The organism is Sedimentitalea xiamensis, assembly GCF_030164465.1.
GTDB lineage: Bacteria > Pseudomonadota > Alphaproteobacteria > Rhodobacterales > Rhodobacteraceae > Sedimentitalea > Sedimentitalea xiamensis.
In genome coordinates this window covers 1-115,343 of sequence record NZ_JASNJE010000010.1, presented here as the reverse complement: position 1 = coordinate 115,343, position 115,343 = coordinate 1, and the positions used below count along the sequence as shown (strand labels likewise).

Below are 115,343 nucleotides of genomic sequence, written 5' to 3'. Positions count from 1 at the left end.
CCTGCCGCAGGGCGTGGTCAGCCAGCTCTACCGCGAAATTGCCGCGGGCAAGCCGGGCATGCTGTCCAGGGTCGGGCTGGAAACCTTTGTCGACCCGCGCAACGGCGGCGGCGCGATCAACGACCGCTCCACCACGCCACAGGTCGAACTGCACGAGATCGGCGGCGAGGAGATCCTGTTCTACCCCGCGCACCGGCTGACGGTGGCGCTGCTGCGCGGCACCACCGCGGACGAGGCCGGCAACGTCACCATGGAACGCGAGGCGCTGACGATGGACAACCTGGCCCAGGCCATGGCGGTGCGCAATTCCGGCGGCGTCGTCATCGTGCAGGTCGAACGCATCGCCCGCGCCCGGACCCTGCCCGCCCGCGAGGTGCAGATCCCCGGCATCCTCGTCGATGCGGTGGTCGTGGCCCGCCCGGAAAACCACGTCCAGACCTATGCCACCAGGTTCAACCAGGCCTTCACCAACAGGACCCGGCCGCCCGCCGGGGAAATCCCGCCGATGCCGCTGGACGCGCGCAAGGTCATCGCGCGGCGCTGCGCCTTCGAACTGCCGGTGAACGGCGTGGTCAACCTGGGCATCGGGATGCCCGAAGGCGTCGCCGCCATCGCCGCCGAGGAACGGCTGCTCGACCACATGACCCTGACGGCGGAACCCGGCGTGATCGGCGGGCAGCCGGCGTCGGGACTGGACTTCGGCGCCGCCGTGGATTGCGACGCGGTGATCCCGCAGAACAACCAGTTCGACTTTTACGACGGCGGCGGCCTGGACATGGCCTGTCTCGGGCTGGCGCAGGCCGACGCCATCGGGAACGTCAACGTCTCGCGTTTCGGGTCCAGGCTGGCGGGGGCCGGCGGCTTCATCAACATCAGCCAGAACGCGCGGTCACTGGTCTTTGCCGGCACCTTCACGGCGCAGGGGCTCGACATCGCCATCGCCGACGGCGCCATCGACATCCGGCGCGAGGGCAAGACCCGCAAGTTCCTGAAAACCGTCGAACAGGTGACCTTCTCCGGACGCCGCGCCGCGCGGCTGGGCCAGCCGGTGCTCTATGTGACGGAACGCTGCGTCTTCGCGCTGACGCCGGAGGGTCTGACCCTGACCGAGATCGCCCCCGGCGTGGACATCGACCGCGACATCCTGCGGCTGATGGAGGTGCCCCCGATCGTCGGCGAAGTCACCCCGATGGACCCGCGGATCTTTGCGGAACCGGAAATGGACCTGCGCACCGACCTCTTGCACCTGGACATGTCGGACCGGGTCGCGGTGGACCCGGAGACCGGGCGGCTGTTTCTCAACTTCGAGAAGATGCGGGTGCGCAGCCGCGAGGACATCGCACTGGTGCGCCAGCATGTGTCCCGCGTCTGCGAACAGCGCCCCGGACGACTGGACGTGATCGTCAATTACGACGGCTTCCGCATCGACGACGGGCTCGAAGCCGACTGGGCGCGTCTGGTGACCGACATGACCGGCCGCTACTACAACACCGTGTCGCGCTATTCCGGCTCTGCCTTCCTGCGGATGAAGCTGAACAAGGCGCTGGCCGATACCCGCACCCATATCTTCGAAAGCAGCGAACAGGCCCGCGCCTATCTGGATGCGCACAGGGCCTGATCCGCGATCCGGCCACAGCGCGAAACGCCGCCGCCCGATGGCCTTTGCGGCGCCGGTTTTCCGCCGCCCCGTCCCGGCGGATCGCAGGCGCCGGAACCCGGCCAACCGGCACCCGAACGCATCGGCGGAAATCTGCCGATACAAGCTATGGTGGTAGATTTGTGGCCGCCACTCGTGCCAGACTCAAAACCACATAGAAGAAATTTTTTTGAGCGACTCATACAGGTTAGTACGTCCGGTCGAGCCTTAGCGAAAGGCCACGGAATGACCACACCCTTGACACCCGGAGTTTACGTCAGCGAGGCCCCCGGGGGCGCGCGATCCATCGAGGCGGCACCTACCGCCGTGACCATTTTTGTCGGTGAAACCGAACGCGGGCCGGTCGGTCCGACGCCGATCACCAGCGCGATACAGTATCGACGATTGTTCGGCGGCTACCTGCGCGAGGACGCCGCAAACACGACCGCGCGGCTGTTCATGCCCTTCGCCGTGCAGGGCTTCTTCGACAACGGCGGGCCGCGGGCCTATGTTCTGCGGCTCGTCAACGGGACATCCGCCACGTCGACGCTGGCGGTCGGCGACGGAACCGACACCGCCGCGATCAATGCCCGCGCGGCCGGGGCCTGGGGCGACAACATCCGCATCGCCATCGTGAACGCCACCGACGGCGACGCGGACCGGTTCAACCTGCATGTGTTCTATCAGGCCCCCGGCGAAGCCAACCACACCGAGGTCGAATTGTTCGAGGGCCTGTCCGCCGATCCGCTGGACGAAAAATACATCGTCGACCAACTGGCGCGCTCCGCTTTCGTCACCTGGAGCGGCGCCGACGTGTTCCGCCCGGACAACGATGGCGACCCGGCGGCGACGCCTCCGGGGACCGCGCTGGCGGGCGGCGACGGCGGCGACGGCGCGGTGGCGGCGACGGGCTACGCGGCGGCGCTGGCGGCGCTGGACGGGCTGGACGACGCGGCGCTGATCGTCTGCGGCTCCGACCTGATGCTGAACGCGGCGGATGCGGCGGAACACAACGGCATCGTCAACGCGCTGCTGGCCTATGTCGAGGCCCGGCCCCAGCGCGACCTGTTCCTCGTCGCGGACGCCCCCCGGTCGATCGCGCAGAGCGACCCGGTCGGCGCGGCGGTGACGGCGGCGCGCAGCAACATCAACGCCTCCGATCACCTGGGGCTCTACTGGCCGCGCATCGTCGTGGGCGATCCCATCGGGCTGGGACGCAATCCGCAGCTGGCGATTCCGGCGGCGGGCCATGTCGCCGGGCTTTACGGGCGTACCGACGGCCGGCGCGGAGTCTGGAAGGCCGCCGCCGGGGTCGAGGCGACGGTGGCCGGCGCGACCGGGCTGGATTTCAACGTCATCGACCGCGACCAGGACCGGATGAACCCGCATGGGCTCAACGCCATCCGCACGGTGCCGGGCGCGGGGCGCGTGGTCTGGGGGGCGCGCACCCGCAGGCCGACCACGGAATGGCGCTATGTCAACGTGCGCCGCACCGCGATGTTCCTGCGCCGGTCGATCTACAACGGGATCCAGTGGGCGGTTTTCGAAGGCAATGACGAAACCCTCTGGGCCGCCCTGCGGCAATCCATCGGCGCTTTCATGGACGCCCAGTTCCGCAATGGCGCCTTTGCCGGGGCCACCGCCCGCGAGGCCTATTTCGTCAAGTGCGACAGCGACACGACGACCCCCGACGACCAGGCATCGGGCGTCGTCAACGTGCAGGTCGGTTTCGCGCCGCTGCGCCCCGCCGAGTTCGTGATCGTCACGCTCTCGCAGAAAACCGCGACCAGCTAAAGGAGCGCCCCCATGCCAATGTTCAATGTCAACGCGCACCGGATCGACCCCTACAAGAACTTCCGCTTCCAGGTGGTCTGGGACGGGCAGGTGGTCGCGGCCCTGTCCAAGATGTCGGCGGTCAAGCGGACGACCGAAGCCATCGAATGGCGCGCCGCCGGGGATTCCGGCATCGTGCGCAAGATGCCCGGCCGCACCAAGATCGAACCGGTGACGCTGGAACGCGGCCTGACCCACGACAAGCAGTTCCTGAACTGGGCCAACCAGGTCAACAACCCGGACGGCAATGCCGCCAACTCGCTGTTGAACTACCGCAAGACGGTGCGGGTGATCGTGCACAACATGCAGGGCACCCCGGTCATGGCCGTCAACCTGCTGCGGGCCTGGGTCAGCGAATTCCAGGCCCTGCCGGAATTCGATTCCAATGCGAACGCGGTGGCCATCGAAACGGTCAAGCTGGAATGCGAAGGCATCGTGATCGACGACTCGGTGACGGAACCGGCGGAAACCTGAAGCGGCGCGCGAGCCTGCGGGGAAGGGCGATGAAACAGATCACGGGAACCGACGAGATGCGCTTTCTCGGCGGCGGTGGCGGCGACGCCGCCCGGCTGGCCGATCTCGCGCGCCGTCTCGGTCTGATCGCGGAGGGCGACGACCCCGGCCTGCCGGCCTGGGAATCCTGCCTGCTGGACCTGCGCCGCGCCCTCAGCGGCCCGCGCGTCAGCGCCGAACTGACCTGCCCGGACTGCGGCGAAGGCGTCGCGCTGATCTTCGGCATCGACGACCTGCCGCGCATCGCGTCCCCGGCGGTCGAAACCGCCGCCGGGGCGGCGCTGCGGCCACTGCGGCTCAGCGACCTCGTCGCGGTCGAAGCGTCGGGCGGCGACCGTCTCGCACAGCTTCTGGCCCGCGCCGCCGGCCGGGACAGCGGCTGGGCCGCCGGGGTTCTGGCCGGTCCCGACCGCGACGGCGCGGTGACGGCGCTGGAACGGGCGGTTTCGGGGCTGGATCTGGAAATCGGCACCCGCTGCACGGAATGCGGATCGGCCATCGTCAGCCCGTTCGACGTTCAGGCCTTTGTCGGCGCCGAACTGGAGGATGCGGCGCGGCGCCTGCTGGACGACGTGCACCGGATCGCCAGCACCTATCACTGGTCCGAACAGGACATTCTGGCGCTGCCGCGCAGCCGGCGCATGGCCTATCTCGGGCGCATCGACCGGGACGCCCTGCAGCTGGAGATTACCGATGTCCGCCGCTGACCCCCTGCCCCTCGGTCCGCGCCTCGCGCGGCTCGCGGGCCGGTCTGCCGACGCGGTCGCGCCGGTCCTGCGGCCGGCCGTGTCCGGGGTCGTTGCGCCGCCGGAACCGGCCCTGGCCGCGCCCGATCCCCGGACCGCCGCTAGGCCACCGGTCGCGCGGACGGACCCCGACCCCACGGCACCGGCAGAAACACCCGCCGCGGACCCGGTCGCCGCGGACCCCGCGCCCCCGGCAGCGCCGACGCCGCCCATCGTCTCCGGCGCAGTCCCGCCCCGGCGGGAAGCGACCGCGCCGGTCGCCGCGCAACCGGCCCGGACCGGATCGCGCGACCCCGCTCCGGACCCTGCCGCACCGCATTCCACGCCGCCCCGGCCCAAGGCGGACCGGCCAGCCCGCGCGGCCAGGACCGCTACGATGACGGCCAGACCGGCCCCGCCGCCATCGCCGCCGCCCGTAACCCCGGTCGCGCCCCCCGCGCCCAAGCCGCCCGCGCCGCGCCCGCCCGTCGCGGATCTCCCGGCGGAACCCGCCCCGCAAGTCCCGCCGCCGCAGCCACCCCGCGCGGCAACGGCCGCCCCGCCGCAGAACCACGAAGCCACGGTCGCGCCGCCGCCTGACCGCCCGGCGCCCCCGGAAGACCGCGCCCCGGTGCCACGGCCCAGGGCCGCGCCCGCGCCGCCGCAGCCCCGACACGAACCGCCCCGCGCCACAACGGACCGCCCCGGTTCCGAAACCGGCCCGGACAGCCCCCGGCCAGAGGCGGCCCTACCCGAAGACCGGACCCCCAAGGCCCCGCCCGCCCTGCGTCCGGTGGCCCCACGCGGCCCCGAAGCGCCGCCGCAGGATCGTCCGGCCCCACGCGCCGCGCCGCCGCCTCCGCCGCAGGTGCGCATCGATATCGGCGAGGTCGTGATCTCGTTGCGCGCACCGGACCGCAAGACGCCGCGCCCGGCCCTGTCCACGGCCCGGCGCGCGCCGCGCGCCCATGCGATCCCCCTGCCCGGCGCCTGGGAGGATTGACCGGATGGCGGTGTTCGAGAACCTCCACGATGTCGGGCTGACCCTTGCGGGCTATCTGCGCCGCAACCTGTCGCCAACGCTGGCCGACGTGATCGCCGCGCCGCCGATCGAGAACGCCACCGGGTCTTCCGAAGCCATGCGGGTGTCGCTGATGTGGGTGACGCCGCAACCGACACACCGCAACGACCCCTGGGTACGCGGCCCGGACGGGCAGGAACAGCCGCCCCCGGTGAGCCTGTCGGCCTTCTACCTGGTCACGGCCTATGGCACCACCGCCAGCGGCGAACCCAGCCAGGCAATCAACCGGCTGGGCCAGGCGATCCAGATCTTCGAAACCGGACCGATCCTGTCCCTGCCGCTGGCGGACGACCCGGCGACGACCGAACTGGACCCGACGCCCGGCACCGGGCGGATGACGGTGGTCTTCGTGCCCACCGCCGCCGACCTGATGGAAAAGATCTACACGCCGCTCCAGATGCGCCACCGCCCCTGGGCGCTGTTCGAAGTAGGACCGATCCAGCTGGCGCGGCTCGACCAGCCGCGCCCCGCGCCGGACGTGGTGCGCCCCGGCGGCGTGCGGCTCGGCGGGGTCGCGCCGATGGCCCCGCCGCGCATCCTGCGGGCGCTGCCGCAGAAACTGCGCGCCGGAGGGCGGCTGCTGCTCGACACCCTGGAAGCGGGCGCGGCCCAGACCCTGCGCCTGGGCGGCGTCACCTTCACCTTTGCCGACACGCCCGCCGCGCCGCTGGAAATCGCCCGCCCGGACCCGCTGGGCCGGGTCTGGCTGACCTATCCCGCCGCCGAGCCGGCCGGCGACATGGACGCGGTGCTGCGCGGCCCCGCCGCCGGCTCCGATCCGGAGCCGGTCACGGTGCAGCCCGCCGACACGCCCGGCGTCGATGCCCCCGTGGACCCGCTGGTCCTGGGCGCGACGCTGACCCTGACCGGCGGCGGGCTGGCGGCGACCGACCGGGTGTTTCTCTGGCCCGACGCCGGGATCCGCAACCCGGACGAAGCGCTGGACATGGCGCCCGCCAGCGTCTCCGCGACCACGGTGACGGTCGATGCCGCCGCGCTGTCGGATTTGCGCGCCATCCCCTACCGGGTCAGCCTGCGGCAGGCCAACGGCACCTATACGCCCTTTGTGCTGCTGGAGGTGTCGCCATGACCGGGTTCGACGCCCGCGTGACCTGGATGCGCCAGGCGGCCCTGCTGGCGGCGGAATGCCTGGTCCGGCTGCCGGCGGAGGCGCTGATCGACCCGCACGGCCCGCATCCGGCGGATGCCGCGCAATGGGCCGCGCTCGCCGCACGGGCGCCGGAGGCGACGCTGGCGGACTGGCTGCTGGCCGCGCTGGCCGCCGCCGAACGCCACCCGGACGCCGCGGCGGCGTTTTCCATCCTGGCCGAAGACGAACGGCTGATGCTGCCGACACCCGCCAGTTTCGCCCGGATCGCCGCATCCGGCCTCGGCGCCGCCTACAACGCCGCGCTGGCGCTGGCCCTGTGCGACACGGCGCTGGCCGCCGAGGGGTTGATCGAACGGGTGGACCCCGCCGGGTCGGCCCGCCCGCTGGCGCTTCAGGGGCTTCGGCTGACCGCCCGCCACGCGGCGCTGGCCTTCGGGGCGGCGGCGCCGCTGCCACGGCTGGAAACCGAACCCCGGCCCGAGCTTGTCCTGTCCCCTGCCGCCGCCCGCACGGCGGCGCAGAAGCTGAAGGCTGACGGCATGGTCTGGGTCCGCGGCCCGTCGCGCCGGATCGCGCGGCAGTTCGCGCTCGATATCGGCGGCGCGCTCGGGCAGGACGTGGTATTCCTGCGCGCGACCGAAGGCGCGGTGCCCGACCTGCCCGCCGGACCGGCGCTGGCGGCGATCGACCTCTTCGGCGTCGCCGCCGCTCCTGGCCTGCCGCAGGACGCCGCCGCGGGTCTCGTGGTGATCGCGCCGCAGCGGATGGACCACCCCGGCTTTGCCGCGGTGGACGCGCCGTGCCCGGATGCGGCGGGGCTCGCCGCGCTCTGGCAGACCGTGCCGCTGCCGGCGGCGGACCGCGCCGCGCTGGCCCGCCGGTTCCACCTGACCCTGCCCGAACTGCGCGCCGCCCAGGCAGAGGCCGAGACGCTGCTGTCGATCCGCCACCCGGCCAACGGCGTACCCGCGCCGCCGCCGGACGCTACAACGCTGGCGCAGGCGATCCGCGCCGACGGGGCGCGGCGGATGGGGCCTTCGGTGACGCTGGTGCAGAGCGACGTGACCCTCCGCGACCTGGTGGGCGGCGAGGACATGCGCGCGCAACTGCGCGACGCGGTGAACTGGCATCGCCATTCCGCCCGCGTCTGGCAGGACATGGGCCTGCCCTGGGACGCCGCCGACGCCCGCGGCCTGTCGCTGCTGTTCTCCGGCCCGCCGGGGGGCGGCAAGACCTTTGCCGCGCGCTGCCTGGCCAATGAACTGGAATTGAACCTCTATCGCATCGACCTGAGCCAGGTGGTGTCCAAATACATCGGCGAAACCGAAAAGGCGCTGGCCCGCGTGTTCGACGAGGCCGAGGCCGGGCATGGCATCCTGTTCTTCGACGAGGCCGACGCGATCTTCGGCAAACGGTCCGAGGTCAAGGACGCGCATGACCGTTACGCCAATATCGAGGTCGGATTCCTGCTGCAACGGATGGAAAGCTTCGACGGGGTGATGATCCTCGCCACCAACCTGCGTTCCAACCTCGATCCCGCCTTCTTGCGGCGCATCCGTTTCGTCGTCGACTTTCCGATGCCGGGCCGGGCCGAACGGCGGATCCTGTGGGACCGCAACCTGCCCGCCGCCGAATGGCGCGACGCGGCGCTGGACCTGGACGAACTGGCCGCACGGTTCCGCCTGTCCGGCGGCAACATCCGCAACGCCGCGGTGGCCGCGTCGCACCTGGCCGCCGCCGACCGGAGCGCGGTCGGACCCGGCCACCTAGCCCGCGCGCTGATGCGCGAACTGGAGAAATCCGGCCTGCCGCGCGGGGCGAGCGACCTCGGCGCGCTGGCCCGGCACCTGGAGGGCTCCGCATGATCCCGCCATTGGTCGTGGAAATCGGGCAGATGCGCATCGACGCGACCGGCAGGCCGGAAGACGCGGCGCGGATCGAAACGACCCTGCGGCAGGGGCTCGACCTGCTGGCGGAACGCCTCGCCCATTCTCCCTTCGCCCGCGATCCCGCCGTGCTGCATACCGCGATCGGGCAGATCCGCATCGACGATCTCGGTGTCGAGGACTGGCTGGGCGACCGCGGCGCGGCGCGGGTCGCCGACATCCTGTATCAACGGATCGCCGAAGGAGGAGCCGCCTGATGGCCGACGACCGGATTTCCTTCCAGCAGGGCGCGCTCGCGGTGTTCGATCAGGACGCATCGGGCGCGATGGGCGCCATGTCGCGGTTCATCCCGTTTCGCTTCAACCCCGAGGAACTGTCGCGCCAGCTCACCATCGAACAGGCGCAGCAGCAGGGGCCGCAACCCGGCGGCGGCGGCGGGGCCTCGGACGGCAATGCCGCCGATCAGGGTGCGGATGCCGACAGCGGCAGTCTCAAGGAAGCGTTCAGCGTCCTGCTGCGCTTTGATCTCGCCTATCGCGAGGAACGGTCGACCGGGATGCCGGTCGATTACGGCATCCTGCCCGAGGTCTCCGCACTCGAAGACCTGCTGCACCCGGTGGAAAGCGCCACCGACCAGCCCTCGGACGGTTCCGAACCCACCCGTGCGCGGGGTCGCCGGCCGCTGGTGCTTTTCGTCTGGGGCGAACGCCGGGTGGTGCCGGTCAAGATCGTCGGGATGGCGATCAACGAAACCAGCTTCAACGGCCAGCTCTACCCGACCCGCGCCGAAATCGAAGTCTCGTTCGAAACGCTGGGCGAAGCCGCCGCCCGCGACAATACCCGCGTCGCCAGTTCGCTGAAGTTCACCGCCGACAACCGCCGCAAGATGGCGCGGATCTATCTCGACACCACCGCCTCGCAAGGGGCCAACATCAACCTTCCGACCTGAGGACGCCATGCCCGTCGACCGCAAGAGCCGATACGTCAAATCCCCCCGCGTCAGCTGGCCGCGCCGGGACGGGTCGCTGGTGGAGCTGATCGGCCAGACCCCCCGCCCCGACCGCGAGTCGGTGTTCTCGACCACCGCCACCGACAGCGACCGGCTCGACAGCCTCGCGGCCCGCTATTACCGCGACCCCGCCAAGCTCTGGAAAATCGCCGACGCCAGCGACCAGATCGACCCGTTCGACGTGGTCGAACCCGGTGCGCCGATCGCGATCCCGCCCGACAAGTAGACCCCGCAGCAGGAAAGGACGAACAGGAAACCGCATGCCCGCAGCCCGATTTGCCATCTACCGAGACGACATGCCGCTTGGCGCCCGCGCCGCGGCGCGGCTGACCGAACTGGATCTGCGCCAGGGCGACGACGCCATCGGGGTGATGCGCCTGCGCTTCTCGCTGGCGCAGGGGGCGGACGGCACCTATCCGCTGCTGGACGCAGAGGGCATGGAACCGGGCACGAAGCTGTCGCTGTCGCTGGCCGCGCCGGGGGGATCGGACCAGCGCGTGTTCACCGGCTATCTCGCCTACCTGCGCCCGCATTTCGAGGCGATCGAGGCCAATTCCTATCTCGACATTGTGGCGCATGACCCGGCGATCCTGCTCAATGCCGAAGAACGGGTGGCCAGCTACCCGGACGCCTCCGACACCGATGCCGCCGAAGAGATCCTGGGCCGCTACGGGCTGGCGATCGACGCCGGGCAAAGCGATGTCCGGTCCGCCGAGGACGACCAGATGCTGATCCAGCGCGGCACCGACTGGGCGTTCCTGAACCGGCTGGCGGAACGCAACGGCTTTGCGGTGCATTTCACCGTCGATCCCACCGACGGCACTCCGAAATGTTACTTCGGCCCGCCCGATCTTGCCGCCGAACCGCAGGCCGACCTGACCGTCCTGCGCGAGAACGCCAACCTGACCTGGATCGATTTCCAGGTCGCCCATGACCGGCCCGCCCGCCGCGTCGGAGCGGCAATCGACACCCTGGCCAAGCGGCTGGTGCGGGTGGATACCGAGACCAGCGTGCCGGTGCTGGGCGAACGGCTGTTCGCGCAGGCCGCCGCCGACGGGCTGGCCCGCGCCGCATCCGTGACGCCGGTGCGGTTCCTGCGCGGGGCGATTCCGCGCGACACCGCGCTGAACGCCCAGGCCGCCGGGCAGATGGCCGCCGACAGCCAGGTGATCGAGGCGCGCGGCGAACTGGATCCGGGGCTCTACCGCAACCTGCTGCGCCCGCATGCGCCGGTGCTGATCAAGGGCGTCGGCGACCGGCTGTCCGGGGTCTATTACGTCCGCTCCGTGCGCACGCTGATGCAGCAGGGCGAACTCACCCAGACCTTCGTCGCCGTGTCCAACGCGCTCGGGCGCACCGGGCAGGAAGATTTCGGCCGCTCCGCCGAAGAGGAGCCGGCCGCATGACCCTGGACGAACTCGCCCGCGCTTTCGAACGGCTGGTGGAAAACCGCTACTACGGGAAATATCCCGGCATCGTCACCGATGTGGACGATCCGAGCGGCGTCGGCCGCCTGCGCGCACGGGTGCCGGAAATCTTCGGCGAGGACACGCCATCGGGCTGGGCCGTGCCCGCCGCGCCGGTCGGCGGCGGCGCGAACCGGGGGTTCTTCGCGCTGCCCGACGTGGGCGACACGGTCTGGATCGAATTCCAGGCCGGCGATCTCACCCGCCCGATCTGGGCCGGCACCTTCTGGGGGGCGCCCGGCTCCACCGGCGGTCAGGACGACCTGGGCACCGCCAGCGGCTCCGAAGCGCCCGAAGGTGCCGACAGCCCGGCCGGACCCGGCCAGAACGTCTGGCGCACCTCGGCGGGCCACCTGATCTCGCTGGACGACGAGGGCGGCGTGGTGGTCGTCGCCGAGGCCGCGGGTGCCGAAATCCGCATCACCGCCCAGGGCGAGGTCACGATCAAGGCCGACACCATCAAGCTGGGCGACAGCGCCGGCCAGAAACTGGTGCTGGGCGATGCGTTCCAGACCCTGTTCAACAGCCACACCCACCCCACCGGCGTCGGTCCATCCGGCCCGCCCGCGCAACCGATGACCGCGCAGCACCTGTCGCGCGTGTCCAGTACGGAGTGATGCGATGCTGAACCCGTCCCAACTGTCCGACATGCTGGCCGCAGACTGGCTGATGGACGACTCCGGCCCGCATCCGGACAGCGTCGCGCAATCGGCGGACAAGTTCGCCGGGACCGTCACGACCTGGTTTTCCGCCGCCCTCGCCGGACCGTTCCCGGTGACGACGGCACAGGCCTTCCGCCCGATCCTGACCGCGCTGGCGACCCCGGCACTGATGGCGCAGAACCCGACCGCGGCGGGCAACCTGCTGGCCACGGGGGTGGCGGTCTACATGACCGGGCAGTCCTTCGGACCTGGGTTCTCGTCTCCGCCGATCGCCCAGCCGCCCGCCGCCATGATGATCGGGACCGCGTTCTCGGTGCTCGACCTAGACCGCGACAGCCGCGCGCAGATGATCGCGACGGCGATCCACCTGCTGGCAATCACCTCGTTGGTCAGTTTCATGATCCCGCCCTTCGCCGCGCCCGTCACTTGAGGAAACGCCATGTCTGACCGGTTCATCGCCTATCCCTTCGCCCTTGGCCCCCGGCTCGCCCGGATGGACGTGGCGCAGCAGCGCGAAGGCATCGCCGAAACCCCGGACCCGGACGCGCATCTGCGCGCCAAGATCGTCGCCATCCTGTTCACCGCCCCCGGCGAACGGGTGATGCGCCCCGGTTTCGGCGCCGGGCTCAGCCGGTCGGTGTTCGAGAACCTGTCCCCATTGGCCCGGATGGCGGTGGAATACCGGGTCCGCGAAACCCTGGACCGCGATCTCGGCCCCGAGGCGATCCTCGAGGACGTGGAGGTCCGGTTCGATTCGCCCGAAGGCGCGGTGCTGATCGCCATCGACTACACCCGCCGCGCCGACCGCAGCCAGAACCGGCTGGAGATCGTGCTGTGAGCGGGCCGGGCGCATATGGGCTGGTCTGGGACCAGGCGGAGATCGGCAGCGGCGGCTGGCAGGGCATCGAGGCGCTGAACTTCACCGACCCGACCCCGGCGGGGATCGCGGCGGAACTGCGGGTGCAGCTGATCCGGCCCGCCGACGGCCTGCAACCGGGCGACCTGCTGCTGCGCGGTCCGGACGGCCCGGCCCCGGCCTTCACCGTCTCGGTCGGCGACGGCGACACGGTCATCCTGGTGCGGTTCGCGCAGCCCGCCGCCGGGCGTCTGCCGCGCGGGCGGCACCGTGTCACGCTGGACTCCGGCGGCGCGGACCCGCTGCACCCGTTCTTCGCCGGCGGGGTCTTCGATTTCTACATCGACTGCCCGGCCGGGGACTGCCGCCCCGACATCGCCCCGGAGGCACCCGCGACCGGCCCCGACCCGGCCATCGACATGGCGACCAAGGATTACGCCGGGTTTCTCAAGGTGGCGCAGGACTGGGTGCGCGCCACCGATCCCAACTGGTCCGACCTCGCCCCCGCCTCGATCGAGGCGACCCTGATCGAGGTGCTGGCGCATCACGCCGAGATGCTGTCGATCCACCAGGACCGGGTCGTGCAGGAAGCCTTTGTCGACACCGCCCGCGAACGGATCTCGCTGACCCGGCACGCGGCCTTCCTGGGGCTGGAGCTTGACCAGGGCCGGACCGCCGGGACCGTCGTGGCGATCGACGTGGCCCAGGCCGGATACCTGCCCGCCGGCACGCCGCTGGAACGGCGCGAACAGGGCGGGCGCGTCACCACCCGGTTCGAAACGCTGGACGCGGTGTTTCTGGACCCGCGCTGGAACGCCGGGCTGGCCGATCCCGCCGACGGATCCGGGCTGCTGGCGGCGGCCTGGCCCGGCGCCGCCGACGCGGTGCTGCCGGCGGGCAGCACCGGGCTGCTGGTTCTCGGCTGGGACCGCGGACTTGCGCCGGGCCAGCGGATCGCGCTGGTGCAGGGCGCGCGCACCCATGTGGCCACCCTGACCGATCTCATCGAATTCGAGGCGCCGGGCTGGGCGGCCCTGCCGTCCGATCCGCCCTCGGTCGCGCCGGTGCAGGTCACGCAACTGTGCTGGGACGCGCCCTCGGCGGTGGCGTTTCAGCCCTGGTCCGACGCCTCCGGCCTGCCGCTCCTGATCAGCGCCAATGTCATCGGCGCGCGGCATGGCGAAACCCGCATCGCCGCAACCGATCCCGAGGCCGGGATGATCGGCTTCGGCAGCGGACGGCGCGACCTGGTCAGCGCCAGCGATACCGCCACCGGCCAGGTGCTGCTGCGCGCCCTGCGCACGCCCGAGGGCGAGGTGCTGATGGACCCCGGTCCGCCGCCGCGCCCGGCGATTTCGCTCACCGTTGGCGATGCCGCCTTCACCTGGCAGCCGAACCTGCGCACCTCTTCCGGCTTTGACCGGCATTTTTCCACCGAACGCGACAGCGACGGCTCCGTCTGGCTGATCTTCGGCGACGGGGTGCGGGGCCGCGCCCTGCCCCTGCAAGGCGTTGCCATCGTCGCCCGCTACCGGCGCGGAGACCCGGCGGCCGGCAACATCGGGGCCTTCGCGCTGAATTCGGTCGGCCGGTTCCCGGACGGGGATTCGCGAAACGACGACATCGCGGCGCTCGCGGTCATCGCCACGACCAACATCACGGCGGCCAGCGGCGGACGCCGTCCGGTATCCGCCGAGGTGGCGCGCGACCTGATCCCCGAAAGCATCCGCCACCCGGCGCTGGAACGCTGCGTGACGCCCGAGGATTACCGCCGCGCCGCCGAAACCGTTCCGGGCGTGGCGCAGGCGGCGGCCAAGCCGCTCGGCGGGATCTTCAACACCATCGCGCTGCTGGTCGCGCCCGAAGAGGGCGACACCCTGCCACCGGAACTTGCGGATGCGGTCTGGGCGCATGTGGACGGGCTGCGCATGGCCGGGCGCGAACATGTCGTGCGCCCGCCCGACTACGTGCCGCTGGACATCGCGCTGCTGCTCTGCCCGGCTGACGGGGCCGGCGCCGGGGCGATGCGCGACCAGGCCCGCGCGGCGCTGGTGCCGGGCACCGCCGCCCGGCCCGGCTTCTTTCACCGCTCGCGCATCGGTTTCGGCGCCGAGGTGCGGCTCGCCGACATCCTGGCTGCGGTGCAGCGCCAGCCCGCCATCGGCGCGGTGCGGGCGCTGGCCTTCCGCCCGCTGCTGGACGCCGGCCCCGACCCGGTGCGCCGCGCCATCCGGCTCGGCCCGACGGAGATCGCGCAATTCGCCGGCAACGACGCCCGCCCGGACCGGGGCCGCCTGACCCTGCGCATCCAGGGCATCGACCCGGTCGATCCGCCCGCCGCCTTCGTCGTCGGCGGCCCCGCCCCCGAACCCGCGAAAGAGACCACGCCATGAGCCGTCCGCCCATCCCCCGTGCCGCGCCCTCGCCGCGCGGCATCGACACCGAACAGGGCCAAACCGCCTATTTCGGGCCGCGCTTCGCCGATCTGGTGGCGCTGGCCGAGGCGCTCGCCCGCGACCCGGACGGGGTCGCCGTTCCCGGCAGCGCCGACCGGCTCGCGCCCGGCATCGTGGAGATCCCCGGCAAGGACCGCGGCCTCGCCCGCACCCTGGTCGAGATCCCGGCGCTCTTCGCCCATATCCTCGGCGAACACCAAAGCCACTACGCCGCCGAGGCCTTCCTTGGCACCGCCACCCGCGCCGACAGCCTGATCCGGCATGGCCGCAAGCTGGCCTATGTGCCCGATCAGGGGGTCGCGGCCACCGGTCTTGCGGTCTTCACCGTCAAGCCGGGACTGTCGGGCGAGGTGCCGGCGCATTTCGCGCTTCAGTCCGAACCCAAGGGGGCGATCAAGTCCCAGACCTATGAAACGCTGGAAGCGGCAGAGGTCAGGGCCGGCTGGAACGAGATACGGCCGGTCGCGGCGCGCCACCCGACGCCGGTGGTCTTTGACGGCGACCTGGTGACGCTGCCGGTCACGGCCCCGCCCGGACTCGCGACGGGCGACATCGTGCTGCTGCGCGGGCAGGGCAAGAGCGCGGTCTGCGAGGTGGTCGAGAGCATGGCCCGGTCGCTGCGCCTGCGCCGCCTGTCCCATGCCGGCGAAAGCACCGGGACCTGGCCTCCCTATTCCGCCAGCGATCCCTATGTCATCCTCGCCCGCCCCGACACGGTGGCCCGCGTGTTCGGCCATGCGGCCGACCCGGTCACGTTCCCGCCGGCCCAGGTCGCCGACCCGTCGCTCTACGTCACGCCGACCGCCACCAGTCCCAACAGCCGCGGCTACAGCGTGACCGGGGTCAGTTCCGGCAGCTATGCGCCGGGCGACAGCCTGATCCTGGCCGAAGCGGTGGACGCGCCGGAACCGGGGGCGGAGATCGCTCTGGTGCGCGGCGCGAACACCCGCCCGCTGGTCGTCACCCAAAGCCGCGAGGCCGCGGTCAGCTTCCGGACCGGCGCCCTGCTCGCGATTCCGCAACCGGATCCGCCGCCCGCGAACTTTCCGACCACGCAGCTGGTGGAACGCAGCGTCAGCGCCCGCGCCACCCTGCTCGACCTCGCGACCACCGGCGGCAGCGCGCTCGGCTGGACGAGCCTGCCGCTGGACGGCACGGTCTACATGGGCTGGACGCGCAGCATCGCCGTCGCCCCGGATCAGCCGAACCCGGCGCCCCTGACCGCGACCGTGGTGCTGGATGCCGACCTCGACGGCATCGCACCGGGCCGGCAGGTCATCGTCCGCCGGGTTTCGGACGAGACCGCCGCCGCCGCGGCGATCCAGCGGCTGGATCCCGTCGCCACGGGCTGGCAGGTCATCCTGGGTTTCCGGGACGGGGCGGTGGCGTCGTCCTTCGCCATGGGGGACGTGGTCATCCACGCCAACGCGGTGCCGGTCAGCCACGGTGAATCCACGGCCGAGGTGCTGGGCACATCCGACGGCGTGACCCCGCATCAGGAATTCCCGCTGAAGAAACCCGGCGTCACCCGGATCAGCGACGCCACCGGCAGCCGCCTGGAACTGGAGGTGCGGGTCAACGGCGTGCTCTGGGACCTGGTCGACGATTTCCACGCCATCCCGCCCGAAGGCCGGGTCGCGGCGGCCCGCGCGGACGCGGACCAGCAACTTACGCTCCGCTTCGGCGGCGAAGGGCGCGGCGCGGTGCCGCCGTCGGGCACGCGCAACATCACCGCCGAATACCGCAGCGGGCTGGGCCGCATCGGCGATGCCGAAGCCGGGCGGCTGACGCGCATCCGCAAGGCGTCGCCGATCCTCGGCGGGGTGACGAACCCGCTGCCCCTGTCCGGCGGCGCCGATCCCGCCGGGCCGGACGACATGCGCCGCCAGGCGACGCGGCCGATCCTCACCTTCGACCGGGCGGTGTCCCTTCAGGACCACGCCGATCTGGCGCTGCTGTTTCCGGGTGTCGCGCGGGCCGCGGCGCGCTGGCTGGACCGGGGCGCGATCGAACTGATCGCGGCGGACGCCGCCGGGGCCGCGCCCGCCGACAGCGCCGGCCTGCGCGCCTTTCTCGACGCCCGACGCGATACCCAGATCCCGCTGGCGCTGCTGACGCCGCAGCCGGTCGACATCGGCCTGACCCTGCGGGTGGAACGCGACCGGGCATGGCTGGCCGACGCGGTGCGCCAGGCGGTGCGCGACCGGCTGCTGTCCGCCGATCCCGACGCCCCCGGCCTATTCACCTTTGCGGCGCGGTCGTTTTCGCAGCCGCAGTCGCTCTCGGGCCTCTACAGCCGGATCCTCGACCTCGACGGCGTCACCGGTGTCGAGGCGGCCCGCTTCGCGATCCTGCCGGGAACCGGCGTGGCCGACATCCTGCACGCGACCGACCGGCAATGGCTGCGGCTCGGCGCCAGCGACCTCGTGACCGACGTGGTCGATCCCGGCGCCCTGATCCCCGATCCCGACGGAGGCGCGGCATGACCGGCTATCGCTACGATCCCGACCAGCTGGCCCGCACCGCGGCGCTGCTTTACGCGCACCTGCCCGCCTATCTCAAGGCGCAGGACGAAAAGGCGGCGGGGGCGACGCCGCCGGGCGACCGGGACCTGCGGGCCTTCGTCGACGTGCTCGCCGCGCCGCTGGCCGCCCTGCGCCAGAGCATCGAGGAACTCCAGGCCGATGTCTTCGTCGATACCGCCGGCGACGCGATGCTGCCGCTGCTGGCCGAAAGCATCGGCCTGGACCTCGTGTTCGGCGACCCCGAAGCCAACCGGCGCGACCTGTCCGGCGCGGTGGCCCGGCGGCGGCGCAAGGGAACGCCGGCGATGCTCCAGGATCTGGCGCGCACGCTCGCCGACCGGCTGGTGGCCAGCAACGAAGGCTGGAAACTGGTGCAGATCACCCAGGACCTGAACATCCTGCGCCTGTCGCGCACGACGCCCGACCTGCACCCGCCGTCGGTGGCGGAACGGATCGGCGGACCGCTGGAAACCCTCGCCAGGACCGTCGATCCGCGCCCGATCACCGCGCGGTCGGGCCGCGTCCACCCGCGGCACATGGCCCATTGGACCCACCTGACGCAGCTTTACCCGCTGCACGGGGCCAGCCCGCACCGCCTGCCGGACGGGGCCGGCGACCTGCGCTTTGCCTTTGACGCGGAAAACGCCTGGCGCGCGCTCAGGGTGCGGACCACCGGCGTGCAGGACAGCCTGCGCAGCGACCGGGTGCCCGAACAGATCTTTGCCGAACGCCCCGGCGACTGGTTCGGACGCGACGGGCGGTTCGCGGTGCGCATCGCCAACCTCCCCGCCGCCGCCGCCGCGGAACCGGCGCTGCGCACGGCCCGCCTGCGCCCGGCGGGCGAACCGCTGCTCACCACCGCGCCGACGATCGAGGTCATGGAGTATGACGGCGCCCGCACCTCGGGGCCGGTGGAAATCGCGCTGATGGCGGCGCCGCTGTCGGGCAGCCTGCCGGACGCCGCCGCCGCGGTGCGCCGCGCCGCCATCGAGATCGACCTGACAGGTCCGGTCGCATCCGCCGGCCCCGACGGGGCCGCGCCGCCGGATGCGGTGGCGATGCTGCGGCTGACCACCACCGGCGGCGCGGCCAGCCGGTCCTTTGCCGGGGCGGTGCTGCGCGTGACCGGCGGGCTGCTGCGGGCGCGCCACGCCAGCGCGGTGGCGGAACTGGCGCAGGAAGGTTATCTCGCCGGGGCGCTCTACCTGCGGGTTCCGGCGCTGCGGATCACCGGCAGCCGGTGGTTCTATATCGGCGCGGACGGGTCGCTGCACCAGGCCGCGTCCGGCGGCGCGGCGGGGATCGACCTGCCGATGGCCGGCGGCGACCTGCCCGCCCGCGCCGTCGCCGCAGCCCCCGTCGGCCCGGTGTGGCCGGAAGCCCCGGCCACGGCGGAACGCCGCCCCTTCGCCGCGCCGCTGGCCGCGCCCCATGCGGCGCCGGTGGTGCTGCACGGCGGCCGCGCGATGCGCCCGTCGGGCAATTCCGACATGGGCAACGGCCAGACCTCGGCGCTGGTCTTCGCGCTGTCCTTCGCGGCGCTCGGGCGGCAGTTCCGCCCGATGCTGCGGCTGGTCTGGAACGGGGGCGATCCCGCCGCCGGAACCTGGGAGGCGCTCGGCGCGGACGGCAGCCCCGTCGCCGACCTGCCCGCCCGGATGGCCGAACTGGCCGATATCGTGCAGAGCAACCCCGCCGATCTCGCCCTCGCGCTGCGGCTGGAAAGCGAGCGGGCGAATTCCTGGCTCAGCCCCGCCGAGATCGGCTTTACCGGCCATGACGGGCGCGCGGTCCTGATCCACACGCCGCAATTGCGCGCCGATGCCGGCGACCTGCCGTCCTGGCCGCGCGGCCCCGCCCCGATCGTCGCCCACAGCGCCGCGGTGCAGGTCGGGCGCGACGGCTCCACCTGGACGGCGGGCACCAATATCCTGCGCCGCCGCGCCTTCGGGCAGGCGGTGCCGCTGGCCGGGCCGGTCGCGCCGCAAAGACGCATCGCGCGCTGGCGCAGGCTGTGCCCCTGGCAGAACGAATCCGGTGCCGACGTGCTGGACCCGACACCCCCCGGACGGCTGGATCTCGACCCCCGGTTCGGGCTCTTCGCCTTCGCCGCGAGCGAGGAACCGCAGCCGCATCCCGCCGGGCCGGTCGCCGCGCCCGCCGCGGTCAGCGTCGACATGCAGGTCGGCGCCAGCATGGCCATCGGCGCGCTGCCCATCGACCATGACCGCGCGCTGGCCCGCGCGCCGGAGCCGCCGACACGGATCGTCTCCGCCGCCGGCCATCTCGGACCGGGGGCCGCGCCCGGCCTGGCCGGGCAGACCCTGCACCGGACGCTGGACGATGCCTTTGCCGCAATCCTCGCCGATCCGCTGCCGCGCGAGATCGTCGAGATCGCGGAGTCGCGGTTTCATCCCGGCCAGACCCTGACCTGGCCCGACGGCCCGGACGAACTGATCCTGCGCGCCGCGCGCGACACGCTGCCGGTGATCGAGATCGCCGCATCGGTGCCCGGCACGCTGCGCTACGGGCGGCTGGAACTGACCGGGCTGGCCCTGACCAGCGCCGCTGCGCTGACGCTGGACCTGCCGCAGGCGCAGCGCCTGGCGCTGAATTTCGTGACCGTCCGCCACCCGGACCTGGCGCTCGCGGTGCATTTCTTCGAAGACACCGGGGTCGAACGGATGGACGCCCGGAACGCGGTCCTCGGACCGCTGCTCCTGACCGATCCGGGGCAGATCGTCCTGGCCGACTGTATCCTGGACGCCGGCGCCGACGGCGCGGCCGATGCGCTGACCGCGCCACGGGCCGACCTGACCATGGACCGCTGCACCGTTCTGGGCCCGGTGCGGGCGCAGCAGGTCGACATGTCCGACAGCATCCTGCGGCACCCGGTCTTTGCCAGCGAACGGTTCGAAGGCTGCATCCGCTATTCGATGCTGTCGCCCGGCGGGCAGACCCCGCGCAAGCACCGCGTGGTCCGCGACGTCTTCCCCCGTTTCGTCAGTCTCGACCGGCGCGACCCGGCCTATCTGCGCCTGCGCGGCGCAACCGACAGCCGCATCCTGACCGGGGCCTCGGACGGGGCGGAAATGGGCGCGTTCAACCGCGCCCGCATTGCCGAAATCGAACGCGCCGTCAGCCGGCGGCTTGCCGAACACACCCCCGCGGGTCTGCGCACAGGGCTGATCCGCGAGAATTGACAGGAAGGAAAGGTGGCCCGCCATGAAGGGAGATTTTACCAGAGGCTTCAACCCCGACCGCAAACGGGGCCAGTCCTACCGCCGGGTGCTGCTGCAACAGGGCCGGGCGCTCCTGGATTCCGACATCGCGGCGATGGGCGACGCCATCGACACCGGCCTGCGCGACACGCTGCGGATGACCGCCTGCCATGCCGGCTCGCCCGATCTCGGCCTGCTGGTCACGCCGGGGCGGTTGCTGGCGCAGTTCGACGGCAACCTCGGCAACGCCTTCACCCTGTCCGGCACCGCCGAGGCCGTGCGCGACTACGGGCACAAGTATCTCGACCGGCTGCCCGGCCTGCGGATCGGCGGCGCAGGCGGCGCGGTGACGGTCGCGCTCTCCGCGCCGCTGCCGGCGGCGACCGCGATCCGGCTCTGGGTGCGGGCCGACAACGGCGGCGCCAGCGCGACGCTGAACGGCACCGCCATCGCGCTGCCGGCGGGGCCGGAGTTCCAGGCGATCGACACCACCGCGTCGGGCGCGACGCTGACCCTCTCTGTCGATCCCGCCGCCCGCTACTGGGTCGCGCTGATCGAAACCCGCGCCAATGCGGGCCAGACGCCGGTGCTGCACTGCGCTCCGGGCAGCTATGAAATCGACGGCCTGCCGTTTCGCACCGGCGGCGGCGCCTGGCCCGCCCTCGCCGATCCCGCCGGCGCGGCGCTGGCCAGCCAGGCGCAAAGCGGTTCCGACACCCGGCTCGTCGCCTATGTCGAAGCCTATGAACGCCACATCACCGCGATCGAGGACGCGGGCATCCTGGAAACCGCTCTCGGCGGCGACATCGACACCACCACCCGCACCCGCACCACCCACCAGGTCAAGCTGGCCCGTGTTGGCGCGATGACGCCGGAGGCGATCGCCGCCGCCTTCGCCCGCTCGGACCTGCCCGGCGGCACCGTGCGGCTTGGGGTGGCCAATGAAACCGTCACCCCCGATCCCTGCGACCTGCCGGTGCCGGGCGGCTACACCGGACCGGAAAACAGGCTCTACCGGATCGAGGTCCATGGCGACGGACCCGGCGGCGCGACCCTGTTCAAATGGTCGCGCGAAAACGGCTCCGAACTCTTCGCGGCACGGTTTCCCGACACGCTGGTCATTCCGGCCCCGGCCAGCAGCCTCGTGGTGCAGGCCGATGCCGACCTGCGCGACGGCGACCTGGTCGAATTGCTCAGCGACGCGACGGAGCTGGGCGACGACGCCCCGGCCACCCTGTCGGCGTCCGGGCTGCGCCGCCCGCGCCGCGCGGCGGGACGGCTGCTGCGCCTGTCCGGCGGCGAGGAGATCACCGGGTCGAACCGGATCTTCGATCTCCTGGACCCGGTGGACGAAACCCCCGTCACCGATGTGGACACCGGCCGCTTCGGCGCCGCCGGGCTGAAGATCCGCCGCTGGTCCGGGCTGATCCGGCACACGGCGGACGGCGTTCACCCGCTGGAACAGGGGATCGAGGCCGACATCGCGGGCAGTTTCGAACCCGGCGACTGGTGGCAATACGAGGCGCGCACCGGCGGCGCCAACGCCAACGGCCCGACCCGGCCGGAGCCGCAGGGGCCGGAACGCCTGTTCGCGCCGCTGGCGGTGCTGCGCCAGACCCCGGCGGGACAGCCGATGCTGCTGGAAGCCTGGCTCGACAGCCGCTTTCCGCGGCTCTGCGCGATCGAAGCCGACGACGTGTCCTATGACGGCGGCCGCGTCGGCAGCGACTCGGGCACGGTGCAGGAGGCGCTGGACGAACTGTTCGAACGGGCCACCGGCGGCTGCGGCGACATCCCGGTGCCGGAAGGGGCGGATATCCGCGACTATATCGACGCGATCCCCGATGGCGGCGACGCGCGGCTCTGTCTCGGGCCGTTCACCCGCGATATCCCGTCGGTGATCGAGGTCGCCAACAAGGGCCATATCACCATCACCGGCATCGGGCTGGGCAGCCTGCTGCAAACGCAACGCCCGACCTTCCGGTTTCGCGACTGCCGCGCCGTGACGCTGCAGGATTTCACGATCCGCGCCTCCGGCACCGGGGCCAGCATCCTGCGGATCGAGGATTGCGGCGCGGTCGACATCGACCGCGTCACCATCCTGTCCGCCGCCGAAGCGCCGCACGGAACCGCCGCGATCCGCATCGACGCCACCCGCGACGGCGCGATCCGCTATGCCCGCCTGCGCGACTGCCACCTGCTGCTGGGGCTGAACGACACCGGGGTGCTGTCGCTGGGTGTGCTCGACCTGGCGGTCAAGGATTGCGAGATCGTCACCCGCGACGCAAGGATGTCGGTCCGCGACCGGATGGCCGATGACGGCTTCGCCTCGCTGGTCGGGCGGGTGTTCCTGAGCCAGCTCAGCTTCAACGTCGACACCAATATCTTCGTCGGCGGGTCGGATGTGGATCTGGACTATGGCGGCGACGGGCGGCGCGGCGTGGCGCTGGCCGGATGGGGCCGCCTGCCGGTGCGGTTCTCGACCCATGGCGAAATGCGCGCCTTCCAGTGGGACCGCATCGCCGCCGCCAACCCCACCGGCATCACCCCCGCCACCCAGGCCCATATGCGCGCCCATGTCCGCCGGGTGCGGCGCGGCATCGCCCGCTTCGCGCTTGGTCTCGCGCCGGGCAACGTGTCCGTCCCCACGCTGGTCAGCGGCATCCTGCGCCAGATCGGGTCCGCCATCGCCGAATCCGCGGATACGGTCTATGGCCATGCCGGCATCGTCGTCGCCGCGCCGCGCGGCCCGGTCCGGCGGGTCGCGGGCGATCCGTCCGACGCCGCCACCGATCCCTTGGCGCAGACCGTGCAGATTTCCGGCAACCGGATCCGCGGCTTTTACCAGGGCGTGCGGGTGGGCGCATCCAGCGCCGCCACCGGCGGCCCGTCGGGCCGGGTCGCCCTGTTCCGCGACGTGGAGGTCGACGGCAACCGCATCGACCTGACCCTGCCGATGTTCGAACGCAGCCGCTGGGGCATCTTCGTCGGCTCCTCGGTCAGCGTCTCGGTGCGCAACAACCGCGTGACCAGCACCCACACCGTGCCGCAGGACGACGTTCTGCGCCCGCTGTCCCCGACTGACGGCATCCGCGTCTGGGGCCATTTCGGGGCGATGGTGCAGATCGAACGCAACACCTGCCTGTTCACCACGAACGGGGTGCGCTTCCGTCCGCTGACCCCGCTGCACGACCCGGCCCGCACGGTCTGGAAAGTGTCCGACGGTGGCGCGGCGGCGGCCCTGCCGACCAGCGGGTTCGCCGGGCCGGGCCGCGCGGAAATCGTCGAAATTCCGACCTGACGGGGGGACGGCATGACAGGAAACACTGGCAGGACAACGGCCTTTCTGATAGGATCGTGGCGTCACGTGTCTGGCAGCGGTTCGCAACATAGTGTTTCGTGTAAGGATAACGTGATTTTATGGTACACAGGGTTCAAATCCCTGAGTGAGGGAAAGCACTGCTTTCCCTCAAAACCGTTCTGGCACAGGGGTTTGCCAGACATCCGGGTGGGCGGACCATGACCCGCGGCCACACCACCGCACCCACGGCCGCGCAACCGGCGCAGGCCGCCGCGAAGGCGCCGGCGAAACCGGCGCCCGACCCGTTCGGCGCGCGCGAAATCGGCGCGCTGCAATCGAGCCTGACCGGCGGCTCGGCCCTGCCAGTTTCGACCCGCAAGCGGCTTGAAACCAGTTTCGGCACGCGCCTTGCCGACGTGCGGGTGCACACCGGAGGCGCGGCGGCCGCGGCCACCGACCGGTTGCAGGCAGACGCCTTCGCCAGCGGCCGCGACATCGCCTTCGCGCCGGGGCGGTTCCGGCCCGGCACCCCCGGCGGCGATCATCTCATCGCCGAAGAGGTCGCCCATGTGATCCAGCAGCGCGGCAGCGGCGGGCAGGTGGTGCAACGCCACGCCGCCGTGTCCTCGGCCAGCGACGGCGCCGAAACCGCCGCCCGCGCCGCCGCCGACAATGCGGTCGCCGGGCGGCCGGCCAACCTGTCCCTGACCGGGCTGACGACGCGGGGCCGGATCATGCGGCGGGCGCGCGCCGGGGCCGGTCCGCTGTCGCCGGTGGTCGCCCTGCCGACGAACGGTCTCGGCGCGACCCGCGCCGGGCCGGTGCCGGTCCTGACGCCGGTGATGACCTCGACCCTCAGCCCCGCCGGGGGCAAGCTGGTGGACAGCGCCGCCCGCAGAACCGCCGGCACCGCGTCCCGGCCCGACGCCCCCGCCAAGGCCCCGGACGAAGCCCAGACCGCACAGGGCGGCGCCCAGACCGCCGCATCGGCCCCCAACGTGATGACCGCCGGCAGCGCCGCGGGCGCCGGCGCGACCCCGGCGCGGGCCGAACCGCGCAAGGACCGGCAAGCCGCCGACCGCAAGCGCGAGGGCCAGGCCGGGGACGGCGCGGGCGAGCGGGCGGACCGCGACCGCCAGACGCAAGCCGAACCGGCCCCGGCCCGTGGCGGCGCGGGTGGCGGCGGCACCTTCGGACGTATCCAGGGCGACCGGGGCGCGGCGCGGGCGGCGGCGGCGCAACGGCGGCTGGACGAACGCGCCGACGCCCTGTCCACCAACGAAGGCGCTTCCGCCCGCATCGGCGCGGCCCAGGCCGCCGCCGCGCCACCGCCAAACGCCGCCGAAGCCGCCGGCCAGCAGGGCCAGACCGCCACGCTGGAACAGGCCGAGGTGCCCTCCGGCGATCCCGCCGCCGCCCGCCAGGCCCTGCGCGGCGCGATTTCATCGACCACGCCGGGCAGCATCGAGGATCTCGAAAACTTCGCCAGCCCCGGAGGCGCCGGACGCCGCCAGCCGCTGGCGGACGCCATTTCCGGACAGGCCGAGGCGCAGACCGCCCCGGTGCGCCAGACCCTGTCCGCCGTCGACAACCCGCCGCTCGGCGCGCCCCCCGCCCCCGCCGTGCCGCAGCCCGACCCCCTGCCCGCCCCGGCGTCGGCCGACCCGGCCTTGACCCAGGCGGTGCCGCCGCCGGTCAACGAAGAGGCGCTGGACGCCACCGAATTCCGCGCCCAGGCCGACGCCGCGCTGGCCGAGCACGACGCCGGCGACGAGACCCTGCAAAAGGCCGACGAAGGCCCGCTGCGCGAGATCGGCAACGACAAGACCCGGCTTGACGACAAGGTGGACCAGGCGGCGGACCGCGCCCGCGGCACCGAAACCCGCGCCCGCGACGCCGCCGGCGCCAGCCTCGCCAACGCCCAGACCGGCGCGCAGGCCGACATGGACGCGGGCCGCACCGCCGGGCAGGCGACGGTCAGCGGCGAACAGACCGGCACCCGCACCGCCGACGAAGCCGCCGAACAGACGCTGGCCGACCAGATCACATCGACCTACCAGACCGCCCAGACCGAGGTGAACACCCGCCTGTCGAGCCTGACCACCGACGCGGTCGCCAGTTTCCGCGAACGCCAGGCGGCGCGGCTGACCGCCTTCGCCAGCGGCGTGCGCAGCGACCTCGCCGATCTGAAGCGGCGGCGGTATTCCGGGCTGCGGGGCGCGGCGCGCTGGCTGCGCGACGCCATCCTGTCGATCAATTCGGTGCCCGAGGTGCAGCGGCTCTACCAGCGGCACCGGGACCAGTATATCGCCGATATCGACGGGCTGATCGCGCAGATCACCGCCGATATCGACCAGACCATCACCGATTGTCGCGCGACGCTGCGCACGGCGCGCGAAACCATCGACCAGCTTGTCGCCGACAATGCGACCGGCATGGACGAAACCGCCCAGGCCGCGCTGGCCCGCGCCACCCAGGGCTTTGCCGAGATGGAACAGCGGATCACCGCCGCCGGCGAGGCCGCCAAGCAGGCGCTGGCCGCCGAACGGGACCGCGCGATCACGGAAATGGACGCGGAACTGGACCGCATCCGGGCCGAGAACGCCGGGCTGGTGGACAAGCTCGCCAGCGCCATCGCGGCGCTGGCCGCCGCGCTCGGCCAGTTCATGCGGCTGATGACCCGCGTCACCCGCATGGGCATCGGCGCCTTCCTGTCGGCGGGGCTGTCCCAGGCCGGTGACGGCATCCGCAACAACCTGTGGGACCAGCTCCAGGGCGCGTTCCGGCAATGGATCTTCATGAAACTGCCGGTGCTGCAGGTACTGCTGGCGCTGCCGCCCAACTGGTACGAAATGCTGACCGGGCTGGCGATGAACATGATCGGCCTGTTCACCGACAACCTGCCGGCGCTGCTGCCCGGCATCGGCGCGGCGGCGATGATCTGGCTGGCCACCACCCTGGCGACCAAGCTGATCCCCGGAGCCGGGGCGATCATGGTGGTGATCGACGGCATCCGGGGGGCCTATGCGCTTGTGCAGTCCCTGTTTTCCGCCGCCTCGGCGTTCTTCGAATTCGTCATGCAGGTCGCCAACCGGGGCAATGGCGCGGTGGCCTTCGCGCGGGCGCTGGCCTTTGGCATCGTGGCGGCGCTGGACGCGGTGCTGACCTTTCTCGGGGTCGACCGGCTGATCCGGCGCGTCGTCGGGGCCATCGCCCGGCCGTTCGGGCGGATCATCCAGCGCATCGCCAGCCGGTTCCGTGCCCTGATGGACCGGCTGAGGCGGCGCAGACGCCGCCGCGCGCCGGGCCGGCGGCGGCGCGACGGAGGGCGCGGCGGCAATGCCCGCAACCGGGCGCGGTCGCGGGCCAGGGCGGACCGGCGCAGCAACCGCCGCCGCAGGGCCGACCGCGACCGCAGGCGGGGCCGCGACAACCGGGGCCAGCGCCGCGAAAGCGCCGCCGACCGCCGCCGTCGCCGTCAGCGCGAACAGGAGCGCCGCCGCGCCGAACGGCTGCGCCGCGCCGTCGCCGCGCTGCGTCCGCGCATCGGCAGCCTGCTGGCGCGGGGCGTCAGCCGCATCCGCCTGCGCGCGCAACTGGCGATCTGGCGCATTCGCTACCGGATCCGGGTGCTGGCGCTGCAGGGGCGCGGCAGCAGCGCCCGCGTGGTCGCCGCCAACAGCCCGCCAGAGACCGTGCGGCGGGTAATCTCGGGCAACGAGGAAGGCGTCTACCGCATGGTGCATGACATCGGCCGCGCCCGGTTCGCCCGCGCCCGTGGCCGCAACGCGCCCGGCGCGCAGCCCAACATCCAGCCCGGCGACGACCCGAGCCAACTGGGGGCGGCGCTGCGCGACCGGGGGCCGGGGCAGGTGGCGACACAGCCCGGCAACAGCCAGCGCCTGCAGTTTCGCGGCGACGCGCCGATGCAGGTCGGCAACACCCCGATCATCGGGCAACAGGGCGGCGGCCGGGTGTCATCGCCGGACTCGGTCGGCAACATCATCGTCCCGGCCCTTGGCCGCTATCCGCAGATCACCCAGTCGCTGGCGCAGGCCGGCTTTTCCGGCCCCGGCGTCACCGCCGCCGTCACCCAGGCGCTGCGCACCGGCAGCGGCCCGCCGGTGATCCAGAACCTGATCGGCGTCATGTTCGGCGCCGAACCGGGGCGGCGACCGATTGCGGCGGCCACCTCGCCGCTGGCGCTGATGGCGATGCAGACCACGCCCACGGCCCGGCTGTTCGGCGATCCGGCGGGCGGGCGCGTCCGGGGGGACATGTTCGGCCCCGACATGCTGGACCCGCAGCGCCGCACCCGGCGCGGCCTGCAATCGCCGGGCGGCGGCATCTATCCGGCCTCCGCCATGGGCGCAGCTCCTGCGGGGCGGCGCACCGACGCGCGGATCATCGACGGGCGCAGCTTCCGCGAAGGCACCGCCATCGCCAACCGCAGCCGCGCCGACCTGTTGCGCACCGTCGAACTGGTGTATCAGGCAGTCCGCATGATGGACTTCAGCGACACCGCCGGCCTGCGCCGAGAAATCCTGCAACTGTTTGACCGGTTCGACCGGGCGGCGGGGGTCAACCCGTGACCCATCGCCTTTTCGCCATCGGCCCGCTGAACGGCACCGACGCGGCGCGCGGCCGGATCGCCTATTTCCTGTTTCCCGGCCTGCCGGAGCAGCCGTCGATCTTCGGCAACGGCCTCGCCGAGGTGCTGCCACGGTTTCTCGCCGGGGTGGATCCTGCGGACATCCTGGCCGAACCGGCACTCAAGGAGGACGCGACCGCGCTCGGCCTCGCCGTCGCGCCGCTCGACGGTGCCACCCGCAGCCTGCTGGGCGGCATTGCGCTCGACATCGCCCTGCCCGGCGCTTTCGCAGAGGTGCGCGACGACGCGCTGATCGACGCCTTCGCCGAGGCCGCGCGGGACTACGCCGCCGTCCGGCCCGAGACATGGGCCGAACCCTTTCGCACCCTGCGGCTGGACTGGGACGCGGCGGGCCCGACACAGACCGCGCGCGTGACCCAAGGGCCGGGGCTGGCGATCCTCGACGCGGACGGCGGCGATCCGGACGACCCGGCGGCCTTTGACGGGCTGGGCATGGTCTTTGCGCCGGGCGAAGCCGCGTTGTGCGATGCGCTTGGCCGGGCCTACGGGCTGAACGCGGTGCCTGAACCGTTCCGCCTGCGCGCCGGTGAAAAGCAGCCGGTGGACGATCCCGATCTGGCCTGCCTCACGGCGGCGCTGATGGCCGTTGCAGCCCTACCCCTGCGCCCCGGCGCGACATCCCGCGGCGCGGCAGAAATGGACGGTGGAACCGGTTGCGCCGTGACCGCCCGTCACGCCGCGACGGTCCAGAACCGGTAACGGTCCTGCCCGGTGATTTCCCGGATCAGCCCGCACCGGGTGAACAGGGCCAGGTTGCGCCGCGCGGCGGGGCGCGAACAGCCCGCGGTTTCGGCCACCAGTTCCGCCGACACCACCGGAAACCGGGTCAGCGCGTCGATCAGCGCCGGCGGGGTCTTTCCGGACAGGTCGGCGGTCGCAGCACCGGCCCGCGCGGCCCAGTCGATGAGCCGGGCCAGGTCCCGCAGGGCGGCCAGCGCCCCTGCCTCCGCCGCCGCGAGGAATTGCGCCAGACGCGCCTGCACCGCCTCCGGCCCCGGCGCCAGCGCGCCCCGGTCCAGCCGGTGCCCGACCGCCAGCGGCAGGAATGGCGCAAGGCCACCCGCCCCCACCAGCATCGCCGCCACGGCGGGTTCCAGCAGGTCGTCCCAGGGGGTCAGCGCTTCGCCGCGCCAGACCGCGAACCCGTAGGCCGCGCGGGTCAGCGGGTGCAGGTCCGCCAGTGCCGCGACCGCAGCGGCCCAGCGGTCGCCCAACAGGTCGAGTTCCGCGCCCACGGGCCGGTCCTCGCCCGGCGGCGCCTGCGGGTTCTGCACCGTGTCGCGGCCAAGAAACCCGTGCAGCCCGTCCAGCGGACCGGGTGCCCCGGCACCGCCGCAGAGCCGCCGCACCGCCCAGCCGGCGCGGGCCAGGTCGCGGGCGCTGTCATCGGCCCCGATCCGCAGCACCTGGTAGAGCGCGATCTGTTCCGGCGGCAGCCAGGTGCCTTCGCCATGCAAGGCCGCCGCCACCGACCGCAGCGCGATGCGCCGGACGGCCCCCTCGGGACAGCGGCGCAACCGCTCTCCGAACCGCGCCACCGCCTGCGCGGCGTCGAGCAGGCCGCGATAACAGCGCGCCTCCGCATCGCGCCAGAGATCCGGGTCAAGGCTCGCCTGCCGCGCCGCCATCGGCCAGGGCATGTCGGTCGGCGCGCTGTCTTCCGGCGGCGGCGCGAGAAACCACAGATCCGCCTCCGCCGGCGGTTCCGCGTCGAAGATCGACGTCCGGCCGATCCCGTCTTCGTAAATGTCATCCGTACGCTTGGCCATGTAACGATCATTATTCGATGATTATGCTCGCTACTAGAGTAATTTTCTTTGGTCGTAATTATACACGATAAGATACTGTTATCATGTTTCTGGACTTTGAAGCCGATCCGGCGCAGATTGACCGGCATGACAGCCCCTGCGCCGCTCCTTCCTTCGCACGTGCCGACTCTGTCCAGGGCGGATCATGCGGCGCTGCACGATCTCTATGTGCGCGGCACGCCCGAGAACACGCTGCGCGCCTATGAGCGCGACATGATCTACATCACCGCCTGGAAAGCCGCCCGGTTCGGCGCCGCCCCCGGCTGGCCGGAGGCCGACAAGGTGGCGCTGGCCTTCGTGCTGGATCACAGCCGTGACCTGTCCGGCGGCCCCGAAGACGACCCGGCCCGCGCCGCAGCACAGGCCCTTGTCGCGCGGGGTCTGCGCCGGGGGCTGGCCTGCCCTGCCCCGGCGACGCTGGACCGGCGCATCGCCAGCTGGCGGGCCTTCCACCGGATGAAGAACCTGCCCAGCCCCTTCGAAAGCCCGCTGATCCGCCAGGCCCGCGCCAAGGGACGCCGCGCCAATGGCCGCGCCCCTGCCCCCAAATCGGCGCATCCGATCACCCGCGAGGTGCTGGAAACCCTGCTCGCCACCTGCCATGGAACCCGGCGCGATTGCCGCGACCGGGCGGCGCTGATGCTGGGCTGGGCCAGTGGCGGACGCCGGCGCAGCGAGATCGTGTCGCTGATGCGCGCCGACGTCGGCCTGAAGGAGTTTGCCGCCAAGGGGCTGGTCTGGATCGCCCTGACCGGCACCAAGACCACCGCGCGCGGCGCGACACCGCGGCTGGTGCTGAAAGGCCGCGCGGCGCAGGCGCTGGTGCACTGGATCGAGGTCGGCGGGATTTCCGACGGCCCGCTGTTCCGTCCGGTGTCACGCGCCGACCGGGTGTTGAAACGGGCGCTGTCGCCCGATGCGATTTACCAGATTGTCCGGCACCGGCTGGCGCTGGCCGGCTACCCGCCGGATTTCGCCACCCCGCACGGGCTGCGCAGCGGGTTCCTGACCCAGGCGGCGCTGGACGGCGCGCCGATCCAGGCGGCGATGCGCCTGTCCCTGCACCGGTCGATGGCGCAGGCGCAGAAATATTACGATGACGTGGATATCGCCGAAAACCCGGCCGCGGACCTTCTGGGCTGATCTGTCCCCGCGGGGACAGATCCGGTCCCGCCCCCTGCCCTAGCCGCGATCCGCCGCGTCCAGACTGTCGAAAAACGCCTGCACCGCCGCTTCGAGCCGCTGGCGTTCCAAGCCGCTGAAATCCCGTTCCAGCCGCAATTCCACCCGCCCATCGGCGGCGGTGCACTTGGCGATGCCTTCGGGGCGCGACAGCCGGAACGTCGTCTTGGCGGATTTCTGCGCCACCGTCTTCGGCCGCGCCGCCTTGGCGGACAGGAACCCGTTCAGCAGCCGCAGCTCGTCTTCGGCGCTCCGGTCCGGTTCGCTTGCCAGCACCGCCGCCAGTTGCCGGATCTGCGCCGGCTGTTCGTCGATCCGCTTGAGCAGGTTCAGCCCCAGCGCCCGCGGCAAGGCTTCGGGATATTTCAGATGGTCCCCGATCTGGCCGATCAGCCGCACGAACAGCTTGATATAGCTGCGCCGCTGCCGCCCGGAAGACGCGAACAGCAGTTCCACCGCCCGGTCATAGCTTTCCACGTTGGGATCCTCGGCGCGATAGGCCATCGCCAGCCGCGCCATTTCGCCGAAACTGACCCCGCGCCGCACGAGGTTTTCATCGACCATGCGCCGGTAGAGCTTTTGCAGTTCCTCGCCGCCCGCGTTCAGCCCCGACGGGATCTTCGCGAATTGCGCGTCGCCGGTTTCCTCGAAAAGTTCGCGGAACGCGGTCAGGCGGCGGTATCCCTGGATCAGTTCGTAACCGTCGGCCAGCTTTTCCACCCGGATCGGATTGGACAGTCCGATGCTGCGGATCGAAGTCTTGAGTTCGTCGATTTCCGGATCGCGGCCCGGCGCGCGATCGCGGGTCAGCTTGCCGGTGCGGATCGCGTCAAGCGGGATCAGGTCGGTGATCAGCCCGGCCTTTTTCAGCCGCACATGTTCATGTGCCAGCGCATCGTTTTCCGCCCGGATCGCGGTTTCCGCCGCCTGCCTTGCAGTCAGCGCCTCGGCGTTTTCGGTAATCGCGGTGGCCATCGGCCCGCGCCGGGTTTCGGCTGTCCCTGCAGGGACAGCGGCGGCGGATTCGTCGAATTCGATGTCGAACACGCGTCGTTTCTTGGTCATGCCTCAACCTCCTCGATATGGTCCCAGGCGGCAATCAGGTGGCCCTTGAATTCGTCATAGGCCTGATCGAAAGACGCCCGTGCGCGCCGCCATGTCTCGCGTGTCATGTCGCGATAGTCGATTTCATAGATCGAGCTGAGAAACCGCCCGGACTGTTCCACCGCGCGGGTCATCTCGATCGGATGCTGCACGACCCTATCGCCGAAAACCTTGACAAAGGCCGACTGCATCGCGCGGTGCAGTTCGTTATTGGGCTCGTAACGGGTCAGCAGGAACCGGATGTCGGCGAATTCCTTCGGCAGTCGCAATGTCCCCGCGGGGACAGAGGCGCCGAACCGGCCCAGGTCCTCCAGCGCCTCGGCCAGCTGGCCGACGAAGGAAGTGGTGCTGTCGTATTCCCAGTAGCCGGGACCGGAGGGCACATAAAGCACGTCGGCGGCGAAGACCGCGTTCATCGACTGATACCCGATGGCGGGCGGGCAGTCGAAGATGATCATGTCATAGGCATCGTCGGGCAGGGCGTCGAGATAGCGCGACACGGCGGCGAAGAACGACCATTCCGGGTTGAGATGGCGATACTGCGCGCTGGCGAATTCGACAAAGGCGGCGTTGGCGCAACTGGGGATGATGTCGATGGTCGGCCAGCTTGTCGGCTTGATGAAATCGGCGATGCGCAGATCGGCCAGGCCCATGTCGGTGATCGACGCGGGCAGGCGGCGGCGGGGCAGGGCGGCGCCGCTTTCGGCCCCCTGGGCGGCGCTGTTCATCCGTTCGGTCTCGTGGATCAGGTCGCGCGCCATGATGCCCCAGACGGTGAACTCCTCGGACACGTCCGACAGGCCCATGGAATGGCTGAGCGTCGCCTGCGGGTCGAAATCGACGCAGAGCACCCGGTAGCCGTCGAGCGCCGCCGCATGGGCGAAATGCAGCGCCACCGTGGACTTGCCCGACCCGCCCTTGAAATTGGCGATGGCGGCGCGGATCGCCCGGCGCCCGGCGGGGCGGGGCGGCATCAGCGACTTGCGGTTGACCTTGAGACGGCGGCGCAGCTCGTTCACCTCCTGCAGCGTATACCAGCGCTGGCGTCCGTCCTCTTCGACCGCGCCCTGCGGCAGCGACGGGTCCGCCGCCATCCGGCCGCGCATGGTGGACTGGTTGACGCGAAAGATCAGCTCCGCCACCTCCCAGCTGGAAAACCGCCGCAGGGTCTTTTCCAGTTCGGGGGAATAGGTCTGCTGACGAATGAATCCCTGCATCTTCAGCGACTGGGTCTGAAGCTGCGACAGGTCCTGGTGTGTGAACATCTTGCCTCCTGTCCCCGCGGGGACACTTGTTCCGCTCTGGTTGTTTTCCCGTTTTTCTGATTTGCCCGAAACGCCGGGACGCTAATTCGGATTGTCTTCCTATTTACGTTGATTTGCGAATTTTGGCAAACCGGAATATCATGGAAAGAGGGATTTCCGATTTTCCGCGAAACCCGTTGAAAACAAGGGGCGCGGCAGAGGCCGGGCGATTCGGAAACGCCCACGGTGCTCTGTGCAGAGCCACAACGGATTGGGGGACAGTCTTTTGAAACCCGCTACCGATTGGGGGACAAACGAGGCCCAATAGGGGACATCCTGACTGTCCCCCAATACCATTAATACCAGTTTTTTTGAATCCGGATTGGGGCCGCAATTGCCACGGCCGGATTAAGTCTTGACAGAATCGCGCTTCCGGACGCTAATCGTTGACAGATGGTGAAGAACGCTGAGTTTATCCGGTGTTCATCGCATTCACCCAGAAGGGACGCCAGATCCCGACCCCGAGGCAGCCAACCGGATTGGCGCAGAAAGCAGAGCGGATGCTCAACATGAAACCCGTCGGGCGCAATGCGTCGGCGATGAAATACGACCTGATCACGGCTCTTGGCGCCCATGCGCTGTCGCTGGGCAAGACCGATCAGCGCCGGGTGCTGCGGCTGATCACCCTGGTCACGGCGCGCTACAACTGGGCGCGCGACGAACTGGCGGTGGGCCAGCGCGAGATTGCGCGGCTGTGGTCCTGCGATGAACGCACGGTGAAACGCGAGATGGCGCGGCTGCGGGCGATGGGCTGGCTGGTGGTGCGCCGGCAGGGCGCGCGGGGGCGGGTGACGGAATATGCCATGGACCGGGACCGGATGCTGGCGGACACGCGCGACAACTGGCCCGCCGTCGGCCCGGATTTCGTGATCCGGCTGGACGGTCCTGCGGTGGCGGATTCGGTGGTGCCGTTCCGCGCGGCGGCGGGTGCGGGGGTGCCGCCGCCGGACGTGTCGGCGGGCACCGAATGGGCGCTGGCGCAGGCGGTGCTGCACCGCGAGGACGGCGCGACATACGGGTCGTGGCTGCGGGCGCTGGAACGGGCCGACAGGGCAGGGGGGCGGCTGGTCCTGCGCGCCCCCAGCCGGTTTCACGCGGCCTATGTGCAGACCCATCTCCAGGACCGTATCCTGACCGCCTGCAGGGCCGTGGACGGCGACGTGGCGACGGTCGCGATCATCGCCTAGGGCGGCGCGTCAGGGGGTCAGAGGCGGCGTGCCGTCCTCGGAGACGAGATGACAGGCGACGCGGTGGCCCGACGGCAGGCTGCGCAGCGCCGGGTCGGTCTGACGGCAGATGTCCTGCGCCACCGGGCAGCGGTTGGCGAAGCGGCAGCCCGGCGGCAGGTTCACCGGGTCGGGCGGATCGCCGGGGATCAGGATGCGCCGGGTTTCGGCCCGCCGTTCCTTGTCGACCGAGGGCACGGCGGAGAGCAGCGCCACCGTGTAGGGATGCTTGGGGCTGTTGAACAGGCTCAGCCGGTCGGCATATTCGACGATGCGGCCCATGTACATGACCGCGATCGTGTCGCACATGTGCTGCACCACGCCCAGATCGTGGCTGATGAACAGGTAGGTCAGGTCGAATTCCGCCTGGAGCGCCTTCAGCAGGTTCAGGATCTGCGCCTGCACCGCCACGTCCAGCGCCGATACCGCCTCGTCGCAGATCACCAGTTCCGGCTGCGTCGCCAGCGCGCGGGCGATGCCGATCCGCTGGCGCTGCCCGCCGGAGAACTGGTGCGGGAACAGGCGCTGCTGTTCCGGGTGCAGCCCGACCGCCTTGAACAGCTTGTCGACGATTCCCTGCCGGTCGGCGGCGGGCACGGTCTCCATGCTGTCCAGCGGCTCGCGCACGATCTTTTCGGCGCGCAGGCGGGGATTGAGGCTGGAATAGGGGTCCTGGAAGATGAACTGCAGCCGGGCGCGGGCCTTGCGCAGCGCCTGATCGTCCAGTTTCAGGAAGTCCTGCCCGGCGACCTTCACCTCGCCGTCACAGGCCGCCACCAGCCGCGCCACGGCGAGCGCGGTGGTGGTCTTGCCGGAGCCGCTTTCGCCGACGATGGCGAGCGTTTCGCCGCGCCGGATGTCGAAACTGACATCATCCACCGCGTAGAGATAGGAGGTGCGGCCGAATGCGCCGCCACGTTTCACCGGAAAACGGACGCTGAGGTTGAGCACTTCGACCAAGGGGGAATCGACCGTGGAATCGCGCATCATATGTCCTCCGCATGCCAGCAGGCCGACCGTTGGTCATCGGCAAAGGCCATCTCCGGCGGGCGCTTGTCGAGGCACTGTTGCGTCACCTGCGGGCAGCGGGACGCGAACAGGCACTGGTCGCGCCCGAATTCGGACAGGCTGGGCACGATGCCCGGCACCTCGGTCAGGGTGTGGCGTTCTTCGGTGAGCACCTTCATCAGGTGCGGCACGCAGGAAATCAGGCCCCTGGTGTAGGGGTGGCGCGGGTGGTCGATGATCTGCTCCACCGGCCCCTGTTCGGCGTTGCGCCCGGCGTACATGACGATCATCCGTTCGGCCATTTCGGCCACCGCACCCATGTCATGGGTGATCATGATGATGGCGGTGCCGGTCTGCCGCCGCAGGTCGTTCAGCAGATCGAAGATCTGCGCCTGCACGGTCACGTCCAGCGCCGTGGTGGGTTCGTCCGCGATCAGGATCCGGGGCTTGCAGGCGAGCGCGATGGCGATCATCACCCGCTGCCGCTGACCGCCCGACATCTGGAACGGATAATCCCCGACCCGGCCGCGCGCATTGGGGATGCGCACCGCGTCCAGGAGTTCGGTCGCCTGTTCCCAGGCCGCCTTGCGCCCCAGTCCCTGGTGGGCGCGCAGCACCTCGGCGATCTGTTCGCCGACCGTATAGACCGGGTTGAGCGAGGTCATCGGCTCCTGGAAGATCATCGAGATCTCGTTGCCGCGCAGGTCGCGCATCCGCTTGTCGCTGGCGGTGGTCAGCTCCTCGCCGTTGAAGGTGATGGAGCCCGACGCGATGCGGCCGATCTTTTCCGGCAGCAGCCCCATGATCCCCAGCGCCGTCATCGACTTGCCGCAGCCGCTTTCGCCGACGAAGCTGATGCTCTCGCCCGCGCCCAGTTCGAACGAGAGGTCGTCGATCACCGGGGCGACGCCCTTGCGCGTGGTCAGTTCGATTCGCAGGTTCTCGACCTTCAGGAGCGGGGCCATCAGCGCTGCCTCAGTTTCGGGTTGAGGGCGTCGTTCAACCCGTCTCCGACCAGCGAGATCGCCAGCACGGTGACGAAGATCGCGACGCCCGGAATGGTGACGGTGAAGCTCGCGTCCAGGATATACTGCCGGTTCGACCCGATGACCTGGCCCCAGCTGACCACGTTGGGATCGGTCAGGCCGAGAAAGGACAGGCCGGCCTCGAACAGGATGGCGGAGCCGACCATCAGCGCCGCCTGCACGATGATCGGGGGCAGGGCGTTGGGCAGGATCACCGAGAACATCAGCTTTCGGTTGCCGGTGCCCGAGGCGCGCGACGCCATGACGTATTCGAGCTGGCGGATGCGCAGGAATTCCGACCGGGTGATCCGCGCGACGGCGGTCCAGCTGACGATGCCGATGGCGAAGGTGATCATCGGCAGCGAGGCCCCGAACAGGGCCACGATCACCATGGAAAACAGCAGCGTCGGCAGCACCTGGAAGAATTCCGTCACCCGCATCAGCAGTTCTTCGACCCAGCCGCGGTAGAACCCGGCCAGCGCGCCGATGGTGACACCGATCAGCACCGACATCAGCGCCGCGGCGACCCCGATCACGATCGACACCCGCGCCCCGTGGATCAGCGCCGCCATCAGGTCGCGCCCCAAGTAGTCGGTGCCCAGCAGGAAACCGTCCGCACCCGGCGGCGAGAAGGGCGCCCAGACCATTTCGAACGGGTCGGTGGGATAGATCCACGGGCCGAAGATCGCCGCCAGCACGATCAGCGCCAGCACGATCAGCGCGGCGACGGCGGCGTGATTGCGGCGGAACATCTCCCAGGCTTCGGCCAGCGGGTGGCGGGCCTTTTCGATTTCCCGCTCGGGAAGGATCGGGGCGTCGGTCATGGTCTATCTCCCCACGCGTGGATCGACGAGGCGCAGCGCCAGGTCGGTCAGGATATTGCCCACGATCACCACGAGCGCCGAAAAGAACAGGATGCCGAGGATGGTCGGAGTATCCCGCGCGATGATCGACTGGAAGGCCAGCGTGCCGAGACCCGGCCAGCTGAACACGGTTTCCACCAGCACCGCGCCGGAGATGACGGCGGAAAATTGCAGGCCCGCCAGGGTGATGACCGGAGACAGCGAATTCTTCAGCGCGTGCTTGTAGACGATTTCCCGCTCCGACAGGCCCTTGGCCTTGGCGGTGCGCACGTAGTCGGACCCCAGCGTTTCCATCATCGTCGCTCGGCTGAGCCGCGAATAGAGCGCCAGGAAGATCGACGACAGGGTGACGACCGGCAGCACCATGTGCCGGGCCACGTCGGCCGCATGCGCCCAGAACCCGCCTTCGACGGTGACATCCGTCATCCCGGCGACCGGGAACAGCGGGATTTTCAGCGAGAAGGCGATCAGGAGCAGGATGCCGGTCCAGAACACCGGGGCGGAATAGCCGAAGAGCGCCAGGAAGGTGACGAAATAGGATGCGATCCCCTTGGGGTGGCGCGCCGAATAGACGCCGAGGATCACCCCCACGACCAGCGCCAGAAGCTGTGCGGTGATGGCCAGCAGCAGGGTGGCGGGCAGGCGGGACAGGATCAGGTCCGTCACCGGCTGGTTGTAGAAGAAGGAATAGCCGAGGTCGAACTGCAGCACGTTGCCGATATAGCGGCCAAGCTGCACCAGAAACGGCTGGTCCAGCCCGTAATCGGTGCGGATCTGGGCGAGGACTTCGGCATCGGCACCGCCCATCGACTGGGCGATGGTGTCGGCCACGTCGCCGGGCGCCAGGTGCATCATCGAGAAATTGAGCACCAGCACCGCCAGCAGCAGGATCAGCGCATAGAAGGTCCGCGTGGCCAGGGTCTGAAGGAACGTCACGGGCAGGATCCAATCGGGCAGGGGCGCGGCGAAGGGTCCGCCGCGCCGGTTGGCGTCACTCTTTCAGGTAGGTGCGGTCGATGGGCGCGCTGGTGGCCCAGATCCCCATTGGCGGGTTGCCGACCTTGTCCGAATAGATCGTGTGATAGGGCAGGGCGTTGACCGGGTAGAGCGGCACCTCGTTGGCGATGATCTCCTGGAATTCGTTATAGAGCGCCTTGCGCTTTTCCGGGTCGTTTTCCCGGCCCGCGAGTTCCATCAATTCATCGACCCGCGCGTTGGAATAGCCCTGCGTGTTGGACCAGACGCCCTTGCCGATATTGTCCGAGGAATAGGTCCGGTGCACCCCGATCACCGGGTCGCCCCAGTTATAGACAGAGTCCCAGCTCAGGTCGAAATCCATCTCGCCCATGCGCGTGGCCCAGGTCGGGAAATCGGCGCTGGCGCGCACCGTGACCTCGATCCCGACCTTTTTCAGCGCCGCCTTGACATATTCCACCTGCGGTTTCACGTCGGCCCAGCCGTAGTCGATGGTCAGGTCGAACCGCTTGCCGTCCTGCATCGGGAAACCCGCCTCGTCCAGCAGGGCGTTGGCCTTGTCCAGATCCAGATCATAGGCTTCGACGGCGTCGTTGTAGAACGGGCTGTCCGGGTGGATGCCGGTCCTGGCCTCTTTCGCGGTGCCCAGCATCAGTGCCTTGATGACGAAATTCCGGTCTACGGCATAAGCGATCGCCTGGCGCACCCGCACGTCCTGCAAGGGGCCGCGCGTCGTGTTCATCGCCAGCCAGTCCAGAGGGCCGACGCCGCCATAGCCCTCGTCGGTGACGTTCAGCCCCTCGACCTCTTTCAGCCGGTTGATGATGCGCGGCGACAGTTCGAAGGCGGACATGTGCACCTCGCCGTTTTCCAGCGCGATGGCGCGTGCCGACGGGTCGGGGATGATCCGCATCACGATCTTGTCCAGATAGGGCCGGCCTTCGATGAAGAAATCCTCGTGCCGTTCCAGGATGACATGTTCGCCGGACTTGTATTCCACCAGCTTGAACGGGCCCGATCCGACCACGTTTTCGTTGTTGCGCGGGTGGGTCTTCGGGTCCTGACCGTCGCCGTAGATATGCTGGGGGATGATCGACATCAGCTGCCCCGACATGGCCAGCATCAGCGCCGGGTGCGGCTTTGACAGGTTCAGGATCGCAGTGTGATCGTCCGGCGTATCAACCGATTCCACCGGTGCAAACATCGCCTTGAACGGGTGATGCGCCTTGATCACGTCGACCGAGAAGGCCACGTCCTTCGAGGTGATCGGGGTGCCGTCGTGGAACACCGCGTTCTTCACCAGGTTCAGGGTCACCTTCAGCCCGTCTTCGGAGACTTCCCAGCTTTCGGCCAGGTAGGGCTGCGGCGTCCAGTCCTCGTCATAGCGCAGGGGCGACGCGAAAAGCTGCGCGCCGGGAAAGCCGGTCACGATGCCCGACTGCACCGCGGAGTTCAGGTTGCGCACGTTGGTGCCCAGCATGGTGATGAGCGTGCCGCCCTGTTTCGGGGTGTCCTGGGCGACCGCCGTGGTCGCCAGCAGCGCGGCGAGGGCGGTCGCGGCGGCGACTGTCTTGGCCAGTTTGTTCACGGGCAGGGTCCTTCTGTTGGATAGGGTCTGTTTTTCTTGTCGGGGCAGCGTAGCGCAGGTTCATTTCAGCACAAAAGAGATTTATTGCGCGCTCTTCCTACATTTTTCCGGGGAATGACCGCGGCTTCACGACCACCGGATCGAAGGCGCCGGCGTCGCGCAGATCCATGCAATGGGTCAGGATCGCCTGCACCATGCCGGGCAGCCGGCTCACCGCCTGCGAGGCGATCCCGAAGACCGGCGCGGGCAGGTCGTCCACGATCGGAACCAGGCTGTAGGGCGAGATGCCGGGCCGGTAGTCGGCCGGGCGGATGTTGAGGATCGAGAAGCCGTAGCCGCAGGCCACCAGCGCCCGCACCATTTCCGAGGACCGGCTGGAATGGCCGATGTTGGCGGTCACGTTGCGCGCCTTGAACAGGCTGGTGAAATAGGCGCGCGCCAGCGGCAGGTCGAGCATGACCATCGGTAGGGCGCTGAGATCCGCGAGGGTCACGGAGTCCCGTTCCGCCAACGGGTTGTCGGCGGCGATCACGGCATAGGGCGGCGCGGCGAACAGCGGCTGGAACCGGTGCCGGGTCTCGACGGTCTGTTCGTAGGTGAAGGCGAAGTCGATCTCGCCCTTGTCCAGCAGCCCGACCATGGCGGACATGTCGGTTTCCAGCAGCGTCACCGACACGCCGGGGTATTTTTCGCGCCAGCTTGTCAGGATCGGCGGCAGGAAGGATGGCGCGGCGGTGGCGTAGCAACCGACCCGGATCGACCCGGTGGTGCGCCCGCCGATGGCCCCCATTTCGCTTTCGAAATGCCGCGACGTGTCGAGAAACCGCCGGATCAGCGCCAGCGTGTCGCGCCCCGCCGGCGTCGGCTGGATGCCCCGCGCCGGGGTGCGCACGAAGAGATCGTAGCCAAGCTGGCTTTCCATCGCGTCGATGGCGGCGGTGATCGAGGATTGCGAGATGTTCTGATCCGCCGCCGCCGCCGCGATTGACCCGAACCGTCCCGCGGCCTGAACATAGCGCAATTGCTTGAAGGTGAAATTCAGCACGGCCATTCCCCCAAAAAGCCAACCATCTTGACCAGATAAAACTATTTTGCCGATATTGGAAAGCTGCCTAGGCTTTGACCGGACCGAGGCCGGATGCGACCGTGCAGACGCCACCGGGGACAGAAGGAAAGCCATATGACCACCATCTATTCCGCCAGAAAGATCATCACCATGTGCGCCAGCCAGCCGACCGCCAGCCATGTGGCGGTGCGCGATGGCCGAATCCTCGGCGTCGGGCCGCTGGACAGCCTGACCGGCTGGGGCGATTACACCCTGGACGAGCGTTTCGCCGACAAGGTGCTGATGCCCGGCCTGATCGAGGGCCATGCCCACACGATGGAGGGCACGCTCTGGAAATACGCCTATTGCGGCTATTTCGACCGGACCGACCCGGTCGGCCGCGACTGGGAGGGCATCAAGACCCTGGACGGCGTGCTGAACCGGCTGAAAGAGGCGGACGCGCTGATCGCCGACCCGGACGCGCCGCTGCCCGGCTGGCAGTTCGACCCGATCTACATGGACAACAGGCGCATGACGCGCCACGATCTCGACAAGGTCTCGACCACCCGGCCCATCGGCGTGCTGCACGCTTCCGGCCATATCATGAACGTCAACAGCAAGGCGCTGGAACTGGGCGGGATGCTGCGGACGGGCATCAACCATCCGGGCGTGCCGCTGGGGGAGGACGGGCTGCCGACCGGCGAGTTGAAGGGACCGGACGTGATGACCCCGATCGGCGTGCATGTGGGTTTCGACCGCAGCATGCTGGATTGCGACGACGACGGGCTGCGCAATTTCGGCCGTCTGTGCGTCCGCGCGGGGGTGACGACGACCACCGATCTGGCGGCGCGGCTGGAAGACGACACGGTCGACATGATGCTGAAGGTCACCGGCGAAGCCGATTACCCGGCCCGCGTGGTGGCGTTGCGCTATTTCATGGGGATGACCCCGCGCGAACTGGTCGACCGGGTGATCGCGCTCAGGGCGCGCTCCACCGACCGGCTGCGGCTGGGGCGGATCAAGGTGGTGACGGACGGCTCCATCCAGGGCTTTTCGGCCCGGCTGCGCTGGCCCGGCTATTTCAACGGCGCGCCGAACGGGCTGTGGTATGTCTCCCCGCAGCAGTTGCGCGAGGTGATGGACCTGGCGCTGGCCGAGGATGTGCAGATCCACACCCATACCAATGGCGACGAGGCGACGGACCTGGTGCTCGACACGATGGAGGCGGCGCTGCGCGGCCAGCCCAGCCCCGACCACCGTTTCACCATCCAGCACTGCCAGCTGGCCGACAGCGCCCAGTTTCACCGCATGGGCAAGCTTGGCATGTGCGTGAACCTGTTTGCCAACCACCATTTCTACTGGGGCGACGAACATTACCGGCTGACCGTCGGCCCGGAACGCGCCGAACGGATGAACGCCTGCGCCACGGCGCTGGCCAGGGGGGTGCCGATGGCGATCCATTCGGATGCGCCGATCACGCCGCTCGGGCCGCTGTTCACCGCCTGGTGCGCGGTCAACCGGATCACCGCCTCGGGCCGCACTCAGGGCGAGGCGGAGAAGATCGGCGTTGCCGAGGCGCTCTACGCGATCACCATGGGCGCGGCCTATACGCTGAAACTCGACGGGGAAATCGGCTCCATCGAGGTTGGCAAGAAGGCGGATTTCGCGGTTCTGGAGGACGACCCGACGGAAATCGGCGGCGGCAACCTGAAGGACGTGCGGGTCTGGGGCACGGTGCAGGGCGGGCGCGTCTTCGCCGCCGCCGACCAGACATGACCGCCCCGCTGCCCCTGACCATTCTCGGCGGGTTTCTCGGCGCCGGCAAGACCACGCTGGTCAACCACCTGCTGCGCCACGCGGAGGGGCGGCGGCTGGCGGTGCTGGTGAACGAATTCGGCGAACTGCCCATCGACGAGGATCTGATCGAGGCCGAGGGCGACGACCTGATCTCGATCTCGGGCGGCTGCGTCTGTTGCAGCTATGGCAGCGACCTGACCGCGGCGCTGATGGATCTGGCGCGGATGGAGCCGCGCCCCGATCACGTGCTGCTGGAATCCTCCGGCGTCGCGATCCCCGGCGCCATCGCCGCCACGGTCGGTCTGTTGCAGGGATACCGGCTCGACGGGATCGTGGTGCTGGCGGATGCGGAAACCCTGCGCGCCACCGCGGCGGACCGCTACATGGGCGACACCGTGACCCGGCAGTTGGAAGACGCCGACCTGGTGGTCCTGAACAAATGCGACCTCGTGACCGGGGCGGAGCTGTCGGCGCTGCGCGGCTGGCTTCAGGATCGGCACGCGGGGCTGCGCCAGGTGGAGGCCCGGCAGGCGGCGGTCGATCCGGCGGTGGTGCTGGGCGGCTTCGACGGCGCGCCGGTCTCCGCCCGGACCCCCGAGAACCCGGTGCAGAGCCGCCATCTGCGCCTGGACGGGCCGGTGGACGATCCCGCGGCGCTGGCCGGGGCGCTGGCGCAGGACCGGCTGGGCCTGATCCGGGCCAAGGGGTTCGTGACCGACCGCGCGGGCGCGCGGTTCCTGATCCAGGTGGTCGGGCGGCGCGCCGCCTGCACCCCGGCGCCGGGGCCGGTCTCCGCCCCCGACGGCATCGTCTGCCTGGGCGCGGGCGGGCGGGCCGACTGGCCGGCGGTGCTGGCGCTGGGGGCGCGGACCTCCGAAGAGGCATGACCGCCGGGGCGGTGCTGTTCGACGCCCGCGCCTGCGCGCTTGGCGAAGGGCCGCTCTGGCATCCGGAACGGGGCCAGCTGTTCTGGTTCGACATTCTGGGCCGGCGGCTGCTGACCCGTACCGCGCGCGGCCCGGCGCAATGGACATTCGACGAAATGGTCTCCGCCGCCGGATGGATCGACCGGGACAGCCTGCTGATCGCGTCGGAAACCCGTCTGTTCCGCTTCGATCTGGTGAGCGGGGCCGCGACGACGGTCTGCGATCTGGAAGCGGACCGGCCCGAAACCCGGTCCAACGACGGGCGGGCGGACCCGCGGGGCGGGTTCTGGATCGGCACCATGGGCAAGGCAGCGGAGCGCGGGGCAGGGGCGATCTATCGCTATTACAGGGGCGAGCTGCGCCGCCTGTTCGCCGGGCTCACCATCCCCAACGCCATCTGTTTTTCGCCGGACGGGCGGTGCGCCTATTTCTGCGATACGCCGACGCGGCGCATCCGGCGGCAGGCGCTGGACGCGTCGGGCTGGCCGAAGGGAGACCCGTCGGACCTGGTGACGATCACCGGCGACGGCGTCTTCCCCGATGGCGCGGTCGTGGATGCAGAGGGATGCTTGTGGAACGCGCAATGGGGCGGGGCACGGGTGGTGCGATACGACGCATCGGGCCGGGAAATCGCGCGGGTCGCGGTGCCGGCGCGGCAATCGAGCTGCCCGGCCTTTGGCGGTGCGAATCTGGACGAGCTGTTCGTCACCAGCGCCGCCACGGGTCTCGCCGGCCCGGCGGAGGGTCAGACGTTCCGCCTGTCCGTCGCGCCGGTGGCGGGGCAGGCGGAACACCGCGTGATGGTCTAGGACGCGCCGCCGGTCTTCGGAAAGATCCCCTTGCTGATGAATTCCATCACCTCGGTGCCGGTCTGGGTGCTGACCGTGGTCTTGCTGACGACGAATCCGATGTCGGAGCGCGATTTCGGTTCGATCTTGTCGATCACCTCCATCCGCACCGACAGGATGTCGCCGGGAAACACCGGGTGTTTCCAGCGCAGCTGGTCGATGCCGGGCGAGCCGAGCGACTTGCCGCGGCTCTTCATGTCCTCCACCAGCATCGCCATGGTCATGGCGCAGGTGTGCCAGCCGCTGGCGCAAAGCCCGCCGAACAGCGAGTCCTTCGCCGCCTCTTCGTCGAGGTGAAAGAACTGCGCGTCATATTTGCTGGCGAATTCGATGATCTCTTCCTTTGTGACCTCGTAGGCGCCAAAGCTGCGGACCTGTCCGATCGGGATGCTTTCGAAGGGGATCAGGCCCGGTTCCGTGGTGGTCTGTGTCATGTGGGTCTTCCGTGCGGTTGCTGTCTTTGCCTGCCTTGGTGTCAGCCCGGCGCGGCGGGCGCAATGCAAACCTGCGCCCGCCGGTCCAGTCGGCTTGACACCGTGACGGATCGATTCATATCATGCCGCAGAGCGAAACGAAATTCCGCAGATCAGACGGATGCGTGGCGCCCGGTGTCGTGCCCGCCTTCGGGCGCGGGCCGACGATTTCAGATCAGGGAGGATCCAGATGAAGACTTTCGTTGCCGCGGTCGCGGCGTTTGGCATGTCGGCCGCTGTCGCGGGTGCCGCGGATTTCGCGCTGCCGGCGCAATTGTCCTGGACAGCATATGACACCGGGTCGGCCGGTTACAACCAGGCCGTCGCCATCGGCGCGGCCCTGCAGGACGCGGCGGGCGTCAACCTGCGGGTCCTGCCCGGCAAGAACGACGTGTCGCGCACCGAACCGCTGCGCCAGGGCCGGGTGCAGTTTTCCGCAACCGGCGTCGGCGGCAGCTTCATGGCGCAGGAAGGCGTGTTCGACTTCGGGGCCGAGAACTGGGGGCCGCAGCCGATCCGGGTGCTGCTGGCCAACAACGGCGGCGCGATCAACCTGGCGGTCGGCGTCGCCGGGGACGAGGGGATCGAGACCTTTGCCGACCTCAGGGGCAAGCGGGTGGCCTTCATCGTCGGCGCCCCGGCGCTGAACGTGAACACCGAAGCCTATCTCGCCTATGGCGGGCTGACCTGGGACGATGTGGAGCGGGTCGATTTCGGCGGCTTCGGCGCCAGCTGGACTGGGCTGATCGAAGACCAGGTGGACGCGGCCTTCGCCTCGACCAACTCGGGCAAGGCCTATGAGGCGGCATCGGGTCCGCGCGGGCTGTTCTGGCCGCCGATCGACCCGGACAATGCCGAGGGCATCGCCGCGATGAAGGGGATCGCGCCGTTCTTCCAGCCCAACCTGGCGACGGTCGGGGCCAATATCGACGGCACCGACGGCTATCAGGGCGCGGGCTATCCCTATCCGGTGCTGACCGCCATCGCCGCAACCGAAACCGATCTGGTCTACAACATGACCAAGGCGATGGTCGAACTGTTCCCGGCCTATGACGGCAAGGCGCCGGGCATCGGCGGCTGGGCGCTGGACAAGCAGAACATGGAATGGGTGGTGCCCTATCACGAGGGCGCGATCCTCTATTTCAATGAACGCGGTCTCTGGAACGATGCGGCGCAGGCCCACAACGACAGGCTGATCGAACGGCAGAAGGCGCTGATGGCCGCATGGGAGGCCCTGAAGGCCGACGCGCCCGCCGATTGGGAAGCTGGCTGGGCCGACGCCCGCCGCAAGGCGCTGGAAGCGGGCGGGTTCGAGGTGGTTTTCTGAACCCCGCAGATATCGACGGACGGGTCGGCCGCTTGCGTGGCCGGCCCGTTGCCGTGAAGGACGCCAAACCGGACGGACCCCAGCATGACTTCGGAAGACAAGACAGACGCGGCGCTGAAGAAAGCCGGGATTGAAACGACCGCCATCGACGGCGCGACCCCGGCCGAACGGCTGTCGGGACCGGCGCGTTGGGCGGTGATCGGCGGCACTTTGCTGTCGCTGGTGCTGGTGGTGAACCAGCTGTTCAACCTCCAGCTTTTCGGGATCGTGCTGATCGACGGGCGCTATCTCTATTTCCTCGGCGGGCTGTTCCTGGCGCTGAGTTTCCTGATCTTCCAGCGCCGGGGCGGCAAGGGCGGTCCGCCGTCGCTGCTGGACTGGGCGCTGTTCGCGGTTTCGCTGGGCTGCACCGTATATCTCGGGCAGACGGCGCAGACGAACCTGAGCCAGGGCTGGGAATACGCCCCGCCCGAGGTGGCGCAATGGGTCGCGGTGGTGTTCTTTTTCCTGATCCTCGAAGCGACGCGGCGGGCCGGCGGGCTGGTCCTGTTCGCCATCGTCACCTTCTTTGCCTTCTACCCGACCTTCGCGGGCCATGTGCCGGACCCGTTCTCGGGCTTCCAGAGCACCTTCCTGCAAACCGTGCCCTATCACATCTATTCCGCCGAAAGCAGTTTCGGCATCCCGATGAAGGCCTTTGGCGGCGTCGTCATCGGCTTCATCCTGTTTGGCGCGGTGCTCCAGCGCACCGGCGGCGGGCAGTTCTTCAACGATCTCGCGCTGGGGCTGGTGGGCGGCTATCGCGGCGGCGCGGCCAAGGTGTCGATCTTTGCCAGCGGCTTCATGGGGTCGATGTCGGGCAGCGTCATTTCCAACGTGCTGACCACCGGCGCGGTGTCGATCCCGGCGATGCGCAAGACCGGGTTTTCCGCCCGCACCGCGGCGGCGACCGAGGCCTGCGCCTCCACCGGGGGCGTGCTGATGCCGCCGATCATGGGGGCGACTGCCTTCGTCATGGCGTCCTTCCTGTCGCGGCCCTATGTGGACATCGCGCTCGCCGCCGCGATCCCGAGCCTGCTGTTCTACTGGGGTCTCTTCACCCAGATCGACGCCTATTCCGCCCGGCGCGGGCTGCGCGGCCTGCCCAGGCCCGACCTGCCGGTGCTGCGGCAGGTGATGAAGGACGGCTGGCCCTATATCTTCGTCTTCGCGCTCCTGCTGTTCATGATGATCGGGCTGCGGCGCGAAACCTCCGCACCGTTCTATGCCACGGTGCTTCTGCTGATCGTCAACCAGTTCCGCGCCAGCCACCGGCTCGACCTGAAGCGCCTTGGCAACATGATCGTGGGCGTCGGCATGGGGCTTGCGGAACTGACCGCGATCCTTCTGGGCGTCGGGCTGATCGTCGGGTCGTTCTCGGCCACCGGGCTCGCCGGCACGCTGGTCAACGAACTGGTGTTCCTCGCCGGGGACAACACGCTGGTGCTTCTCCTGATGGGGGCGGTCACGGCCTTCATCTTCGGCATGGGGATGACGGTCACGGCCTGTTACATCTTTCTCGCCGTGGTGCTGGCGCCGGCGCTGGAAGCGGGCGGGCTGAACCAGCTCGCGGTGCATCTGTTCATCCTCTACTGGGGCATGGTCAGCTACATCACGCCGCCGGTGGCGCTTGGCGCCTTCGCGGCCTCGACGATGGCGGGCAGCAACGCCATGGCCACCGGGCTGGAAGCGATGCGGCTGGGCGGCGTCATCTACATCGCGCCGTTCTTCTTCGTGCTGAACCCGGCGCTGGTCGGGCAGGCGCCGCCGATGGAGGTCGCCTTTGCGCTCGTCAGCGCGCTGGTCGGGGTGGCGATGATCTCGGCGGCGCTTCAGGGATACATCAGCCTGGTGGGTCCGGTGCGCGGTGCGGCGTCCATGCCCCTGCGGGTGCTGCTGTTCCTGGGCGGGCTGCTGATCGCCAAGCCGAAGACACCGTTGCTGGACATGAGCGGGGGCACCTCGTTCCTGCTCGGGGCCGCGCTTTGCGCGCTGCCGATGGTCCTGGCCTGGCGGGCGCGGCAGGCGGAAGAAGCGCAGGGCGGCGCGGCCTAGGAAAAGGAACCGGGGACTTGATCGAGATTCAGCCGCCATCGCCCGACACCGAACCGGACTGCACCATCGTGCAGCGGGTCCGCGACAATGCGAAGGCGCATCCGGACCGGCTCGCCGTGGTCTGCGGGACGACACGCCTGACCTGGGCCGACTTCGACCGCGGGATCAACCGCGTCGCCAACCTGCTGCTGGGACTGGGGGTCGGCAAGGGCGACAACATCGCCGTCCTGTCGCCGAATTCCGCCGATTACGCGACCCTGTTCATGGGCATCCTGCGCGCCGGCGCCGGCGTCACGCCGCTGTCGACCATGGCCTCGCCCGAGGCGCTGGCGAAGATGCTCACCGACTGTTCGGCGCGGGCGATCTTTGTCGCGGCGCAATATCTCGATCTCGTGGACGGGTTCGCCGGCGACATGGACATCGCCCGTTTCGCGCTGGATTTCGATCATCCGGCCTTTGCCGGTTTCCGGGCGGCGGTGCGGGGCGCCGCCGAGACCGACCCGATGATCCCGGTCGGCATGGCCGATCCGTTCAACCTGATCTATTCCTCGGGCACCACCGGCACCCCCAAGGGCATCCTGCACAATCACTGGATGCGGGCGGCGCAGATGGACCGGGTGACGCCCAACGGCTATGACGACCACGCGCGCACGCTGCTGTCGACGCCGCTCTATTCCAACACCACCATCGTGTCCTTCCTGCCGACGCTGTTCGGCGGCTCCACCGTCCATCTTATGGCGAAATTCGACGCCCGCGCCTATCTGCAGATCGTCGAGCGCGAAAGGATCACCCACACGATGCTGGTGCCGGTGCAATACAAGCGGATCATGGACCTGCCGGATTTCGACAGTTTCGACCTTTCGTCGATGCGGATGAAATTCTCGACCTCCGCACCGCTGCGGGCGGATGTGAAGGCCGATGTGCTGGCCCGGTTCCCCGGCAAGCTGATCGAATATTACGGGCTGACCGAAGGCGGCGGGGTCACGGTGCTGGTGGCGGACGAGAACCCGACCAAGCTGCACACGGTGGGCAAGCCCGCGCCGAACACCGACATCCGCCTGATTGACGCCGGGGGGCGCGAGGTCGCGCCGGGCGAGGTCGGGGAGATCTGCGGGCGCGGCCCGGCGATGATGGCGGGATACTACGGCCGGGACGACCTGACGCGCGACTATATCTGGCAGAGCCCCGAGGGGCTTGCCTTTTTCCGGTCGGGCGACATGGGGTCGTTTGACGCGGACGGGTTTCTCGTCCTGTCGGACCGCAAGAAGGACATGATCATTTCCGGCGGGCTGAACATCTATGCCAACGACCTGGAACTGGTGCTGCTGGCGGACCCGGATGTCACAGACGCCGCGGTGATCGGCGTGCCGTCCGACGCCTGGGGGGAAACGCCGCTGGGGCTGGTGGTGCTGCGCCCCGGTGCGGCCCGCGGCGCCGCGGAGATCCGTGACGCGGCCAACGAGAAGCTGGGCAAGAGCCAGCGGCTGAGCGCGGTGGAACTGCGCGACAGCCTGCCCCGCAGTTCCATCGGCAAGATCCTGAAACGGGAACTGCGCGCGCCCTACTGGGACGGCACCCGATAGCCAGCGTTGCAAAACGCCGCGCCGCGTTTCAATAGTAGATCCATGTTGGACTACAGCTACAATCCGGCCCTGGTCCTGGCGTCCCTGGCGATCGTGCTGATGTCGGGGTTTACCGGCTTGTCGCTGACCCAGGGGGCGTCGCGGCTGGGCCTCGCCCGGCGCAAGCTGGTGGTGGCGATGTCTGCCGTGGCGTTGGGTGGCGGCATCTGGTCGATGCATTTCGTCGCCATGCTGGGGCTGCGCCTGCCGATCCTCTTTTACTATGACGCGCTGACGACGCTGATCTCGGCGCTGGTGGCGGTGCTGATGACCGGCTGCGCCCTGCTGATCGTGCATTTCGGGGACCGCACGCCGCTGCGGATCACCCTGGCGGGCGGCATTCTCGGGCTGGGAGTTCCGGCGATGCATTACATCGGCATGTCCGGGATGCAGATGTGCCGCCCGGTCTATTCGGCGGCGGGGGTCGCGCTGGCGCTGGCCTGTTCGCTGGCGCTCTGCATCGTGTCGTTCCGGCTCTGCTACGGGCAGCGGCGGGCGCGCAACATCATCCTTGGCACGCTGGGATTCGGGCTGGCGGTGTTTTCGGTGCATTTCATCGCCATGGGCGGCACCCGTTTCGCGCCGGTGCCGGGGGATGTGCCGAGCCCGCTGGGGATGAGCAACGAGGTGCTCGCCTTTGGCGTGACGCTGGCGTCCTTCGTCATTGCCGGGGCCTTCCTGCTGACCGGAGTCACGTTCCGGGCCGATGCGCCGGCGGCTGACCCGGTGCCGGTATCCGCGCCGCCGGAACCGGAAACACCGTCCCGCGCGCCGGGGGACAGCGCCGCGATCCGGGTGCCCTATGAAAAGGACGGGCGCATCCATTTCGCCGCCACCACCGACATCGCCGCGATCCGGGCCGAGGGGCGGTATACCTATCTCTACTGCCGGAGCGGACGGATGTTTTCGCCCTGGTCGATCTCGGAAGCGGACCGGCGGCTGGAAGGGCAGGGCTTTCACCGCTGTCACCGCAGCTATGTGGTGAACGCCGATTTCGTCAGCAGTTTCGAGCGCAAGAAGGACACCGGCGTGCTCTATTTCGACGGGGTCACGTCGCTGGACAAGGCGCCGGTCAGCCGGTCCCACCTGGCGGATATCCGCAAGAGCCTCGGCGTCTGACGCCGCCGTTTCTGCACCTGCATACGCAACTCGTGCAGCCCATGCGCATTTCGTGCATCGGGTCAGGCCCGCCATGCCTTCGTGGTCAGCGCCTATGGCCCGCCGGTGTCTGATGCGGCCACGACAGCAGGGGAGGGTCGCCGCATGATACCATCGAGATTCGAATATTACCGCCCGGACGACATCCGGGGGGCGCTGGCCGTCCTGAACGAACACGGGGACGACGCCCGCGTGATGGCGGGCGGGCACAGCCTGATCCCGATGATGAAGCTGCGGATGGCCGAGGTGCCGCATCTGATCGACCTTCAGGGGATCGCGGAACTGCGCGGGATCGCCATCGACGGGGCTGAAATCAGCATCGGCGCGATGACCACCCAGCACGATCTGATCGCCCACGCAGGGCTGGCCGACGCCGCCCCGATCCTGCGCGAGGCGGCGCTGCAGATCGCCGATCCGCAGGTGCGCTACATGGGCACGGTCGGCGGCAACGTCGCCAACGGCGATCCGGGCAACGACATGCCGGGGCTGATGCAATGCCTGGACGCACGGTTCGAACTGGTCGGCGCGGACGGCACCCGCGAGGTCGCGGCGCGCGATTTCTACGAAGCCGCCTATATGACCGCGCGCGATGACGAGGAACTCCTGACCCGCATCCGGTTCACGGCGACGGGCGCGGGATACGCCTATGAAAAGCAGAAGCGCAAGATCGGCGACTACGCCACGGCTGCCTGTGCGGCGCTGATCTCGCGCGATGGGGACCGCATCGGCAGCGCCTCGGTCGCGATGACCAATCTCAGCGATGTGCCGGTCTGGTCGCAGGCCGCCGGCGACGCGCTGGTGGGCAGCACCGGCGACGCCGCCGCCATCAAGGCCGCCACCGACGCGGCGCTGGCCGATATCGACCCGACCGGCGACAACCGCGGCCCGGTGGAATTCAAGAAACACGTGGCCGGGATCATCATTTCCCGCGCCATCGCGCGCGCCCTGTCGCGCGCCTGAGGGGGGAAGACATGGGAAAACAGATCGTCAAACTGACTGTCAACGGCGAAGAACATGAACTGCTGGCGGAACCGCGCGAACTGCTGATCCATGTTCTGCGCGAGAAACTGAACATCACCGGGCCGCATGTGGGTTGCGAAACCAGCCATTGCGGAGCCTGCACCGTGGACATGAACGGCAGGTCGGTGAAATCCTGCACCGTCTTCGCGGCACAGGCTGACGGGGCAGAGATCACCACCGTCGAAGGGTTGGGAACGCCCGACAACCTGCATGTGCTGCAGGAGATGTTCAAGGAACACCACGGCTTGCAGTGCGGATTCTGCACACCGGGCATGATCACGCGGGCGCATCGCCTGCTGCAGGAAAACCCGAACCCGACCGAGGAAGAGGTGCGGTTCGGCATGGCTGGCAACATCTGCCGCTGCACCGGATACCAGAACATCGTGAAATCGATCCTGGCGGCGGCGGCCGAACTCAACGCAGCCAGGGAGGCGGCGCAATGAACGACATGACACCGGAACGCGAGGATCGCGTCGCCAACCTCAAGGGGATGGGCTGTGCGCGCAAGCGGGTCGAGGACGCCCGGTTCACCCAGGGCAAGGGCAACTACATCGACGACCTGAAACTGCCGGGGATGCTGCATGGCGATTTCGTGCGCTCGCCCTATGCCCATGCGCGCGTGCTGTCGATCGACACCGAGGCGGCGCTGGCGCTGCCCGGCGTGATCGCGGTGCTGACGGCGAAGGACCTGGAACCGCTGAACCTGCACTGGATGCCGACGTTGGCGGGCGACAAGCAGATGGTGCTGGCCGACGGCAAGGTGCTGTTCCAGGGCCAGGAGGTCGCCTTTGTCGTCGCCACCGACCGCTATGTGGCCGCCGACGCGGTCGAACTGGTCGAGGTCGAATACGAAGACCTGCCGGTGATCGTGGACCCGTTTGAATCGCTGAAATCCGACATCGTGCTGCGCGAGGACCTGGCCGGGCAGACCAGCGGCGCGCATGGACCGCGCAAGCATCACAACCACATCTTCACCTGGGAAGTGGGCGACAAGGACACGACCGAGGCGGTGATCGACGATGCCGAGGTCGTGGCCGAGGAATCCATGTATTACCACCGCACCCATCCCTGCCCGCTGGAGCCCTGCGGCGCGGTGGCGAGCATGGACAAGGTCAACGGCAAGCTGACGATCCACGGCACTTTCCAGGCGCCGCACGTGGTGCGCACCGTGGCCTCGCTGCTGTCGGGGATCGAGGAACACAACATCCGCGTCATCAGCCCCGATATCGGCGGCGGGTTCGGCAACAAGGTCGGGGTCTATCCCGGCTACGTCTGTTCCATCGTCGCCTCCATCGTCACCGGCAAGCCGGTCAAGTGGATCGAGGACCGGATGGAGAACCTGATGTCCACTGCCTTTGCGCGCGATTACTGGATGAAGGGACGGATCTCGGCGACGAAAGACGGCAAGATCACCGGTCTGCATTGCCATGTGACCGCCGATCACGGTGCGTTCGATGCCTGCGCCGACCCGACGAAATTTCCCGCCGGGTTCATGAACATCTGCACCGGCTCCTATGACATTCCGACCGCCTATCTGGCGGTGGACGGGGTCTATACCAACAAGGCGCCGGGCGGCGTGTCCTACCGCTGTTCCTTCCGCGTGACCGAAGCGGTCTATTTCATCGAACGGATGATCGAGGTTCTGGCGATCGAGCTGAACATGGACGCGGCGGAGCTGCGGCGCATCAACTTCATCCGGAAGGACCAGTTCCCCTATCAATCCGCCCTGGGCTGGGAATATGACAGCGGCGATTATCACACCGCCTGGGACAAGGCACTGAAGGCGGTCGATTACGAAGGCCTGCGGCGCGAACAGGCGGACCGGGTCGCGGCGTTCCGGCGCGGCGAAACCCGGACGCTGATGGGGATCGGCCTCAGCTTCTTCACCGAGATCGTCGGCGCGGGGCCGGTCAAGAACTGCGATATCCTCGGCATGGGGATGTTCGACAGTTGCGAGGTCCGCATCCACCCCACCGGCAGCGCCATCGCGCGGCTGGGCACGATCAGCCAGGGGCAGGGGCACGCGACCACCTTCGCACAGATCCTGGCGACGGAAATCGGCATCCCGGCGGACAGCATCACCATCGAGGAAGGCGACACCGACACCGCGCCCTATGGCCTCGGCACCTATGGCAGCCGGTCGACCCCGGTGGCGGGGGCGGCGACGGCGATGGCCGGGCGCAAGATCCGCGCCAAGGCGCAGATGATCGCGGCCTACCTTCTCGAAGTGCATGACGACGATGTGGAATTCGATGTCGACCGGTTCGTCGTCAAGGGCGCGCCGGAACGCTTCAAGACCATGGCCGACATCGCCTATGCCGCCTACAATCAGGCGATTCCCGGCGTCGAACCCGGCCTGGAGGCGGTCAGCTACTACGACCCGCCGAACATGACCTATCCCTTCGGGGCCTATGTCTGCATCATGGATATCGACGTGGACACCGGCGTTACCGACATCCGCCGCTTCTATGCGCTGGACGATTGCGGCACCCGGATCAACCCGATGGTGATCGAAGGCCAGATCCACGGCGGGCTGACCGAGGCGCTGGCGGTCGTGCTGGGACAGGAAATCGCCTATGACGACATGGGCAACGTCAAGACCGGCACGCTGATGGATTTCTTCCTGCCCACCGCCTGGGAGGTGCCGACCTACGAAACCGATCACACCGTCACCCCCAGCCCGCACCACCCGATCGGGGCCAAGGGCGTCGGCGAAAGCCCGCATGTGGGCGGCGTTCCGTGCTTTTCCAACGCGGTGCACGATGCGTTCCGCCCGTTCGGGCTGCGCCACAGCAACATGCCGCATGACCACTGGCGCATCTGGAAGACCGCCAACGGGCTGGGCCTGCACGGCTGACGGGAAATCAGGGAAAGGGCGGCGTGTCCCGCGGGGCGCGCCGAAGCCGCCGATGGACACATGGACCGACCTCAGATCCCGACTGGCCGACACCGGCTACATCGCGTCCGACGACCTGTCGATGGCGCTGCACATCGCCGTGTCGCTGGGCCGGCCCCTGCTGCTGGAAGGGGCGGCAGGGGTCGGAAAGACCGACATCGCCCGCTCGCTCGCGGCGGTGAAGGGGTGCGAGTTGATCCGCCTGCAATGCTACGAGGGGCTGGACGCGTCGCAGGCGATCTACGAATGGAACTATCAGCGGCAATTGCTGGCGATCCGCGCCGCGGCGGAAGACGGCGAAACCGGCCGCGCGGTCGAGGCGCGGATCTTTTCCGAGGACTACCTGCTGGAACGGCCCTTGCTGCGGGCGATCCGGCAGCCGGAGCCGCCGGTGCTGCTGATCGACGAGATCGACCGCGCGGACGAGGAATTCGAAGCCTACCTGCTCGAAGTGCTGTCGGATTTCCAGATCACCGTGCCGGAACTGGGCACGATCGCGGCGGCCAGCCGCCCGATGGTGATCCTGACGGCGAACGGCACGCGCGACCTGTCGGACGCCCTGCGGCGGCGCTGCATCTATGCGCATGTGGACTATCCCGACCGGCGTACGGAACTGGCGATCCTCGCCGCCCGCGCCCCGCAGACCGAGACGAAGCTGGCGGCGCAGATCGTCGCTTTCGTGCAGAAACTGCGCGAGGAAGACCTGGAAAAAGTGCCGGGCATCGCCGAAACCCTGGATTTCGCCGCCGCCCTCGCCGGGCTCGGCATCAAGGACCTGACCGACGATCCGGCGGCCTTGCAGGCGGCGCTGGCGACGCTGCTGAAAACCCAGTCCGACCGCGCCGCCGTGCCGGTCGAGGTCGCGGCGCGCATCGCGGGCAGGGCCGCATGAGCCGCGTGACCCGCTTTGCCGCCGCCGATCCCGGCCCGGCGGCGCGGGTGGCGGGGTTCATCGGCCATCTGCGCGACAACGGCTTTCGGCTCGGGGTCGGGGAAACCGGCACCGCGCTGGCGGCGCTCTGCCGTGTCGATCCCACCGATCCGGCAGAGGCGCGGCTGGCGCTCAAGGCGGTCTGCACCGGCTGTGCCGAGGACGCGGCGCGGTTCGACACGCTGTTTGACGCCTACTGGATGGCCGACGGGCGGGTGCGCCAGAAGATCGTGCCGCGTGACCGCGCCGCCCCGCCCGCGCATACGCGCAACAGCCGCGCGGACGATGGCCTGCAATCGGCGGGGCGGGGCCGCGCCCATGCGCCCGACGACGCCGGCGGCGATGGCCAGGGCGACTCCGGCGGACCGGGCAGGCTGGTGGCGTCGCGGCTGCACAACCTGATGCGGAAAGACCTGCGGGAACTGGTGTCCCCCGAAGACATCCGCGCCGCCGAACAGGTGGCGCGGCAGTTGGGCCGGGCGCTGCGGGACCGCCGGTCGCACCGCCGCAAGGCCGCGCGCAAGGGAAGCGCGGTCGACTTCCGCCGCACTCTCCGGGCGTCGCTGGCGACCGGCGGCGAACCGCTGCGGCTGGCGCGGCGCCGGCGACCGGACCGGCCGGTGAAGATCGTGGCGCTCTGCGACGTGTCCGGGTCGATGACGCTCTATGCCCGCCCGTTCCTGGCGTTTCTGGCCGGGCTGATGCGGGCGGATGCGGACAGCGACGCCTATCTGTTTCACACCCGGCTGGTGCGGATCGCCGAGGCGCTGCGCGACCCGGACCCGTTGCGCGCCCTGAACCGGATCACGCTGCTGGCGGACGGATTCGGGGGCGGGTCGAGGATCGGCGGCAATCTCGCGGCTTTCGCGCAGGGCCATGCGCGCCGGTTCGTGAATGGCCGCAGCGTCGTCGTCATCCTGTCCGACGGCTATGACAGCGATCCGCCCATGGTGCTGGACGCGGCGCTGGCCCGGCTGCGCAAGCGCGGCTGCCGGATCGTCTGGCTGAACCCGCTGAAGGGCTGGTCCGGCTATGAACCCGTGGCGCGGGGGATGGCCGCCGCCCTGCCGCATCTGGACCATTTCGCCGCCGCCGCGACGCTGAACGACCTGGCGGCGCTGGAACAGGCGCTGGCGCGGCTGTGACCCTGTCGCGCCACGATCTCGCCCGGCTCGACGCCGAGATGCAGTGGCTGAAGGACCGGGGCGTGCCCTTCGCGGTGGCCACGGTGGTGCGCACGGTCGACGCGACCTCCGCGAAACCCGGCGACAAGGCGCTGGTGGACCGGGACGGCACGATCCTGATGGGCTGGGTCGGCGGCGGCTGTGCCCGCGCGGCGGTGGGGCGCGCGGCGCGCGAAACCATCCGGTCGGGCCGCCCGCAGCTGATTTCCCTGCGCCCGCAGGAAGTTCTGGAGACCGAGGGGCTGGCCGCGGGCGAGCTGCGCGACGGCGTGCGCATCGCCCGCAACGGATGCCCGAGCAAGGGCACGATGGACATTTTCGTGGAACCGATCCTGCCGCTGCCCCGGCTGGCGATCTTCGGGCAGGGGCTGGTGGCCCATGCGCTGGCCGACCTGGCGGACCGGTTCGATCTCGACCGCCTGATGATCGTGCCGGCCCCGGAGGACATTGCGCCGGGCACCGCCGACCGGGTGGTGGCCGCCGGCGATACGCTCGATCCGCCGCCGCGATTCGCGGTGGTGGCGACCCAGGGCAGCGGCGATACCGACGCCCTGCGCACCGCCGTGACCAGCGGCGCGGATTACGTGGCCTTTGTCGGCAGCGCCCGGAAATTCGCCACCCTGTCGGCGCGGCTGCGGGCGGAAGACCCGGCGCTGGGGCTGCGTCTGGACAGGGTCCACGCGCCGGCGGGTCTGCATATCAACGCGATCACGCCGCAGGAAATCGCCCTGTCGGTCCTGGCCCAGATCACCGCGCTGCGCCGCGCCGGGGACCGCCGGGACGAGACCGGCGACTGACCGAAAACTGTGCAGGGCGTCGCCGGGAGCGGTTTTCGCGGCTTTGGCGGTTGACTTTCGATTCGAATGAACCAATCCTGAATTGGTGCGCAATCAGGAGGCCGCGTGACCCGATCCGAACTTCAGGCAGAGGCGGCCGCATCCGGCGTTCCGGGCAGCGGCCAAGCGGCGGAAATCCTGCGTCTCGACCGGCTATCGCTGCGGTTTCGCGGTCAGCGCGCGGATGTGGTCAGCGACGTGAGCCTGCGGGTCTCGGCGGGCGAAATCCTCTGCATCGTCGGTGAATCGGGCTGCGGCAAGAGCGTCACGGCGATGGCGGTGATGGGGCTCCTGCCGGAAAACGCGACGCAAATCTCGTCCGGAACCCTGCATTTCGACGGGGAAACCGTCGATCTGCGTCGGGCGCGGCTGCCGGCGCATCTGCGGGGCAACCGGATCGCGATGATCTTCCAGGAACCGATGACTTCGCTCAACCCCGCCTTCACGATCGGCGACCAGATCGCCGAAACCGTTCTGCGCCACCGGGGCGGGTCCCGCGCCGAGGCGCTGGACCGGGCCTGCGAGATGCTGGAGAAAGTCGGCATTCCCAGCCCGCGGCAGCGGCTTCGGGAATACCCGCACCAATTGTCCGGTGGTATGCGCCAGAGGGTGATGATCGCCATGGCGCTGGCCAACGATCCGCAGATCCTGATTGCCGATGAACCGACGACGGCGCTGGACGTGACGATCCAGGCGCAGATCCTCGACCTGATCCGCGGCTTGCGGCGCGAGACCGGGATGGGCACGATCATGATCACCCACGATCTGGGCGTGGTCGGGGAAATCGCCGACAGCGTCGCCGTCATGTATGGCGGGCAGGTGGTCGAACAGGGTCCCGTCGCCGACGTGTTCGACAACCCGCAGCATCCCTATACCATCGGGCTGATGAGCGCGGTGCCCCGGCTGGACAGCCCCGGCGGGCGGCTCGCCATCGTGCCGGGAACGGTGCCGACGATCGACGCCATGCCCGAAGGCTGCCGGTTCCGCACCCGCTGCGCCTTTGCGACACCCGGTTGCGCGCGCCGCCCGGCGCTGGCCGACCTGGGCGGCGGCCATCTCGTCGCCTGCCATCATGCGCCGCTGGAAACCAATGTCTCGGTGCGGGCATGAGCGATGACGTGATCCTGTCGGCCGAGGGGCTGGTGAAGCATTTCGGCAGCGGCGGCGGGCTGCGGGGCAAGCGGCGCGTGGTGCAGGCGGTGGACGGCGTCACCCTGTCGGTCCGGCGGGGCGAAACCTTTGCCATCGTCGGTGAAAGCGGCTGCGGCAAATCCACCCTGGCGCGGCTGCTGATGCGGCTCTTGACGCCGACGGCGGGCGCGATCCGGTTTGACGGGCGCGACGTGACCGATGCGACGGGGCGCGATCTGGAAGCCCTGCGCCGGGACATGCAGTTCATCTTTCAGGACCCGTTTTCGTCGCTGAACCCGCGGATGACGGTGGGCAAGCTGGTCGGGGAACCGCTGGAAGTGCATGCGCCGGAGCTGTCCCGCGCCGAGCGGCGCGACCGGGTGGCGGCGCTTCTGCGCCAGGTCGGGCTGCGGGCGGAACATGCCGGGCGCTATCCGCATGAATTTTCCGGCGGTCAGCGCCAGAGGATCGGCATCGCGCGGGCGCTGGCCTGCGGGCCGAAGGTGATCATCGGCGACGAACCGGTGTCCGCGCTGGACGTGTCGGTGCAGGCGCAGGTCATCAACCTTCTGGGCGATCTCAGCCGCGACCTGGGGCTGACGCTGGTGATCATCGCCCATGACCTGGGGGTGATCCGCCACATGAGCGACCGGGTCGCGGTGATGTATCTGGGGCGGATCGTGGAAACCGGCACGGCGGATGCGGTGTTTTCCGATCCGCGCCATCCCTATACCCAGGCGCTGCTGGCGTCGATCCCGAGTCCGGAGGCGCGCCTGTCCGGGCGTAAGGCCATGGTTCTGGGCGAAATGCCAAGCCCCTCGGCGCCGCCGCCGGGATGCCGGTTCCACACCCGCTGCCCGCATGCGCAGGCGGTTTGCCGGACCGACGCGCCGCCGTTGAGCGCCCGCCCGGAGGCCGATCACGCGGTGGCCTGCCATTTCCACGACAGCCTTGCGGCAGAGGCGCGCCCCGCCGCCGCCACGGCGCAGTCGGAGGCCGCGCAGGCGCGCTTCGCGCTCTACCGCGCGGCGACCGAAGGCGGCGCCGTCACGCATCTGCATCCCGAGAATCAAGAAACCTGAAAAACCGACAGAGAGAGGACCAAAGAAAATGACCCAGGTGAAAACCCTATTGACCACGGCCCTGATCGGCGCCGCGGCGTTCGGCCTGAACGCCGGCGCGGCGGCCGCCAAGGATCTGCGGATCGCCTTGCAGGAAGACCCGGATGTGCTCGACCCGGACCAGTCGCGCACCTTCGTCGGGCGGATTGTCTACGCGTCGCTCTGCGACAAGCTGGTGGACATCACGCCCGGCCTGGAAATCATCCCGCAACTGGCGACCGAATGGGAATATTCCGAAGACGGCATGTCGATGACCATGAAACTGCGCGAAGGCGTGGTCTTTCACGACGGAACGCCGTTTGACGCCGAGGCGGTCGCCGCCAATATCGACCGGTCGCAGACCCTGGACGAATCCCGCCGCAAGTCGGAACTGAAGTCGATCACCGGGGTCGAGGTTCTCGGGCCGTATGAAATCAGGTTCAACCTGGCCGCGCCCGACGCGACCCTGCTGGCGCAATTCGCCGACCGGGCCGGCATGATGATGTCGCCGACCGCCGCCGCCGCCGCGGGGGCCGATTTCGGCGCGAACCCGGTCTGTTCCGGGCCGTTCAGCTTTGGCGAGCGGGTGGCGCAGGACAAGATCGTGCTGAACCGTTTCGCGGATTACTGGAACGCCGACGCGATCGCGTTCGACAGCGTGACCTTCGTGCCGATCCCGGACACGACCGTGCGGCTGGCGAACCTGCAGTCGGGCGATATCGACATGCTGGAACGTCTCGCCCCGTCGGACATTCCGCAGGCGGAATCCGACCCCAACGTGACGGTCGCCAGCGAGATCTCGCTGGGATATCAGGGGATCACCTTCAACGTGAACAACGGCGAACGAGGCGACACCCCCTGGGGCAACGATTCCCGCCTGCGTCGGGCGCTGAGCCTCGCGGTGGACCGGGACGTCATCAACCAGGTGGTGTTCGAAAACGCCTTTGCGCCGGGCAACCAGCCGTTCCCGCCGAATTCCCCGTGGTACAACACCAACCATCCGGTGCCGGCGCGTGACGTCGAACAGGCCAGGGCGCTTTTGGCCGAGGCCGGGTTCCCGGACGGTATCGACCTCGAAGTGCAGGTGGCCAATGCCAACCAGCCCCAGCAGCTGATGCAGGTGGTGCAGTCGATGGCCGCCGAAGCGGGGATCAACATCAAGCTGACCGCCAAGGAATTCGCCACCCTGCTGGCGGACCAGTCGGCGGGCGACTACCAGGCGAGCCAGGTCGGCTGGTCGGGCCGCGTCGATCCGGACGGCAACATCCACCAGTTCATGACCACGAACGGCGGGATCAACGACAGCAAGTTTTCCGATCCCAAGGTCGATGAACTGCTGAACGCGGCGCGGGTGTCGACCGATCAGGCGGTGCGCAAGGCCAGCTATGACGCGTCGCGCGACATTCTGAACGAAGCGCAGCCCATCGTGTACCTCTATCACCAGAAGTTGCTCTGGGCGCTGAATTCCAAGCTCCAGGGCTTCACCGCCTATCCCGACGGGATGATCCGGCTGGAAGGCGTGACCTGGGCGGAATGACCTGAACCGGGGCCGCGCCCGGTGGCGCGGTCCCATCCTGCTTGACCGGAGTTTTCCCTGATGCTGGCTTTCCTCGCCCGTCGCGTGCTGATTGCGATCCCGACGATCATCCTGATCTCGGTCTTCGTCTTCGCATTGCAGAAGCTGCTGCCCGGCGACCCGCTGCTGGTGCTGGCCGGAGAGGAACGCGACCCCGAGGTGCTGGAATTCCTGCGCGAGAAATACCGGCTGAACGATCCGATCCCGGTGCAATACCTGGCCTGGATCGGCAATGCGCTTCAGGGCGATCTGGGCGTGTCGCTGCGCACCAACCAGCCGGTCACGGAACTGATCGCGCAGAAGCTGCCGGTGACGATCCAGCTTGCGGTCATGTCGCTGATCTTCGCGCTGGTGATCGGGATACCCGCCGGCATCCTGTCGGCGGTGAGGAAGGGCACCGTCACCGATTACATCGCCAATGTGGTGGCGCTGTCGGGCCTGTCGATCCCGAATTTCTGGCTCGGGATCATGCTGATCCTTCTGGTGTCGGTGAAATGGCAGCTCTTGCCGGCGTCGGGCTATGTGCCCCTGTCCGAGGATTTCTGGCAATCCATCAAGACCATGCTGATGCCCGCCTTCGTGCTGGGCACGGCGCTGGCCGCCACCCTGATGCGGCACACGCGGTCCGCCATGCTGGGCGTGCTGAGCGCCGATTACGTGCGCACGGCGCGGGCCAAGGGGCTTTCGGAACGGGTGGTGATCCTGAAACACGCGCTGCGCAACGCGCTGACCCCGATCGTGACGCTGACCGCTTTGCTGTTCGGCGAACTGATCGCGGGGGCGGTGCTGACCGAACAGATCTTCACCATTCCCGGTTTCGGCAAGCTGGTGGTCGATGCGGTGTTCAACCGCGACTATGCGGTGGTGCAGGGCATCGTCCTGGTTACGGCGGTCGGCTTCATCTTCATGAACCTTCTGGCGGATGCGCTTTACGTGGTGCTCAATCCGCGGCTGCGGGAGCAATGACATGACCGACGCGACCGCAACCGATCCGGTTCTCGCCAGCCGCCCGGAAAACCGGGTCTGGAAGAAATTCCGCAGCCATCGCAGCGCCATGCTGGGCGGCGGGCTGGTGGCGTTCTTCATCCTGATTGCGCTGGCCGCGCCGATCCTGCCGATCCCCGACCCGGCGGCGACCGACTGGGGCGCGGTGCGCAAGGCCCCGTCCTGGACGCACTGGATGGGCACCGACGAGATTGGCCGCGACGTGCTGTCCCGGATGATCTGGGGTGCGCAGGCGTCGCTCCTGGCCGGGGTGGTGTCGGTCGGCATCGCGGTGCTGGCGGGGGTGCCGCTGGGGCTCGTCGCCGGCTATTTCGGCGGCTGGCCCGACGCCGTGATCTCGCGCTGCACCGAGGCGCTGCTGGCCGCGCCCTTCCTGATCCTGGCCATCGCGCTGGCGGCGTTCCTGGGGCCGAGCCTGACCAACGCGATGATCGCCATCGGCATTTCCGCGACGCCGATCTTCATCCGGCTGACGCGCGGGCAGGTGCTGAACGTGAAATCCGAAGACTACGTGGACAGCGCCCGCGCCATCGGCCTGCCGACGCGCAAGATCCTGTCGCGCTACATCCTGCCCAACGTGATGCCGCCGATCCTCGTGCAGGCGACCCTGACCATCGCCACCGCGATCATCGCCGAGGCGTCCCTGTCCTTTCTCGGCCTCGGCCAGCAGCCGCCCGCGCCAAGCTGGGGGTCGATGCTGAACACCGCCAAGAACTTTCTCAGCCAGGCGCCCTGGATGGCGATGTGGCCGGGCATCTCGATCTTTCTCGTGGTGCTGGGCTTCAACCTTCTGGGCGACGGGCTGCGCGATGCGCTGGACCCGCGCGAACACTGACCTGAACGGAGCGAACAGATGTCCGATTTCACAACCCGCCCGGAAATCCGCGGCACTTTCGGGGTCGCCACCTCGACCCACTGGATCGCCTCGGCGGTCGGGATGGGTATTCTGGAAAAGGGCGGTAACGCCTTTGACGCGGCGGTCGCGACGGCGCTGACCTTGCAGGTGGTCGAACCGCATCTGAACGGTCCCGCCGGGGACATGCCGGCGATCTTCCATTCGGCCACGACCGGGCGGACAGAGGTTCTCTGCGCGCAGGGCGTCGCCCCGGCGGCCGCGACCGTCGAACATTACCGGGCGCAGGGCCTGACGCTGGTGCCGGGGTCCGGGCTGCTGGCGACCGTGGTGCCCGGCGCCTTCGACGGCTGGATGCTGATGCTGCGCGACCATGGCACCATGGGCCTGCGCGAGGTGATGCAGCCCGCCATCGACTATGCCCGCGACGGCCATCCGGTGTTGCCCCGCGTTGCCGCCACCATTGCCGACCTGGCCGATTTCTTCGCCCGCGAATGGCCGACCTCCGCCGCGGTCTGGACGCCCGGCGGCAAGGCGCCGGAACCGCATGCGCTGTTCCGGAACCCGGACCTGGCGGCGACCTATGACCGGCTGGCGACCCTGGGCGAAGCCGCCGGCGGCGACCGGGTGGCGCAGATCGACGCCGCGCGGCGCGAATGGCGCGAGGGTTTCGTGGCTGAGGCGATATTCGGCTATCTTGAAGACGCCTGCGTGATGGACGTGTCCGACAGCAGGCATTCCGCGGTTCTGGCCGCGCCCGACATGGCGAACTGGCGGGCCACCTACGAAACCCCGCTGAGCTACGACTATCACGGCTGGACCGTGCACAAGACGCAGGCCTGGTCGCAGGGTCCGGTGCTGTTGCAGGCGCTGGCGATCCTGAAGGGCATCGACATCGCCGCGATGGACCCGTTCGGGGCCGAATTCGTGCATGTGGTGATCGAGGCGATGAAGCTGGCCTATGCCGACCGGGAAGCCTATTACGGCGATCCGGATTTCAGCGAGATCCCGATGGAGCACCTGCTGAGCGAGGCCTACAACGCCGAACGGCGGGCGCTGATCGGGGTCGCCGCCTCGATGGAGCAGCGCCCCGGCCGGGTGCCGGGGTTCGAAGCCCAGGCCGATGCCTATGTCGAACGCGCCGCCCGCGACTTCGACGTGGGGCATGTGGTGGCGCAGGAACCGACCATGTCGCACCTGACGGAACGGCGCGGCGACACGGTGCATCTGGATATCATCGACCGCTGGGGCAACATGGTCGCCTCGACCCCGTCCGGCGGCTGGCTGCAAAGTTCGCCGGTGATTCCGGGGCTGGGCTTCCCGCTGAATTCCCGCGCCCAGATGTTCTGGCTCGAACATGGCTTGCCGACTTCGCTGGAACCGGGGCGGCGTCCGCGCACGACGCTGACGCCGAGCCTCGCCGAAAAGGACGGCGCGCGGCTGGTGTTCGGCACGCCGGGCGGCGATCAGCAGGACCAGTGGCAGCTGATCTGGTTCCTGCGCTTCGTGCATTTCGGCATGGGGCTTCAGGAATGCATGGATGCGCCGCTGTTCCATTCCATGCATTTCCAGGGCTCGTTCTATCCGCGCGAGACCAAGCCGGGCGAAATGATGATCGAACCGGCTTTCGGCCCGGCGGTGATCGACGATCTGCGCGCCCGCGGCCATATCGTGACCGTGGCCGAACCCTGGACCGTCGGGCGGCTGACCGCCGCCATGCGCGAAGCGGACGGCGGCCTGCGCGCCGCCGCGACCCCGCGTCTCATGCAGGCCTATGCGGTGGGCCGATGACCTGGTCGCTGATCGCGCGGGACGGGGATGCGATCGGGCTGATCGTGTCCAGCCGGTTCTTCGCCTGTGGCGCGGTCGTTCCTTACGTCGGCGCGCGGGTGGCGGTCGCCAGCCAGGCCTTCTGCAACCCGGTCTGGGGCACCGAAGGCCGGGCGCGGCTGGCGGCGGGAGAGGCGGCGCAGGCGGTGCTGGCCGACCTCGCCGCCCGCGACGAAGGCCGCGCGATCCGGCAGGCGCACATGATGGGTGCGGACGGGCGGTTCGCCGCCCATACCGGGGCCGATTGCATCGACTGGGCCGGGCACCGGATCGCCACGGATCATTCGGTCGCGGGCAACATGCTGGCGGGACCGCAGGTGATCGAGGCGACCTCTGCCGCCTATGCCGCGGGTGCCGGCAAACCGTTTCCCGAGCGGCTGATTTCCGCGATGCAGGCCGGCGAGGCGGTGGGCGGCGACAAGCGCGGCAAGCAGGCGGCGGGGCTGGTCATCCACCGGGGCGAGGACCATGCCTGGCTCGACCTGCGGGCCGATGATCATTCCGACCCGCTGGGCGAACTGGCGCGGCTCTGGGAGGTGGCGCAGGAACGCTATGTGCATTTCGCGCGCGGCATGCCCACGGCGGCGCGGTTTTCCGGCTCTCCGACGCGGGACGGCATCGACGCCGACATCGCCGCCGCCGAAGCCCGGCGCATCGCCGAAGGGCGGCCCAGCCGGTCGCATGCGGTGGACGGATGAACCGGCAGGCGCCGCCCGGCGCGGTCAAGGACAAGCTGATGAGCCTGATCAGGTCCGGGACGCTGCGCCCGGACGGCAAGCTGCCGACGGAACGCGAACTGGCCGACAGGTTCGACGTCGGGCGGCGGCACATCCGCATGGCGCTGAACGAACTGGAACAGGACGGTCTGGTCTGGCGCCGCCAGGGCAAGGGCACCTTCGCCGGTCAGCCCACCGATCCCACCGGCGACCTGGCTGACCGGATCATCGGCGACACCAACGCGCTGGAGGTGATGGAAGCGCGGCTCTGCATCGAACCGGAACTGGCCGCGCTCTGCGCCAAGCGGATGCTGCCGGACGAGGTGGACCGCCTGCGGACGCTGGCGCAGCGCCAGTTCGAATCGGCGGACCCGCAGGCGGTCGAACTCTGGGACGGATCGTTTCACCGGCTGATCGCGAACTGCGCCCGCAACAAGCCGCTCTTGACCGCGTTTTCGCTGCTCGACAAGATCCGGGCGAACCCGCAATGGGTGTCGATCCGGGCCAGGGCCCGCGATGGCGCCTCCCTGCGGGTGACGCATTCCGAACATGTGATGATCATCGAATCCATCGCCGCCCGCCATCCCGACAGCGCTCGCACCGCGATGCGCGATCACCTGACCACCCGGTTCGACGCGCTGCGCGACGAGATGGACGCCGCAGCGGACCGGCTCGATACGGCGTTCTTCCGCATGGAGCAGGACGGATGACCGCCGCGCAACCCGAGAGAACGCCCCGATGCCGGTTGTCGCCAGGGCGCTAATCGGCGGCCGAGGCGCGGCGGTAGAGCCGCTGCATCACGATCGGCGTCAGATACATCGGGATCTGGTAGCAGCCGATGAAGATCAGCAGCGGGTCGGTGATCTCGGGCGGCAGGGCGATCAGGAACAGCGCGATGTTGCGGTTGCCCGCGACGACGCCGAACGGGCCGCGCTCAGGGCGGGTCTTCAGAACCAGCAGCGTCAGCGCCTGCGCGCCCCAGTTCAGCACGCAGGCCAGCACCAGCCAGCCCGCGACCTGCACCGGGGACTGCGCCAGCGCCGGGCCGAGCGCCGACATCAGCCCGACCACGACCACCGCCAGAAGGATCACCGCGATCCCGTCCAGCGCCGCGACGGTTTCGGCGTCCGGGGCGGGCAGGACCCATCGCCGGAGCAGGAACCCGGCGCCGACGGAAAGCGCGATCACCGTCATCAGCCACCCCGCCGCCCCGAAGGCCGCCGCCGCGCCGCCCAGGGCCGGCAACAGCCAGAACACCGGCAGCGCCGTCAGCGGAAACAGCGCCGTGCCCAGAACCAGCAACCGCAAGGCCGGGGCCGGCGGCTGCCCGAGCAGGATCGCGAAATTGGGGCTGCCCGTGACCGACGGCGCGGCGAGCCAGAGCACCGCAATCAGGGCGATGGCCGTATCGGCATGTCCCGCCAGACGGAACAGCAGCAGGGCCAAGCAGGGCAGCAGCATCTGGAACACCGCGACCGCCCGCAGCGTGCCGCGGAATTCGGCCAGCGATCCGAAGGCGGCGCGCGGCCCGATGCGCAGCGCCGTCACCGCGAGCAGCAGGCCGATCAGTTCCGGCAGCCAGGGACGTAGCGCAAGGGCCGCATCCGGCAGCGCCAGACCGGCGGCAAGCCCCGCCACCAGCCCAAACCGGCCATGGTGCGCGACCTGGCCGAGAAACGCGGCGATCACGGCCCTTTTCGCAGGTTCTCCGGCAGCCAGAGGGCGAGGTCCGGGAACCAGATCAGCACAAAACACATGAGCACCATGATCAGGAACATCGGCAGCGCCGCCCTGGCGATATAGCCCATCTCGTGATCGGTCATGCCCTGCAACACGAAGAGGTTGAAGCCGATCGGCGGGGTGATCTGCGCCATCTCCACCACCACGACGACGAAGATGCCGAACCAGATCAGGTCGATCCCGGCCTCGCGCACCATCGGTTCGACCACCGCCATGGTCAGCACCACCGATGAAATCCCGTCCAGGAACATGCCCAGCACGATGTAGAAGACCAGCAGCGCCATCAGAAGCTGGAACCGCGACAGTTCCATCGCCGCGATCCCGTCGGCCAGGGCGCGGGGCAGGCCGGTGAACCCCATCGACAGCTTGAGGAACGCGGCGCCGGCGAGGATCAGCATGATCATCGCGCTGGTGCGGGTCGCGCCCATCAGGCTGGCGCGGAAGGTGTCCCAGGTCAGCGACCGCTGGCCCGCGGCCAGCACCAGTGCGCCGACGACGCCGAAGGCCGCCGCCTCGGTCGCGGTGGCGACGCCCAGATACATCGAGCCGATCACCACCAGGATCAGGCAGATCACCGGCAGCAGGAACCGGGAATTGCGCAGCTTCTCCGCGAAGGTCATCGCCATGTCCTGCACCGGGTTCCAGTTTCTGGACAGCGCCGAATAGGCGGCGACATAGCCCATGAACATCAGGGCCAGCACCAGCCCCGGAAAGACACCGGCAAAGAACAGCTGGGTGATGCTTTCGTTCACCGTGACGCCGTAGACGATCAGCGCCAGCGACGGCGGGATCATCAGCCCCAGCGTCGCCGCCCCCGCCAGCGTGCCGATGACGATGGTTTCGGGATAGTTGCGGGCGCGCAGTTCCGGGATCGACATCTTGCCGACGGTGGTCAGCGTGGCGGCCGACGACCCCGAGACGGCGGCGAAGACGGTGCAGCCGACGATATTGGTGTGCACCAGCCCGCCGGGCAGCCGGCCGAGCCAGGGCGACAACCCGCGGAACATGTCTTCGGACAGGCGCGTGCGGTAGAGGATTTCGCCCATCCAGACGAACAGCGGCAACGCGGTCAGGGTCCAGCTCGATGTGGTGGCCCAGATCGTCGTCACCATCACGTCCCCGACCGGGCGCGTGGTGAACAGTTCCATCCCGACCCAGGCCACACCCATCAAAGCCAGCCCGACCCAAAGGCCGGTGCCCAGCAGCAGGAACAGCACGAAGAGGAACAGCAGGATCGCGTAAAGCTCGGTCATGGCGTCACTCTCCGAAACCCTGATCGACGATCTCGCGCCGGATGCGGTGGCTTCCGGTGACCAGGACATGCACCAGATGGTCGGTCAGGCTGACGGCCAGAAGGCCGCTGCCGATCACCATGACCGACTGCGGAATCCACAGCGGGGTGGCGTCCTGCGCCTGGCTGAGCTCGTTGAACTTCCACGACCAGTAGACGAACCAGTAGGCGTACCAGGTGAAATACCAGGCGATCGCCGCGCCAAGGCCGAAGCACCAGATTTCCAAGAGCCGCCGCATCCGCCCCGAGACCGCGTTGAGCAGGATCGACACCCGGATATGCGCGCCGCGATTGAGCGCGTCGGCAAAGGCCAGAAAGCTCGCCGCCGCCATGAAATACCCGGCATAGCTCGCAGCACCCGGAAAGATCTCGCCGGTCCAGCGCGCCACCATCTGGGCGATGATCAGAAGCAGGATGGCGACGAGGCACAGCGCCGCGAGAACGCCCGCCGCGAGATAGAGGAAATCGAGAATGGACCGAAGCCCGCGCGCTGCTTTCATGGTCGCCCCCAATGTCGCCCCCTGTCGGTTCGGCCGAAGCCGGCGGCCCGGCCCGCGCCAGGCCGCCGGACGGGGTCTATTGCATGTTGCGATAGGCTTCGACGATGGCCGCGCCCTGCTCACCGGCCGATTCCAGCCATTCGGCGGTCATGGTTTCCCCGATGGCGCGCAGCTCGCCCATCAGCGCTTCGCCGGCGGGTTGCACCATCATGCCGCCGTCGCGCAGGCCCTGCACGGTGAAGCCGGTGTATTCCTTGGCCCGCCAGGTGCCGGCGTATTCCGCCAGTTCCGCGCAGCCCAGCACGACGTTGCGGTTGGCCTCCGACAGGCCCGACCAGGTGTCGGAATTGACCATCACGTAGTTGCGCGGCAGCCAGGCGTCGACCTCGTAGAAATGGCTGAGGCTTTCCCAGACCTTGCGGTCATAGCCCGTTGCGCCCGACGAGATCATCGACGACGCGACGCCGGTGGCGAAGGCCTGGCTGATCTCTGCCGCCTCGATCGTGACGGGCAGCATCCCGGTCAATTCCGCAAGGCGGCTGGTGGCGTTGTTGTAGGACCGGAACTTGACGCCTGCCATGTCGGCGACGGAATTGACCTCCTTGTTGAAATACAGCCCCTGCGGCGGCCATGGCACCGAATAGAGCAGGGTCAGGTTCTGTTCGGCGAGGATTTCCTCCATCGTCGGTTTGGCGGCTTTCCACAGCTTGTCGTGATCCTCGAAGGAGGGCGACAGGAAAGGGATGGAATCAAACCCGAAGATCGGGTTCTCGTTCTGGTGGCCCGACATCAGCCGTTCGCCGATCGGCACCTGGCCGGTCTGGATCGCCCGCTTGATGTCGGCGCCGGCGAACAGCGAACCGCCCGGATGGGTGGTGATCGTGATCTCGCCGCCGGTGCCGGTGGTCACGCATCTGGCGAACTCCTCGCCGGTGGCGGAATGGTAGTTGGACCCGGCATAGGCCATCGGCATGTCCCAGTTCTCGGCCGAAAGCGGGGCCGCGGCGGCCAGGGCCAGCGCCAGGGCGGCGGGCGCGATCAGTGTCTTTGTCATCGGAAGTCTCCTTGTTGGGGTCTGTTTCTTGTCGTTGTCTTATTCTTGTCCGGATGCGAACCGGTTCGGCGAATAGGGGGCCATGTCCGCGTTCGGTGTCCGGCCGGTCAGCATCTCCGCGATCAGACGGCCCGTCTTTGGCCCGCCTGTCAACCCGATGTGGTGATGCCCGAAGCCGGTGAAGACGCCGGTGTCCCGGATCTGTCCGATCAGCGGCAGGCTGTCGGCGGGGGCGGGGCGATGGCCCATCCATTCCTCTTCGCGCAGGAATGTCAGACCGGGGTAGGCGGCCCGCGCCTGTTTGCGCAGCAAGGCCAGCGGCGCGGGCGACGGACCCGCCGTCAGGCCGCCGAATTCGACGACGCCGGCGCAGCGCAGCCCTTCGGCCATCGGTGTCGCGACGAACTTGCCGCTGGCGATCATGGTCGGGGCGCGCGGGCCGTTTTCCGCGCCCTTGAACACGATGTGATAGCCGCGTTCGGTTTCCAGCGGCACCGCGATGCCGAGCTTGCGCATCAGCGGTTTCGACCAGACCCCGGTGGCGATGATCGCGGCATCGCAGGCGATCGGCCCCTCCGGGGTCTGCACCGCGCGGATGCGCCCGCCGGAGAGGTCGAAATCCGTCACCTCGGCCTGGCGGATCCTGCCGCCCATGGCCGTGAACGCCTTGGCGAGCGCCGCCACATAGCCGCCGGGGTCGCGGATGAACCCGTGCGCGCCGACAGTGGCGAGACAGGCGATCGCCGGCGACAGGCCGGGTTCCAGTTCCTGCACCGCGCGGCCTTCGCGCAGCACCGGTTCGAACCCGTTTTCGCGCCGCAGCGCCCAGGTATAGGCGTCCGCCTGAAAGGCGGCGCGGTCGGCATAGGCGAAATGATAGTCGCTGTCGCTGATCCAGTCTTCGGCGCCGGTGCCGTGGGTCAGGGCCTTGTGCTGCGCGACGCTGTCTCCGACGATGGGCGACAGGCCGCGCGCGATCCGGCGGGTGTCCGCGTCGTTGGCATGGCCGAGGTATCGCGCCAGCCAGGGCGCCAGTTTCGGCAGGTAACTCCAGCGCAGGAACAGCGGGAAATCGGGATTCATCAGGTATCCCGGCCCCTTGCGGACCAGCCCCGGCGCGGTGACGGGGACCATGGAACAGGCGGCCAGCACCCCGGCGTTGCCATAGGATGTGCCCTGTCCGGGCGCGCCCCGGTCGATGATGGTGACCTCTGCCCCGAACCGGCGCAGCCAGATGCCGGTCGATACGCCGACGATGCCCGCGCCGATCACGACGATATGACCTGCCATGCCGCTGTTCCCCCAATGCCGCCGGACCGACCTTGCCCCGCGATCCGCCCGATGGCCAAGGAAAAAATCGCCCGCGGCGTTCCGGGAACGGAGGCGGCGGATTGATTTGCGTCAATACCCGAACGGCGCGGCGCGGCTAGGCTGGGACATGTGAACAGGATCATGTGCGAATGACCCATGCCCCAGACCAATCCGATGGCGACCCCGCCGCGCTGAAACCCGAAGCGTTGCGCAGGACTTGCGACCCGGCCCGGCTGGGGTTCGACACCACGGACGGGCTGACATCAGACCCCGCGCTGCTGGGGCAGGACCGGGCAATGGAGGCGATCAACCTGTCCGCCGCTATTGCGCGCAAGGAATTCAACCTGTTCGTGCTCGGTCCGGAAGGCTCCGGCCGCCATCACGCGGTGATGACCCTGCTTGGCGAGGCGGCCCGCAAGCGCCCGGTTCCCAGCGACTGGATCTACGTGAACAATTTCGATGCGCCGCACAGACCGCACGCCATCGAGATGCCGCCGGGCAGCGCGCCGCGCTTCAAGTCCGCGATGCAGGATCTGGTGGACGATCTGGCGCACGAGATCCCGGCGATGTTCGAATCCGAGGAATACCAGGCGCAGGCCCGCGCCATCAACGAAGAGTTCGGCGAACGCCATGAAACGCCGATCTCCGAATTCGCCGAAGAGGCGCTGAAACAGGAGGTGGCGCTGCTGCGCACCCCGGTCGGGTTCATGCTGGCGGCGATCGTGGACGGAAAGCCGATCACGCCCGAAGTCTACAACAAGCTCGACCCCGAAAAGCGCGAAGAGATCGACGCAAAGGTGCATGCGCTGGAAGAACGGCTGGCCGAGATCCTGAAGCTCGGCCCCAACCTGGAAAAGGAACACCGCCAGCGGATGGAAAAGCTGCACGCGTCGATGGCCGAAAAGGCGGTTTCGACGCGGATGAAGGAGGTGCTGACGGAATTCGCCGGGATTCCCAAGGTGGCGGACTACCTTGAAAACACCCGCAACGACATGATTTCCAATGCCGAGGTGTTCCTGATACGCCCGGAAAACGAATCCGATGGCCCGTTCCCGCAGGCGATCCGCAAGTATCACAGCGAATCCCAGTTCGACCGCTACGCGGTGAACGTGATGGTGTCGCACGCCGAAGAGGATTCTGCCGGCGCCTCGGTCGTGACCGAAGACCTGCCGACGATCGGGCATCTGAACGGGCGGATCGAATACCTGTCGCAGATGGGCACGCTGGTCACGAATTTCACGCTGATCAAGCCGGGGGCGCTGCATCGCGCCAACCAGGGCTTCCTGGTGCTGGACGCCCGGCAGGTCTTGTCCGAACCCTATGCCTGGGACGCCCTGAAACGCTGCCTTCAGACGCGCGCGATCACCATCACCTCGATGGCCGACCGGCTGGGGCTGAGTTCGACCATCTCGCTGGAACCGGACCCGATTCCGCTGGATGTGCGGGTGGTGCTGATCGGGGACCGCAAGCTGCACATGCTGCTGCAACTGCTGGATCCGGACTTTGACGACCTGTTCAAGCTGCAGGCGGATTTCGAGGACGACCTGCCGCGCGACGACGACAGCACCGGCCGCTATGCGCGGGTCATCGCCGGCCATGCCGACCGGCTCGGCCTGCTGCCGCTGACCGCCGGCGCGGTGGCGGCGGTTCTGGACCATGCGGTGCGTCTCGCCGACGATGCCAGCAAGTTCACGCTCCGGATCAGCGCCCTGGCCGACATGATGAGCGAAGCCGACCAATACGCCCGCCAGGCCGGGCGGGACACCGTCACCGAGGCAGAGATCGCCCGCGCCATCGCCCAGGCGGACCGCCGCGCCTCCCGGATCCGGGACCGGATCCACGAAGCGACGATGCGCGACACCATCATGATCGACACCGTGGGCAGCGCCGTCGGGCAGATCAACGGGCTTTCGGTGCTCGGCATCGGCAAATACAGCTTCGGCCGCCCGGCCCGGATCAGCGCCACCGTGCGCATGGGCAGCGGCAAGTTCATCGACATCGAACGGGAGGTCGAACTGGGCGGTCCGCTCCATTCCAAGGGCGTTCTGATCCTGTCGGGTTTTCTGGCGTCGCGCTTCGCGCGGGACGTGCCGATGTCGTTGCAGGCCAGCCTGGTGTTCGAACAGAGCTACGGCGGCGTCGATGGAGACAGCGCGTCCTCGGCGGAACTTTACGCCCTGCTGTCGGCCCTGTCCGGGCTGCCGCTCCGGCAGGATCTGGCGGTGACGGGATCGGTCAGCCAGACCGGCCTCGTGCAGGCCATCGGCGGGGTCAACGAAAAGATCGAAGGGTTCTTCGACCTTTGCAACGCCCGCGGTCTGAGCGGAACCCAGGGCGTGCTGATCCCGGCGGCCAACAGCCAGAACCTGATGCTGCGCGCCGAGGTGGTCGAGGCCGCCGCCGCCGGGCGGTTCCATGTCTATCCGGTAAAAACCATCGATCAGGGCATCGCGATCCTGACCGGCACAGCGGCGGGGGAACGCGGCCCGGACGGCACCTTCCCGGAAAACAGCGTCAACGGGCGGGTCGAATCGCGCCTGCGCCGCTTTGCCGAGGACCGCCGGCGCTTTGCCGCGCGGGGCGAATCGCCGGACGGGGGAGGGGCGTGATGGACAACACGCCGCCGCGCCGGATCCTGATCGGGGCGAATTCTTTCGCGGATGCCCGGGCGGCGATCCGCATGGCCGCGCGCCTGGCGCGGGAAACCAGCGCAGCACTTGGCGGCGTGCTGGTCCAGGAACAGGCGGTGCTGGCCGCCTGCGCATTGCCCAACCGGCGCCTTGTGTCCCCCGGCGGCGCGCTGGGTCTGGCCCCGTCGCTGGCCCGGCTCCGGCGGATGCTGGACGCGGATGCGCAGTCCTTCCGACAGCTTCTGCATGACGTCGCCGGCCCGGTTGCCGCCAGCTGGACCTTTGAACGGCAGGCGGGAGAGCTGGTGGCCAGCCTGTCGCAATCGGCGACGCGGTCCGACATTCTCGTCTTCGGGCATCGCTATGTGCACCCGGTGGCGGGGCGGGTTCTGCTGTTGCGCCGGCAGGGCGGGGCGTCGCCCGACGCGGACCGTCTGGCGCGGGCGCTGGCAGAGCATCTGGGGACCGGCTTGTCGGTGCGCAGCGTCGGGACCGCGCCGGAACCGGGTGCCGAGGCCACCTATCCCACGGAACAGGCGGCCATCGCCGCGATCGACCGCTGCAATTGCAGCGCGGTGCTGATCGACCTCGCGGCCGATCCGGCGCAGTCGATGTCGCTGCTGCGCCGGTTGCTGGACGTCGCCCGGTGCCCGGTGATCGTTCTGCGCGCGCCGCAGGACGACATGTGACGGCGTGGCGTCCGGCGCGCCTTGATCGGCGCGCAACCGGACAGGCCGGAATTGTGCTAGGCTGCAAATGGAACAAACAGAAGGTGCTGACAGATGGATACCAAGACCGCCCTTGTCGTCGTTGACGCGGATTGTTCGGAACAGAAAATCCGGTCGTTGCTGTCCGGGCTGGGTCCGGACGGCCTGCATGTTTCGCTGGTGGTCGCCAGCCTGACGCCGACGATCCCCGCGATGACCTATGCCGAAGCCACCTATGGCGCGGTGGTCTTCCCCGAGGATTGGCAGGACCGTTTCAAACAGGAAAGCCAGTCCATCGCCGAAATCGCCAACGGCCTTGAAAAGGTGTTGCAGGACATGGGCTTGTCCGGCGAAGTCGCGACCGTGTTCCGGGATGCCCCGACGCTGGAATTCGATCTCGCGGCACATGCCGCCGTGTCGGACATCGCCTTTCTCTGCCCGAACCTGGTGCAATCGAAGGCGGTGCAGCGCAGCGCGGTGCACGCGATCCTGTTTGACTCTCCCATCGGCTGCATCTGCAACAGCCGCGACATGGCGGCGACGCTGGCGGCGCGGCGTGTTCTCGTGGCCTGGGATGGCAGCGTGTCCAGCGCCCGCGCCGTGCATCAGGCGCTGCCGATCCTGAAGGCGGCCGGGTCGGTGACGGTCGCGCTGTTCGATCCGGTCGAAACCGACCAGCGGGCCGGTGAAACCCCCGGTGCGGAGGTCGCGGCCTGGCTCAGCCGGCGCGGCGTCGCCGTGGAGGTCGCGCAACTGCCGACCGGCGGAAAGCCGGTGGCGGACTGCATCACCGCCCAGGCCGGGCAGATGGGCGCCGATCTGGTGGTGATGGGCGCCTATGGCCATTCGCGGTTCCGCCAGATGATGTTCGGCGGCACCACCCAGACGATGATCACCCAGACCGATCTGACGGTGCTGTTCGCCCATTGATCCGGGCGGCGGCCCGGATCAGGCCGCGTCGGGGATCTTGCGGATTTCCCGCGCCCCGCCGGTCCGAGATCCCGCCGGTTTCAGATGGATCAAGGACGATGCCGCCGGCGCGGTTATCATGGCCATATGGACGATTCTCTTTTCCAGTTCGCGGACCGGGCCGATGCGGGCCGCCGGCTGGCGCAGGAACTGGCCGATCTGTGCCTGGACGCCCCGGTTGTCTATGCCCTGCCACGCGGCGGGGTGCCGGTCGCGGCAGAGGTCGCGGCCCGGCTGTCCGCGCCGCTCGATCTCGTTCTGGTGCGCAAGCTCGGCGCGCCGGGAAACCCCGAGGTGGCGCTCGGCGCGGTGGTCGAAGGCAGCCCGCCGCACCTGGTGCTGAACGAGGATGTGCGCCGTATGTCGGGCGCGGATGAGCGGTTTGTCGAGACCGCCCGCCGCCGCGAGCTGCGGGAGATGGCACGCCGGCGGGCGGCCTATGTCGGCGACCGGCCGAGGCTGGACCCGGCGGGGCGCACGGCGATCGTCGTCGATGATGGCCTCGCGACGGGGGCCACGATGAAGGCGGCCCTCGGGGCGCTGCGGCGGCAGGGGGCGGCGCGGATCGTCGTCGCGCTGCCCGTCGCGCCGGAGTCGTCGCTGAAGGAAATCGCGGAACTGGCCGACGACGTGCTGTGCCTGCACCCGGCGCGGCAGTTCTTCGGGGTTGGCGCCTTCTATCGGGATTTCCGGCAACTGACGGATGCGCAGACCGTCGCCGCCCTGCGGGACATCTGGACCATGCGGGATCGGCAATAGCCGCGACGGAATCAGGCCGGTGTGTGTCGGGGCGCGACCCTGGGGTCCGGCTCTGCCAGCGCGTCGATCCGGACCGGCTGCAACACGACGATCCGGTGCAGGTTCCGGATCTCGATGATCCCCGCCTTGCGCAGGATCGTCAGGCTGCGGCTGACGGTTTCGACGGTCAGGCCAAGGAAATCCGCGATGTCCAGGCGCGACATCGGCAGATCGAAGGCGACCGAGTCGCCCTTGGGCTGGCCGATCCGTTCGCCGAGCCGGGTGAGAAAGGCCGCAACCCGTTCATGGGCCAGGTTGTGGCCCAGCAACATGCAGTGATCCTGCATTTCCTGAATTTCCCGCAGCGCCGCCCGGACCAGGGCCTGATGGGCGCGGGGATCGGCGCGGCAACTGGTCAGGGTTTCGGTGGGATGACGGATGACCGCCGAATCGACCACCGCCTCGCAATCCGAAAGATGCACCCCGTCCGGGCAGAAGCCGATGACATCGCCGGGATAGCCGAATCCGACCACATAGCGCCGTCCGTTGCGCGTCACCCGGCTGAGTCGGAACAGCCCGGTGCGGACTTCGAAAAGCCCCGGCGACTCATCGCCCGCATAGTAAAGATGCGCCTCTGCCATGACCTGAAAGGGAAGGCTGGAAAAGGGCTTGCGGGATTCGTCGATCCTGATCGATTCGTCGCGGTACGCGGAAGGATGACAGGCATACATCTTGACCTCCTGTTGCCGGGAACGCCTGAACCATGGCCAAACTCTGTCGCGGTGGTATCATCGTGTTTGTAATAAAATGTATCGGGGCGACCGAAGTCCGGATGCGATCAGATCCGGACCCGCACTTTAAATACATGTTCGGATGATCAAATATATCGTGTATCGAATGTGATGTCCCTGCCGGAGGAACCATGGGAAAGGGTGACGATGTTCTTGTCGTGGATGACGACCCCGGCGCGCGCGCCCTGTTGCGCAGGTGCCTGTCCGAAGACGGGTTCCGGGTGCGGGAGGCGGAGACCGAAGAACAGGCCCTGGCCATTGCGGCGGACTCCGATCTCGGGCTGATCACCCTGGACATCCACCTGGAAGGCGGCAGCGGCTTTGACATGGCCAGAAAGCTGCGCGGTCTGACCCCGGCGCCGATCATCATCGTGTCGGCCGGAGACGATGTCGTCGACCGGATCGTGGGACTGGAACTGGGGGCCGACGACTACATCACGAAACCCTTCCATACGCGCGAACTGATGGCGCGGGTCCATTGCATCCTGCGGCGGGCGCAGCGACCCTCCGCCGCGCCCGGTCCGGCTGCGGCACGGGACGGGCCGGGCTGCACGGTCCTGCGGTTTGACGGCATGGCGGCGATACCGGACCAGTTCGAACTCTTCGACCGGAACGGAAAGCTCTGCGACCTGACCACCGGGGATTTCAAGCTGTTGAACGCCTTTTTGCGCCATCCCAGGCGGATTCTCTCGCGGGAACGGCTGATGGATCTGGTCGGCGGCCAGACCTGGACGCCGCTCGACCGCACGATCGACAACCAGGTCGCCCGGCTGCGCAAGAAGATCGAAAAGAACCCGCACAGCCCGCGGCTGATCAAGACCGTCCGGGGCGTCGGATACCTGCTGGCCTGTTCGGTGGAGTGGGACGAGGAAACCGACGCCGAAGCGGGCTGACGCGATCCCCGCCGCCCGGCCGGTGCCGGTCAGCCCCGCACCTGCCGGGCCAGCGCCATGAACCGCATCACGTCGGAGGCGGATACCACCCCGAGCAGATGCCGGCCCTCCGCCACCATGAATTTGCGCCGGTCCGAGCGGGTCAGCCGTTCGATCAGGTCCGCCGCCGGCATCTCCGGCGGGATCGTGTTGTCGCCGTCGGCGGCGATGAACACGTCGTCGATCCGCGTCGTCGTCCAGTTGTCGCGTTCGATCCGGGCCAGGATGTCGAGATCGACATAGCCCAGCAGGACCTTGTCCTCGACGACCGGGACAAAACTGACACGGCGCATCAGCACGATGTCGTCCACCAGTTCGGACAGGGTCATGTCCGGCGCGGCAAAGATCGCCCGGTGTGTCATCAGGTCGGCCACGGTCCGGCCTTTCAGCGTCGTGGCCATCAATTGCCGCTGGTAGGCGCCGGTGGCGGCGTTCAGAAGGAACAGCCCGAGAACCACCTGCCAGAGCCCGGCGAACTGCCCGCCCGCGAACACCAGGACGATGCCGGTGGCGATCAGCACATAGGCAAAGATCATGCCCGCCCGCGCCGCCACGCGCGTCGCGTCCAGCAGGTTGCCGCTGCGGTTCCAGAGCAGGGCGCGCAGGATGCGGCCGCCGTCCAGAGGAAAGGCGGGAACCAGGTTGAACAGCGCCAGAACGAGATTGATCTGCGCGAGGTATCGCAGCACGGTTTCGACCGGGCCGGACGCCCCGGCCAGGGCGACGGCCGCCGTCAGCGCCCAGAACAGCGCCGCCAGGGCAAAGCTCATCACCGGCCCTGCCAGCGCCATCCAGAATTCGGAACCGGCCGTGTCCGGTTCCCGTTCCAGTTCGGCGATGCCGCCGAAGACGAAGAGGGTGATGCCGTTGATCCGTATCCCGTAGCGGCGCGCCACCACCGAATGGGCCAGTTCATGCAGCACCAGGCAGGCGAAGAACAGGACCGTCGTGGCCATGGCCATGCCGAGGTAGGCTGCGTCCGAAACGCCGGGCAGGGCGTCCGGGAAATATCCTTTCGACAGGCTCCAGGTGATCAGCGCGACGATCAGGATCCAGCTCGGGTCGAGCTTCACGTCAAACCCGAGCAATGACAGGATTTTCACGGATTTCGACAACATGGGCGTTCGGTCGGTGTTGGGGTTCTGGCAATCCGGGACGACTCTACCGCGCTGCGCGCGGGTCCAATTGATCTGGCTCAAAAGCCGTGCGATTTCGGAACTTGCGCCCGGACCTGTCCCGCATCAGCCGCCGCGTTAGGCAAATGTCTCTGCCGTTGCAGATATGTCTATACTTAATGCCCCTGAGCGTGCCATGGTTCCGGCGGATGGCGCATGCAGGGGGGATGCCATGACGGCCACGTATCGGGACGTGAAGGCGGATATTCTGGACAAGATCACCCAGGGGATCTGGCCGCCCGGCAGCCTCGTGCCGAACGAGACGGATCTGGCTCGCAGCTACGACTGCGCCCGCGCCACGGTGAACCGGGCGATGCGCGAACTGGCCGAGGACGGGATCATCGAACGCCGCCGCAAGGCGGGAACGCGGGTCAGGATGGCGCCCGTGCGGCAGGCCCGTTTCGCGATTCCGATCGTGCGCGCCGAGATCGAGGATCAGGGCGCGGCCTACCGCTATGCGCTGGTGCGGCGCGACATCCGCGCCGCGCCGGACTGGCTGCGGGCGCGGCTCAACCTGCGGGACGGCGGGCGGGTCCTGCACCTGGTCTGCATGCATTACGCCGATGGCGCGCCCTACCAGCACGAAGACCGCTGGATCAGCCTCGACCTGCTGCCCAAGGCCGCCGAGGCGGATTTCACCGCCACCGGGCCGAACGAATGGCTGGTCGCGGCGATGCCGTTCTCGAATGCCGAAATCAGCTTTCTCGCGGTGCAGGCGGATGCGTCGCTCGCCGACCATCTGGGCTGCGCGGCGGGCGATGCGCTGTTCCGCACCGAACGGTCGACCTGGTGGGAAGGCCAGGCGATCACCTTCGTCCGCCTGACCTTCCGGCGCGGCCACAGGATGACCGCGCAATACTGACCGCCGCCCGCCCGTGCCGGCCGAGTCAGAGGATGCCCGGCAGGGTCAGCCCGTTTTCGCGGGCGCAGTCCTTCGCGATCTCGTATCCGGCGTCGGCATGGCGCATGACGCCGGTCGCCGGGTCGTTCCACAGCACGCGGGCGATGCGGCGGTCTGCGTCTTCGCTGCCATCGCAGCAGATCACCATGCCCGAGTGTTGCGAGAACCCCATGCCGACGCCGCCGCCATGGTGCAGCGACACCCATGTCGCGCCCGACGCGGTGTTCAGCAGCGCGTTCAGCAGCGGCCAGTCCGACACCGCGTCGGAGCCGTCCTTCATCGCCTCGGTCTCACGGTTGGGCGAGGCGACCGAACCGCTGTCCAGGTGGTCGCGTCCGATCACCACCGGTGCCTGCAACTCGCCGTTGCGCACCATCTCGTTGAAGGCCAGACCCAGCTTGTGGCGCACGCCCAGCCCAACCCAGCAGATCCGCGCGGGCAGGCCCTGGAAACTGATCCGGTCCCGCGCCATGTCGAGCCACTGGTGCAGGTGCGCGTCATCCACCAGTTCCTTCACCTTGGCGTCGGTCTTGTAGATGTCCTCCGGATCGCCCGACAGCGCGCACCAGCGGAACGGGCCGATGCCGCGGCAGAACAGCGGGCGGATATAGGCGGGCACGAAGCCCGGAAAGGCAAAGGCGTTTTCCAGCCCTTCCTCCAGCGCCACCTGGCGGATGTTGTTGCCGTAGTCCAGCGTCGGCACCCCGTCGTTCCAGAAATCGACCATCGCGGCCACATGCACCTTCATGCTGGCGCGGGCGGCCCTTTCCACCGCCTTCGGATCGCTTTCGCGCTTCTCGCGCCACTCGGCCACGCTCCAGCCCTGCGGCAGGTAGCCGTTGATCGGATCGTGGGCGCTGGTCTGGTCGGTCACGATGTCCGGGCGGATGCCGCGTTTGTGGATCTCGGGGAAGATGTCGGCGGCATTGCCCAGCAGGCCCACCGATTTCGCCTCGCCCGCCGCAGTCCAGCGGTCGATCATTTCCAGCGCTTCGTCCAGCGTCTCGGCCCTTTCATCGACGTATTTCGTGCGCAGGCGGAAATCGATGCTGTCGGGGTTGCATTCCACCGCCAGGCAGCAGGCCCCGGCCATCACCGCCGCCAGCGGCTGCGCGCCGCCCATGCCGCCCAGCCCGCCGGTCAGGATCCACTTGCCGGTCAGGTCGCCGCCGTAATGCTGCCGACCAGCTTCGGTGAAGGTCTCGTAGGTGCCCTGCACGATCCCTTGCGAGCCGATATAGATCCAGGATCCGGCGGTCATCTGACCGTACATGGCCAGCCCCTTCCGGTCCAGTTCGTTGAAGTGATCCCAGGTCGCCCAATGCGGCACCAGGTTGCTGTTGGCGATCAGCACGCGGGGCGCGTCCTTGTGGGTCTGGAACACGCCGACCGGCTTTCCCGATTGCACCAGAAGGGTCTGGTCTTCCTCCAGATCCTTCAGGCTGGCGACGATGGTGTCGAAATCCTTCCAGGTGCGGGCCGCGCGGCCGATACCGCCATAGACGACGAGCTCGTGCGGGTTCTCGGCCACGTCCGGGTGCAGGTTGTTCATCAGCATCCGCATCGGCGCCTCGGTCAGCCAGCTTTTCGCGGTGATCTCGGTTCCGGTTGCCGGAAAGACGTCGCGGATGTTCTTGCGGGGGTCGGTCATGTCAGGTCTCCGTTCAGGGCAAGATGCGCCAGCCGGCCCAGGATCCGCTTGAGAACCGGGCGCAGGCGTTCGGCCGCCCCGGTGTCATAGTCCCAGGGCGCGGCCTCGCCGGTCAGGTAGGTGGATTGGGCCAGTTCCATCTGGATGGCGTGGATGTTGTCGTCGGGGCGGCCATAGTGGCGCGTGGTCCAACCGCCCTTGAACCGGCCGTTCAGCACCGTGGAATAGCGGTCTTCGGCCCGGCACAGCCCGTAGACCGCGGTTTCGATGGCGCGGTGACAGGTCGTGCCGTGGTTCGTGCCGATGTTGAGATCCGGCAGCGTGCCGTCAAACAGGTAGGGAATCCGCGACCGGATCGAATGGCAATCGTAAAGGATCGCGATCCCGTGCAGCGCCTTCACCCGGTCCAGTTCCGCCTTCAGGGCCGCATGGTAGGGCGCGTGAAAGGCGGCGCGGCGGTCTTCGGTTTCCGCATCGTCCGGCGGGATGTCCCAGATGGGCCGCCCGTCGAAATCCGTCAGCGGCACCAGCCCGGTCGTGTTCCGGCCGGGGTAGAGGCTGACCCCCGAAGGGTCGCGGTTGGCGTCGATGACATAGCGGTGAAAGGTGGCCCGCACCGTTGTCGCGCCGTCCAGAAGCCCGTGATAGAGCCGGTCGATGTGCCAGTCCGTGTCGTCCAAGCCCCGCCCGCGCGGGTTCAGCCGCGCCCGGATGGCGTCGGGAACGAAGGTGCCCGTATGCGGCAGCCCCAGGACGACCGGGCTGTCGCCGCGCGTCACCTCGACCGGGGCCGCCGGGGCGCTCACGGCGCGATCCCCGGCATGGCGACGCCGCTGCTGGCGACGGTCCGGCCCGACCGGATCAGCGCCGCCGCGGCTTCCAGGTCGGGCGCGAGATAGCGGTCGGCGGTCAGGCCGGGCACGCTGGCGCGCAGTTCAGCCACGACGCGGCCCAGCGGCGGGCTGGTCACGAGCGGCGAGCGGAATTCGATGCCCTGCGCGGCGCAGAGCAGTTCCACCCCGAGGATGCGTTCGAGATTGGCGACCATCCGCCCCAGCCGCACCGCGCCATGGGCGGCCATGGACACGTGGTCTTCCTGGTTGGCGCTGGTCGGGGTGCTGTCGGTGACGCAGGGATTGGCCAGGTGCTTGTTCTCGCTCATCAGGGCGGCGGTGGTGACTTCGGCGATCATGTAGCCGGAATTCAGCCCCGGATCGGGGGTCAGGAAGGGCGGCAGGTCATGGGACAGGACCGGGTCCACGATCAGCGCGATGCGGCGCTGCGCGATGGCGCCGATCTCGGCAAGGGCCAGCGCGATCATGTCGGCGGCGAACCCGACCGGCTCGGCGTGGAAATTGCCGCCGGACACGATCAGGCCGGCCCCGGTCAGAACCAGCGGATTGTCGGTGGCGGCGTTGGATTCGATCTCCAGCGTCCGCGCGGCCATGCGCAGCATGTCCATCGCCGCGCCGGTGACCTGCGGCTGGCAGCGGATGCAATAGGGGTCCTGCACCCGGCTGTCGCCGTCGCGGTGGCTTTCGCGGATGACCGATCCCTCCAGCAGCGCGCGCAGCGTGGCGGCGGCGTCGATCTGGCCCGCGTGGCCGCGCAGGGCGTGGATTTCCGGTTGCAGCGGCGCGGTGGATCCCATGATAGCGTCGGTGGACAGGGCCGACGTGACGAGCGCCGACTGCATCGCCCGCCATGCGCCGAACAGCCCCGCCAGCGCGAAGGCGGTGGAAAACTGGGTGCCGTTGATCAGCGCCAACCCTTCCTTCGCGCCCAGCACCACCGGGGACAGGCCGGCGCGGGCCAGCGCCTCGGCGCCGGGCAGGATGTCGCCGCCGAATTCGGCTTCGGCCTCGCCCATCATCACGGCGGCCATATGCGCCAGCGGCGCAAGGTCGCCGGAGGCCCCGACCGACCCCTGCGCCGGGATCACCGGGGTCACGCCGCGGTCCAGCATCGCTTCGATCAGATGCACGAGTTCGAGCCGCACGCCCGACGCGCCCCGTCCGAGGCTGAGCAGCTTCAGCGCCATCATCAGGCGGGCATGGGCGCGGGGGATCGGGTCGCCGACGCCGCAGCAATGGGACAGGATCAGGTTGCGTTGCAGGGTGGCGGTGTCCGCCGCCGCGATCTTGACGCTGGCCAGCTTGCCGAACCCGGTGTTGACCCCGTAGACGGCGTCGGACCCGTTGGCGGCGGCGTCGATCCGCTCCTGCGCCTCGATTATCGCCCCGTGGCAGGACGGGTCGAGCCGCACGGCGGCCTGGTCGCGGAACACCCGTTCCAGGTCGGCGAGGGTCACGGCCCCCGGTGTCAGTGTCAGGCCGGTCATGGCGATTCTCCGAAAAGGCGGTCGTGCAGGGGGTTGAAACCGATGCGGTAGCTGAGTTCGGCGGGGTGCTCGACATCCCAGATGGCAAGATCGGCGCGCTGGCCGGCGGCGAGCGTGCCCGCGTCCGCCAGGCCGAGCGCGCGGGCGGCATGGGCGGTGACGCCGCGCAGCGCCTCTTCGGGCGTCAGGCGGAACAGGGTGCAGCCCATGTTCATCGCCAGCAGCAGGGAATTCATCGGCGAGGAACCGGGGTTCAGGTCGGTGGCCAGGGCGATCGGCACCCGGTGCCGGCGCAAGGCCGCGATCGGCGGCGCCTGGGTTTCGCGCAGCGTGTAGAAGGCGCCGGGCAGGATCACCGCGACCGTGCCCGATCCGGCCATCGCCCGCACCCCGTCTTCGTCGAGGTATTCCAGGTGGTCGGCGGACAACGCGCCGTGGCGGGCGGCCAGTTTCGCGCCGCCGAGGTTGGAGAGCTGTTCCGCATGCAACTTGACCGGCAGGTCCAGCGCGCGGGCCACGACGAAGACGCGGGCGATCTGGTCCGGGGAAAAGGCGATGCCTTCGCAGAACCCGTCCACCGCGTCCACGAGTCCTTCGGCATGGGCGGCGCGCAGGGCCGGGATGCAGATGTCGTCGATATAGGCGTCGCCGCGCCCGGCGTATTCGGGCGGTGTCGCATGCGCCCCGAGAAAGGAGGTGCGGACGCGGATCGGGCGCTGCGCCGCGATGGCGCGGGCGACACGCAGCATCCGCAGTTCGGTGTCCATGTCCAGGCCATAGCCGGACTTGATCTCGATCGTGGTGACGCCTTCGGCGATCAGGGCGTCGACGCGCCGCAGGGCGGTTTGCAGCAATGCGTCCTCGCTGGCGGCGCGGGTCGCCGCGACGGTGGACACGATGCCGCCGCCGGCGCGCGCGACCTCTTCGTAGCTGGCGCCGTTCAGCCGCATTTCGAATTCGGCGGCGCGGTTGCCGCCATGCACCGCGTGAGTGTGGCAGTCGATCAGGCCGGGCGTCACCAGCCGTCCCCGCAGGGACAGAGGTTCGAACCGGCGAAAGGCGTCAGGCAGGTCGTCGCGGCGGCCGACCCACGCGATCCGCCTCTGCGACAGCGCGATGGCGGCGTCGTCGATCAGCCCATAGGGCGTTCCGGACCCGGTCAGAGTCGCGGCGCGCAGGTCGCAAAGCAATTGATCGCTGTTGGCCATGAGCAGGTGTCCTTGAAAGATTCGTCTTTTCTCGTAGTTATTTTTGTCTAATATGTCTATACATAAAATCAATAAGCATGGAAATAGAAGTGATCCACGCAAGACATGTCCTGCTCAGTTCCGGTCGGATCGGATTGCGCCGGGGCGGATTGCAGATCTGATGCCACTCGACCGGCGGCAGAATTTGCGGTATGTTTGACGGTATATCACGGGGCAGGACATGCGCGAACAGACACGGAAATCCACCAGCATGACGCTGGATGCAAAGGTTCTGGACGAGGCTCGCGCCCTGGGCATCAACCTGTCGCAGGCGGCCGAATCCGGGCTGGTCGCGGCGATCCGGGCGGAACGCGCGCGGATCTGGAAACAGGAAAACGCCGGGGCGATCGCCGATTACAACGCTTTCCTGGATCGCGACGGGCCGCCGCTGTCGGGATTTCGCAAGTTCTGACCGATGACGGCGCAGTTCGATCTCTATCGCATGGCCGGCGGCCCGATGGTCGTCATCCTGCAAAGCGACCTGCTGGACCAGTTGAACACCCGCGTGGTGGCGCCGCTGGTTCCGGCGCATTCGGTGAACCGCGTGCTGCGCAGCCTGAACCCGGTCGCGGTGATCGGCGAAGAATCTTTTCTGGTGATGCCGCAGCTCGCCGCGACCCTGACCCTGGGCGAACTGGGGACAAGGATCGGGTCGCTGGCGGTGTTGCGCGACGACATCCTGCGCGCCATGGACGCGCTTCTGTCGGGGATCTGAAAAACCGGACGCCGCGCAACGAAAAACCCCCGCATTGCTGCGGGGGTCAGGTCTTGCAGGGACCGACGGGGAGGGGTCAGTTCTGCAAGTAGACGGGCATCGTGTCGTCCAGCGCGTCCTTCCACGGGGTGTGGTGCACAGGGGCCATCGTGCCCGTAATGACGGATTTGTAGCAGTTGTTGCGAAATCCCATGATGTTTTCGGACTTGTGCTTTTTCCACTGGTAGAAGGCTTCGCACGCGCCATCGACGTCGAAGCTGGGATAATCGGTCTCGTCGATCAGTTCCTGCACATAGTCGCCCTGATACTTGATCGCGTATTTGGCGTCGTCGCTGGCTTCCTCGCGGGCTTCGCGTTCCTTGACATCGGCCAGCATCGCCTGTTCACCGGGAATATCGAGCTTGCCCATGATCGCGTCGCGCACCCACCAGGCCTGGGCGTCGAACATGTTGAAGGTGAACCACTGGTCCTGCATCCCGAGATAGAACAGCTTGGGATTGTGCACCCAGGCCACGCCCTTGTAGAGATCAGCGGCGGCAAGCCGGTTGGCGGTCTTCAGGCGCAGGTCGTCCGGCAGGAAGTTGAAGAAATGCTTGTAGCCGGTGCAGAGGATGATCGCATCGACCTCGCGGCTGCTGCCGTCCTTGAAATAGGCGGTCCGGCCGTCCACCTTGACCAGCGCCGGGACTTCTGCCCAGTTGTCGGGCCAGTCAAAGCCCATCGGCGCGTTGCGATAGGCGACGGTGACGGACTTGCAGCCGTATTTCCAGCATTGCGACCCGATGTCTTCGGCCGAATAGCTTGAGCCGAGGATCAGGATGTCCTTGTTCTTGAATTCGCGGGCGTCGCGGAAATCATGGGCGTGCAGGACGCGGCCGTTGAACGTGTCGAAACCTTCGTAGAAGGGCACGTTCGGGGTCGAGAAATGGCCCGAGGCGACGATGACGTGGTCGAAATCCTCGCTGTAGGTGCTGTCCTTGGAATGGTCGTGCACGGTGACGGTGAAATTGCCCGCGTCCTCGTTATACTGCACCCAGCGGATGACCGAGTTGAAGCGGATCCACTTGCGCACATCCGCCTTGAGCACCCGGCCTTCGATATAGTCGAACAGCACGGCGCGCGGCGGGTAGGAGGCGATCTGCTTGCCGAAATGTTCCTCGAAGGAATAATCGGCGAATTCCAGGCCCTCCTTGGGGCCGTTGGACCAGAGATAGCGATACATCGAACAGTGGACGGGCTCGCCGTTCTCGTCCAGGCCGGTGCGCCAGGTGTAGTTCCAGAGCCCGCCCCAGTTGTCCTGCTTCTCGAAACAGACGATCTCGGGGATCTCGGCGCCCTTCTGGGCGGCGGACTGGAAGGCGCGCAGCTGTGCCAGGCCCGACGGCCCCGCGCCGATGACGGCAACCCGTTTCTGTGTCATGTGGTTCTCCCGTGTTGCGAAACCAGATGAGTCACTGGTTCTTTATTGGTCTGGTCCAAATAGCCATCCGGAGGACCAATCTGTCAACCAATTTTCATCCTGCGAAACAAAATTTCCGCCCATTTCCTAAAAAACCCCCTGCCGCGGACCGGATTTGCTGCTAGATCTGGCTCATGTCAGGTTCCAGTTTCGCCCATTCGCTCGCCGTCACCAGCGCCTTGCCCCGGATGCGCGTGGGCATGAGCGAGCCGGTCAACATCGGTTTCCTCGCGCCGCTGAGCGGTCCGGTCGAATCCTGGGGGCGGCCGGGGCTGAACGGCTGTCAGATCTGGGAGGACTGGCTGAACCGGTCCGGCGGGCTTCTGATCCGGGGGCGGCGGTATCCGATCCGCATTCATGCGTTTGACTGCGGCTATGACCCGGACCGCGCCGTCGAAGGGGCGCGGTATCTGACCCGGACTTATGATGTGGCGCTGATGATGATGCTGGGCGGTGACAGTTTCACCCCGGTGCGTGACGATTTGATGGCGCGCAAGGTGCTGACCTCGACGCTGCTGCCCAGCGACCTGTCGCCCGATACGCCCTATCTGATCGCGCCCAGCGAAGTGCACCCGATCTACAACGTGACCGGGGTGGACTGGCTGGCCCGCACCCGGCCGGAACTGCGCCGGGTGGCGATGTGCAGCCAGACCGATGCGCTTGGCACGCCGTCGCTGGCGACCTATCGCGCCGCGTTCAGGGCGGCGGGGCTGACCGTCGCCAAGGAGATCCGTTATGATCCCGACGGCACGGGTGCGGCGGCGCTGGTGCAGCCGATGCTGGACACTGACCCGGACATCCTGTGCTGGTGCACGAGTCATACGCCGATGGTGCACGCGATGACCGAATACGCCCATGCGCAGGGGTTTCGCGGCACGATCCTGTCCTGCACGCTGGACAATTACGACCGGCTCGTGGCGCGCACCTCGGCCGGTTTCATGGAAGGCGCGACCTTTCAGTTTCCCGATTTCGACGATCCGATGCTGCGCAAGAAAGCGTTCTTTTTCAATCAGCCGCAGATGTTCTTTGCCGAATACAACCGCCGCTTTCCCGGAACCTGGAGCGCGGTCAGCTGGGAATACGCGGCAATTCTCGATATATGGCACGCGGCGGTGGAAAAGGCCGGCAGCATCAATTCCGTGTCGGTTCTGGCGGCGATGAAACAGATGGGCCAGGTCACCCATGCCTTTGGAAACGCGCAGTGGTGGGGGCAGGACATGTTCGGGATCGGTAATGCGCTGGTCGGCGACTGGCCGGTGGTCACGGTGCAGGGGGGCAGGGCGCGGATCGTCGAATTCGGGTCGATCCCGGACTGGCTGTCGCGGCACGAGGCCCTGCTGCGCGACGAGATGTCGGCGCTTGGCCAGCTGTGGAACCAGCGCGTCGGCGCGCAGGCCGGAATGACGCTGAATGCGCGGACGGTGCCGGGCTAGCCTTCCTGCAACAGCAGTTTCTGTTCTTCCACCAGGTGCAGCTTGATGAATTCCACCGCGCTTTCCACGTCGCGCGACGCGATGGCGTTGAACAGGGTGTTGTAGCGCTGCTGATAGTCCTGAATCCGCCTGGGCGTGAGGTGCCGCCGCATGAGCGCGGTGCGGAAACTCTGCTGGCAGACCTGGATCGCCAGCTCGTAGCAGGAGGCGAGAAGCGGGTTGCGGGTGCCCTTCGCGATCTTGCGGTAGAGTTCTTCCTCGCAGGCCACGAATTCCACCGCATCGGTGCGCACGGCTTCGATCCGGGTCAGGGTTTCGCCCAGGTCTTCGAGATCGCGGGGCGTCATGTTGATGACGGCCAGACGCACCATTTCCGGTTCCAGGATGCCGCGCACCACCAGGTGATCCAGCGGGCTGGTGTTTTCCGCCACGGAGCGGTCGCCCCGCGGGATTTCGGGTTCGGACCGGTAGGTGACGAAGCTGCCGCTGCCGGCGCGGCGGCGGATGATGTTGCGCGATTCCAGAACGTCCAGGGCCTCCCGGACCGTGTTGCGCGACACGCCCAGATCGGAGGCCAGGGTGCGTTCGGACGGCAATCTCGTGTCCGCCGGGTATTCTTCGGACTTGATCCGGGCGAACAGCGCGTCGATCACGACCTGGACCGTGGCGCCGACCGAATGGCCGGTCAGGATCTGGGATGTCAAGGCGTCGGTCATTTGGATGCGTTCATTGCGATGCAGTGGTCGGTTCGGAAGGCGGTCAGCCCGTCTTGAAGGTGGTTCGCGGACGGAGCAAATCCGCCGGGCGGTCGGGTCCGCCAGGGACGAGTCTGCGCATATTCTGGCCCAAGAGGCAAGATCGGTCCGGGAATTGGTCCGAAACCGGTTCAGTCGCGGCTATTTTTAGCAGGCGTTTAAGCCTATGCAAAATTTGACTTTTCCGCTCATCTTTCGCCGTCGCCCCGCGTTTCTGTCCGAAAAAAGGAACCAAAAGCAATAAAATTTCTTTGCGGGAAACATTGAATCGGGTAGCCTGACCTCGAAACCAGGCTTTCGGTCCAAAATTGGGCGCGATCCATTGAGAGAGGGATCGGCGCGAAAAATTGGCCCGAAATTGGTATTCGAAAACGGACCGCCGGACAACAGGCGGACGCAACACGGGAGTGACAGATGTTTTCCAGATTCTCACGCAGGACATTTCTGAAATCGACGGCGGCGGCGACCGTCGCCGCGAGCCTGCCGCGACTTGCCGCCGCACAGGACAAGGTGATCCGGATCGGATTCCTCGCGCCGCTGACCGGGGCCGTCGCGGCCTGGGGCAAGCCGGGGCTGGATGGCTGTGCGATCTGGGCCGAACGGATCAACGCCGCGGGCGGCATCAAGCTGGCGGACGGGGATTATCAGGTCGAATTCGTGTCCTATGACAACGAATACGACCCGGCCAAGGCCCGCACCGGCGCGACCAAGCTGATCCGCGAGGATGGCGTCAGTTTCATCATGATGCTGGGTGGCGACACCTGGCCCGGTGTGCAGCCCGTCGCCGACAAGACCGGCATGCTGTTCTCCACCCTGCTGCCCAGCGATCTCAGCCCCGAAACCACCACGCTGATCGCGCCGGCCGAGGTGCACCCGATCTACAATGTGACCGGGGTCGAATGGCTGGCCGAGAACAAGCCGGACCTGAAGACCGCGGTGATGTGCGCGCAGGACGACGCGCTGGGTCTGCCGTCGGTCGCCACCTATCTCGCTGCGTTTGAGGCGGCGGGGATCGAGATGCTGGACGACCCGCTGCTGTTTGACCCGGCGACCACGGATTTCGCCCCGGTCGTCACCCGGCTGATCGCCAACGATCCGGATATCGTCTGTCTCGACACCTGCTATTCGGACTATGTGCATCCGATCTGCGAGCAGCTGTTCCAGCAGGGCTACAAGGGGCAGATCATTTCCTGCACCGCCGATTTCTACGACCAGATGATCGCCAAGACGTCAGAAGAGTTCATGGAAGGCTTCGTCTTCCAGTTCCCGGATTTCGACGATCCGGCGCTGAACGCGGACACCATCAATTTCGCCGATCCCAACGGCTTTTACGCTGAATACAACAAACGCCATCCGGGCCAGTGGGGCGCGGTGAGCTGGGAATACGCGTCGATCATGGACCTGTGGAAGGCCGCCGCCGAAAAGGCCGGCTCCGCCGATCCCGAGGCGGTGATGGCGGCGATGAAGGACGGCGGCAAGGGCGATCACGCCTTCGGTCAGGCCGACTGGTGGGGCAGCGAGCTGTTCGGCATCGACAACGCCCTGGTCGGCGACTGGCCGGTGGTGGTGATCGAGGGCGGCAAGGCCAGGGTCAAGGCGTTCAAGTCGATCCCCGACTGGTATGCCAGGCACGGCGATCTGCTGGTCAAGCACATGACCGCCTATGACCAGATGTGGAACCAGCGCAGCTAGCGCGACTGGCGGCGCGGGACATCCCCGCGCCGCGCCCCGTGTCCCAACGAGAAGAAGACGATGCTGGACCTATTGGCGCAGACCGGCCTCAATGCCGTATATGCTGCGAGCTACATTTCCCTTGTCGCGGTCGGGCTGGTCCTGATCTTCGGCGTCATGGGCGTGCTGAACTTCGCCCATGGCGAACTGTTCATGGCCGGGGCCTATGCCGTGGTGGCGCTCTATGCCGACGCGCACCTGCCGTTTTTCGTCGCCGTCGCGGCGGGGCTGGTGTTCGTCGGGCTGCTGGGCCTGCTGATGGAGCGGGCGCTGTTCCGCCCCTTGAAGGACAATCCGCTCGGCGGGCTGGTGGCCTCGATCGGGTTCCTGATGATCCTGCAATCGCTGGCGGTCATGGGGTTCGGCGTGCGGATGGAACATATCCCGCCGGTGACGCAGCAGGTCATCGAATTCTCGGAAAAGGTGCGCCTGCCGGTGGCGCGGCTCTACGTGATCGTCGCCGCCGTGGTCCTGCTGACCGCGCTCTGGTATTTCCTGAAACGCACCCGGTTCGGCTGGGCCTTGCGCGCCTCGGCCCAGGACCCGGAAGCGGCGGCGCTCCAGGGCATCTCGATCACCCAGACCGCGCGGATCGCTATGTTCATCGGTGCGGCCCTCGCGGGTGTGGCCGGCGCGCTGACAGCGCCTTTGGTGTCGGTCAACCCGCATATGGGCCATTCGGTCATCGTGACCGCCTTCATCGTCATCATCGTCGGCGGTGTCGGGTCGCTGGAAGGGGCGGTGATCGCGTCGGTCGTCTATGCGGTGGTGCATACCTTCGTCACCACCTTCTTTGACGGGGTGATCGCGGACATCACCGGGCTGTCGCTGATGCTGCTGGTGCTGATCGTCAAGCCCACGGGCCTGTTCGGGAGCCGGGAACGTGCTTAGGGCCGGGATCTGGATACTCGCCCTGGCGGCCTTTCTGGCGCTGCCGCACGGCCTGAGCTTTTCGCAACAGGAAATCCTGGTTTTCCTCGTCATCAACATCCTTCTGGTCGCATCCTACCGGCTTCTGACCCTGACCGGCGAATGGTCGCTGGGCCATGTGGTCATCATGGGGGTCGGGGCCTATGCCTCGGCGCTCTACACCAAGGAACTGGGCATCGCCGTGCCTCTGTCGATGCTGCTGGGCGGGCTGACGGCGGCGCTGGTGGCCGTGGTTCTCAGCTTTCCGCTGTTCCGGATGAAAGGCTTCTATTTCCTGATCGGCAGTTTCGCGGCGGGCGAGATCATCCGGCTGCTCTGGAAACGGTTCCGCGAGCCCTTTGGCGGCGCCAAGGGGATCAAGGGGATCGACCCGATGCCGGATTTCTCCGTCGGTTTCTACCGTTTCGATTTCTTCGAACCCGTCAGCTACTACTATTTCGCGGGGATCGTGGTCGGGGTCTGTCTCTGGGTTCTGTGGCGGATCGAAAAATCCCCGGTCGGGCTGACCTTTCACGCGGTGCACTGGCAGGACAAGCTGGCCGAAGCGTCCGGCGTGAACCTGCGGGCCTATCGCACGCTGGCCTTCGCCATCGCCAGCGGCTTCGCGGGAATCAGCGGCGCGTTGCTGGCGCATTATGTCGGCACGATCAACCCGAACAGTTTCGATGTCGAAGTCATGGTCTTCGTGCTGACCTGGGCCATCGTCGGCGGCACCGCGACCTTCTACGGGCCGATCCTGGGCTGTATCGCGTTGACCGTTCTCAATGAAATCGTGCTGCGCGAACTGGGGTTCGAACAGATGCGCCCGCTGATCTACGGGGCGATCCTGATCGCGTCGATCCTGTTCCTGCCCGACGGTCTTGAAAGCCTGGTGCAGAAACTCCTCCGCCGCAAAGCGGCGCCAGCCAAGGAAAGGGTCGCGGAATGACCACGTTTCTGGAAATCAGGGATCTGACCATGCGGTTCGGCGGGCTGATGGCGGTGGATCATCTGAGCTTTACGGTCGAACACGGCCAGATCCACGGCCTGATCGGTCCCAATGGCGCGGGCAAGACCACAACCTTCAACATGATCTCGGGTTTTTACAAACCGACTTCGGGGCAGGTGTTGCTGCGCGGCGAAGACATTTCGGGGCTGAAGACCCACGAGGTCGCCCGGCGCGGCGTGGTGCGCACCTTCCAGCATTCGACCCTGTTCGCCGAATTGACGGTGCTGGAAAACGCGCTGGTCGGCACGCATATGCCGTTCCGCCCCAACATCTTTGCCGCCATCGTCGGCTGGGACAAGGAAGACCGGATCGGGGCCGAGGCGCGCGCGCGGGAGGCGCTGGAATTCTTTGGCCTCGACCATCTCGCCGGGGAACGCGCGGGCGATCTGTCTCATGGGCACCAGCGGGCGCTGGGGATGGCGGTCGCCTATGCCTCGCATCCGGACGTTGTGCTGCTGGACGAACCGTTCACCGGCATGAACCCCGAAGAAACCCGCCGGATGATGGGCCTGATGCGCAACCTGCGCGACAGCGGCATCACCATCCTGCTGGTGGAACACGACATGCAGGCGATCATGGGCCTGTGCGACACCATCACCTGCATGAGCTTCGGCAAGTTCCTGGCCGAGGGCGGACCGAAGGAAATCCGCAATCACCCGGCGGTGATCGAAGCCTATCTCGGAGGCGCGCGCCATGTTGCTTGAGGCACGGGGCATCGCCGTCAGCTACGGCAAGGTATCGGCGATCCGCGATATTTCGATCACTGTGCCCGAGGGCAAGATCGTCACCATCATCGGAGGCAATGGCGCGGGCAAGACGACGACCCTGCGGGCTCTGTCGGGCATGGTGCCGATCCGGTCCGGGGAAATCCGGCTGGGCGGCACCCGGATCGACACGCTGCCCGCCGACCGGATCGTGGCGCATGGCATCGCCCATGTGCCCGAAGGCCGGCGGATCTTTCCCGACATGACGGTCGAGGAAAACCTGCGCACCGGGGCCTTCCTGCGCCGGGACCATGACAAGGTCGAAAAGGACCTGGCCGATGTCTACGCGCGCTTCCCCCGGCTCAGGGAACGGCGCGGGCAGCGGGCGCAGACCATGTCGGGGGGCGAACAGCAGATGCTGGCGATCGGCCGCGCGCTGATGTCGGACCCGAAGATCCTGATGATGGACGAACCGTCCATGGGGCTGGCCCCGGTGATCGTCGAGGAGATCGCGGTCATCATCGAGGAGATCAACGCCCGCGGCCTGTCGGTCGTGCTGGTGGAACAGAACGCGGAACTGGCGCTGGACCTGGCCGATCAGGCCTATGTGCTGGAAACCGGAAACATGGCCTTGGAGGGGCCGGCCCATGAGCTTCACGACAATGAACACGTCCGCGCCGCGTATCTGGGGATTTAGGGCGTCCGACGCCGAGATGAAACTGGCCCGCGCGGCGGGCTGGTCGCGCGCCGATCTCGTCTGGGAACGGCTGATGGAATCCGCCCTGCGCGACTGGGAGGCCGGGAACCGCACAGGTGCCGTTCGCGGATTTCGGGTAGCGCATCTGCTGGGGCGACTCTGTTTCCCGCGCCGGGACCTGCGCCGCGCGGCGGGGCATGCGAACCTGTGCATCGCCACCGGCGACGCCCGCCAGCAGCGCGCGGCGCTGGCCATCTGGCGCGACTCCGGCCCGCAGATCGCGGCGATGCGGATCGCGCCCCGTGCCCGCAGTTCGCTGTTTCACCTGCGGATGGAGGCCCTGCACCGGGACACCTATCACGACAACCTGCGCCTGCGGATCGGCAGGATCGCGGCGGAGACCGAACAGACCCTGCGCCGCCTCACCGCCCCGGCCGGGGCCGGGCACCGGCATTTCGCGCGCTGGCGCGGCGAGAAGCCGAATGTGCATGACGATACCCGCAAGGTGCTGTCCGCCTGCCTGCTGCTGATCGACCGGTCCTGACGGGATTTGCGACATCGCGCAGGGCGTCGGGGCGGCTGCTCCGGGGCGTCTATGTTAAAGTTAAGCATTAAAAATATGATGCAACACAATGATAAAACATATAAATTTTTGCTTTAAGTTCGCCTGCTGCCGGCATTTCGCGAAAAAATGCAGGATGTCGCGTTCCTGATCGTCTCTGTCCGATTTCGACAGGGCGATCCGCGCGGTTCCTGCAATAAAGGCCGGAAAGGGAGTGTCGAGCGATGCGCTATTCCGGCTTCAAGGTGATCAAGGAGGCCCTGACGGGCCACAAGGGATGGACGCCCGCATGGCGCGATCCCGACCCCCAGCCGTCCTATGACGTGGTCATCATCGGCGGCGGCGGGCATGGGCTCGCGACCGCCTATTACCTGGCCAAGCAGTTCGGCGGCAAGCGGATCGCGGTGCTGGAAAAGGGCTGGATCGGCGGCGGCAACGTCGGCCGGAACACCACGATCATCCGGTCCAACTACCTGCTGGACGGCAACGAACCCTTCTATGAATTCTCGCTCAAGCTCTGGGAAGGGCTGGAACAGGACCTGAACTACAACGCGATGATCAGCCAGCGCGGCATCCTGAATCTGATCCATACGGATGCGCAGCGCGACGCCTTTACCCGGCGCGGCAACGCGATGATCCTGAACGGGGCCGATGCGGAACTGTTGAGCGTCGATCAGATCCGGGCGCGCTATCCGTTCATGAACTTCGACGACGCACGCTTTCCGATCAAGGGCGGGCTGGCGCAGCACCGCGGCGGCACGGTGCGCCATGACGCCGTCGCCTGGGGCTATGCGCGCGGCGCCGACAGCCTGGGCGTGGACATCATCCAGAATTGCGAAGTCACCGGGTTCCGTATCGAGAACGGGGTCTGCAAGGGGGTCGAAACCAGCCGCGGCTTCATCGGCGCGGGCAAGGTCGGCTGCGCGGTGGCCGGTTCCTCCGGCCGGTTGATGGCCAAGGCCGACATGCGGCTGCCGATCGAAAGCCATGTCCTGCAGGCCTTCGTGTCCGAAGGGCTGAAACCGATCCTGCCGGGGGTCGTCACCTTTGGCGCCGGGCATTTCTATTGCAGCCAGTCCGACAAGGGCGGGCTGGTCTTTGGCGGCGATCTCGACGGTTACAACTCCTATGCCCAACGCGGCAACCTGCCGGTGGTCGAGGATGTGGCCGAGGGCGGCATGGCGCTGTTCCCGATGCTGGGCCGGGTGCGGCTCTTGCGGATGTGGGGCGGCATCATGGACATGTCGATGGATGGATCGCCGATCATCGACCGGACGCATATCGGCGGGCTCTATTTCAACGGCGGCTGGTGCTATGGCGGTTTCAAGGCGACACCGGCGTCGGGCTGGTGTTTCGCCCATCTGCTGGCGAAGGACGAACCGCACCCCGTCGCTGCCGCCTATCGGTTCGACCGGTTCGAAAAGGGCCGGATGATCGACGAAAAGGGCATGGGCGCGCAGCCCAACCTGCATTGAGGATGTCAGACCAATGATCATCAATCACCCGCTGCTTGGCCCCCGCGACGCGCAGGAATTCACCTATCTGGGCGATGCGTCGCTGATCGACCGCCCGGACTGGCAGGCCGAGGATGCCGACCGGAAGTTCTATGAATACGCCTATCTGCGGGACAACCCGGCCGGCCTGCACCGTGAGCTGTGGTTTCACGAACAGGGCGACCGGAGCTGGCTGGTGGTGACGCGCAACACGGTCACGCATGAGATCACGCAGGTGGAACTGGCCCGCGATGTGGCCCGTGCAAGGGGGCGCAGCGCATGACACAGGTGAACCGGCTTCCCGGCGGGCAGATCGACCGCGGCAGGGGTGTGAATTTCACATTCGACGGCACCGCCTACCAGGGCCACCCCGGCGATACGCTCGCCTCGGCGCTGCTGGCCAACGGCGTGCGGCTGATGGGACGGTCGTTCAAATACCACCGTCCGCGCGGAGTGCTGACGGCGGGATCGGAAGAGCCGAACGCGCTGGTCGAACTGCGCAGCGGCGCCTGGCAGGAACCCAACACCCGCGCCACGACGGCGGAACTGTTCGACGGGCTGTGCGCCAACAGCCAGAACCGCTGGCCGTCGCTGAAATTCGACGCCATGGCGATCAACGACCGGTTCAGCAATTTCCTGACCGCCGGGTTCTACTACAAGACCTTCATGTGGCCTGCGGCCTTCTGGGAAAAGCTCTACGAGCCCGTCATCCGCAAGGCGGCGGGGCTCGGGTCGGTGTCGTTTCAGCCCGATCCCGACAGCTATGACAAGGGGTTCCTGCACTGCGACCTGCTGATCGTCGGCGCCGGGCCGGCGGGTCTGTCCGCCGCCCTGACGGCGGGCCGGGCGGGGGCGCGGGTGATCCTCGCGGACGAGGATTTCACACCGGGCGGACGGCTCAACGCCGAATCGCTGGTGGTCGGCGATCAGGCCGGGTCGGACTGGGCGGCGGCCTCTGTCGCGGAACTGGCGGATTTGCCGAACGTGCGGCTGATGACGCGCACCACGGTGATCGGGGCGTTCGATCACGGGATCTATGGCGCGGTCGAACGGGTCAGCGATCACCTGCCGACCCCCGCGACCGGCAAGCCGCGCCAGGTCCTGTGGCGGATCACGTCCCGCCGGGCGCTGCTCTGCGCCGGGGCGATCGAACGGCCCATCGCGTTCGAGAACAACGACCGGCCCGGCATCATGCTGGCCGGCGCGATGCGCGCCTATGCCAACCGCTGGGCGGTGACGCCGGCGCAGAAGGTCGCGGTGTTCACCAATACCGACGATGGCCACCGCACGGCGGTCGATCTGCTGGCCAAGGGCGTCAGGGTGGCCGCCGTCATCGACCCGCGCGAGAACGCGCCGCGCATCGCCGATTGCGAGTTGCTGGCCGGGGCGCAGGTGATCGACACCAAGGGACGCCTGGGGCTGACCTTTGTCGAAGTGCGGATGGTGTCGGGCGAAAAGCGCACCATCGAATGCGGCGCGCTCGGGGTATCGGGCGGCTGGAACCCGAACGTCAGCCTGACCTGTCATCAGCGGGGCCGTCCGGCGTGGCGCGAGGATATCGCCGCGTTCGTGCCCGGCGCGGAGGGTCCGGCCGGCCTGACCGTCGCCGGGGCCGCCGCGGGCGATTTCAGCACCGCCGCCGCCCTGTCGGCGGGCGCGAAACAGGCGGCCGCCGCGCTGCGCGACATCGGGATCACCGCCCGCGCGCTGCCGCAGCCCGAGGCAGAGGACGCCCCCGTCACCGTCTCGCCGTTCTGGCATGTGGGCGAAGGCAAGGGCCGCGCCTGGCTCGACCAGCAGAACGACGTGACCGTCAAGGACGTGAAGCTGGCGCACCAGGAAAATTTCCGTTCGGTCGAACATCTGAAACGCTACACGACGCTCGGGATGGCGACCGACCAGGGCAAGACGTCGAACATGGGCGGGCTCGCGATCATGGCGGAACTGGCGGGCCAGACGATTCCGCAGACCGGCACCACGATCTTTCGCCCGCCCTATACGCCGGTGTCGCTGGGGGTGCTGGCGGGACGGTCGCGCGGCAAGGATTTCCGCCCGGTGCGCAAGACCCCCAGCCACAAATGGGCCGAGGAACAGGGCGCGGTCTTTGTCGAGGTCGGCATGTGGCTGCGGGCGCAATGGTTCCCGAAACCCGGCGAAACCGAATGGCGGCAAAGTGTGGACCGGGAGGTGCTGGCCACCCGCAAGAGCGTCGGCGTCTGCGACGTGACCACGCTGGGCAAGATCGACGTGCAGGGCCGCGACGCGGCGACGTTCCTGAACCGGATCTACTGCAACGGTTTCGCCAAGCTGGCGGTGGGCAGGACGCGTTACGGGCTGATGCTGCGCGAGGACGGGATCGCCATGGACGACGGCACCGCCGGACGGCTGGCGGAGGATCATTTCGTCGTCACCACCACCACGGCCAACGCCGTATCCGTCTACCGCCACATGGAGTTCGCCCGCCAGTGTCTCTGGCCCGATCTCGACGTGCAGCTGATTTCCACCACCGAAGCCTGGGCGCAATATGCGGTCGCCGGCCCCAATGCGCGCAAGCTGCTGCAAAAGGTCGTGGACCCGGAGTTCGACATTTCCAACGAGGCCTTCCCCTTCATGGCCTGCGGCGAGATCACCGTCTGCGGCGGCCTGCGGGCGCGGCTGTTCCGGATCTCGTTCTCGGGCGAACTGGCTTATGAAATCGCGGTGCCGACGCGCTATGGCGATGCGATGATCCGGCGGCTGATGGAAGCCGGGCAGGAATTCGGCGCGGTGCCCTATGGCACCGAGGCGCTTGGCGTCATGCGGATCGAAAAGGGCCACGCGGCGGGCAACGAGCTCAATGGCACGACGACCGCCTTGAACCTTGGCATGGGGCGCATGGTGTCCAAGGCCAAGGACAGTATCGGCTCGAAACTGTCCGAACGCGAGGGGCTGAACGAACCCGACGCGCTGGCGCTGGTCGGCTTTCAGCCGGTCGATCCGGCGGACCGTGTTCTGGCCGGCGCGCATCTGATGACCATGGGGACCGAAGTCAACGCGGCCAATGACCAGGGCTATATCACCTCGGCCTGCTATTCGCCCAATCTCGGCTCGTCCATCGGCATCGGGTTCCTGAAGAACGGGGCGGACCGCAAGGGCGAAGTGGTCCGCGCCGTCAGTCCGCTGACCGGGCTGAACGTGGATCTCAAGGTGGTCAGCGCCCATTTCGTAGACCCTGAAGGAGACCGGCTCCGTGCATGATCTGGTGGCAATCACCCCGCTTGGGGGGGACAAACCGCGCGTCGACCGGGTCGGCCCGGTGACGTTGAGCGAACGGCCCGACTGGGCGCTGGCCTCTGTCGCCTCCCGGCTGGGACGGGAACAGGACTGCCGCGACGGTCTGAAGGCGGCGCTGGGGCAGGGCGTGCCGGACGTGGGCCGGCTGGCCGCGGGCGATCCGCTGTCGGCCTTCTGGACCGGGCCGGAACAATGGATGGTCGAGGCCCCGCACGCCAGCCACGAAGATCTCGCCGCGCGGCTGAAGGCGGCGCTTGGCGACGCGGCCAGCGTGACCGAACAGACCGACGGCTGGTGCCGTTTCGACATGGAGGGCGACGGAGTCGTCGCCGTTCTGGAACGGTTGTGCAATGTCGATGTGGCGGCGCAGGACTCCGGCGCCGCAACCCGCGCGTCGATCGAGCACCTGGGCTGTTTCCTGGTCTGCCGCGCCGCCCGCCGGTCGCTGTCGGTGATCGGGCCGCGGTCGTCGGCGGGGTCGCTGCATCATGCGCTTCTGACCGCGATGCGGTCGGCGCTGTGACGCGGAGCGGACGGGCCTAGACCGACGGAACCGACTTGTTGTCGCGCACGCGGAACATGTTGATCTTGCGGCGGTCTTCGCTGGGGGACAGGCCATAGGCGGCGCGGTAATACTGATTCAGCGACGCGACGCTGCTATATCCGCAGGACAGGGCGATGTCGGCCATGGTCTTGTTGGAATACATCACCAGCTGGCGCGCCGCCGCCATGCGCATCCCGCGGAAATAGAGCGACGGACTGGTGCCGGTGGCTTTCTTGAAATGCCGCTCCAGCTGCCGCGCGGAGACATTGATCCGGTCGGCCACATCCAGCACCGACAGGGGCGTTTCGATATGTTCGGCGAACATGGCCACGGCGCTGGCGACCGGTTCCGGCAACATGTCGTCGGTGCTGGTGGCGGTGACGGTCGGAATGCGCTGGCGCACCCCCTGACCGCGCACCAGGGGGTGCTGGAACCAGCAGGCGACCTCGGTCATGATGGCGGGGCCGAGCGCGCGTTCGATCAGCATCAGCGCCAGGTCGAAGGCCGCCGCCGCGCCGGACACGGTATAGCAGCGCCGGTCCAGCATGATGACTTCGTCGGTCTTGTCGATCTCGGGGAATTCGTCGGCGAAGGCGGCATCATAGCACCAGTGCACCGAACAGGTGTGCCCGGCCAGGACGCCGGAGCGGGCCAGCGGGAAGACGCCGCCGCTCACCCCGCCCAGCGTCGTGCCGTGCCGCGCCATCGACCGCAGCACGCCGTTGCCGTGTTTCGGATCGGCGAACCGGCCCATCGGCGGGCTGAGAAGGAACAGGAAATCGACATCCGGCGCTTCGCTCAGGGACACCGACGGATCGAACCAGACCTTGGCGCTGGCATCGACCCGTTCCCCGGTTTCCGAGATCAGGGTCCAGTGAAAGCTCTGGGTTTCGGAGATTTCGTTCGCGGCCCGCAGGGGTTCGATCATCGACGTCAGGCAGGCCATCGGGAACCCCGGAAAAATCAGAAATCCCAAATGAATGATTTTATTTTCAGGCATCATATTTATACTGTTATGAAACAAGGGCGGGGCTGTCCATCACTTCGGGATCTGGCGAACCGCTTGACACCATGTCCCATTTGTTCTGAACGGAGGCAAGAGCATGAACCGGACCGCGCAGAATTCGACACGGAAAGAAAAAGTGGCACAGCTGAAACAGGACCCGCACAGGCTGCGCGACGAGCGCGAAAAGGTTCTCGAGGTGGCGATCGGGCGCGAGGTGCGCGCCTATCGGCGTCAGCTTGGCATCACGGTCGCGGACCTGGCCGGGTTGACCGGGCTGTCGATCGGGATGCTGTCCAAGATCGAGAACGGCAACACCTCGCCGTCGCTGACGACGCTGCAAACCCTTGCGAACGCGCTGAGCGTACCGTTGACATCGTTCTTCCGGCGGTTCGAGGAACATCGCGGCGCGATGCACACCAAGGCGGGCCAGGGGGTGGAAATCGAACGCGAAGGCACGCGCGCGGGGCATCAATACAACCTGCTCGGACATATCGGGGCGAATGCCAGCGGGGTGATGGTGGAACCCTACCTGATCACCCTGTCCGAGGAGTCCGACGTGTTCCCGACCTTCCAGCATGGCGGGATCGAAACCATCTACATGCTGGAGGGCGAGCTGCAGTATCGCCATTCCGACACGCTCTACCATCTGAAGCCCGGCGACACGCTGTTCTTTGACGCCGACGCGCCGCACGGACCGGAAATCCTGACGAAGCTTCCGGCCCGGTATCTGTCGATCATCGCCTATCCGCAGAACACCTGAGGCGCCGGTCAGCCTTTCCGCAGCGGCGGTTCGGTGTCGAGGTCGGGCCAGATGCCATCCGATGTCGGCAGCCCGTCGTCGAACTGCGACAGGTAGTCGACGATCAGCGGCCGGTTGCCGATGAACCCCTTGTAGGTCGCCAGTTCCACCGGAACGTCGCGCAACACCCGGTGCAGGCGGCGGCCCCATTTCGGCACTGTCACCACGTCCTGAAGCGCGATCATGTAGCAGCGGATCGGGAACACCAGCGCGTTGGAGCGGGGCAGACGGAAAAAGGTCTGCAACTCGACCCTGAGATGCTGTTTGGAGCCGATATTCTCCGGTGTCAGCGTGGTCTTCTGGATGCCCCACTTGTGATAGTTTTCCGGGCTGGTGTCGAGCAGCGGGTTCACCGTCATGGTCCAGTTCAGACGCCGCGCCGGGTTGCCCTGCTGCACGTTCAGAAGGAATTTCAGCGCCCGTTTGAAGATGCCCATCTCGTGCGCCAGCGGCACCGGGGCGTGCCATTCGAAGAAATTCATCCCGATGTCGAAATCCAGACTCCAGTCGGCCTGGGTGGTGACCATGCCGGCATCCATCCACAGGTTTTCGTCGCGCTGGTCGAGCACGGCGAAATCGCCCTGGGTCTGGCGGGTGATGTATTCCATCGGGCCATAGGGCAGGGTGGCTTCGTCAAGGAAGGTGAACCTGTCGTCGATCCCCAGCGGCCTGTTGATCCAGCGCCAGTCGTTGCCGTCGCGGTGCAGTTCGAAGAGGTCGGGGTAATCCTCCGACTTGCTGACCATGATCAGTTCCAGCAGGTCCCAGCCGGCCAGCGTCATGTGCGGCAGCGACTGGCAGCGCAGCGGGTCTTCGGCCAGAACGATGGCGCGGTCCTTCATCTCGGACACGTAATGTTCGTCCACGTCGAACCGCTTTTCATAGACAGAACCCGCGGGTCCCCCCCGGTGCTGTTCCATGTTGACCGAATACATGTAGCTGTCTTCGTGGAACGGGAAGGGAAAGCGCCTGATCGCCCAGTCCGAGTTGTGGAAGGTGTAATCGTCGCGGAAGGTTTCGTCGTTGAATTGGATGGTCATCTCTTTCGCCCTCCTTAGCGGTCCAGAACCAGCGTCCTGCCTTCGAACCGGCTGACGCAGGGCATGATCTTGCAGCCGCTCGCGCGGTCTTCGTCTTCCAGCCAGTGATCGCGATGCACGAAGGTGCCGTCGGACTCGATCACGTCGGTTTCGCATTGGCCGCAGGCCCCGCCGCGGCAGAGATAGGGCGCGTCGATCCCGGCGCGTTCGATCGCTTCCAGCAGGCTTTCGTGTTCGCCCACGTCCACGGTGATCCCGGATTTCGCCAGCCGCACCTGGAACGGCTTGCCCGATTGCGGCGCGAGGAACTCCTCGTAATGCACCGCCTCTTCCGGCCAGCCCAAGGCGGCGGAGGTCTTGCGCACCCATTCGATCATGCCCTTGGGGCCGCAGACGTAGACATGGGTGCCCAGGGGCTGCCCGGTCAGCAGCCGTTGCAGATCGATCGCCTGTTTCTGGTCGTCATAATAGACATGGACCGCATTCGGATGATTGGCGGTCAGTTCGTCCACATAGGAACCGAGCGCCGCCGACCGGCAGGCGTAGTGGAGTTCGAAACGGCCGCTCAGCCGGTCCAACTGCTTGATCTGGGCAAGAAACGGCGTGATGCCGATGCCGCCCGCGATCATCAGGTGCTTGCGCGCGCGCAGGTCCAGCGAGAACAGGTTGACCGGGTAGCTGATGACCATCCGGTCGCCGGTCTTGACCCGGTTGTGCATGAACAGCGACCCGCCGCGCCCTTCGTCGTCGCGGCGGACGGAGATGGTATAGGCGCTCTGGTCCATCGGGTCGGACATCAGCGAATAGGGGTTCAGCCGGGTGATGCCGTCATCCTGCATCTCGACGACCGTATGGGCGCCACCGGAAAACGTCGGCAGTTGCCCTCCGTCGCTGCGTTCGAATTTGAACCGTGTGACCAGATCGTTCAGCTTGACGATGTCGGTGACGGTGACGTCGATCTTTTCGGTGCCTGCGCTCATGAATACAACTCCACCGGGTCCGGGATGTTGCCGGGATCTTCGGCATCGATGCAGACGCCCTGGAACGCCGCATGACGGCGGGAATAGTGATCTCGCACGAACAGGGTCAGTCCGCAGTGGGCACAGACGAACGGGTCGGTCATGACGTCTTCGGTGATGCCCTTGCAATGCACGCATTGCATCCGCCGGGCGACCGATCCGCGATGTTCGGTCTGGATCGCGGAATGCGGGATGCCGGCGGCGGTGGCTTCGTTCATTGCCTGGCCCATCAGCCCCTCGGTGCCGGCGAGATAGACCTGCAACCCCATATGCGCGTCGCTCAGCACCCGGCGGATACGCGGCACGGATGCGGCGTAGGACGGGCCGACATGCAGGATCGACGGGTTCGCGGCCTTCAGCGGTTCGGTGAACCGGTCGCCGGTGCCCTTGGGGATGAAGATGACATGCGCATTGGCGAACAATTCGGGGTCCGCCGCCGCCAGATCGAGCAGCGCCTCGGCCCCCTCGGCATCGGCGATCATCAGATGCGCCTTGCCGGGCCGGGGCGCGAGCGTTCCGTAGACCGGACGGCTGGTGATGGAAGGTGGAAATCTGAATGTCGACATTGTCTTCCCTTGTTCGGTCAAACAGGCGACGGGGGGCAGACAGGCCGCCCCCCGTTTCCGTAACTCAGCCCTTGGCAGTCCGGCGCTTCTTGTCCGGGTCGTAGAACGGCATCGAATGCGCCACGCAGGGAATTTCCCCGCCGCTGTTCCTGACGGTCATTTTGGTGCCGTCCACGGCGCAGTCAACCGGCATCCGCGCGATGCCGACGTTGTGCTTGTTGAGCGACGAATACATGCCGATGGTCACGACGCCGACCTGCTCGCCGTCCTTCAGGAGCGGCGCGCCTTCCTCGGCGGGTTCGGTGCCCTCCAGCTTGACGCCGTAGATCTTGAAACGCTCCTTGCCTTCCAGCCGGTAATGTTCCTCCGCGCCGCGAAAGCCGGTCTTGCCGGGGGACACGGTGAAATCCAGCCCCAGTTCCCACAGCGTGTCGCCGTGCTTTTCATTCTCGAACGGATACATGTCGGAGTTGTCGAAGGGGAAGAACAGCAGGTAGCTTTCCGCCCGCAGCCAGTCCAGCGTGGTGAAACGTGTCGGGATGATGCCCATCGGCGCACCCTTTTCCACCAGCGTGTCCCAGATTGCCGGCGCATCCTGCCCGCGGCAGAAGATTTCATAGCCGCGTTCGCCGGTATAGCCGGTGCGCGAGATCATCACCGGCTTGCCCCAGAGCGTCGTCTGCATATGGGAGAAATAGGCCAGGTCGCGGACGCCGGGCACGTCCTGCTTTTCGAGGAAATCGACCGCCAGCGGGCCTTGCAGCGAGATGTCGTGCAGGTTGTCGTCAAAGCGGATGTCCACGTCGCGGCCGGTCGCGGCCATGGTCAGCTGTTCGTGACCCTGGCCCGACCCGTGCACCACCATGTAGGCGTTCGGCCCGGTGCGGTAGATCACGCAATCGTCGATGAACTTGCCGTCGTCGTTCAGCATGCAGGCATAGGAACTGCGGCCCGGTTTGATCTTGTCGGCGTTGCGCGTCGTCGCCCGGTCGATCACGTGATAGGCGTGCGGGCCGATCACATGCACCTTCTTGAGGCCCGACACGTCCATGAAACCGGCCTTTGTGCGGATGGCGAGGTATTCCTCTTCCTGGTCCTTGTCATAGCTCCAGGCGGTGCCCATGCCGGACCAGTCCTCCAGTGCCGACCCCAAGGCCCGGTGGCGATCCGAAAGGGCGGAGAATCTCCAAGATGCGGTCATGTCGTGTTCCTGTTTTCTGTGGTTCCAACGGCCCCCAAAGAGCCGGTCAGCGTCTTTGTCAATTGACAGAAAGATACAGAAAAAAGCAAGCTTCAAGAAAATAATTTTCCTACGGTGCAAAAGACAGGGTAACAAAATCGGCCGTAACCACCAGAATCCAAAAAAGAAACAGGGGACGCCAGTGGCGCGGCCTGTCGGCAGAAAAAAAGAATCAAAACACGCTCCGGTTGCGTCATGCAGCGGGAACCAAGTGTCGCCATATTCAAAGGGAGACTAAAATGGCTGTGACAGAATCGATTTCCGGCGCGACCGGCAGCAGCAAGCTGCACCGCGCCATCGGATGGAAAGATGCCTTCTGGATGGCGTCGGGCGTGCCGGCGCTGGTCCTATTTTCCATTGGTGGCATCGCCGCGACCATCGGCAATCCGTCATGGGTGGTTTGGGCGCTGTCGGTGACTTTCGGCTTCATCCAGGCATTCACATATGCCGAGATCGCCGGGCTCTTTCCGAACAAGTCGGGGGGCGCGTCGATCTACGGGGCGGCGGCCTGGGTGCGGTATTCCAAGGTCATCGCGCCACTGTCCGTCTGGTGCAACTGGCTGGCCTGGACGCCGGTTCTGGCGATTGGCGGCGGTCTTGCGGCCGGTTACATCCTGACGTCGTTCTTTGGCGCGGAGGCGGCGATCAACCAGTTCGAAATCACCTTGATGTCGCTCGATTTCCTGAACGAAGGTCTGACACTGCGGATCGATGCGACCTCCATCGTCGGAACGATCATCCTGCTTGGCGTTTTCATGGTCCAGCACAAAGGCATCTCGGCAGCGGCCAAGCTGCAAACCTTCATCGGTCTCGCGGTCCTGATTCCGCTTCTGATCGTCGGTTTCGTGCCGATTCTGACGGGTGACGTTCTGGCGGCCAACCTGGTGCCGCTGGTTCCGATTTCCGGCGAATGGAACACCGAAGGCTGGACCCTGTTCCTGGGCGGTCTCTTCATCGCGGCCTGGTCGGCCTATGCGTTCGAAACCGCGATCTGCTACACCAGCGAATTCCGCGATCCCAAGCGGGACACGGTCAAGGCCATCCTGGCGGCAGGCGCGATCTGCATGGTGATCTATATCGTCGTGCCGATCAGCTTCCAGGGTGTGCTCGGCGTGGACGGCATGTTGCAGGACGGCATCGTCGACGGCTCGGCCGTGGGCGGCGCGATGGCCGGCATGGTCGGCGGCGGCTCGGCCCTGGCGTCGATCATGGTGGTCATGCTGTTGCTGGCGCTGGTGCTTGCGATCATGACGTCGATGGCCGGCTCCTCGCGGACGCTCTATCAGGGATCGGTCGACGGCTGGCTGCCCAAGTTCCTGTCGCGCACCAACGAACACGGTGCGCCGACGGCCGGCATGTGGACCGACCTTGGCTTCAACCTCATCCTGCTGATGATGTCGGACTACCTGTTCGTTCTGGCGGTGTCGAACTGCTGCTACCTGATCTTCAACTTCCTGAACCTGCATTCGGGCTGGATTCACCGGATCGACAACGCAAAAGTGGAACGTCCCTGGAAGGCGCCGACCATCATGCTGTGGCTTGGCGGCATCCTGGCCTTCGTCAACGCTGTCCTGCTGGGAGCCGGGGCGAACGTATGGGGCGAGGGCACGCTGCGGTCGGCGATATTCGCGATCGCGCTGATCCTGCCGGTCTTTGCCTGGCGGCACTGGGTTCAGGACAAGGGCAAGTTCCCGCACGAGATGCTCGAAGATCTGAGCGTCGGCGGCGTGGACCCGGATCACGGCGTGCGGAAGGCGGGCATCCTGCCATACCTGACGCTCGCGGCGGGCGTCGCCGTGGTGGTGGTCTCGAACATGATCTTCCAGCTCTGACGGGCGAACTGTCATGGAAAGGGGCGGCATGGCGGCCGCCCCTTTCCGCCGGAACTGCAATGGCCGGACAGGCTTTGGGCATCGTTCGCCCGGTCGGCCTGCCGGGCCAAACAGCGGGTGGCCGCGCCTTTGGGATCTCTTGGGAGCGCGTTTTGCCTGAAATGAAAATAAGTTTCTTAACAGTTGATACTTTCTGGATTTGCTGGTAGCGTCCGACTCAATCAACCATCAGAAGGATTTGCGCCGATGTGCGGGATCGTAGGACTCTTTCTCAAGGACAAGTCGCTTGAGCCCAAGCTGGGTGAAATGCTGACCGACATGCTGATCACCATGACAGACCGCGGCCCGGATAGCGCCGGCATCGCGATCTATGGCACCGATGCGGAGAACAAGACCAAGCTGACGGTGCAGTCCGGCAATCCCGATGCGGATTTCGCCGGGCTCGACACCGCTTTGGCGGCCGAGATCGGCAGTCCGGTGACTCTGCGCCGCAAGGACACCCATGCGGTGCTGGAAATGAACGGCGGACTGGACGAATCGGCGCGGCTGGCGCTGTCCATGCTGCGACCCGACGTCCGGGTGATGAGCGCCGGCGACACGATCGAGATCTACAAGGAAGTCGGTCTGCCCAAGGATGTGGCCACCCGGTTCGAACTGTCCAAGATGTCGGGCACCCATGGCATCGGCCACACCCGCATGGCGACGGAATCCGCCGTGACCACCCTGGGCGCGCACCCGTTTTCCACCGGAACCGACCAGTGCCTCGTGCACAACGGATCGCTGTCCAACCACAATTCGCTGCGCCGCCGCCTGAAGCGCGAGGGCGTGCGTATCGAAACCGAGAACGACACCGAGGTCGGCGCGGCCTACCTGACCTGGAAGATGCGGAACGGCGCGACGCTGGGCGAGGCGCTGGAAAGCAGCCTTGACGATCTCGACGGGTTCTTCACCTTCGTCGTCGGCACCAAGGACGGGTTCGGCGTGGTCCGCGACCCGATCGCCTGCAAGCCGGCGGTGATGGCCGAGACCGATCAATACGTCGCCTTCGGGTCGGAATACCGGGCGCTGGTCAACCTGCCGGGCATCGAAACGGCCCGCGTCTGGGAACCCGAACCCGCAACCGTCTATTTCTGGAACCACTAAGGCGCCGCCGCCGGAAAGACCAATAACATGCAGACAATCAATCTTGAAGCTGACGGCCTGCGCAGCATGAACGCAGCCCTTCAGGGGCAGTCCACGGACACCAACCAGACCAGTTGGGAAATCGTCAACCCGAAAGGCAGTCACGCGATTGCCGTCGGGCTGGACGCGCCGATCGAAGTGACCGTCAAGGGATCGACCGGCTATTACTGCGCCGGGATGAACAAGCAGGCGACCGTGCATATCAATGGCTCCGCCGGGCCGGGGGTCGCCGAAAACATGATGTCGGGCACCGTCATCGTCGACGGCGACGCCAGCCAGTATGCCGGGGCCACGGGCCGCGGCGGGCTGCTGGTCATCAAGGGCAACGCCAGTTCGCGTTGCGGGATTTCGATGAAAGGCATCGATATCGTGGTCCATGGCAACATCGGCCACATGTCGGCCTTCATGGCGCAGTCGGGTAACCTGGTCGTTTGCGGCGACGCGGGTGACGCGCTGGGGGATTCGATCTACGAGGCGCGGCTGTTCGTGCGCGGATCGGTCAAGTCGCTGGGCGCGGATTGCATCGAGAAAGAGATGCGTCCCGAACATATCGAGATCCTGCGCGACCTTCTGGAAAAGGCCGGCTGCGATGCGAAACCCGAAGAGTTCAAGCGTTACGGGTCGGCGCGCCAGCTGTACAATTTCAAGATCGACAATGCCGGCGCGTATTAGGAGATGAGCATGAAAGACGGAAAACTCGCGGCGATCCCGCGCACCACGCCGGTCCAGTCGGCGACCTTCACCAATTCGGTCAACGCGGAAATCCGCCGCGCGGCCGCGACCGGGATCTATGACATCCGGGGCGGCGGCGCGAAACGGCGGGTGCCGCATTTCGAGGACCTGCTGTTTCTCGGCGCGTCGATCTCGCGCTACCCGCTGGAAGGCTACCGCGAAAGATGCGACACGCGGGTGACGCTCGGCACGCGGTTCGCCAAGAAGCCGATCGAACTGGATATTCCGGTGACGATCGCGGGCATGTCCTTTGGCGCGCTGTCCGGTCCGGCGAAAGAGGCGCTGGGGCGCGGGGCCTCCATGGCCGGCACTTCGACCACCACCGGCGATGGCGGCATGACCGAAGAAGAGCGCGGCCATTCCACCAAGCTGGTCTATCAATACCTACCGTCGCGCTATGGCATGAACCCGGACGACCTGCGCCGCTGCGACGCCATCGAGGTCGTCGTGGGGCAGGGCGCGAAACCGGGCGGCGGCGGCATGCTGCTGGGCCAGAAGATCAGCGACCGCGTCGCCGAGATGCGCAACCTGCCCAAGGGCATCGACCAGCGGTCGGCCTGCCGCCACCCGGACTGGACCGGGCCGGACGACCTGGAAATCAAGATCCTCGAACTGCGCGAGATTACCGCCTGGGAAAAGCCGATCTACATCAAGATCGGTGGCGCGCGGCCCTATTTCGACACCACGCTGGCGGTCAAGGCCGGGGCCGACGTGGTCGTGCTCGACGGGATGCAGGGCGGCACCGCGGCGACCCAGGACGTGTTCATCGAACATGTGGGCCAGCCGATCCTCGCCTGTATCCGCGAAGCCGTGCGCGCGCTTCAGGATCTCGGGATGCACCGCGAGGTGCAGCTGATCGTCTCGGGCGGCATCCGCAACGGCGCGGATGTGGCCAAGGCGATGGCGCTTGGGGCCGATGCGGTCGCCATCGGCACCGCGGCGCTGATCGCGCTGGGGGACAACGACCCGAAATGGGAATCCGAATACCAGAAGCTGGGCACCACGACCGGCGCCTATGACGACTGGCACGAAGGCCAGGACCCGGCGGGCATCACCACGCAGGACCCGGAACTGATGGCGCGGTTCGATCCCATCGAAGGCGGCCGCCGGCTCAACAACTATCTCAAGGTGATGACGCTGGAGGCGCAGACCATCGCCCGCGCCTGCGGCCACAACCACCTGCATAATCTAGAGCCCGAAGATCTGGTGGCCCTGACGATGGAGGCGGCGGCGATGGCCAAGGTGCCGCTGGCCGGAACCGATTGGTATCCCGGAAAGCCCGGCTTCTGAGCCAAGGAATGGAACGCGCGGCCTTCATGGCTGCGCGTTTCCCGATTGAACAGCGGTCGCGCAAACCCTATCCATCGGATCGATCGCGACCAACCAGGGAGAGAGAGCTTGTCAATGGCAAAAGACCTTCAGACGCAAGGCGCGCAGACCAACCTCGAAGAATGGGGAAATGAGCGCGGCATCAAATATTTCATGGTGAATTTCACCGACCTGCTGGGCGCTCAGCGCACCAAGCTGGTGCCGCTGCGCGGTATCGCGAAGATGCAGGAAGGCGGTGCGGGTTTCGCCGGTTTCGCAGGCGGCATGGACTACACTCCGGCGCATCCCGACATGCTGGTGATGCCCGATGCCAGCGCCGCGATCCAGATCCCGTGGCAGAAGGACATCGCCTGGGTTCCCGGCAACCCGGTGATGAAGGGCGAATTGTCGGCCCATGCACCGCGCAACGTGCTGCAAAAGCAGATCGCAGATGCGGCCGAACTCGGCCTGCATTTCAAGATCGGCGTGGAGCCGGAATTCTCGCTTCTGTCGCCGGACGGCCGGTCGCTGGCCGATGAGCTCGATACCCGCGCCAAGCCCTGCTACGACCAGCAATCCATGATGCGCAACTACCATGTCATTCGCGAAGTCAGCGAATACATGCTGGAACTGGGCTGGGGCAACTACCAGAACGACCACGAAGACGCCAATGGCCAGTGGGAGATGAACTGGGACTTCGACGACGTTCTGACGATGGCCGACCAGCTCAGCTTCTTCAAGTTCATGATCAAGTATGTCGCCGAGAAGCACGGCATGCGCGCCAGCTTCATGCCGAAGCCGCTGCCGCACCTGACCGGCAACGGGTTGCACGTGCATATCTCGGCTTGGGATGCCAAGGGCGACGACGCGAGGACCAACCTGTTCGCGGGCAATGACGACACCCCCACCGGGCGCTACGGCCTGTCCGAAACCGGCAAGCATTTCCTTGGCGGCCTGATCGACCACGGCAGCGGCCTGACCGTGATCTGCTGCCCTTCGGTCAACAGCTACAAGCGTATCGGCGCCCCCGCGACGGTCTCCGGCTCCAGCTGGGCACCGACCTCGATCACCTGGGCGGGCGACAACCGCACCCACCTGGTGCGCGTGCCGGGCGGTGGCCGCATGGAACTGCGCCTGCCCGACGGCTCGGCCAACCCCTACCTGATGCCCGCGGTGATCATGGCCGCCGGCCTGAACGGCATCCGCAACAAGTCCGACCCGGGCGAGGCGCAGGAGATCGACATGTTCGCCGAAGGCCACAAGGTCAAGAACGCGCCGCCGTTGCCACATAACATGCTGGACGGTCTGCGCCGCTACGAGGCGGACACCGTGCTGACGGACGCGATGGGCGAGGAATTCACCAAGGCGTTCCTGAAGAAGAAGCACGCCGAATGGCGCGATTTCGTCACCCACTTCACCGAGTGGGAGCGCGAGCACACGCTCGACATCTGAGCAACGGTGCCGCGCGCGGTGCAAGGACCCCTCCTCCCGGTCCTGTCAACCCGCGCGGCGCTTCCGGGTCCGATCCGTCACCCGGACAACGCCCCCCGCAGCCGTCCGGCTCGCGGGGGCGTTTCGTTTTGGCCCCATCACATCCCGCGCCGGAAACCTGTCCGCCCGGCCGGGGGGCGCTGCGGTGTGGGTGGGTCGCGGGCACGGTCAACGTCGATGAATACCCAAAGGGCCAGCGGGTTTGCGTTTTGGAACTGTCCGGCCTTTCTGGTCCGGTCGCCGCATACAGCACCGGGCGGGCTGAAATAAGGCGGGGTCGAAACCCCGCTTTCTTGCGGTTGTCACCGTTCGTGGTGGCGTCAGAGGCCTGGATAGATGGTGAAGCGTTGGCACAGGGCCTCGACCTCGGCCTTGACCTTGGCCTCGACTGCGCCGTTGCCGTCCTCGCCGTTCGCGGCCAGCCCGTCCACCACCTCGATGATCCAGTCGGCGATCTGGCGG

Annotated in this window: 96 protein-coding genes and 1 pseudogene (1 of these 97 running past the window's edge); 68 read left to right on the top strand and 29 right to left on the bottom strand. The window is 67.8% G+C overall.

Translation table 11 applies throughout. The features are described 5' to 3' along the window. From QO034_RS10545 to QO034_RS10450, 20 genes are all read left to right on the top strand, one after another. A protein-coding gene (locus QO034_RS10545) for an acyl CoA:acetate/3-ketoacid CoA transferase (protein WP_284485494.1) crosses the window boundary here: on the top strand, positions 1-1,618 show its 3' portion. Its footprint begins 311 nt before the window's first position; only the last 1,618 of its 1,929 coding nucleotides appear in the window; its start codon lies off the left edge, out of view; its stop codon occupies positions 1,616-1,618. A gap of 264 nt (positions 1,619-1,882) precedes the next feature. Then, positions 1,883-3,430 carry a phage tail sheath family protein gene (locus QO034_RS10540; protein ID WP_284485493.1) on the top strand — a complete coding sequence of 516 codons (1,548 nt, stop codon included), beginning with the start codon at positions 1,883-1,885 and terminating at the stop codon, positions 3,428-3,430. Between the two features lie 12 nt (positions 3,431-3,442). Next, positions 3,443-3,943: a phage tail protein gene (locus QO034_RS10535; protein ID WP_284485492.1), complete on the top strand. Its 501-nt coding sequence runs from the start codon at positions 3,443-3,445 to the stop codon at positions 3,941-3,943. A gap of 29 nt (positions 3,944-3,972) precedes the next feature. Then, positions 3,973-4,689 (top strand): hypothetical protein, encoded by a 717-nt coding sequence (locus tag QO034_RS10530; RefSeq protein ID WP_284485491.1) that lies wholly within the window; start codon positions 3,973-3,975, stop codon positions 4,687-4,689. Then, positions 4,676-5,710, top strand: coding sequence for a hypothetical protein (locus tag QO034_RS10525; protein ID WP_284485490.1), 1,035 nt, complete (start codon positions 4,676-4,678; stop codon positions 5,708-5,710). The genes QO034_RS10530 and QO034_RS10525 overlap by 14 nt, the downstream gene beginning before the upstream one ends. A gap of 4 nt (positions 5,711-5,714) precedes the next feature. Next, positions 5,715-6,878, top strand: coding sequence for a Pvc16 family protein (locus QO034_RS10520; RefSeq protein WP_284485489.1), 1,164 nt, complete (start codon positions 5,715-5,717; stop codon positions 6,876-6,878). Continuing rightward, positions 6,875-8,764: an ATP-binding protein gene (locus tag QO034_RS10515; RefSeq protein ID WP_284485488.1), complete on the top strand. Its 1,890-nt coding sequence runs from the start codon at positions 6,875-6,877 to the stop codon at positions 8,762-8,764. The genes QO034_RS10520 and QO034_RS10515 overlap by 4 nt, the downstream gene beginning before the upstream one ends. Further along, positions 8,761-9,042, top strand: a complete 282-nt coding sequence (locus QO034_RS10510; RefSeq protein WP_284485487.1) for a hypothetical protein — start codon at positions 8,761-8,763, stop codon at positions 9,040-9,042. The genes QO034_RS10515 and QO034_RS10510 overlap by 4 nt, the downstream gene beginning before the upstream one ends. Then, positions 9,042-9,734 (top strand): hypothetical protein, encoded by a 693-nt coding sequence (locus tag QO034_RS10505; RefSeq protein WP_284485486.1) that lies wholly within the window; start codon positions 9,042-9,044, stop codon positions 9,732-9,734. Before QO034_RS10510 ends, QO034_RS10505 begins: the two co-directional genes overlap by 1 nt. A 7-nt stretch (positions 9,735-9,741) precedes the next feature. After that, positions 9,742-10,020 carry a hypothetical protein gene (locus tag QO034_RS10500; RefSeq protein ID WP_284485485.1) on the top strand — a complete coding sequence of 93 codons (279 nt, stop codon included), beginning with the start codon at positions 9,742-9,744 and terminating at the stop codon, positions 10,018-10,020. 34 nt (positions 10,021-10,054) lie between these two features. Then, complete coding sequence (locus tag QO034_RS10495; protein WP_284485484.1) at positions 10,055-11,200, top strand: hypothetical protein; 1,146 nt, start codon at positions 10,055-10,057, stop codon at positions 11,198-11,200. Continuing rightward, positions 11,197-11,877 (top strand): phage baseplate assembly protein V, encoded by a 681-nt coding sequence (locus QO034_RS10490; protein WP_284485483.1) that lies wholly within the window; start codon positions 11,197-11,199, stop codon positions 11,875-11,877. Before QO034_RS10495 ends, QO034_RS10490 begins: the two co-directional genes overlap by 4 nt. Before the next feature lie 4 nt (positions 11,878-11,881). Then, positions 11,882-12,352 (top strand): hypothetical protein, encoded by a 471-nt coding sequence (locus QO034_RS10485; RefSeq protein ID WP_284485482.1) that lies wholly within the window; start codon positions 11,882-11,884, stop codon positions 12,350-12,352. 9 nt (positions 12,353-12,361) lie between these two features. After that, the gene (locus QO034_RS10480) at positions 12,362-12,760 is read left to right on the top strand and encodes a GPW/gp25 family protein (protein WP_284485481.1); all 399 of its coding nucleotides are present in this window, start codon (positions 12,362-12,364) and stop codon (positions 12,758-12,760) included. Beyond that, positions 12,757-15,171, top strand: coding sequence for a baseplate J/gp47 family protein (locus QO034_RS10475; RefSeq protein WP_284485480.1), 2,415 nt, complete (start codon positions 12,757-12,759; stop codon positions 15,169-15,171). Before QO034_RS10480 ends, QO034_RS10475 begins: the two co-directional genes overlap by 4 nt. Continuing rightward, entirely contained in the window at positions 15,168-17,720 is a 2,553-nt protein-coding gene (locus QO034_RS10470; RefSeq protein WP_284485479.1) for a baseplate J/gp47 family protein, read from the top strand. Before QO034_RS10475 ends, QO034_RS10470 begins: the two co-directional genes overlap by 4 nt. After that, entirely contained in the window at positions 17,717-20,962 is a 3,246-nt protein-coding gene (locus QO034_RS10465) for a hypothetical protein (RefSeq protein WP_284485478.1), read from the top strand. Before QO034_RS10470 ends, QO034_RS10465 begins: the two co-directional genes overlap by 4 nt. A 22-nt stretch (positions 20,963-20,984) precedes the next feature. After that, entirely contained in the window at positions 20,985-24,281 is a 3,297-nt protein-coding gene (locus tag QO034_RS10460) for a DUF6519 domain-containing protein (protein ID WP_284485477.1), read from the top strand. Between the two features lie 218 nt (positions 24,282-24,499). Next, positions 24,500-28,873, top strand: a complete 4,374-nt coding sequence (locus QO034_RS10455) for an eCIS core domain-containing protein (RefSeq protein WP_284485476.1) — start codon at positions 24,500-24,502, stop codon at positions 28,871-28,873. Then, the gene (locus QO034_RS10450) at positions 28,870-29,652 is read left to right on the top strand and encodes a hypothetical protein (RefSeq protein WP_284485475.1); all 783 of its coding nucleotides are present in this window, start codon (positions 28,870-28,872) and stop codon (positions 29,650-29,652) included. The genes QO034_RS10455 and QO034_RS10450 overlap by 4 nt, the downstream gene beginning before the upstream one ends. Here the strand turns inward: QO034_RS10450 and QO034_RS10445 are convergent. Then, entirely contained in the window at positions 29,625-30,722 is a 1,098-nt protein-coding gene (locus QO034_RS10445) for a helix-turn-helix domain-containing protein (protein WP_284485474.1), read from the bottom strand. The two genes, QO034_RS10450 and QO034_RS10445, sit on opposite strands and share 28 nt — an antisense overlap. A 126-nt stretch (positions 30,723-30,848) precedes the next feature. Here QO034_RS10445 and QO034_RS10440 point away from each other — a divergent pair, with 126 nt between their 5' ends. Further along, positions 30,849-31,904, top strand: a complete 1,056-nt coding sequence (locus QO034_RS10440; protein WP_284485473.1) for a tyrosine-type recombinase/integrase — start codon at positions 30,849-30,851, stop codon at positions 31,902-31,904. Between the two features lie 39 nt (positions 31,905-31,943). Here the strand turns inward: QO034_RS10440 and QO034_RS10435 are convergent, their stop codons facing one another. Together QO034_RS10435 and QO034_RS10430 are read right to left on the bottom strand one after the other, a co-directional pair. Next, positions 31,944-33,008 (bottom strand): ParB/RepB/Spo0J family partition protein, encoded by a 1,065-nt coding sequence (locus tag QO034_RS10435; protein ID WP_284485472.1) that lies wholly within the window; start codon positions 33,006-33,008, stop codon positions 31,944-31,946. After that, positions 33,005-34,312: an AAA family ATPase gene (locus tag QO034_RS10430; RefSeq protein WP_284485471.1), complete on the bottom strand. Its 1,308-nt coding sequence runs from the start codon at positions 34,310-34,312 to the stop codon at positions 33,005-33,007. Before QO034_RS10430 ends, QO034_RS10435 begins: the two co-directional genes overlap by 4 nt. A gap of 539 nt (positions 34,313-34,851) precedes the next feature. Here QO034_RS10430 and QO034_RS10425 point away from each other — a divergent pair. Next, on the top strand, positions 34,852-35,538 hold the full coding sequence (locus QO034_RS10425; protein WP_284485508.1) for a DnaA N-terminal domain-containing protein: 687 nt from the start codon (positions 34,852-34,854) through the stop codon (positions 35,536-35,538). Between the two features lie 9 nt (positions 35,539-35,547). On the opposite strand, the gene QO034_RS10420 is transcribed toward QO034_RS10425, so the two are convergent. From QO034_RS10420 to QO034_RS10395, 6 genes are all read right to left on the bottom strand, one after another. Beyond that, positions 35,548-36,564: an ABC transporter ATP-binding protein gene (locus tag QO034_RS10420; RefSeq protein WP_284485470.1), complete on the bottom strand. Its 1,017-nt coding sequence runs from the start codon at positions 36,562-36,564 to the stop codon at positions 35,548-35,550. Beyond that, positions 36,564-37,550: an ABC transporter ATP-binding protein gene (locus tag QO034_RS10415; protein WP_284485469.1), complete on the bottom strand. Its 987-nt coding sequence runs from the start codon at positions 37,548-37,550 to the stop codon at positions 36,564-36,566. The genes QO034_RS10420 and QO034_RS10415 overlap by 1 nt, the downstream gene beginning before the upstream one ends. Further along, positions 37,550-38,434: an ABC transporter permease gene (locus QO034_RS10410; RefSeq protein WP_284485468.1), complete on the bottom strand. Its 885-nt coding sequence runs from the start codon at positions 38,432-38,434 to the stop codon at positions 37,550-37,552. The genes QO034_RS10415 and QO034_RS10410 overlap by 1 nt, the downstream gene beginning before the upstream one ends. A 3-nt stretch (positions 38,435-38,437) precedes the next feature. Next, entirely contained in the window at positions 38,438-39,409 is a 972-nt protein-coding gene (locus QO034_RS10405) for an ABC transporter permease (RefSeq protein WP_284485467.1), read from the bottom strand. A 55-nt stretch (positions 39,410-39,464) separates the two neighbouring features. Next, entirely contained in the window at positions 39,465-41,036 is a 1,572-nt protein-coding gene (locus tag QO034_RS10400) for an ABC transporter substrate-binding protein (RefSeq protein ID WP_284485466.1), read from the bottom strand. A 97-nt stretch (positions 41,037-41,133) separates the two neighbouring features. Further along, a complete protein-coding gene (locus QO034_RS10395) occupies positions 41,134-42,081 on the bottom strand; it encodes a LysR family transcriptional regulator (RefSeq protein WP_284485465.1) in 948 nt (315 codons plus the stop codon). 135 nt (positions 42,082-42,216) lie between these two features. On the opposite strand from QO034_RS10395, the gene QO034_RS10390 reads away from it, so the two are divergent. From QO034_RS10390 to QO034_RS10380, 3 genes are read left to right on the top strand one after another with little or no spacing between them, the layout of a single operon-like run. Next, positions 42,217-43,857, top strand: coding sequence for an amidohydrolase (locus QO034_RS10390; RefSeq protein WP_284485464.1), 1,641 nt, complete (start codon positions 42,217-42,219; stop codon positions 43,855-43,857). Then, positions 43,854-44,765, top strand: coding sequence for a CobW family GTP-binding protein (locus QO034_RS10385; protein ID WP_284485463.1), 912 nt, complete (start codon positions 43,854-43,856; stop codon positions 44,763-44,765). Before QO034_RS10390 ends, QO034_RS10385 begins: the two co-directional genes overlap by 4 nt. Beyond that, positions 44,762-45,613 carry an SMP-30/gluconolactonase/LRE family protein gene (locus tag QO034_RS10380; RefSeq protein WP_284485462.1) on the top strand — a complete coding sequence of 284 codons (852 nt, stop codon included), beginning with the start codon at positions 44,762-44,764 and terminating at the stop codon, positions 45,611-45,613. Before QO034_RS10385 ends, QO034_RS10380 begins: the two co-directional genes overlap by 4 nt. Here the strand turns inward: QO034_RS10380 and QO034_RS10375 are convergent. Next, on the bottom strand, positions 45,610-46,086 hold the full coding sequence (locus QO034_RS10375) for a MaoC family dehydratase (protein ID WP_284485461.1): 477 nt from the start codon (positions 46,084-46,086) through the stop codon (positions 45,610-45,612). The genes QO034_RS10380 and QO034_RS10375 overlap by 4 nt on opposite strands. Before the next feature lie 229 nt (positions 46,087-46,315). Between QO034_RS10375 and QO034_RS10370 the strand changes: the two genes are divergently transcribed. The 18 genes from QO034_RS10370 to QO034_RS10285 all read left to right on the top strand — a co-directional run bounded on the left by QO034_RS10370 (position 46,316) and on the right by QO034_RS10285 (position 68,114). Then, on the top strand, positions 46,316-47,452 hold the full coding sequence (locus QO034_RS10370; RefSeq protein WP_284485460.1) for a TAXI family TRAP transporter solute-binding subunit: 1,137 nt from the start codon (positions 46,316-46,318) through the stop codon (positions 47,450-47,452). Between the two features lie 84 nt (positions 47,453-47,536). Further along, complete coding sequence (locus QO034_RS10365) at positions 47,537-49,546, top strand: TRAP transporter permease (protein ID WP_284485459.1); 2,010 nt, start codon at positions 47,537-47,539, stop codon at positions 49,544-49,546. A 17-nt stretch (positions 49,547-49,563) separates the two neighbouring features. After that, positions 49,564-51,129: a class I adenylate-forming enzyme family protein gene (locus QO034_RS10360; RefSeq protein WP_284485458.1), complete on the top strand. Its 1,566-nt coding sequence runs from the start codon at positions 49,564-49,566 to the stop codon at positions 51,127-51,129. 42 nt (positions 51,130-51,171) lie between these two features. Next, a complete protein-coding gene (locus tag QO034_RS10355) occupies positions 51,172-52,287 on the top strand; it encodes an MHYT domain-containing protein (protein WP_284485457.1) in 1,116 nt (371 codons plus the stop codon). A 144-nt stretch (positions 52,288-52,431) separates the two neighbouring features. Continuing rightward, positions 52,432-53,286, top strand: a complete 855-nt coding sequence (locus QO034_RS10350) for an FAD binding domain-containing protein (protein ID WP_284485456.1) — start codon at positions 52,432-52,434, stop codon at positions 53,284-53,286. Positions 53,287-53,297: 11 nt separating this feature from the next. Next, positions 53,298-53,789 carry a (2Fe-2S)-binding protein gene (locus tag QO034_RS10345; protein ID WP_284485455.1) on the top strand — a complete coding sequence of 164 codons (492 nt, stop codon included), beginning with the start codon at positions 53,298-53,300 and terminating at the stop codon, positions 53,787-53,789. Next, a complete protein-coding gene (locus QO034_RS10340) occupies positions 53,786-56,203 on the top strand; it encodes an aerobic carbon-monoxide dehydrogenase large subunit (protein ID WP_284485454.1) in 2,418 nt (805 codons plus the stop codon). The genes QO034_RS10345 and QO034_RS10340 overlap by 4 nt, the downstream gene beginning before the upstream one ends. Positions 56,204-56,255: 52 nt before the next feature. Next, positions 56,256-57,134, top strand: coding sequence for an AAA family ATPase (locus tag QO034_RS10335; RefSeq protein WP_284485453.1), 879 nt, complete (start codon positions 56,256-56,258; stop codon positions 57,132-57,134). Then, positions 57,131-58,318, top strand: a complete 1,188-nt coding sequence (locus QO034_RS10330; protein WP_284485452.1) for a vWA domain-containing protein — start codon at positions 57,131-57,133, stop codon at positions 58,316-58,318. Before QO034_RS10335 ends, QO034_RS10330 begins: the two co-directional genes overlap by 4 nt. Beyond that, positions 58,315-59,154, top strand: coding sequence for an XdhC family protein (locus tag QO034_RS10325; RefSeq protein WP_284485451.1), 840 nt, complete (start codon positions 58,315-58,317; stop codon positions 59,152-59,154). The genes QO034_RS10330 and QO034_RS10325 overlap by 4 nt, the downstream gene beginning before the upstream one ends. Positions 59,155-59,259: 105 nt before the next feature. Further along, positions 59,260-60,303: an ABC transporter ATP-binding protein gene (locus QO034_RS10320; protein ID WP_284485450.1), complete on the top strand. Its 1,044-nt coding sequence runs from the start codon at positions 59,260-59,262 to the stop codon at positions 60,301-60,303. Beyond that, on the top strand, positions 60,300-61,406 hold the full coding sequence (locus QO034_RS10315) for an ABC transporter ATP-binding protein (protein ID WP_284485449.1): 1,107 nt from the start codon (positions 60,300-60,302) through the stop codon (positions 61,404-61,406). Before QO034_RS10320 ends, QO034_RS10315 begins: the two co-directional genes overlap by 4 nt. A gap of 28 nt (positions 61,407-61,434) precedes the next feature. Then, positions 61,435-62,961 carry an ABC transporter substrate-binding protein gene (locus QO034_RS10310; protein WP_284485448.1) on the top strand — a complete coding sequence of 509 codons (1,527 nt, stop codon included), beginning with the start codon at positions 61,435-61,437 and terminating at the stop codon, positions 62,959-62,961. A gap of 60 nt (positions 62,962-63,021) precedes the next feature. Next, on the top strand, positions 63,022-63,966 hold the full coding sequence (locus tag QO034_RS10305; RefSeq protein ID WP_284485447.1) for an ABC transporter permease: 945 nt from the start codon (positions 63,022-63,024) through the stop codon (positions 63,964-63,966). 1 nt (position 63,967) lies between these two features. Then, positions 63,968-64,840 carry an ABC transporter permease gene (locus tag QO034_RS10300; RefSeq protein WP_284485446.1) on the top strand — a complete coding sequence of 291 codons (873 nt, stop codon included), beginning with the start codon at positions 63,968-63,970 and terminating at the stop codon, positions 64,838-64,840. Between the two features lie 18 nt (positions 64,841-64,858). Beyond that, positions 64,859-66,649: a gamma-glutamyltransferase family protein gene (locus tag QO034_RS10295; protein ID WP_284485445.1), complete on the top strand. Its 1,791-nt coding sequence runs from the start codon at positions 64,859-64,861 to the stop codon at positions 66,647-66,649. Further along, entirely contained in the window at positions 66,646-67,386 is a 741-nt protein-coding gene (locus QO034_RS10290; protein ID WP_284485444.1) for a DUF1028 domain-containing protein, read from the top strand. The genes QO034_RS10295 and QO034_RS10290 overlap by 4 nt, the downstream gene beginning before the upstream one ends. Beyond that, positions 67,383-68,114: a FadR/GntR family transcriptional regulator gene (locus QO034_RS10285; protein ID WP_284485443.1), complete on the top strand. Its 732-nt coding sequence runs from the start codon at positions 67,383-67,385 to the stop codon at positions 68,112-68,114. Before QO034_RS10290 ends, QO034_RS10285 begins: the two co-directional genes overlap by 4 nt. Positions 68,115-68,163: 49 nt before the next feature. Here the strand turns inward: QO034_RS10285 and QO034_RS10280 are convergent, their stop codons facing one another. The 5 genes from QO034_RS10280 to QO034_RS10260 all read right to left on the bottom strand — a co-directional run bounded on the left by QO034_RS10280 (position 68,164) and on the right by QO034_RS10260 (position 73,279). Then, positions 68,164-69,093, bottom strand: a complete 930-nt coding sequence (locus tag QO034_RS10280; protein ID WP_284485442.1) for a hypothetical protein — start codon at positions 69,091-69,093, stop codon at positions 68,164-68,166. Continuing rightward, complete coding sequence (locus tag QO034_RS10275) at positions 69,090-70,397, bottom strand: TRAP transporter large permease (protein WP_284485441.1); 1,308 nt, start codon at positions 70,395-70,397, stop codon at positions 69,090-69,092. The genes QO034_RS10280 and QO034_RS10275 overlap by 4 nt, the downstream gene beginning before the upstream one ends. A gap of 4 nt (positions 70,398-70,401) precedes the next feature. Further along, on the bottom strand, positions 70,402-70,935 hold the full coding sequence (locus QO034_RS10270; protein WP_284485440.1) for a TRAP transporter small permease: 534 nt from the start codon (positions 70,933-70,935) through the stop codon (positions 70,402-70,404). A 76-nt stretch (positions 70,936-71,011) separates the two neighbouring features. After that, positions 71,012-71,989, bottom strand: a complete 978-nt coding sequence (locus QO034_RS10265; protein ID WP_284485439.1) for a TRAP transporter substrate-binding protein — start codon at positions 71,987-71,989, stop codon at positions 71,012-71,014. Between the two features lie 39 nt (positions 71,990-72,028). After that, positions 72,029-73,279 (bottom strand): NAD(P)/FAD-dependent oxidoreductase, encoded by a 1,251-nt coding sequence (locus QO034_RS10260; protein WP_284485438.1) that lies wholly within the window; start codon positions 73,277-73,279, stop codon positions 72,029-72,031. Between the two features lie 170 nt (positions 73,280-73,449). Between QO034_RS10260 and QO034_RS10255 the strand changes: the two genes are divergently transcribed. The 4 genes from QO034_RS10255 (at position 73,450) to QO034_RS10240 (ending at position 78,365) form a co-directional block, all read left to right on the top strand. After that, complete coding sequence (locus QO034_RS10255) at positions 73,450-75,909, top strand: Lon protease family protein (RefSeq protein WP_284485437.1); 2,460 nt, start codon at positions 73,450-73,452, stop codon at positions 75,907-75,909. Beyond that, complete coding sequence (locus QO034_RS10250; protein WP_284485436.1) at positions 75,909-76,619, top strand: hypothetical protein; 711 nt, start codon at positions 75,909-75,911, stop codon at positions 76,617-76,619. The genes QO034_RS10255 and QO034_RS10250 overlap by 1 nt, the downstream gene beginning before the upstream one ends. Before the next feature lie 93 nt (positions 76,620-76,712). Continuing rightward, a complete protein-coding gene (locus QO034_RS10245) occupies positions 76,713-77,567 on the top strand; it encodes a universal stress protein (protein WP_284485435.1) in 855 nt (284 codons plus the stop codon). A gap of 126 nt (positions 77,568-77,693) precedes the next feature. Then, a complete protein-coding gene (locus tag QO034_RS10240) occupies positions 77,694-78,365 on the top strand; it encodes a phosphoribosyltransferase (RefSeq protein WP_284485434.1) in 672 nt (223 codons plus the stop codon). 11 nt (positions 78,366-78,376) lie between these two features. Here the strand turns inward: QO034_RS10240 and QO034_RS10235 are convergent, their stop codons facing one another. Further along, a complete protein-coding gene (locus QO034_RS10235) occupies positions 78,377-79,075 on the bottom strand; it encodes a helix-turn-helix domain-containing protein (protein WP_284485433.1) in 699 nt (232 codons plus the stop codon). A gap of 191 nt (positions 79,076-79,266) precedes the next feature. Here QO034_RS10235 and QO034_RS10230 point away from each other — a divergent pair, with 191 nt between their 5' ends. Further along, the gene (locus tag QO034_RS10230) at positions 79,267-80,028 is read left to right on the top strand and encodes a response regulator (protein WP_284485432.1); all 762 of its coding nucleotides are present in this window, start codon (positions 79,267-79,269) and stop codon (positions 80,026-80,028) included. Positions 80,029-80,057: 29 nt separating this feature from the next. On the opposite strand, the gene QO034_RS10225 is transcribed toward QO034_RS10230, so the two are convergent. Beyond that, positions 80,058-81,185 carry a site-2 protease family protein gene (locus tag QO034_RS10225; RefSeq protein WP_284485431.1) on the bottom strand — a complete coding sequence of 376 codons (1,128 nt, stop codon included), beginning with the start codon at positions 81,183-81,185 and terminating at the stop codon, positions 80,058-80,060. Between the two features lie 229 nt (positions 81,186-81,414). Between QO034_RS10225 and QO034_RS10220 the strand changes: the two genes are divergently transcribed. After that, positions 81,415-82,104, top strand: a complete 690-nt coding sequence (locus QO034_RS10220; RefSeq protein ID WP_284485430.1) for a GntR family transcriptional regulator — start codon at positions 81,415-81,417, stop codon at positions 82,102-82,104. Positions 82,105-82,129: 25 nt separating this feature from the next. Here the strand turns inward: QO034_RS10220 and hutU are convergent, their stop codons facing one another. Genes hutU through hutI form a run of 4 tightly spaced genes read right to left on the bottom strand, consistent with a single transcriptional unit; the run spans position 82,130 to position 87,343 of the window. Continuing rightward, a complete protein-coding gene (gene hutU / locus QO034_RS10215) occupies positions 82,130-83,794 on the bottom strand; it encodes a urocanate hydratase (protein ID WP_284485429.1) in 1,665 nt (554 codons plus the stop codon). Then, a complete protein-coding gene (hutG, locus tag QO034_RS10210) occupies positions 83,791-84,600 on the bottom strand; it encodes an N-formylglutamate deformylase (protein WP_284485428.1) in 810 nt (269 codons plus the stop codon). Before hutG ends, hutU begins: the two co-directional genes overlap by 4 nt. Further along, complete coding sequence (hutH, locus tag QO034_RS10205; protein ID WP_284485427.1) at positions 84,597-86,135, bottom strand: histidine ammonia-lyase; 1,539 nt, start codon at positions 86,133-86,135, stop codon at positions 84,597-84,599. The genes hutG and hutH overlap by 4 nt, the downstream gene beginning before the upstream one ends. Beyond that, positions 86,132-87,343, bottom strand: coding sequence for an imidazolonepropionase (hutI, locus tag QO034_RS10200; RefSeq protein WP_284485426.1), 1,212 nt, complete (start codon positions 87,341-87,343; stop codon positions 86,132-86,134). The genes hutH and hutI overlap by 4 nt, the downstream gene beginning before the upstream one ends. A 220-nt stretch (positions 87,344-87,563) precedes the next feature. Here hutI and QO034_RS10195 point away from each other — a divergent pair, with 220 nt between their 5' ends. Then, positions 87,564-87,794, top strand: a complete 231-nt coding sequence (locus QO034_RS10195) for a type II toxin-antitoxin system CcdA family antitoxin (RefSeq protein WP_284485425.1) — start codon at positions 87,564-87,566, stop codon at positions 87,792-87,794. Positions 87,795-87,797: 3 nt separating this feature from the next. Then, a complete protein-coding gene (locus tag QO034_RS10190; protein ID WP_284485424.1) occupies positions 87,798-88,097 on the top strand; it encodes a CcdB family protein in 300 nt (99 codons plus the stop codon). Between the two features lie 76 nt (positions 88,098-88,173). Here QO034_RS10190 and QO034_RS10185 read toward each other — a convergent pair whose 3' ends face one another. Next, positions 88,174-89,517 carry an NAD(P)-binding domain-containing protein gene (locus tag QO034_RS10185; RefSeq protein WP_284485423.1) on the bottom strand — a complete coding sequence of 448 codons (1,344 nt, stop codon included), beginning with the start codon at positions 89,515-89,517 and terminating at the stop codon, positions 88,174-88,176. A 173-nt stretch (positions 89,518-89,690) separates the two neighbouring features. Between QO034_RS10185 and QO034_RS10180 the strand changes: the two genes are divergently transcribed. Then, the gene (locus QO034_RS10180; protein WP_284485422.1) at positions 89,691-90,989 is read left to right on the top strand and encodes an ABC transporter substrate-binding protein; all 1,299 of its coding nucleotides are present in this window, start codon (positions 89,691-89,693) and stop codon (positions 90,987-90,989) included. Here QO034_RS10180 and QO034_RS10175 read toward each other — a convergent pair. Beyond that, positions 90,986-91,705: a FadR/GntR family transcriptional regulator gene (locus tag QO034_RS10175; RefSeq protein ID WP_284485421.1), complete on the bottom strand. Its 720-nt coding sequence runs from the start codon at positions 91,703-91,705 to the stop codon at positions 90,986-90,988. The two genes, QO034_RS10180 and QO034_RS10175, sit on opposite strands and share 4 nt — an antisense overlap. A 453-nt stretch (positions 91,706-92,158) precedes the next feature. Here QO034_RS10175 and QO034_RS10170 point away from each other — a divergent pair, with 453 nt between their 5' ends. From QO034_RS10170 to QO034_RS10125, 10 genes are all read left to right on the top strand, one after another. Continuing rightward, positions 92,159-93,436 carry an ABC transporter substrate-binding protein gene (locus tag QO034_RS10170; protein ID WP_284485420.1) on the top strand — a complete coding sequence of 426 codons (1,278 nt, stop codon included), beginning with the start codon at positions 92,159-92,161 and terminating at the stop codon, positions 93,434-93,436. Between the two features lie 60 nt (positions 93,437-93,496). Further along, positions 93,497-94,366 carry a branched-chain amino acid ABC transporter permease gene (locus tag QO034_RS10165; protein WP_284485419.1) on the top strand — a complete coding sequence of 290 codons (870 nt, stop codon included), beginning with the start codon at positions 93,497-93,499 and terminating at the stop codon, positions 94,364-94,366. After that, positions 94,359-95,333, top strand: a complete 975-nt coding sequence (locus tag QO034_RS10160; RefSeq protein ID WP_284485418.1) for a branched-chain amino acid ABC transporter permease — start codon at positions 94,359-94,361, stop codon at positions 95,331-95,333. The genes QO034_RS10165 and QO034_RS10160 overlap by 8 nt, the downstream gene beginning before the upstream one ends. Then, complete coding sequence (locus QO034_RS10155) at positions 95,330-96,097, top strand: ABC transporter ATP-binding protein (protein ID WP_284485417.1); 768 nt, start codon at positions 95,330-95,332, stop codon at positions 96,095-96,097. The genes QO034_RS10160 and QO034_RS10155 overlap by 4 nt, the downstream gene beginning before the upstream one ends. Continuing rightward, positions 96,087-96,794, top strand: coding sequence for an ABC transporter ATP-binding protein (locus QO034_RS10150; protein WP_284485416.1), 708 nt, complete (start codon positions 96,087-96,089; stop codon positions 96,792-96,794). The genes QO034_RS10155 and QO034_RS10150 overlap by 11 nt, the downstream gene beginning before the upstream one ends. Further along, positions 96,745-97,338 (top strand): tetratricopeptide repeat-containing protein, encoded by a 594-nt coding sequence (locus QO034_RS10145; RefSeq protein WP_284485415.1) that lies wholly within the window; start codon positions 96,745-96,747, stop codon positions 97,336-97,338. The genes QO034_RS10150 and QO034_RS10145 overlap by 50 nt, the downstream gene beginning before the upstream one ends. A 242-nt stretch (positions 97,339-97,580) precedes the next feature. Beyond that, positions 97,581-98,831 carry a sarcosine oxidase subunit beta family protein gene (locus QO034_RS10140; RefSeq protein WP_284485414.1) on the top strand — a complete coding sequence of 417 codons (1,251 nt, stop codon included), beginning with the start codon at positions 97,581-97,583 and terminating at the stop codon, positions 98,829-98,831. Positions 98,832-98,844: 13 nt separating this feature from the next. Further along, positions 98,845-99,132 (top strand): sarcosine oxidase subunit delta, encoded by a 288-nt coding sequence (locus QO034_RS10135; protein ID WP_284485413.1) that lies wholly within the window; start codon positions 98,845-98,847, stop codon positions 99,130-99,132. Further along, on the top strand, positions 99,129-102,086 hold the full coding sequence (locus QO034_RS10130) for a sarcosine oxidase subunit alpha family protein (protein ID WP_284485412.1): 2,958 nt from the start codon (positions 99,129-99,131) through the stop codon (positions 102,084-102,086). Before QO034_RS10135 ends, QO034_RS10130 begins: the two co-directional genes overlap by 4 nt. After that, positions 102,079-102,645 carry a sarcosine oxidase subunit gamma gene (locus QO034_RS10125; RefSeq protein WP_284485411.1) on the top strand — a complete coding sequence of 189 codons (567 nt, stop codon included), beginning with the start codon at positions 102,079-102,081 and terminating at the stop codon, positions 102,643-102,645. The genes QO034_RS10130 and QO034_RS10125 overlap by 8 nt, the downstream gene beginning before the upstream one ends. A gap of 16 nt (positions 102,646-102,661) precedes the next feature. On the opposite strand, the gene QO034_RS10120 is transcribed toward QO034_RS10125, so the two are convergent. Beyond that, positions 102,662-103,642: a GlxA family transcriptional regulator gene (locus QO034_RS10120; protein ID WP_321169992.1), complete on the bottom strand. Its 981-nt coding sequence runs from the start codon at positions 103,640-103,642 to the stop codon at positions 102,662-102,664. A gap of 127 nt (positions 103,643-103,769) precedes the next feature. Between QO034_RS10120 and QO034_RS10115 the strand changes: the two genes are divergently transcribed. Next, on the top strand, positions 103,770-104,432 hold the full coding sequence (locus QO034_RS10115) for a helix-turn-helix domain-containing protein (protein WP_407696755.1): 663 nt from the start codon (positions 103,770-103,772) through the stop codon (positions 104,430-104,432). Between the two features lie 8 nt (positions 104,433-104,440). On the opposite strand, the gene QO034_RS10110 is transcribed toward QO034_RS10115, so the two are convergent. The 4 genes from QO034_RS10110 to QO034_RS10095 form a co-directional block, all read right to left on the bottom strand. Further along, positions 104,441-105,511, bottom strand: a complete 1,071-nt coding sequence (locus tag QO034_RS10110) for a heme-dependent oxidative N-demethylase family protein (RefSeq protein ID WP_284485408.1) — start codon at positions 105,509-105,511, stop codon at positions 104,441-104,443. A gap of 14 nt (positions 105,512-105,525) precedes the next feature. Beyond that, positions 105,526-106,491: a PDR/VanB family oxidoreductase gene (locus QO034_RS10105; protein WP_284485407.1), complete on the bottom strand. Its 966-nt coding sequence runs from the start codon at positions 106,489-106,491 to the stop codon at positions 105,526-105,528. After that, the gene (gene dmmA, locus QO034_RS10100) at positions 106,488-107,096 is read right to left on the bottom strand and encodes a dimethylamine monooxygenase subunit DmmA (RefSeq protein ID WP_284485406.1); all 609 of its coding nucleotides are present in this window, start codon (positions 107,094-107,096) and stop codon (positions 106,488-106,490) included. The genes QO034_RS10105 and dmmA overlap by 4 nt, the downstream gene beginning before the upstream one ends. A 64-nt stretch (positions 107,097-107,160) precedes the next feature. Then, positions 107,161-108,297: an aminomethyltransferase family protein gene (locus QO034_RS10095; protein ID WP_284485405.1), complete on the bottom strand. Its 1,137-nt coding sequence runs from the start codon at positions 108,295-108,297 to the stop codon at positions 107,161-107,163. Positions 108,298-108,575: 278 nt separating this feature from the next. On the opposite strand from QO034_RS10095, the gene QO034_RS10090 reads away from it, so the two are divergent. The 5 genes from QO034_RS10090 (at position 108,576) to glnT (ending at position 114,842) form a co-directional block, all read left to right on the top strand. Next, positions 108,576-110,168, top strand: a complete 1,593-nt coding sequence (locus tag QO034_RS10090) for an APC family permease (RefSeq protein WP_284485404.1) — start codon at positions 108,576-108,578, stop codon at positions 110,166-110,168. A 246-nt stretch (positions 110,169-110,414) separates the two neighbouring features. Continuing rightward, on the top strand, positions 110,415-111,311 hold the full coding sequence (locus QO034_RS10085; RefSeq protein ID WP_284485403.1) for a class II glutamine amidotransferase: 897 nt from the start codon (positions 110,415-110,417) through the stop codon (positions 111,309-111,311). A 27-nt stretch (positions 111,312-111,338) separates the two neighbouring features. Next, positions 111,339-112,022 (top strand): GXGXG domain-containing protein, encoded by a 684-nt coding sequence (locus QO034_RS10080; RefSeq protein ID WP_284485402.1) that lies wholly within the window; start codon positions 111,339-111,341, stop codon positions 112,020-112,022. A gap of 3 nt (positions 112,023-112,025) precedes the next feature. Then, complete coding sequence (locus tag QO034_RS10075) at positions 112,026-113,372, top strand: FMN-binding glutamate synthase family protein (protein WP_407696754.1); 1,347 nt, start codon at positions 112,026-112,028, stop codon at positions 113,370-113,372. A gap of 114 nt (positions 113,373-113,486) precedes the next feature. Then, positions 113,487-114,842, top strand: coding sequence for a type III glutamate--ammonia ligase (glnT, locus tag QO034_RS10070; RefSeq protein ID WP_284485400.1), 1,356 nt, complete (start codon positions 113,487-113,489; stop codon positions 114,840-114,842). A gap of 359 nt (positions 114,843-115,201) precedes the next feature. On the opposite strand, the pseudogene glyA reads toward glnT, so the two are convergent. Continuing rightward, positions 115,202-115,343 (bottom strand): annotated as a pseudogene (glyA, locus tag QO034_RS10065) (serine hydroxymethyltransferase); the annotation flags it as partial.

Excerpts from the sequence above, each read along its gene's own strand:
- QO034_RS10540 (WP_284485493.1), top strand. The coding sequence starts at position 1,883 with ATGACCACACCCTTGACACCCGGAGTTTACGTCAGCGAGGCCCCCGGG.
- QO034_RS10535 (WP_284485492.1), top strand. The coding sequence starts at position 3,443 with ATGCCAATGTTCAATGTCAACGCGCACCGGATCGACCCCTACAAGAAC.
- QO034_RS10530 (WP_284485491.1), top strand. The coding sequence starts at position 3,973 with ATGAAACAGATCACGGGAACCGACGAGATGCGCTTTCTCGGCGGCGGT.
- QO034_RS10525 (WP_284485490.1), top strand. The coding sequence starts at position 4,676 with ATGTCCGCCGCTGACCCCCTGCCCCTCGGTCCGCGCCTCGCGCGGCTC.
- QO034_RS10520 (WP_284485489.1), top strand. The coding sequence starts at position 5,715 with ATGGCGGTGTTCGAGAACCTCCACGATGTCGGGCTGACCCTTGCGGGC.
- QO034_RS10515 (WP_284485488.1), top strand. The coding sequence starts at position 6,875 with ATGACCGGGTTCGACGCCCGCGTGACCTGGATGCGCCAGGCGGCCCTG.
- QO034_RS10510 (WP_284485487.1), top strand. The coding sequence starts at position 8,761 with ATGATCCCGCCATTGGTCGTGGAAATCGGGCAGATGCGCATCGACGCG.
- QO034_RS10505 (WP_284485486.1), top strand. The coding sequence starts at position 9,042 with ATGGCCGACGACCGGATTTCCTTCCAGCAGGGCGCGCTCGCGGTGTTC.
- QO034_RS10500 (WP_284485485.1), top strand. The coding sequence starts at position 9,742 with ATGCCCGTCGACCGCAAGAGCCGATACGTCAAATCCCCCCGCGTCAGC.
- QO034_RS10495 (WP_284485484.1), top strand. The coding sequence starts at position 10,055 with ATGCCCGCAGCCCGATTTGCCATCTACCGAGACGACATGCCGCTTGGC.
- QO034_RS10490 (WP_284485483.1), top strand. The coding sequence starts at position 11,197 with ATGACCCTGGACGAACTCGCCCGCGCTTTCGAACGGCTGGTGGAAAAC.
- QO034_RS10485 (WP_284485482.1), top strand. The coding sequence starts at position 11,882 with ATGCTGAACCCGTCCCAACTGTCCGACATGCTGGCCGCAGACTGGCTG.
- QO034_RS10480 (WP_284485481.1), top strand. The coding sequence starts at position 12,362 with ATGTCTGACCGGTTCATCGCCTATCCCTTCGCCCTTGGCCCCCGGCTC.
- QO034_RS10470 (WP_284485479.1), top strand. The coding sequence starts at position 15,168 with ATGAGCCGTCCGCCCATCCCCCGTGCCGCGCCCTCGCCGCGCGGCATC.
- QO034_RS10465 (WP_284485478.1), top strand. The coding sequence starts at position 17,717 with ATGACCGGCTATCGCTACGATCCCGACCAGCTGGCCCGCACCGCGGCG.
- QO034_RS10460 (WP_284485477.1), top strand. The coding sequence starts at position 20,985 with ATGAAGGGAGATTTTACCAGAGGCTTCAACCCCGACCGCAAACGGGGC.
- QO034_RS10455 (WP_284485476.1), top strand. The coding sequence starts at position 24,500 with ATGACCCGCGGCCACACCACCGCACCCACGGCCGCGCAACCGGCGCAG.
- QO034_RS10445 (WP_284485474.1), bottom strand. The coding sequence starts at position 30,722 with ATGGCCAAGCGTACGGATGACATTTACGAAGACGGGATCGGCCGGACG.
- QO034_RS10440 (WP_284485473.1), top strand. The coding sequence starts at position 30,849 with ATGACAGCCCCTGCGCCGCTCCTTCCTTCGCACGTGCCGACTCTGTCC.
- QO034_RS10435 (WP_284485472.1), bottom strand. The coding sequence starts at position 33,008 with ATGACCAAGAAACGACGCGTGTTCGACATCGAATTCGACGAATCCGCC.
- QO034_RS10430 (WP_284485471.1), bottom strand. The coding sequence starts at position 34,312 with ATGTTCACACACCAGGACCTGTCGCAGCTTCAGACCCAGTCGCTGAAG.
- QO034_RS10425 (WP_284485508.1), top strand. The coding sequence starts at position 34,852 with ATGCTCAACATGAAACCCGTCGGGCGCAATGCGTCGGCGATGAAATAC.
- QO034_RS10420 (WP_284485470.1), bottom strand. The coding sequence starts at position 36,564 with ATGCGCGATTCCACGGTCGATTCCCCCTTGGTCGAAGTGCTCAACCTC.
- QO034_RS10415 (WP_284485469.1), bottom strand. The coding sequence starts at position 37,550 with ATGGCCCCGCTCCTGAAGGTCGAGAACCTGCGAATCGAACTGACCACG.
- QO034_RS10410 (WP_284485468.1), bottom strand. The coding sequence starts at position 38,434 with ATGACCGACGCCCCGATCCTTCCCGAGCGGGAAATCGAAAAGGCCCGC.
- QO034_RS10390 (WP_284485464.1), top strand. The coding sequence starts at position 42,217 with ATGACCACCATCTATTCCGCCAGAAAGATCATCACCATGTGCGCCAGC.
- QO034_RS10385 (WP_284485463.1), top strand. The coding sequence starts at position 43,854 with ATGACCGCCCCGCTGCCCCTGACCATTCTCGGCGGGTTTCTCGGCGCC.
- QO034_RS10380 (WP_284485462.1), top strand. The coding sequence starts at position 44,762 with ATGACCGCCGGGGCGGTGCTGTTCGACGCCCGCGCCTGCGCGCTTGGC.
- QO034_RS10375 (WP_284485461.1), bottom strand. The coding sequence starts at position 46,086 with ATGACACAGACCACCACGGAACCGGGCCTGATCCCCTTCGAAAGCATC.
- QO034_RS10370 (WP_284485460.1), top strand. The coding sequence starts at position 46,316 with ATGAAGACTTTCGTTGCCGCGGTCGCGGCGTTTGGCATGTCGGCCGCT.
- QO034_RS10365 (WP_284485459.1), top strand. The coding sequence starts at position 47,537 with ATGACTTCGGAAGACAAGACAGACGCGGCGCTGAAGAAAGCCGGGATT.
- QO034_RS10355 (WP_284485457.1), top strand. The coding sequence starts at position 51,172 with ATGTTGGACTACAGCTACAATCCGGCCCTGGTCCTGGCGTCCCTGGCG.
- QO034_RS10350 (WP_284485456.1), top strand. The coding sequence starts at position 52,432 with ATGATACCATCGAGATTCGAATATTACCGCCCGGACGACATCCGGGGG.
- QO034_RS10345 (WP_284485455.1), top strand. The coding sequence starts at position 53,298 with ATGGGAAAACAGATCGTCAAACTGACTGTCAACGGCGAAGAACATGAA.
- QO034_RS10340 (WP_284485454.1), top strand. The coding sequence starts at position 53,786 with ATGAACGACATGACACCGGAACGCGAGGATCGCGTCGCCAACCTCAAG.
- QO034_RS10335 (WP_284485453.1), top strand. The coding sequence starts at position 56,256 with ATGGACACATGGACCGACCTCAGATCCCGACTGGCCGACACCGGCTAC.
- QO034_RS10330 (WP_284485452.1), top strand. The coding sequence starts at position 57,131 with ATGAGCCGCGTGACCCGCTTTGCCGCCGCCGATCCCGGCCCGGCGGCG.
- QO034_RS10315 (WP_284485449.1), top strand. The coding sequence starts at position 60,300 with ATGAGCGATGACGTGATCCTGTCGGCCGAGGGGCTGGTGAAGCATTTC.
- QO034_RS10310 (WP_284485448.1), top strand. The coding sequence starts at position 61,435 with ATGACCCAGGTGAAAACCCTATTGACCACGGCCCTGATCGGCGCCGCG.
- QO034_RS10305 (WP_284485447.1), top strand. The coding sequence starts at position 63,022 with ATGCTGGCTTTCCTCGCCCGTCGCGTGCTGATTGCGATCCCGACGATC.
- QO034_RS10300 (WP_284485446.1), top strand. The coding sequence starts at position 63,968 with ATGACCGACGCGACCGCAACCGATCCGGTTCTCGCCAGCCGCCCGGAA.
- QO034_RS10295 (WP_284485445.1), top strand. The coding sequence starts at position 64,859 with ATGTCCGATTTCACAACCCGCCCGGAAATCCGCGGCACTTTCGGGGTC.
- QO034_RS10290 (WP_284485444.1), top strand. The coding sequence starts at position 66,646 with ATGACCTGGTCGCTGATCGCGCGGGACGGGGATGCGATCGGGCTGATC.
- QO034_RS10285 (WP_284485443.1), top strand. The coding sequence starts at position 67,383 with ATGAACCGGCAGGCGCCGCCCGGCGCGGTCAAGGACAAGCTGATGAGC.
- QO034_RS10275 (WP_284485441.1), bottom strand. The coding sequence starts at position 70,397 with ATGACCGAGCTTTACGCGATCCTGCTGTTCCTCTTCGTGCTGTTCCTG.
- QO034_RS10270 (WP_284485440.1), bottom strand. The coding sequence starts at position 70,935 with ATGAAAGCAGCGCGCGGGCTTCGGTCCATTCTCGATTTCCTCTATCTC.
- QO034_RS10265 (WP_284485439.1), bottom strand. The coding sequence starts at position 71,989 with ATGACAAAGACACTGATCGCGCCCGCCGCCCTGGCGCTGGCCCTGGCC.
- QO034_RS10260 (WP_284485438.1), bottom strand. The coding sequence starts at position 73,279 with ATGGCAGGTCATATCGTCGTGATCGGCGCGGGCATCGTCGGCGTATCG.
- QO034_RS10255 (WP_284485437.1), top strand. The coding sequence starts at position 73,450 with ATGACCCATGCCCCAGACCAATCCGATGGCGACCCCGCCGCGCTGAAA.
- QO034_RS10250 (WP_284485436.1), top strand. The coding sequence starts at position 75,909 with ATGGACAACACGCCGCCGCGCCGGATCCTGATCGGGGCGAATTCTTTC.
- QO034_RS10245 (WP_284485435.1), top strand. The coding sequence starts at position 76,713 with ATGGATACCAAGACCGCCCTTGTCGTCGTTGACGCGGATTGTTCGGAA.
- QO034_RS10240 (WP_284485434.1), top strand. The coding sequence starts at position 77,694 with ATGGACGATTCTCTTTTCCAGTTCGCGGACCGGGCCGATGCGGGCCGC.
- QO034_RS10235 (WP_284485433.1), bottom strand. The coding sequence starts at position 79,075 with ATGTATGCCTGTCATCCTTCCGCGTACCGCGACGAATCGATCAGGATC.
- QO034_RS10230 (WP_284485432.1), top strand. The coding sequence starts at position 79,267 with ATGGGAAAGGGTGACGATGTTCTTGTCGTGGATGACGACCCCGGCGCG.
- QO034_RS10225 (WP_284485431.1), bottom strand. The coding sequence starts at position 81,185 with ATGTTGTCGAAATCCGTGAAAATCCTGTCATTGCTCGGGTTTGACGTG.
- QO034_RS10220 (WP_284485430.1), top strand. The coding sequence starts at position 81,415 with ATGACGGCCACGTATCGGGACGTGAAGGCGGATATTCTGGACAAGATC.
- hutU (WP_284485429.1), bottom strand. The coding sequence starts at position 83,794 with ATGACCGACCCCCGCAAGAACATCCGCGACGTCTTTCCGGCAACCGGA.
- hutH (WP_284485427.1), bottom strand. The coding sequence starts at position 86,135 with ATGACCGGCCTGACACTGACACCGGGGGCCGTGACCCTCGCCGACCTG.
- hutI (WP_284485426.1), bottom strand. The coding sequence starts at position 87,343 with ATGGCCAACAGCGATCAATTGCTTTGCGACCTGCGCGCCGCGACTCTG.
- QO034_RS10195 (WP_284485425.1), top strand. The coding sequence starts at position 87,564 with ATGCGCGAACAGACACGGAAATCCACCAGCATGACGCTGGATGCAAAG.
- QO034_RS10190 (WP_284485424.1), top strand. The coding sequence starts at position 87,798 with ATGACGGCGCAGTTCGATCTCTATCGCATGGCCGGCGGCCCGATGGTC.
- QO034_RS10185 (WP_284485423.1), bottom strand. The coding sequence starts at position 89,517 with ATGACACAGAAACGGGTTGCCGTCATCGGCGCGGGGCCGTCGGGCCTG.
- QO034_RS10180 (WP_284485422.1), top strand. The coding sequence starts at position 89,691 with ATGTCAGGTTCCAGTTTCGCCCATTCGCTCGCCGTCACCAGCGCCTTG.
- QO034_RS10175 (WP_284485421.1), bottom strand. The coding sequence starts at position 91,705 with ATGACCGACGCCTTGACATCCCAGATCCTGACCGGCCATTCGGTCGGC.
- QO034_RS10170 (WP_284485420.1), top strand. The coding sequence starts at position 92,159 with ATGTTTTCCAGATTCTCACGCAGGACATTTCTGAAATCGACGGCGGCG.
- QO034_RS10165 (WP_284485419.1), top strand. The coding sequence starts at position 93,497 with ATGCTGGACCTATTGGCGCAGACCGGCCTCAATGCCGTATATGCTGCG.
- QO034_RS10155 (WP_284485417.1), top strand. The coding sequence starts at position 95,330 with ATGACCACGTTTCTGGAAATCAGGGATCTGACCATGCGGTTCGGCGGG.
- QO034_RS10150 (WP_284485416.1), top strand. The coding sequence starts at position 96,087 with ATGTTGCTTGAGGCACGGGGCATCGCCGTCAGCTACGGCAAGGTATCG.
- QO034_RS10145 (WP_284485415.1), top strand. The coding sequence starts at position 96,745 with ATGAGCTTCACGACAATGAACACGTCCGCGCCGCGTATCTGGGGATTT.
- QO034_RS10140 (WP_284485414.1), top strand. The coding sequence starts at position 97,581 with ATGCGCTATTCCGGCTTCAAGGTGATCAAGGAGGCCCTGACGGGCCAC.
- QO034_RS10135 (WP_284485413.1), top strand. The coding sequence starts at position 98,845 with ATGATCATCAATCACCCGCTGCTTGGCCCCCGCGACGCGCAGGAATTC.
- QO034_RS10130 (WP_284485412.1), top strand. The coding sequence starts at position 99,129 with ATGACACAGGTGAACCGGCTTCCCGGCGGGCAGATCGACCGCGGCAGG.
- QO034_RS10115 (WP_407696755.1), top strand. The coding sequence starts at position 103,770 with ATGAACCGGACCGCGCAGAATTCGACACGGAAAGAAAAAGTGGCACAG.
- QO034_RS10110 (WP_284485408.1), bottom strand. The coding sequence starts at position 105,511 with ATGACCATCCAATTCAACGACGAAACCTTCCGCGACGATTACACCTTC.
- QO034_RS10105 (WP_284485407.1), bottom strand. The coding sequence starts at position 106,491 with ATGAGCGCAGGCACCGAAAAGATCGACGTCACCGTCACCGACATCGTC.
- dmmA (WP_284485406.1), bottom strand. The coding sequence starts at position 107,096 with ATGTCGACATTCAGATTTCCACCTTCCATCACCAGCCGTCCGGTCTAC.
- QO034_RS10095 (WP_284485405.1), bottom strand. The coding sequence starts at position 108,297 with ATGACCGCATCTTGGAGATTCTCCGCCCTTTCGGATCGCCACCGGGCC.
- QO034_RS10090 (WP_284485404.1), top strand. The coding sequence starts at position 108,576 with ATGGCTGTGACAGAATCGATTTCCGGCGCGACCGGCAGCAGCAAGCTG.
- QO034_RS10085 (WP_284485403.1), top strand. The coding sequence starts at position 110,415 with ATGTGCGGGATCGTAGGACTCTTTCTCAAGGACAAGTCGCTTGAGCCC.
- QO034_RS10080 (WP_284485402.1), top strand. The coding sequence starts at position 111,339 with ATGCAGACAATCAATCTTGAAGCTGACGGCCTGCGCAGCATGAACGCA.
- QO034_RS10075 (WP_407696754.1), top strand. The coding sequence starts at position 112,026 with ATGAGCATGAAAGACGGAAAACTCGCGGCGATCCCGCGCACCACGCCG.
- glnT (WP_284485400.1), top strand. The coding sequence starts at position 113,487 with ATGGCAAAAGACCTTCAGACGCAAGGCGCGCAGACCAACCTCGAAGAA.